At 60.1% G+C, this 115343-nt stretch carries 80 protein-coding genes, 3 tRNA genes, 1 other RNA gene, 2 pseudogenes and 1 CRISPR repeat array (2 of these 87 only partly in view); of the genes and pseudogenes, 51 read left to right on the top strand and 35 right to left on the bottom strand.

Features of this window, described 5'->3' with window-relative positions:
• Nucleotides 1-1129, bottom strand: partial view of a transcription termination factor Rho gene (gene rho / locus GH657_RS09200; RefSeq protein ID WP_153100408.1) — the 5' portion only. 134 nt of this gene lie to the left of the window's left edge; only the first 1129 of its 1263 coding nucleotides appear in the window; the start codon lies at nucleotides 1127-1129; its stop codon lies off the left edge, out of view.
• Nucleotides 1130-1462: 333 nt separating this feature from the next.
• The gene (gene trxA, locus GH657_RS09195) at nucleotides 1463-1789 is read right to left on the bottom strand and encodes a thioredoxin TrxA (protein ID WP_153100407.1); all 327 of its coding nucleotides are present in this window, start codon (nucleotides 1787-1789) and stop codon (nucleotides 1463-1465) included.
• Nucleotides 1790-2312: 523 nt separating this feature from the next.
• On the opposite strand from trxA, the gene ffs reads away from it, so the two are divergent.
• The 11 genes from ffs (at nucleotide 2313) to rlmD (ending at nucleotide 13643) form a co-directional block, all read left to right on the top strand.
• Nucleotides 2313-2411: signal recognition particle sRNA small type (ffs, locus tag GH657_RS09190), an RNA gene on the top strand.
• A gap of 239 nt (nucleotides 2412-2650) precedes the next feature.
• A complete protein-coding gene (gene dnaX, locus GH657_RS09185) occupies nucleotides 2651-5122 on the top strand; it encodes a DNA polymerase III subunit gamma/tau (RefSeq protein WP_153100406.1) in 2472 nt (823 codons plus the stop codon).
• 65 nt (nucleotides 5123-5187) lie between these two features.
• Nucleotides 5188-5514: a YbaB/EbfC family nucleoid-associated protein gene (locus GH657_RS09180; protein ID WP_153100405.1), complete on the top strand. Its 327-nt coding sequence runs from the start codon at nucleotides 5188-5190 to the stop codon at nucleotides 5512-5514.
• Nucleotides 5515-5645: 131 nt separating this feature from the next.
• Entirely contained in the window at nucleotides 5646-6242 is a 597-nt protein-coding gene (gene recR, locus GH657_RS09175; protein ID WP_153100404.1) for a recombination mediator RecR, read from the top strand.
• A gap of 84 nt (nucleotides 6243-6326) precedes the next feature.
• On the top strand, nucleotides 6327-7541 hold the full coding sequence (locus GH657_RS09170; RefSeq protein ID WP_153100403.1) for a CaiB/BaiF CoA transferase family protein: 1215 nt from the start codon (nucleotides 6327-6329) through the stop codon (nucleotides 7539-7541).
• A 152-nt stretch (nucleotides 7542-7693) separates the two neighbouring features.
• On the top strand, nucleotides 7694-8452 hold the full coding sequence (gene surE / locus GH657_RS09165) for a 5'/3'-nucleotidase SurE (protein WP_153100402.1): 759 nt from the start codon (nucleotides 7694-7696) through the stop codon (nucleotides 8450-8452).
• Nucleotides 8449-9288: a protein-L-isoaspartate(D-aspartate) O-methyltransferase gene (locus tag GH657_RS09160; RefSeq protein ID WP_153100401.1), complete on the top strand. Its 840-nt coding sequence runs from the start codon at nucleotides 8449-8451 to the stop codon at nucleotides 9286-9288. The genes surE and GH657_RS09160 overlap by 4 nt, the downstream gene beginning before the upstream one ends.
• 5 nt (nucleotides 9289-9293) lie before the next feature.
• Nucleotides 9294-10196: a peptidoglycan DD-metalloendopeptidase family protein gene (locus tag GH657_RS09155; protein ID WP_153101703.1), complete on the top strand. Its 903-nt coding sequence runs from the start codon at nucleotides 9294-9296 to the stop codon at nucleotides 10194-10196.
• Nucleotides 10197-10207: 11 nt separating this feature from the next.
• Nucleotides 10208-11314 (top strand): RNA polymerase sigma factor RpoS, encoded by a 1107-nt coding sequence (rpoS, locus tag GH657_RS09150; protein WP_153100400.1) that lies wholly within the window; start codon nucleotides 10208-10210, stop codon nucleotides 11312-11314.
• 4 nt (nucleotides 11315-11318) lie between these two features.
• Nucleotides 11319-12101: a 3'-5' exonuclease gene (locus GH657_RS09145; RefSeq protein WP_153100399.1), complete on the top strand. Its 783-nt coding sequence runs from the start codon at nucleotides 11319-11321 to the stop codon at nucleotides 12099-12101.
• A 135-nt stretch (nucleotides 12102-12236) separates the two neighbouring features.
• On the top strand, nucleotides 12237-13643 hold the full coding sequence (gene rlmD, locus GH657_RS09140) for a 23S rRNA (uracil(1939)-C(5))-methyltransferase RlmD (RefSeq protein WP_281349409.1): 1407 nt from the start codon (nucleotides 12237-12239) through the stop codon (nucleotides 13641-13643).
• A gap of 114 nt (nucleotides 13644-13757) precedes the next feature.
• Here rlmD and GH657_RS09135 read toward each other — a convergent pair whose 3' ends face one another.
• On the bottom strand, nucleotides 13758-14549 hold the full coding sequence (locus GH657_RS09135) for an outer membrane protein assembly factor BamD (RefSeq protein WP_174769921.1): 792 nt from the start codon (nucleotides 14547-14549) through the stop codon (nucleotides 13758-13760).
• Nucleotides 14550-14647: 98 nt separating this feature from the next.
• Between GH657_RS09135 and GH657_RS09130 the strand changes: the two genes are divergently transcribed.
• From GH657_RS09130 to cas6f, 13 genes are all read left to right on the top strand, one after another.
• Nucleotides 14648-15853 carry an RluA family pseudouridine synthase gene (locus GH657_RS09130; RefSeq protein WP_153100397.1) on the top strand — a complete coding sequence of 402 codons (1206 nt, stop codon included), beginning with the start codon at nucleotides 14648-14650 and terminating at the stop codon, nucleotides 15851-15853.
• Nucleotides 15850-16689, top strand: coding sequence for a peptidoglycan editing factor PgeF (gene pgeF / locus GH657_RS09125; protein ID WP_153100396.1), 840 nt, complete (start codon nucleotides 15850-15852; stop codon nucleotides 16687-16689). The genes GH657_RS09130 and pgeF overlap by 4 nt, the downstream gene beginning before the upstream one ends.
• A gap of 289 nt (nucleotides 16690-16978) precedes the next feature.
• Nucleotides 16979-18733 (top strand): class I poly(R)-hydroxyalkanoic acid synthase, encoded by a 1755-nt coding sequence (gene phaC, locus GH657_RS09120; protein WP_425495737.1) that lies wholly within the window; start codon nucleotides 16979-16981, stop codon nucleotides 18731-18733.
• Nucleotides 18734-18965: 232 nt separating this feature from the next.
• Nucleotides 18966-20147, top strand: a complete 1182-nt coding sequence (locus tag GH657_RS09115; protein ID WP_153100394.1) for an acetyl-CoA C-acetyltransferase — start codon at nucleotides 18966-18968, stop codon at nucleotides 20145-20147.
• 113 nt (nucleotides 20148-20260) lie between these two features.
• Nucleotides 20261-21001: a 3-ketoacyl-ACP reductase gene (locus tag GH657_RS09110; protein WP_153100393.1), complete on the top strand. Its 741-nt coding sequence runs from the start codon at nucleotides 20261-20263 to the stop codon at nucleotides 20999-21001.
• 163 nt (nucleotides 21002-21164) lie between these two features.
• On the top strand, nucleotides 21165-21737 hold the full coding sequence (phaR, locus tag GH657_RS09105) for a polyhydroxyalkanoate synthesis repressor PhaR (RefSeq protein WP_153100392.1): 573 nt from the start codon (nucleotides 21165-21167) through the stop codon (nucleotides 21735-21737).
• Between the two features lie 9 nt (nucleotides 21738-21746).
• Complete coding sequence (locus GH657_RS09100) at nucleotides 21747-22265, top strand: GNAT family N-acetyltransferase (protein WP_153100391.1); 519 nt, start codon at nucleotides 21747-21749, stop codon at nucleotides 22263-22265.
• 208 nt (nucleotides 22266-22473) lie between these two features.
• Complete coding sequence (gene cas1f, locus GH657_RS09095) at nucleotides 22474-23466, top strand: type I-F CRISPR-associated endonuclease Cas1f (RefSeq protein ID WP_153100390.1); 993 nt, start codon at nucleotides 22474-22476, stop codon at nucleotides 23464-23466.
• Nucleotides 23463-27047: a type I-F CRISPR-associated helicase Cas3f gene (gene cas3f, locus GH657_RS09090; protein WP_153100389.1), complete on the top strand. Its 3585-nt coding sequence runs from the start codon at nucleotides 23463-23465 to the stop codon at nucleotides 27045-27047. Before cas1f ends, cas3f begins: the two co-directional genes overlap by 4 nt.
• Nucleotides 27048-27327: 280 nt before the next feature.
• Nucleotides 27328-28725: a type I-F CRISPR-associated protein Csy1 gene (gene csy1, locus GH657_RS09085; protein ID WP_153100388.1), complete on the top strand. Its 1398-nt coding sequence runs from the start codon at nucleotides 27328-27330 to the stop codon at nucleotides 28723-28725.
• On the top strand, nucleotides 28722-29831 hold the full coding sequence (gene csy2, locus GH657_RS09080) for a type I-F CRISPR-associated protein Csy2 (RefSeq protein ID WP_153100387.1): 1110 nt from the start codon (nucleotides 28722-28724) through the stop codon (nucleotides 29829-29831). Before csy1 ends, csy2 begins: the two co-directional genes overlap by 4 nt.
• A gap of 88 nt (nucleotides 29832-29919) precedes the next feature.
• On the top strand, nucleotides 29920-30972 hold the full coding sequence (gene csy3, locus GH657_RS09075; RefSeq protein ID WP_153100386.1) for a type I-F CRISPR-associated protein Csy3: 1053 nt from the start codon (nucleotides 29920-29922) through the stop codon (nucleotides 30970-30972).
• A 5-nt stretch (nucleotides 30973-30977) separates the two neighbouring features.
• Complete coding sequence (gene cas6f, locus GH657_RS09070; RefSeq protein ID WP_153100385.1) at nucleotides 30978-31541, top strand: type I-F CRISPR-associated endoribonuclease Cas6/Csy4; 564 nt, start codon at nucleotides 30978-30980, stop codon at nucleotides 31539-31541.
• Between the two features lie 171 nt (nucleotides 31542-31712).
• Nucleotides 31713-35760: direct repeats of the CRISPR family, unit length 28 nt; unit sequence GTTTGCTGCCGCGTAGGCAGCTTAGAAA.
• Nucleotides 35761-35811: 51 nt separating this feature from the next.
• Here the strand turns inward: cas6f and GH657_RS18290 are convergent.
• From GH657_RS18290 to GH657_RS09055, 3 genes and pseudogenes are all read right to left on the bottom strand, one after another.
• Nucleotides 35812-36091: pseudogene (locus GH657_RS18290) on the bottom strand (transposase); the annotation flags it as partial.
• Nucleotides 36092-36660: 569 nt separating this feature from the next.
• Nucleotides 36661-37254 (bottom strand): type VI secretion system amidase effector protein Tae4, encoded by a 594-nt coding sequence (locus GH657_RS09060; protein ID WP_153100384.1) that lies wholly within the window; start codon nucleotides 37252-37254, stop codon nucleotides 36661-36663.
• A 2-nt stretch (nucleotides 37255-37256) separates the two neighbouring features.
• Nucleotides 37257-37619 (bottom strand): hypothetical protein, encoded by a 363-nt coding sequence (locus GH657_RS09055; RefSeq protein ID WP_246174039.1) that lies wholly within the window; start codon nucleotides 37617-37619, stop codon nucleotides 37257-37259.
• 421 nt (nucleotides 37620-38040) lie between these two features.
• Between GH657_RS09055 and rimO the strand changes: the two genes are divergently transcribed.
• The 3 genes from rimO (at nucleotide 38041) to GH657_RS09040 (ending at nucleotide 41032) form a co-directional block, all read left to right on the top strand.
• Complete coding sequence (gene rimO, locus GH657_RS09050; RefSeq protein WP_153100382.1) at nucleotides 38041-39426, top strand: 30S ribosomal protein S12 methylthiotransferase RimO; 1386 nt, start codon at nucleotides 38041-38043, stop codon at nucleotides 39424-39426.
• A gap of 16 nt (nucleotides 39427-39442) precedes the next feature.
• The gene (locus GH657_RS09045; protein WP_153100381.1) at nucleotides 39443-40372 is read left to right on the top strand and encodes a sugar kinase; all 930 of its coding nucleotides are present in this window, start codon (nucleotides 39443-39445) and stop codon (nucleotides 40370-40372) included.
• 105 nt (nucleotides 40373-40477) lie between these two features.
• Nucleotides 40478-41032 (top strand): hypothetical protein, encoded by a 555-nt coding sequence (locus GH657_RS09040; RefSeq protein WP_246174038.1) that lies wholly within the window; start codon nucleotides 40478-40480, stop codon nucleotides 41030-41032.
• Nucleotides 41033-41184: 152 nt separating this feature from the next.
• Here GH657_RS09040 and GH657_RS09035 read toward each other — a convergent pair whose 3' ends face one another.
• Nucleotides 41185-48231, bottom strand: a complete 7047-nt coding sequence (locus GH657_RS09035) for an autotransporter outer membrane beta-barrel domain-containing protein (RefSeq protein ID WP_153100380.1) — start codon at nucleotides 48229-48231, stop codon at nucleotides 41185-41187.
• A 444-nt stretch (nucleotides 48232-48675) separates the two neighbouring features.
• On the opposite strand from GH657_RS09035, the gene GH657_RS09030 reads away from it, so the two are divergent.
• The 7 genes from GH657_RS09030 (at nucleotide 48676) to GH657_RS09000 (ending at nucleotide 58289) form a co-directional block, all read left to right on the top strand.
• A complete protein-coding gene (locus tag GH657_RS09030) occupies nucleotides 48676-50061 on the top strand; it encodes an undecaprenyl-phosphate glucose phosphotransferase (protein WP_174769920.1) in 1386 nt (461 codons plus the stop codon).
• 135 nt (nucleotides 50062-50196) lie between these two features.
• A complete protein-coding gene (locus tag GH657_RS09025; protein WP_246174037.1) occupies nucleotides 50197-51246 on the top strand; it encodes a polysaccharide biosynthesis/export family protein in 1050 nt (349 codons plus the stop codon).
• Nucleotides 51233-53569, top strand: coding sequence for a GNVR domain-containing protein (locus GH657_RS09020; RefSeq protein WP_153100377.1), 2337 nt, complete (start codon nucleotides 51233-51235; stop codon nucleotides 53567-53569). Before GH657_RS09025 ends, GH657_RS09020 begins: the two co-directional genes overlap by 14 nt.
• Nucleotides 53566-54726: a glycosyltransferase family 4 protein gene (locus tag GH657_RS09015; protein WP_153100376.1), complete on the top strand. Its 1161-nt coding sequence runs from the start codon at nucleotides 53566-53568 to the stop codon at nucleotides 54724-54726. Before GH657_RS09020 ends, GH657_RS09015 begins: the two co-directional genes overlap by 4 nt.
• Nucleotides 54723-55889: a polysaccharide pyruvyl transferase family protein gene (locus tag GH657_RS09010; protein WP_153100375.1), complete on the top strand. Its 1167-nt coding sequence runs from the start codon at nucleotides 54723-54725 to the stop codon at nucleotides 55887-55889. Before GH657_RS09015 ends, GH657_RS09010 begins: the two co-directional genes overlap by 4 nt.
• A 2-nt stretch (nucleotides 55890-55891) precedes the next feature.
• The gene (locus GH657_RS09005; protein WP_174769974.1) at nucleotides 55892-57205 is read left to right on the top strand and encodes a polysaccharide biosynthesis protein; all 1314 of its coding nucleotides are present in this window, start codon (nucleotides 55892-55894) and stop codon (nucleotides 57203-57205) included.
• Nucleotides 57195-58289 (top strand): hypothetical protein, encoded by a 1095-nt coding sequence (locus GH657_RS09000; protein ID WP_174769919.1) that lies wholly within the window; start codon nucleotides 57195-57197, stop codon nucleotides 58287-58289. Before GH657_RS09005 ends, GH657_RS09000 begins: the two co-directional genes overlap by 11 nt.
• 52 nt (nucleotides 58290-58341) lie before the next feature.
• Here the strand turns inward: GH657_RS09000 and GH657_RS08995 are convergent, their stop codons facing one another.
• Nucleotides 58342-59367 carry a cellulase family glycosylhydrolase gene (locus GH657_RS08995; protein ID WP_174769918.1) on the bottom strand — a complete coding sequence of 342 codons (1026 nt, stop codon included), beginning with the start codon at nucleotides 59365-59367 and terminating at the stop codon, nucleotides 58342-58344.
• A gap of 293 nt (nucleotides 59368-59660) precedes the next feature.
• On the opposite strand from GH657_RS08995, the gene GH657_RS08990 reads away from it, so the two are divergent.
• The gene (locus GH657_RS08990) at nucleotides 59661-60845 is read left to right on the top strand and encodes a cystathionine beta-lyase (RefSeq protein ID WP_153100372.1); all 1185 of its coding nucleotides are present in this window, start codon (nucleotides 59661-59663) and stop codon (nucleotides 60843-60845) included.
• A gap of 147 nt (nucleotides 60846-60992) precedes the next feature.
• Here the strand turns inward: GH657_RS08990 and serB are convergent, their stop codons facing one another.
• On the bottom strand, nucleotides 60993-61832 hold the full coding sequence (serB, locus tag GH657_RS08985) for a phosphoserine phosphatase SerB (RefSeq protein WP_153100371.1): 840 nt from the start codon (nucleotides 61830-61832) through the stop codon (nucleotides 60993-60995).
• Between the two features lie 779 nt (nucleotides 61833-62611).
• Between serB and GH657_RS08980 the strand changes: the two genes are divergently transcribed.
• From GH657_RS08980 to GH657_RS08970, 3 genes are all read left to right on the top strand, one after another.
• Complete coding sequence (locus tag GH657_RS08980; protein ID WP_220094841.1) at nucleotides 62612-64165, top strand: ShlB/FhaC/HecB family hemolysin secretion/activation protein; 1554 nt, start codon at nucleotides 62612-62614, stop codon at nucleotides 64163-64165.
• A gap of 171 nt (nucleotides 64166-64336) precedes the next feature.
• Complete coding sequence (locus GH657_RS08975; RefSeq protein ID WP_153100369.1) at nucleotides 64337-64909, top strand: DUF6013 family protein; 573 nt, start codon at nucleotides 64337-64339, stop codon at nucleotides 64907-64909.
• A 265-nt stretch (nucleotides 64910-65174) separates the two neighbouring features.
• On the top strand, nucleotides 65175-67538 hold the full coding sequence (locus tag GH657_RS08970) for an AsmA family protein (protein WP_153100368.1): 2364 nt from the start codon (nucleotides 65175-65177) through the stop codon (nucleotides 67536-67538).
• Here the strand turns inward: GH657_RS08970 and GH657_RS18020 are convergent.
• The 5 genes from GH657_RS18020 to mfd form a co-directional block, all read right to left on the bottom strand.
• A complete protein-coding gene (locus tag GH657_RS18020) occupies nucleotides 67535-67768 on the bottom strand; it encodes a hypothetical protein (RefSeq protein WP_174769831.1) in 234 nt (77 codons plus the stop codon). The two genes, GH657_RS08970 and GH657_RS18020, sit on opposite strands and share 4 nt — an antisense overlap.
• A 329-nt stretch (nucleotides 67769-68097) precedes the next feature.
• On the bottom strand, nucleotides 68098-68535 hold the full coding sequence (gene mscL, locus GH657_RS08965) for a large conductance mechanosensitive channel protein MscL (RefSeq protein ID WP_153100367.1): 438 nt from the start codon (nucleotides 68533-68535) through the stop codon (nucleotides 68098-68100).
• A 127-nt stretch (nucleotides 68536-68662) separates the two neighbouring features.
• The gene (locus GH657_RS08960; RefSeq protein WP_153100366.1) at nucleotides 68663-69697 is read right to left on the bottom strand and encodes a pyridoxal-phosphate dependent enzyme; all 1035 of its coding nucleotides are present in this window, start codon (nucleotides 69695-69697) and stop codon (nucleotides 68663-68665) included.
• Between the two features lie 119 nt (nucleotides 69698-69816).
• On the bottom strand, nucleotides 69817-71049 hold the full coding sequence (argE, locus tag GH657_RS08955; RefSeq protein WP_153100365.1) for an acetylornithine deacetylase: 1233 nt from the start codon (nucleotides 71047-71049) through the stop codon (nucleotides 69817-69819).
• Nucleotides 71050-71187: 138 nt separating this feature from the next.
• Entirely contained in the window at nucleotides 71188-74694 is a 3507-nt protein-coding gene (gene mfd / locus GH657_RS08950) for a transcription-repair coupling factor (protein WP_153100364.1), read from the bottom strand.
• A 214-nt stretch (nucleotides 74695-74908) separates the two neighbouring features.
• Between mfd and ispD the strand changes: the two genes are divergently transcribed.
• Both ispD and ispF read left to right on the top strand, forming a co-directional pair.
• Nucleotides 74909-75631 (top strand): 2-C-methyl-D-erythritol 4-phosphate cytidylyltransferase, encoded by a 723-nt coding sequence (gene ispD / locus GH657_RS08945; protein ID WP_153100363.1) that lies wholly within the window; start codon nucleotides 74909-74911, stop codon nucleotides 75629-75631.
• Nucleotides 75632-75672: 41 nt separating this feature from the next.
• The gene (gene ispF, locus GH657_RS08940) at nucleotides 75673-76155 is read left to right on the top strand and encodes a 2-C-methyl-D-erythritol 2,4-cyclodiphosphate synthase (RefSeq protein ID WP_153101701.1); all 483 of its coding nucleotides are present in this window, start codon (nucleotides 75673-75675) and stop codon (nucleotides 76153-76155) included.
• A 109-nt stretch (nucleotides 76156-76264) separates the two neighbouring features.
• On the opposite strand, the gene GH657_RS08935 is transcribed toward ispF, so the two are convergent.
• The 4 genes from GH657_RS08935 to ompR all read right to left on the bottom strand — a co-directional run bounded on the left by GH657_RS08935 (nucleotide 76265) and on the right by ompR (nucleotide 79686).
• On the bottom strand, nucleotides 76265-76789 hold the full coding sequence (locus GH657_RS08935) for a carboxymuconolactone decarboxylase family protein (protein ID WP_153100362.1): 525 nt from the start codon (nucleotides 76787-76789) through the stop codon (nucleotides 76265-76267).
• A gap of 75 nt (nucleotides 76790-76864) precedes the next feature.
• Nucleotides 76865-77413, bottom strand: coding sequence for a peroxiredoxin (locus GH657_RS08930; protein ID WP_153100361.1), 549 nt, complete (start codon nucleotides 77411-77413; stop codon nucleotides 76865-76867).
• A 156-nt stretch (nucleotides 77414-77569) separates the two neighbouring features.
• Nucleotides 77570-78919 (bottom strand): ATP-binding protein, encoded by a 1350-nt coding sequence (locus GH657_RS08925; protein WP_153100360.1) that lies wholly within the window; start codon nucleotides 78917-78919, stop codon nucleotides 77570-77572.
• A gap of 32 nt (nucleotides 78920-78951) precedes the next feature.
• Entirely contained in the window at nucleotides 78952-79686 is a 735-nt protein-coding gene (gene ompR, locus GH657_RS08920; RefSeq protein ID WP_425495736.1) for an osmolarity response regulator transcription factor OmpR, read from the bottom strand.
• Between the two features lie 694 nt (nucleotides 79687-80380).
• On the opposite strand from ompR, the gene GH657_RS08910 reads away from it, so the two are divergent.
• Nucleotides 80381-81544 carry a DUF1501 domain-containing protein gene (locus GH657_RS08910; protein ID WP_153100357.1) on the top strand — a complete coding sequence of 388 codons (1164 nt, stop codon included), beginning with the start codon at nucleotides 80381-80383 and terminating at the stop codon, nucleotides 81542-81544.
• Between the two features lie 196 nt (nucleotides 81545-81740).
• On the opposite strand, the gene GH657_RS08905 is transcribed toward GH657_RS08910, so the two are convergent.
• Nucleotides 81741-81827: transfer RNA gene (locus tag GH657_RS08905), tRNA-Leu, on the bottom strand.
• Between the two features lie 234 nt (nucleotides 81828-82061).
• Here GH657_RS08905 and GH657_RS08900 point away from each other — a divergent pair.
• Nucleotides 82062-82901: a squalene/phytoene synthase family protein gene (locus GH657_RS08900; RefSeq protein ID WP_153100356.1), complete on the top strand. Its 840-nt coding sequence runs from the start codon at nucleotides 82062-82064 to the stop codon at nucleotides 82899-82901.
• 53 nt (nucleotides 82902-82954) lie between these two features.
• Here GH657_RS08900 and GH657_RS08895 read toward each other — a convergent pair whose 3' ends face one another.
• Complete coding sequence (locus GH657_RS08895; protein ID WP_153100355.1) at nucleotides 82955-84106, bottom strand: glycerate kinase; 1152 nt, start codon at nucleotides 84104-84106, stop codon at nucleotides 82955-82957.
• Nucleotides 84107-84536: 430 nt separating this feature from the next.
• On the opposite strand from GH657_RS08895, the gene tig reads away from it, so the two are divergent.
• The 7 genes from tig (at nucleotide 84537) to GH657_RS08860 (ending at nucleotide 91548) form a co-directional block, all read left to right on the top strand.
• Complete coding sequence (gene tig / locus GH657_RS08890) at nucleotides 84537-85892, top strand: trigger factor (RefSeq protein ID WP_153100354.1); 1356 nt, start codon at nucleotides 84537-84539, stop codon at nucleotides 85890-85892.
• An 89-nt stretch (nucleotides 85893-85981) separates the two neighbouring features.
• Nucleotides 85982-86635, top strand: a complete 654-nt coding sequence (gene clpP, locus GH657_RS08885; protein WP_153100353.1) for an ATP-dependent Clp endopeptidase proteolytic subunit ClpP — start codon at nucleotides 85982-85984, stop codon at nucleotides 86633-86635.
• Nucleotides 86636-86820: 185 nt separating this feature from the next.
• On the top strand, nucleotides 86821-88092 hold the full coding sequence (gene clpX / locus GH657_RS08880; RefSeq protein WP_153100352.1) for an ATP-dependent Clp protease ATP-binding subunit ClpX: 1272 nt from the start codon (nucleotides 86821-86823) through the stop codon (nucleotides 88090-88092).
• A 178-nt stretch (nucleotides 88093-88270) separates the two neighbouring features.
• Entirely contained in the window at nucleotides 88271-90694 is a 2424-nt protein-coding gene (gene lon, locus GH657_RS08875; protein WP_153100351.1) for an endopeptidase La, read from the top strand.
• A gap of 264 nt (nucleotides 90695-90958) precedes the next feature.
• Nucleotides 90959-91231 (top strand): HU family DNA-binding protein, encoded by a 273-nt coding sequence (locus GH657_RS08870; RefSeq protein WP_153100350.1) that lies wholly within the window; start codon nucleotides 90959-90961, stop codon nucleotides 91229-91231.
• An 86-nt stretch (nucleotides 91232-91317) separates the two neighbouring features.
• Nucleotides 91318-91393: transfer RNA gene (locus GH657_RS08865), tRNA-Val, on the top strand.
• Nucleotides 91394-91471: 78 nt separating this feature from the next.
• A tRNA-Asp gene (locus tag GH657_RS08860) sits at nucleotides 91472-91548 on the top strand.
• 152 nt (nucleotides 91549-91700) lie between these two features.
• Here GH657_RS08860 and GH657_RS08855 read toward each other — a convergent pair.
• The 11 genes and pseudogenes from GH657_RS08855 to GH657_RS08810 all read right to left on the bottom strand — a co-directional run bounded on the left by GH657_RS08855 (nucleotide 91701) and on the right by GH657_RS08810 (nucleotide 108491).
• Entirely contained in the window at nucleotides 91701-92654 is a 954-nt protein-coding gene (locus GH657_RS08855; protein WP_153100349.1) for a DUF1177 domain-containing protein, read from the bottom strand.
• Between the two features lie 64 nt (nucleotides 92655-92718).
• Nucleotides 92719-93090 carry a porin gene (locus GH657_RS18400; RefSeq protein ID WP_281349368.1) on the bottom strand — a complete coding sequence of 124 codons (372 nt, stop codon included), beginning with the start codon at nucleotides 93088-93090 and terminating at the stop codon, nucleotides 92719-92721.
• Nucleotides 92991-93872 (bottom strand): porin, encoded by an 882-nt coding sequence (locus GH657_RS08850; RefSeq protein ID WP_281349367.1) that lies wholly within the window; start codon nucleotides 93870-93872, stop codon nucleotides 92991-92993. The genes GH657_RS18400 and GH657_RS08850 overlap by 100 nt, the downstream gene beginning before the upstream one ends.
• An 87-nt stretch (nucleotides 93873-93959) precedes the next feature.
• A pseudogene (gene pepE / locus GH657_RS08845) lies at nucleotides 93960-94714 on the bottom strand (dipeptidase PepE).
• Nucleotides 94715-94750: 36 nt separating this feature from the next.
• Nucleotides 94751-95938, bottom strand: coding sequence for an aminotransferase class V-fold PLP-dependent enzyme (locus GH657_RS08840; RefSeq protein WP_153100348.1), 1188 nt, complete (start codon nucleotides 95936-95938; stop codon nucleotides 94751-94753).
• A gap of 56 nt (nucleotides 95939-95994) precedes the next feature.
• Entirely contained in the window at nucleotides 95995-97623 is a 1629-nt protein-coding gene (locus tag GH657_RS08835) for an OPT/YSL family transporter (RefSeq protein WP_153100347.1), read from the bottom strand.
• 32 nt (nucleotides 97624-97655) lie between these two features.
• Nucleotides 97656-98396, bottom strand: a complete 741-nt coding sequence (locus tag GH657_RS08830; RefSeq protein WP_153100346.1) for an IclR family transcriptional regulator — start codon at nucleotides 98394-98396, stop codon at nucleotides 97656-97658.
• Nucleotides 98397-99018: 622 nt separating this feature from the next.
• On the bottom strand, nucleotides 99019-100302 hold the full coding sequence (locus GH657_RS08825; RefSeq protein ID WP_425495735.1) for an HlyD family type I secretion periplasmic adaptor subunit: 1284 nt from the start codon (nucleotides 100300-100302) through the stop codon (nucleotides 99019-99021).
• Nucleotides 100299-102425, bottom strand: coding sequence for a type I secretion system permease/ATPase (locus tag GH657_RS08820; protein WP_153100345.1), 2127 nt, complete (start codon nucleotides 102423-102425; stop codon nucleotides 100299-100301). Before GH657_RS08820 ends, GH657_RS08825 begins: the two co-directional genes overlap by 4 nt.
• Nucleotides 102422-103768, bottom strand: coding sequence for a TolC family outer membrane protein (locus GH657_RS08815; protein WP_174769916.1), 1347 nt, complete (start codon nucleotides 103766-103768; stop codon nucleotides 102422-102424). The genes GH657_RS08820 and GH657_RS08815 overlap by 4 nt, the downstream gene beginning before the upstream one ends.
• A gap of 157 nt (nucleotides 103769-103925) precedes the next feature.
• The gene (locus tag GH657_RS08810; protein ID WP_153100343.1) at nucleotides 103926-108491 is read right to left on the bottom strand and encodes an Ig-like domain-containing protein; all 4566 of its coding nucleotides are present in this window, start codon (nucleotides 108489-108491) and stop codon (nucleotides 103926-103928) included.
• A 434-nt stretch (nucleotides 108492-108925) separates the two neighbouring features.
• On the opposite strand from GH657_RS08810, the gene GH657_RS08805 reads away from it, so the two are divergent.
• Nucleotides 108926-110860, top strand: a complete 1935-nt coding sequence (locus tag GH657_RS08805; RefSeq protein WP_153100342.1) for a SurA N-terminal domain-containing protein — start codon at nucleotides 108926-108928, stop codon at nucleotides 110858-110860.
• A gap of 255 nt (nucleotides 110861-111115) precedes the next feature.
• Here GH657_RS08805 and GH657_RS08800 read toward each other — a convergent pair whose 3' ends face one another.
• Nucleotides 111116-111457, bottom strand: a complete 342-nt coding sequence (locus tag GH657_RS08800; RefSeq protein WP_153100341.1) for a hypothetical protein — start codon at nucleotides 111455-111457, stop codon at nucleotides 111116-111118.
• A gap of 108 nt (nucleotides 111458-111565) precedes the next feature.
• Nucleotides 111566-112270 (bottom strand): arylesterase, encoded by a 705-nt coding sequence (locus GH657_RS08795; RefSeq protein WP_174769915.1) that lies wholly within the window; start codon nucleotides 112268-112270, stop codon nucleotides 111566-111568.
• A gap of 31 nt (nucleotides 112271-112301) precedes the next feature.
• Between GH657_RS08795 and GH657_RS08790 the strand changes: the two genes are divergently transcribed.
• Nucleotides 112302-112991, top strand: a complete 690-nt coding sequence (locus tag GH657_RS08790; RefSeq protein ID WP_153100340.1) for an ABC transporter ATP-binding protein — start codon at nucleotides 112302-112304, stop codon at nucleotides 112989-112991.
• A 48-nt stretch (nucleotides 112992-113039) separates the two neighbouring features.
• On the opposite strand, the gene pgi is transcribed toward GH657_RS08790, so the two are convergent.
• Entirely contained in the window at nucleotides 113040-114662 is a 1623-nt protein-coding gene (pgi, locus tag GH657_RS08785; protein WP_153100339.1) for a glucose-6-phosphate isomerase, read from the bottom strand.
• A gap of 310 nt (nucleotides 114663-114972) precedes the next feature.
• On the bottom strand, nucleotides 114973-115343 hold the 3' portion of the coding sequence (locus GH657_RS08780; protein ID WP_153100338.1) for an NAD(P)H-hydrate dehydratase. 1294 nt of this gene lie beyond the right edge of the window; 371 of the gene's 1665 nt are visible here — the last part of the coding sequence; its start codon lies off the right edge, out of view; it ends in the stop codon at nucleotides 114973-114975.

The raw sequence follows: 115343 nt of genomic DNA, 5'->3' as shown, positions 1-115343 counted from the left end.
GGATATCCGGCTTGATGAGCAGCTCTTCGCGGCGTGTGCCGGACTTGTTCAGGTTGATCGACGGGTACACACGTTTTTCGGCGAGACGGCGTTCGAGGTGGACTTCCATATTGCCCGTGCCCTTGAACTCTTCATAGATCACGTCGTCCATGCGGCTGCCGGTTTCGATCAACGCGGTACCGATGATGGTGAGCGAGCCGCCTTCCTCGATGTTGCGCGCGGCACCGAAAAAGCGCTTGGGGCGCTGCAGCGCATTGGCATCAACACCGCCTGTCAGTACTTTGCCCGATGCCGGTACCACGGTGTTGTAAGCCCGTGCAAGACGCGTGATCGAATCCAGCAAAATCACGACGTCGTTTTTCATTTCGACGAGGCGCTTGGCTTTTTCGATCACCATTTCCGCTACTTGTACGTGGCGGGCGGCGGGCTCATCAAAGGTGGAGGCAATGACTTCGCCTGCCACGGAGCGCTGCATTTCAGTGACTTCTTCTGGCCGTTCGTCGATCAGCAGGACAAACAGCATGATATCGGGGTGGTTTTGCTTGATCGCGTGCGCGATGTGCTGAAGCATCACCGTCTTGCCCGATTTCGGCGAGGCCACCAGCAAGCCCCGCTGGCCTTTGCCGATCGGGGCAATCATGTCGATGATGCGCCCTGTGACGTTTTCTTCGCCGCGCATCTCGCGCTCAAGCAGCATTACCTTGTTCGGGTGCAGCGGCGTGAGGTTCTCGAACATGATCTTGTGTTTCGAGGCCTCGGGCGGTTTGCCATTGACCTTGTCGACCTTGACCAGCGCGAAATAACGTTCACCATCCTTGGGGGTGCGAACCTCGCCTTCGATCGTGTCACCGGTATGCAGGTTAAAACGGCGGATTTGCGACGGGCTGATGTAAATATCATCCGTGCTGGCAAGATAGGAGGTTTCTGGCGAACGCAGGAAGCCAAAACCGTCTGGCAATACCTCGAGCGTGCCGTCGCCGAAGATCGTGTCGCCTGTTTTAGCGCGTTTTTTTAGAATAGCGAACATCAGTTCCTGCTTGCGCAGGCGGTTCGCACTTTCGACCTCAAGGCCATTGGCCATTTCGATCAATTCGGATACGTGCAGCGTTTTAAGCTCGGATAAATGCATACGGAGAACCCGCAGGAGAGAAGGTGCGACTTGATTTGGAGTCTGGGAGGAGGGTGAGCGGAACCGCTCAAGGACTTACACGTCTTTTCGACGTCGTGCGGATACTAGCATAGCACGGGGCCATTTCCACGCGTGGCGCGAAAGGACATCTTTTAAGTGGTGCATGTTGTCCATGGACAACATGCACCGCATGCATCGATAACGCTGGCTGGCTATGCCTGGCCGACTCCGTTCAGCAATGCGTCCAACTGCCGCGTGAAGCCATGTCTGACGACAGGAGGTGCGAAGGACGGGCGAAGCTAAGCTTGAAACGAAAGTTGAAACGAAAGCGACTTAAAGATTGCCGTCGAGAAACGCGGTGAGTTGCGACTTCGACAATGCGCCCACTTTTTGTGCGGCAACTGCGCCGTTTTTGAAGAGAATCAGCGTTGGGATACCGCGCACGCCGAATTTGGCAGGCGTTGCCTGATGCTCGTCGACATTAATCTTGGCGATTTGCAGACGGCCCATGTAATCCTTGGCCACTTCGTCGAGAATTGGCGCAATCATCTTGCATGGACCGCACCAGTCAGCCCAGAAATCGAGCAGCACGGGTTTGTCTGAGTTGACGACGTCCTGTTCGAACGATGCGTCGCTAATGTGCTTGATTTGTTCGCTCATTGTATGAATACCTCTGTCGGTTCGAGGCCTGCCTGAATAGCTCGCCACGAGACTTCTGGATAAAACTGAAAAAATTCGGTTCGCATTGCCGCAAGGTGAATCTGGATCGAACCTCGGCGAAAAGCGCTTCGCGGGCGGCTGAATGTTCGGTTTTGAAGGTCATCCGGGCGCCAGTTTAGCCTAAATTGCTATGCATTGCCTGAGGCGATAGTCGATGCCGGCAAGCCGTAACTGCATCCAGGTGAAACTTCGGAGAAATGCAGGCCGTGCCTGCTGTATCTGGCGTCAACGGTCATGAATGCAAGTATCCGGCGTGTTCAACCGGACTTGTTGTTATATGTATAGGGGTATAGGGGCTCTTGCGCTTTGGCTTGATTTGACCGATTTGACTTTATTTAGGGGGTTTAGGGGCGGCGGCGGCGTGGACGGTGTCATCCGGACCCGGACGTCAAGTTTCAGCAGCACATGCATAAAACGTGCAAATCGGTCGCGTTAAGCTCCAGCCGGTGATAGAATGCTGCGTGACGGGCCTCCTCGCATGGAGGGGCGGTCAACCTGGTCAGATCGGGAACGAAGCAGCCACAGCCGTTTTCCGCCAGTGCCGAGGGTCAGGCTCGTCACCTTCTTCTTTTGCTTCGCGTCGTTTTTGGCGTTGTTTCAGCGCGGTTTCAAGTTTTTCCTGCTTTCCTGCAAAGCCTGGCTTCTTGCCATTTCTGCTTGTTCCTTCCTGTTTTTTCCTGTTTCTTCCTCTTCTTTCCTGTTTTGTTTCTTGCTTCGCTAGCGAATTGAATTCGTCTGGCGAGTGTATTTGCGTGTACTCAAACTGCTTAAATGCAGGGTTGTTGCTGATACAATTTCCGGATGACCTATCAAGTTCTCGCACGCAAATGGCGGCCGAAAGATTTTGCCTCGCTCGTCGGACAGGAACACGTAGTACGCGCGCTGACGCATGCGCTCGACGGCGGACGCCTGCATCACGCTTATTTGTTTACTGGCACACGGGGCGTGGGCAAAACAACGCTCTCGCGTATTTTTGCCAAGGCGCTCAATTGTGAAAAAGGGGTGAGTTCGACGCCGTGCGGTGTATGCCGTGCGTGCCGCGAAATCGATGCCGGCCGTTTTGTCGATTATGTCGAAATGGATGCGGCGAGCAATCGCGGGGTCGACGAAATGGCGGCATTGCTTGAGCGGGCTGTCTATGCGCCGGTCGATGCGCGCTTCAAGGTCTATATGATCGACGAAGTGCACATGCTGACCAATCACGCGTTCAATGCCATGCTGAAAACGCTGGAAGAACCGCCCGCGCACGTCAAGTTCATTCTTGCCACCACCGATCCACAAAAAATTCCCGTTACTGTGCTGTCGCGCTGCCTGCAGTTCAATCTGAAGCAGATGCCAGCCGGTCATATCGTGTCTCATCTGGAGCATATCCTCGGCGAAGAGCAGGTGCCATTCGAGATCCAGGCATTGCGCCTGCTGGCCCGCGCGGCAGACGGCTCGATGCGCGATGCGTTGTCGCTGACCGATCAGGCCATTGCCTACTCGGCCAACCAGATCACAGAAGACGCCGTGTGCGGCATGCTGGGTGCGCTGGACCAGAGCTATCTGGTGCGGCTGCTGGATGCGCTCGTGGCAGGCGATGGCGCGGCCGTGCTGGCCGTGGCCGATGAAATGGCGCTGCGCAGCCTGTCTTTTGCGACGGCGCTGCAGGATCTGGCGAGCCTGCTGCACCGCGTGGCCTGGGCGCAATTCGCGCCGTCGTCGGTGCTGGACGAGTGGCCGGAAGCCGGTGATTTGCGGCGCTTTGCCGATGCGCTGAGCGCCGAACATGTCCAGCTTTTCTATCAGATCGCCACGATAGGCCGCAGTGAGCTGGGTCTTGCCCCAGATGAATACGCTGGTTTTACGATGACACTGCTGCGAATGCTGGCGTTTGAGCCGGCATCGGCCATTCCGGTCAATGGTCCGCGCCGGGTCACGCTGGAAGGGCACACGCCTGCCAGGCGCGACGAACGTGCCGCGCCCGCAGTTAATGTTCAGGCGGCGCAGGAAGTTCAGGCGGCGCAGGCCTCTGTTTCTGGGGCCGGGTTCGAAAAATCGCGCCCAGCGCCCAGTCAGGTGGCCGTCCCAGTACAGGTTGCCGAACCCAGCGCTGATGCGCTTGCTCAGACAGACATGCCAGGCGAGCCTGCATCCCTTGCCCTGAAACTGGAACTGGATGCGACGGTTGTCACAGCGGCATCGCAGGCAGGGGACGTGAACGTTGTGCCGCAGGCCGCTGCCGCAGTGGTTGATGAGATCGCGCCAGCGTTCGCCCCAGAGGAAGTCGCTGTCGCTGTTATTCCCGATACAACGGATTCCCAACGGAATACACCTGTGGCGATATCCGCCCCGCCCGAACCTGATCACGGAGCGAATGCGGCTGAACGGCCCGCCGCGCCGTCGCGTCCGGCGGGCGGGGCAAGTGCTGCGCTGGATGTGTTGCGCAGTGCGGGCATGAAGGTTTCAGCGGATTCCCGAGCGTCCACTGCGACGGCCGGGCACGCTGTCGTGAAGCCCCGGGCCGCTGCGCCACGCATCAACGTACCGCTGCCGGGTGCGGCAAGGCGTGTGGCGCCATCGGGCACGAGCACTCCAGACAAACACGGCAGGGAACATGGCGCCGCACGTTTGTCCCCTGGCGCGCCGTCCGAAAGCGCTACAGCCACGCCCCCCTGGGACGATGCGCCTTTTGCGGATTATCAGCCGTTCGCGCCGGACGAGGTTTTTTCCGCCGCACCTGATGACGCTTATCTTTCCGTTTCAACGAGCAAGCCGGCCGCCGCAGGTAAAACATCCTCTGTTGCGCCTGCGCTGCCGGTCGTTGATCTCGCCAGTTTGCCCGCCACCATTGCGCTGGATGCCATCGGTTTTGCGGGCGACTGGCCCGCGCTGGCCGCGAGTTTGCCGCTCAAGGGCATCGCTTGCCAACTGGCTTGCAACAGTGAACTGACAGCGCTTGAAGGCAGCACGCTCAAGCTGAGCGTCGCGGTGCCGCAATATGCCGATGCAGCCCAGGTGGCCAAGCTCAAGACGGCGCTCGCAGAGCGTCTTGCCCGGACAGTCGAAGTCCAGGTTGAGGTGGGCCCGGTGCACCGCACGGCAGCCGTGATCGATAGCGTGTTGCGCGCACAGCGTCAGCAGGAAGCCGAGCGTGATATTCACGCCGATCCTTTTGTCCAGGCACTGATCCGCGAGTTTGACGCACGCGTCGTTCAGGATTCGATCAGGCCTGTTTTGCCTGCTCCAGCCCCTGCTGCGTCGGGTGGCAGTTTAGGGCTCTCCCCAGATTGATGACGGCGCGAGGCGCGCCGTTTCCCCTGTTTTTGATAATCCAGTTCAGATAAAGGAGCACGTCCATGATGAAAGGCCAACTCGCAGGGCTGATGAAACAAGCTCAGCAAATGCAGGAAAACATGAAAAAGATGCAGGAAGAGCTTGCCTTGATTGATGTCGAAGGGCAGTCCGGTGCGGGTCTGGTCAAGGTGGTCATGACGTGCAAGAACGATGTGCGCCGTGTCGTGATTGACCCGAGCCTGCTGGCCGACGACAAGGATATGCTCGAAGACCTCGTCGCCGCGGCATTTAACGATGCGGTTCGCAAGGCCGAAGCCGAAACCCAGAAAAGAATGGGCGGCATGACCTCCGGCATGCCGCTGCCGCCTGGCTTCAAGCTGCCATTCTGATCTGTACCCTGCTTGTGCGGCGTATCTCGCACAGCCGCTGCCCTGATCGTTTTGCCTGATTTTCTCCCGGGCTGGCCGCCTGCGCGGTTCGCCCGGTTGCGCGATTTCTTCTTTCGCCACGCTGGTGCAGCATGAAACAACCTTCCGCCTTATCGGCGCTCGTCGAAGCGCTTCGCGCACTGCCAGGTGTCGGGCCAAAATCCGCGCAACGCATGGCCTATCACCTGATGCAGCATGATCGCGCGGGCGCTGAAAAACTCGGACGTACGCTGCTCTTTGCCACCGAGCATCTCCAGCATTGCGAGAAATGCAATACCTTCACCGCGACACAGATTTGCGAGGTGTGCAATGACGAGCAGCGGGATCCGACGCTCTTGTGCGTCGTCGAAACCCCTGCCGACCAGATCATGCTTGAGCAGACCCTGACTTACCGCGGCCTGTATTTTGTGCTGATGGGGCGTCTGAGCCCGCTCGACGGTATTGGTCCCAAAGAAATTCATTTTGACCGCCTGGTCCGGCGAGCACTGGACGGCGTCGTCTGCGAAGTCGTGCTGGCAACCAATTTCACGAACGAAGGCGAAGCGACGGCTCATTATCTCGGGCAAACGCTCAAGGCACGTGGCCTGAGCGTGACGCGGCTGGCGCGGGGTGTGCCGGTCGGCGGAGAGCTCGAATACGTGGACGCGGGCACGATTGCCCGCGCGATGCTCGACAGACGCTCGCTGTAGCCCGCGGTGTTGTCGCGTAGTCCGCTTGTCCGATCCCGGCTGCACTGACACTGACACTGACACTGACACTGAAACAGGATATCCATGAGCGAAACGACTTCTTCAGGAGGCCCGCTTGCGGGCGTCAAGGTGCTCGAACTCGGCACGTTGATCGCAGGGCCCTTTGCCGCGCGCTTGCTGGGTGAATTCGGCGCCGAGGTGATCAAGATCGAAGATCCTCGTGGTGGCGATCCGCTACGCAAATGGCGCGCGTTGTATCCGCCTGTTGGCGGCACGTCCTTATGGTGGGCCGTGCAGGCGCGCAACAAAAAATCCGTGACGGTCAATCTGAAATCCGCCGAAGGTAAAGAGATCGTGCGGCGCCTGGCCGGGCAAGCCGATATCGTGATCGAGAACTTTCGTCCGGGGCTGCTGGAAAAACTCGGGCTCGGGTATGACGTGCTTTCGGCCAATCATCCGGGGCTCGTGATGGTGCGGCTTTCAGGGTATGGGCAAACGGGGCCTTACCGGGATCGCCCTGGCTTTGGCGCCATCGCTGAATCCATGGGCGGATTGCGCCACATCACGGGTTACCCGGACATGCCGCCGCCGCGCATCGGCATTTCCATCGGCGATTCGATTGCGGCGTTGCATGGCGTGATCGGCGCGCTGATGGCGCTGCATCACCGCAACGTGAATGGCGGCGCGGGGCAAGTTGTCGATGTCGCCCTGTACGAAGCCGTGTTCAACATGATGGAAAGCGTCGTGCCCGAGTACGGGATGTATGGCATGGTGCGTGAGCGCACGGGTGCGGCGTTGCCTGGCATCGTGCCATCGAATACCTATGCTTGCAGCGATGGCAGCATTGTGATTGGCGGCAATAGCGATCCGATTTTCAAACGGCTGATGCAGGCGATCGAGCGTACCGATCTGGCCGACGACGTCACGCTGGCGCACAACGATGGCCGCGTGCCGCGGACCCAGGAAATCGATGAGGCGATTGCCGCCTGGCTCGCGCCGCGCACCATTGATGCCGCGCTGGCGGTGCTCCATGCCGCGGAGGTGCCGGCCGGACGCATTTACAGTGCCGCGGAGATGTTCAGCGATCCGCAATATCTGGCGCGCCAGATGATCGAGCGTTTTGGCTGGCAGGATGATTGCGAGATTGCCTTGCCTGCGGTGACACCGAAATTTTCACAAACGCCTGGCGCAACCCGCTGGCTGGGGCCGGAGCTGGGTGAGCATACCGACCAGGTTCTGGACTCACTGGGCTACACCGCGGAGGACATCGCCCGCTTGCGGGCACAACAGGTGGTCTGAACGCGTAGCGAGTGCAGGGCACCGGTTTATCCAGGTTGTTTGCCTGCCTTGGCCGCCGTGCCTGTTTTCCTCTGAATCCAGCACAAAGCGCGGAGGCAGGCTTGCCTCCGGGCGCCGCTCTCGCGCTCACATTCCTCGGTTACAATCGCCGGATGCGAATCTTACTCAGCAATGATGATGGCTATCTCGCTCCAGGACTTGCGGCGCTTTACGAAGCGCTCAAGCCGCTGGCGGAGATCACCGTCATGGCTCCGGAACAGAACTGTAGTGGCGCATCGAATTCATTAACGCTGTCGCGGCCGTTGTCGGTATTGCGCGCGTCGAATGGTTTTTATTATGTCAATGGCACCCCCACTGATTCAGTGCATATTGCCCTGACTGGCATGCTCGACGAGCGGCCCGATCTGGTTGTGTCTGGCATCAACAATGGCCAGAACATGGGCGAAGACACGCTGTATTCGGGCACGGTCGCCGCCGCGACCGAAGGCATCATGTTCGGTGTGCCGGCCATTGCCTTTTCGCTCGCGGACAAGGACTGGGGCCATCTCGCGGATGCGGCGCGCGTGGCTGCGCAAATCGTGGCGCATTATCTCGCCTATCCGTTACCGGGCCATCCGCTACTCAACGTCAATATTCCCAATCTGCCTTATGACCAGCTCGGCGACTGGCGCGTGACCCGTCTGGGCAAACGCCATCCGTCCCAGCCCGTGATTGCCCAGACCAACCCGCGTGGTGAACCGATCTACTGGATTGGCCCTGCTGGCAGCGCGCGCGATGCGAGCGAGGGCACCGATTTTCACGCGGTCGCTAACGGCCATGTTTCAATTACGCCGCTTCAGCTTGATTTGACGCATACCCAGATGCTCGACGCGACGGCGAACTGGGCCGGCACGCGAGGCGAGGCTTCATGAGCGGCGGGCGCGCCAGACGTTTTCCACTGGGGCTCGAAGATCTGGTTCGTGAGCCGCGCCGGGTTGAAGGGCGCACCGAACGCGGAGCGGCATCAGCGGGTGCTGGCGCGCGCGCCGAGCCCAATGCGTCTCGTCCGCCATCCCGGAGCAGTGAGCGGAGCAGCACGCCCAATATGGTGCTCAATCGTACGCTCGCCCTGACCTCGGAGCGGGTGCGTGAGCGCATGGTGGAGCGGCTTCGGGCCCATATTACCGATCAATCTGTACTGAATGCGATGGCCAGCGTGCCGCGCCATCTGTTCGTGGACCCGGGGCTTGCCGCTCAGGCTTATGAAGATGCCGCGCTTCCCATTGGCCATCATCAGACAATCTCGAAGCCCTCGGTCGTGGCGCGGATGATTGAGCTGGCCGTGGCGGGCCGCCGCCTGAAAAACGTACTTGAAATTGGCACGGGCTGCGGTTATCAGGCAGCCGTATTGAGCCAGGTTGCCCATGACGTGTATTCGATCGAACGGATCAAACCGCTTTATGAGCGCGCCAAGACAAATCTGCGCCCGTTGCGTATTCCAAACCTGCGGTTGCACTATGGCGATGGCCGCATCGGCCTGCTTTCCGCCGCGCCGTTCGATGCCATCGTGATTGCCGCAGCGGGCCTCGATGTGCCGCCTGCGTTGCTTGAGCAACTCACGATTGGTGGCCGGCTGGTTGCGCCGGTCGGCGGGCAGGAAGGGTCCGCGCAGGTGCTCACCCTGGTTGAGCGCACAGGTGCCGCGCAATGGCGTGAATCGCAGCTTGATCGCGTTTTCTTTGTACCTTTAAAATCCGGAGTGATTTGACACCGATGAGTATGCTGAGCGCGATGCAAAAAACCCTTCCGAATGTTCGTCTAAGCGCCATGCAACGCAGCGTGTGCGTGATTGCGCTGTCTTTGCTGATGACAGCGTGCATGTCTTCACGTTTTGACCAGGCGCCTGTCATTGACCGTTCCGGCACGCTTGGCACGCAGGGCAGCCTGCAGCCTGCCGTGCCGCTTGGCCCGCCGCCGCCGGGATATTACAGGGTCAAGCCCGGCGACACCCTGTACCGGATTGCGCTCGAAAATGGACAAAACTACCGCGACATCGCAGCCTGGAACAATCTGGTCAACCCGAACCAGATCGAAGTCGGCCAGTTGCTGCGCGTCGCTCAAGGGGGCGGGAATGCCGTGACGAATGCCTTGACGCCGGGTGTGGTCACGTCGCCTGTGGGCGGCATGGGCACATCGGCCGGCTCGTCTGGCATGGCCACGGTGCCGCCGGTTTATGGTGCTGGCACGACGGGCACTTCCGGGGTGTCGCCGGCCAGCACGGTGAGCGGTGACACGTCCGCGGCGGCAGGCGGCGTGACGTTCGCATGGCCCGTCCAGGGACCGATTCTGGGCACGTTCGACGATTCAAAAAACAAGGGTTTGAATATCGGCGGGGCGGCGGGCGATCCGGTCAAGGCTTCTGCTGATGGCCGTGTGGTCTACGCCGGAAATGGACTGCGCGGCTACGGCAACCTGATTATTATCAAACACGATGCAACTTATCTCACGGCGTACGCACATAACCGCGCTTTGATGGTAAAAGAAGGTGATGCCGTGACTCGCGGGCAGAAGATCGCCGAAATGGGCAATAGCGATTCAGACCGTGTGATGCTGCATTTCGAAGTTCGCCGGCAGGGCAAGCCTGTCGATCCAATGAAGTATTTGCCGCCGCAATAAGCGATACGACCATGCCGAAATCGAAGCGCCCCTCGCTGCAAGCCGATGCCGATCCGCTCCGTCAAACCACGCCGGCTCCGGTGGAAGACGAAGACGTTTCGGACCTGGCCGATGACAGCGATGGCGATTTCGATGAGGTTCAGGCGGCTGACGATTCCAGCGGTGCCGGTGCCGGTGGTGTTTTGCCTGATGTGCACGAGCGTGCCGCAAGCGGAGCGGCCATTCCGGACGCCGATGATTTCCGCGCAATACTCCAGGCCGAACTGACCGCTGACACCATCCAGCATTACCTGAACCGGATCAGCGTCAAACCGCTGCTCACCGTTGAAGAAGAACAGCGCTATTCCAGGCTGGCGAAAGCCGGTGAGTTCGAGGCGCGGCAAGTGATGATCGAGCGTAACTTGCGGCTCGTCGTGAGTATCGCCAAGGGTTATCTCAATCGCGGTGTGCCGCTGCTGGATTTGATCGAAGAAGGCAATCTTGGCCTGATGCATGCGATTGAAAAATTCGACCCCACGCGGGGTTTTCGTTTTTCGACCTATGCGACGTGGTGGATTCGCCAAAGCATCGAGCGCGCCATCATGAATCAGGCACGCACCGTCCGTTTGCCGGTGCACGTGATCCGTGAGCTTAACCAGGTGCTGCGCGCCAAGCGCCATCTGGAAAAAAATTCGATGAATACCGGCGAGGCCGCTGAGCGCCGCGATGCCAGCATCGACGATATCGCCTACCTGACCGGCAAGACGCACGACGAAGTGATCGATATCCTGGCGCTCAATGAACACACGGCATCACTGGATGCCCCGCTCGATCTTGATCCCGCCAGCAGCCTGCTCGATTTGCTGTCTGACGATCAAAGCCATTCTCCGGATACCGAAGTTCAGCACCGTGAGCTTGAAACGCTAACAAGAGTGTGGCTGGCGCGGCTTTCGAACAAGCATCGGCACGTGATTGAACGCCGCTTCGGCCTGAATCACCTTGAGCCGGCCACGCTCGAAGAGCTGGCTGATGAAATGGGCCTGACGCGCGAACGCGTCAGGCAAATCCAGCAAGAAGCGCTGCTCCGGCTCAAGCGCTTTTTCGCCTCTAACGGTGTGCGCAAGGACGCCGTCTTATAACGTCATGACCCCGATTCTTGTTTTTGACATCGAGACTGTTCCCGATGTGGCAGGCCTGCGCCGTCTGCACGATCTTCCCGTCACGCTGAGCGATGCCGAGGTGGCCGCGCAAGCCTTTGCCGCGCGCCGCGAAAAAACCGGAAGCGATTTTTTGCCCCATTACCTGCAGCGGATCACTGCGATTTCATGCGTTTTTCGTGACAACAACGGTTTTCGTGTTCGTTCGCTGGGCACGGCGGCTGATGGCGAGGCCGCGCTGGTTCAGTCGTTTTACCGGGTGATCGAGAAGTACACACCGCAACTGGTGTCATGGAACGGTGGTGGGTTCGATTTGCCCGTGCTGAATTACCGGGCGCTGCTTCACGGGATTGCCGCCAGCCGTTACTGGGATGTTGGCGAAGATGATCGTGATTTCAAATGGAATAACTACATCAGCCGTTACCATGCGCGGCATACCGACCTGATGGACGTGCTGGCCATGTACCAGGCACGGGCGAATGCGCCGCTGGATGCACTGGCGCGCCTGTGCGGTTTTCCTGGCAAGCTCGGCATGGATGGCGCCCAGGTGTGGCAGGCGTTCCAGGATGGACAGCTCGAAGCCATCCGGGCGTACTGCGAAACCGATGTGGTGAATACTTATTTGCTGTATTGCCGTTTTCAGTTGATGCGCGGTGGGTTTTCATCCGCGGAATATGCGGACGAAATCGTGCTGGTCAAAAATGCGCTAGCGCAAGAAGCCGCGCCGCACTGGGCCGAATATCTGGCTGCATTCGACAACGAGCGCTAGCCGGCGTGTCTTGCATTCGCTGTTCCAGCGAGCTATCCCGCCTGGTTATCCGCGTATTCATCGCTACATCGTTACATCATTACATCGTTATTCAGGAAGTTGCAGGTGTCCCGTTCTTCTCCCTATCGCTATCGTTTGAACAAAAAGAAAAAGCCGGTCGCAGCACAGGCTTCGAGCGTCGATTTCGTTGCGCCCGAACTTGAAATTGAATCACTCGATATGGATGCGCGTGGTGTTGGCCGCATACGTAATGAAGACGGCTCGCCGGGCAAGGTGATTTTCGTGGAAGGCGCATTGCCGGGTGAGCGTGTCAGTTATTCGAGCTATCGCAGGAAGGCGGCGTTTGAACAAGCCGACGCCGTTGCTATTTTGCGCAAAAGCGTGATGCGCACCGAACCCGGTTGCCGTTTTTTTGGCCAATGCGGTGGCTGCTCGATGCAGCATCTTGATGTGCGTGCGCAGATCGCCGTCAAGCAGCGCGTGCTCGAAGACAATCTGGCTCATCTGGCGCGGTTGCGCGCCGAGACGGTATTTCGGCCCATTCATGGGCCTTCCTGGGGATATCGCTATCGGGCGCGCCTGTCCGTGCGTCATGTGGCGAGCCGGGGCGGGGCACTGATCGGGTTTCGTGAGCGCAAGAGCAGTTATGTGGCCGACATGACAAGCTGCGCGGTGCTACCGCCTCATGTGTCGGCGCTGCTGATGCCGTTGCGCGAACTGGTCAATCAACTGTCGATCAGCGACAAGATGCCGCAGATTGAAGTGGCGGTTGGGACCTCGGTGACCGCGCTGGTGCTGCGTCATCTCGCACCCCTGAGTGTTGCTGACCAGCAGTTGCTGCGCAGCTTTGCCGATACGCATGCGGTGCAGTTCTGGCTTCAGGCCGAGGGGCCTGAATCGGCGCGGCCGTTTTATCCGCTCGAGGCCTCGCTGGCGCTGGATTACACGCTGCCGGAATTCAATATCCGCATGCCGTTCAAGCCCACCGATTTCACCCAGGTGAATCACCCGATCAACCGTGTGCTGGTCGGGCGGGCATTGCGCTTGCTTGCGCCGTCACGACAGGATCGGGTACTCGATCTTTTTTGCGGCATTGGCAACTTTACGCTGCCGCTGGCCCGTATCGCCCGCGAGGTGGTCGGTATCGAAGGCAGCGAAATGCTCACGGCGCGTGCGCTTGACAACGCCCAGCTAAACGGCGTGGCGGGCCATACCACGTTCGCCTGCCGCAATCTGTTCGAGGTTTCCGCGGACGATCTTCGCGCACTAGGCGCGTTCGACAAATTCCTGATTGATCCACCGCGCGAGGGCGCCATGACGGTGGCCAAGGCTCTGGCTGAAATCGCACAAAGCGGCGTGGGCACGCTGCCCAGCCGTATCGTTTATGTTTCGTGCAATCCCGCGACGCTCGCCCGCGATACGGGCGTGCTCGTGCACGAGGCAGGTTATCGTTTGAAGGGCGTGGGCATCATCAATATGTTTCCGCATACGTCGCATGTGGAATCGATTGCCCTGTTCGAGCGGGAAGCCGCTAACGGTTGATGGCTCAACGCGGATAAGCGCTGAGATTGAGGTTGGATAAAAAAACCGGCAAAAAAATGCCACGGCACAATAAATGGCCGTGGCATTTTGCTGAAGACGATACAACGAACGGGCTTAAAACTGCCACCAGGATTTGGCTTTGCCCGGGCGGGGCCTGCCTGTCACAAACGGGCTATCAGGGAACGTGCCTGCCAGCACGCGTTGGGTGTCGTTGGCGAGTTCTGGCTGGTTCAGTTTTTGATACGACAGCATCATGATGTGCAAGGCATCTTCGATAGCCGGCGTGTTTTTGTACTGGGAGATGGCCAGTTGCGCCCGGTTGACGGCTGCCACATAAGCGCCGCGACGATAGTAATAATCGGCTGCGTGAACTTCGTGTGAGGCCAGTGCATTGACGATATAGCGCATGCGTTGCGCGGCATCGGCGGCATATTTGCTGTTCGGATAACGGTCCACGACGACCTTGAAGGAATCGTAGGATTCACGCAGCGATTTGGGGTCGCGCTCGCTCATGTCCTGCCCTGAGAAGCGGCCAAAAAGGCCCAGATCGTCATTGAAATGGATCATGCCTTTCAGATAGAACGCATAGGCGATATCGGGATGATCCGGGTGCAACTGGATAAAGCGGTCAACCGCCTGGTCTGCGGCAGCGGGTTCGTTGTCTTTCCAGTTGCAGTAGGCCACGTTGATTTGCGCCTGTTGCGCAAAATGGCCGAAGGGATCGCGTCCTTCGAGCATTTCGAAGTATTTCGCGCATTTGCCGTAGTCGTTGCCGGAGAGGGCGTCTTGCGCCTCCGTATATAATTTGTTGTTGTTCCACGTGGTGGCTTCGTCGGTTTTTTCTGGCAATCCATGACAGGCTGCCACGGCAGCAACGGCGGCGGCGCATGCAATGTATCTGGCCATGTTCCTGGCCGTCGTTCGGGCAGTATTTGTAATGGTGTTCAAGGCTTGTATTTCCCAGTTCGGCTGTATGGCTTTATGTCCAGGTGACCCAGACTCCAATGACCCGCTCAAATAACCCGGTTACCGCAGCCGGCTCCCGGAATAGCTCGAAAGATTATAGCCCAAGCGCTGAACCCGCCGATTCACCAACCTCCCATCCACTTGTCACGGCTGCCGCGGCGCTGGATTCGCGTGAATCTGGCCGTCATGACCATGACGCGCCGCGCCTCGTCGTCGTGCCACCCGAACTCGCTGGCGAGCGGCTCGATAAAGTGCTGGCACGCGTTTTTCCGGAATTTTCCCGTAACCGCCTGCAAAGCTGGATTGAAGCGCAGCGGGTGCGTATCGACGGGGTTCCAGGCAAGATTCGCCAGCCTGTGCCGCTTGGCGCGACGCTCGAACTCAACGCCGATCTCCTGCCTGGGCAACTGGCGTTTACGCCCGAGCCGGTCGAACTGGCCGTTGTCTACGAAGACGACACATTGCTGGTGCTCGACAAGCCTGCCGGGCTGGTGGTGCATCCGGCGGCGGGCAACTGGAGCGGCACGGTGCTCAATGGCCTGTTGCATCGCTATGGCCCGGCTGCGGCGGGTTTGCCGCGCGCCGGGATCGTGCACCGGCTCGACAAGGAAACCTCGGGGCTCATGGTGGTGGCACGCACGCTCGAAGCGCAAACGGATCTGGTACGCCAGTTGCAGGCGCGCACGGTGAAGCGCCGTTATCTCGCGCTGGTGTGGGGCAACATGCCCGCGAGCGGCACGATCGAGGCGCCGATTGGCCGCGATCCACGCGAGCGCACGCGCATGGCGGTGGTGAAGAGTGCGGCAGGCAAAGCGGCGCGCACGCATTTTCAGCGAATAGGCTCGGCAATTTGGGAGCATCAGCCGGTTTCCGCGATTCAGTGCGATCTGGATACCGGGCGCACACATCAGATCCGGGTGCATTGTGCTTATACAGGACACCCCTTGCTGGGCGACCCTGTATATGGTCATGCACGCGGCAAGCGTTCTGTCGCGCCGCTGCCCGGCGGCTTTGCGCGTCAGGCGCTGCACGCGTGGCGGCTGGGGCTGGTTCATCCGCGCACGGGACGCACGATGCAATGGCGGGCCGAGCTCCCGGAGGATATGACGGTGCTGGCGGCGGCGCTCGGGCTAGGGCGCGCGGATTGCGGCGAATTCGACCTCTCTTTCGCGGAGGCTGGCATGGACGAGGGCGCATTCGACGATACTGACGATGCTTTCGATGATGAGGATGACGAGGTATGACAGCCTCTGGGCTAACGCCAGCCGATTTGCTCTATCCCTCGTGGCCGGTCGCGCCGCGTGTGCGTGCGCTCATGACAACGCGCGCGGGCGGCGTCAGCCTGCCCCCTTATGGCCGCTGGCAAGCGGGGAGCGAAGCGCCTGGGGGGCTGAACCTGGGCTTGCATACGGGCGACGATCCCGCGTGTGTCGCGGCTAATCGCGCGCGGCTTCTGGCGTGTGCCGGCGTGCAGAACGTGGCGTGGCTGGAGCAGGTTCACGGCGTGAGCGTGGTGCGCGCCGAGGATGCGTTGTTGCAGCAGGCTGAAGAGGCTCCGCTGTTGCGAGCGGATGCGAGTGTGGCGGACCAGCCCGGTGTGGTGTGCGCGGTGATGGTGGCCGATTGTATGCCGGTCTTGCTGTGCGATGCGGCGGGTCGCGCAGTGGGCGCGGCGCATGCGGGTTGGCGCGGGCTGGCCGCGGGCATTCTCGAGCGCACGGCGCAGCAGGTGGCGCAACTGGCCGGAGCGCCCACGTCGGCCTTGCATGCCTGGCTTGGGCCATCCATTGGCCCCACGGCGTTTGAAGTCGGGGCGGAGGTGCGGGAGGCTTTCGTCAGTGAAGCCCCTGAGGGGGTGCCGCGCGAGGCAACGCAGCGGGCTTTCGTCGCGCGTCCCGGCGCAGGCGGAAAATATCTCGCTGATCTGCCTGCGTTAGCCCGGTTGCGGCTGTTGCGCGTGGGCGTGACGCGGGTTACGGGGGGCAACCTGTGCACGGTCGGTGATCCCGGGCGTTTTTATTCGTATCGCCGCGATCAGGCCACGGGCCGCATGGCGGCGCTGATCTGGCTTGCCAGCTAGACGCCACGCTAAACATTACGCTTGAAGCTACGCATCGCGGTAACGCATCCGACCCCACTCGTCTAGCCTCACGCTCAACCCGCTGCTGAGCGACATGGGGGAAAACGATAATTTAAAAAATCGCTCTGCGGCAAAATCGGGAACAACCATTGACACGCATTATCAGAGGGCGCAAGAATGAGCGTTCCCTCCGCTTCAAACAGGGCGTGAGCGGCTACGAATAATCGTCTTCGTGCGCAGAAAATCTGTCCCCATCCTGTCCACGAAGACTCACCGGTCATAAGCAGGCATGGTTGCATCCTCAAGTTCTTCAAGCTTCTCAGGCACTGACCCCTCATCGGCAACATCCTCCCAGCAGCAGCCCGGGGCAGGCTTGCCCATGCAGCAATGGCTGGAAGGGTGGCAGCAGGCGTGGCGCATGTTTGCCGCGCCCGCAGTGCCGCCTACCGCCACGATTCCCACGCAGCGTTTGCAGCAATTGCAGGCCGACTATTCGCGCGAGGTGCTGCAGTTGTTGCAGCAGATCGCGCAAACCAGGCCCAGCATCCCCGAACTCAAAGATCGCCGCTTTAGCGCCGAGGCTTGGCGCGCCACGCCGGCTTACGCGTTTTCGGCGGCCTGGTACTTGCTCAATACGCGCTATCTCGAGGCGCTGGCGGATGCACTTGAGCTCGACCCCAAAGTGCGCGAGCGGATTCGTTTTGCAGTCCAGCAATGGAGCGCGGCGGCGGCGCCCAGCAACTTCTTCGCGTTCAATCCAGAAGCCCAGAAAACCCTGCTCGACAGCCAGGGCGAAAGCCTGCGTCAGGGCATGAGCAATCTGCTGGCCGATTTACAGCGCGGCAAGATTTCGCAAACCGACGAAACCGGTTTTGTCGTGGGCAAAAATCTGGCGAACACGCCGGGTTCGGTGATCTTCGAAAACGACCTGATCCAGCTGATCCAGTACGCGCCGCGCACAACGACAGTGTGCGAGCGGCCTCTCCTGATCGTGCCGCCTTGCATCAACAAGTTCTACATCCTCGATTTGCAGCCCGAAAACTCGCTCGTCGTGCATGCGCTCGAGGCGGGGCATCAGGTCTACATGATTTCGTGGCGTAACGCGGATGCCTCGCTGGCCCATAAAACCTGGGATGACTACGTGAGCGAAGGTGTGCTCGCCGCGCTCGATGTCGTGCGCGAGGTGAGCGGGCGCGAACAGGTCAACACCCTGGGGTTCTGCGTCGGCGGCACGTTGCTGGCCACTGCGCTGGCCGTGGCGGCCGCGCGCGGCGCGCATCCCGCCGCATCGATGACCCTGCTGACGGCGATGCTCGATTTTTCCGATACCGGTGTGCTCGATGTCTTCGTCAACGAGGCCCATGTGCAAATGCGCGAGCGCAACATCGGCGGCAAGGAGGGCGGCAAGCCAGGCCTGATGCGCGGCATCGAGTTCGCCAATACGTTCTCGTTCCTGCGGCCCAACGATCTGGTATGGAATTACGTCGTCGATAACTACCTCAAGGGCCACACGCCCGCGCCCTTCGATCTGCTCTACTGGAATAGCGATTCCACCAGCTTGCCGGGGCCGATGTTCGTCTGGTATCTGCGCCATACCTACCTCGAAAACCGTCTGTGCAAACCGGGTGCGCTCACGGTGTGCGATGAGCCGGTCGATTTTTCCCGCATCGATGTGCCGACTTTCATCTATGGTTCGCGCGATGACCATATCGTGCCGTGGCACAGCGCCTATGCTTCGGCGCCGCTCCTGAGCGGGCCGCTCAAGTTCGTGCTGGGCGCCTCGGGGCATATCGCGGGCGTCATCAATCCGCCCGCGAAAAATAAACGCAATTACTGGGTGCTTGAAAACGCGCCCAGGCATTTGCCGGCTTCGGCGCAAGCGTGGCTGGCCGATGCCGTGTCCGTGCCAGGCAGCTGGTGGCCCGAATGGACCCGCTGGCTCGACCAGTACGGCGGCAAAAAGATTAAACCCAAAACGCTGGGTTCGGCGCGGTATCCGGTGCTTGAACCGGCCCCCGGGCGTTATGTCCAGCAGCGGGACTAAACGCTTCGGGCAGGCTGGGTAGACAGACTGTAAGGGTGACGCGCAAAGCGGCGAGCCATGCAGGTGTGCAGGTGTGCAGGTGTGCAGGTGTGCAGGTGTGCAGGTGTGCAGGTGTGCAGGTGTGCAGGTGTGCAGGTGTGCAAAGGCGCTGGGCGCGGCATGACAAACAGGTTCTTAACGTAATCGTAATGGGCGGCGGCGTGGCTGGCTGCGAGGCCCCGAGGAAATAGCAATGACTGATGTAGTGATCGTATCGGCTGCCCGCACTGCGGTCGGCAAATTTGGCGGGTCGCTGGCCAAGGTTGCGGCGCCGGAACTGGGTGCGGTCGTGATTCGGGCCGCGCTGGCGCGAGCCGGGCTCAAGCCCGAACAGGTGAGTGAAGTCATCATGGGCCAGGTGCTGACGGCGGCGTCGGGACAAAACCCGGCGCGCCAGGCGCTGATCAAGGCTGGTTTGCCTGATACGGTGCCGGCCATGACGATTAACAAGGTTTGTGGTTCGGGCCTGAAGGCCGTCATGCTGGCAGCCAACGCGATTATCGCGGGCGACGCCGATGTGGTTATCGCCGGTGGCGAGGAGAACATGAGCGCGTCGCCGCACGTGCTGCCAGGCTCACGCGAGGGGTTTCGCATGGGCGACACGAAGCTGGTCGACAGCATGATCGTCGATGGCTTGTGGGACGTTTATAACCAGTACCACATGGGCGTGACGGCTGAGAACGTGGCGCGTGAATACGGCATTACCCGCGAGCAGCAGGACGCGTTTGCGGCACTGTCGCAAAACAAGGCGGAAGCGGCGCAAAAGGCCAACCGTTTCGCCGACGAAATCGTGCCCGTCGAGATCGCGCAACGCAAGGGCGACCCCTTGCGTTTTGCCACGGATGAGTTCGTGCGCCACGGCGTCACGGCGGAATCCCTCGCGGGTTTGAAGCCTGCTTTCGCCAAGGATGGGACCGTGACGGCCGCCAACGCTTCCGGCCTGAATGACGGTGCGGCGGCGGTTGTCGTGATGTCGGCCAGGAAAGCGGAGGCGCTGGGCCTTAAGCCGTTGGCGCGGATCAAGGCTTATGCCGCGGCCGGCGTTGATCCCAAAGTGATGGGCATGGGCCCGGTGCCGGCTTCGCGCCGTTGTCTGGAGCGCGCGGGCTGGAGCGTGGACGATCTCGACCTGATGGAGATCAACGAGGCCTTTGCCGCGCAAGCGCTGGCCGTGCATCAGCAGATGGGCTGGGATACCTCGAAGATCAACGTCAACGGCGGGGCGATTGCGCTGGGCCATCCAATTGGCGCATCCGGTTGCCGCATTCTGGTGACGCTGCTGTATGAAATGCAAAAGCGCGAGGCAAAACGCGCGCTCGCCTCGCTGTGTATCGGCGGGGGGATGGGGGTGGCGCTGGCTGTCGAGCGGATCTGACGCTGCTCACCCGCCGCGATGCAGCGGCATGAAGCCAGAAAGATACGGAAAGAAGCACTAATGAGAGACAGGGGCGCTAGCCAGCGCCTCGTAAAACGATAACGGAGTGTTTTATGTCACAACGAATTGCGTATGTCACAGGTGGGATGGGCGGTATCGGTACGAGTATCTGCCAGCGGCTGCACACGGAGGGTTTTAAGGTGATCGCCGGATGCGGGCCTAATTCGCCGCGCCGCGCCAAATGGCTCGAGGAGCAAAAAACGCTCGGTTTTAATTTCATCGCCTCCGAAGGCAATGTGGGCGATTGGGATTCCACCCGCGAAGCCTTCGACAAGGTCAAGGCTGAAGTCGGGGAAGTCGACGTGCTGGTGAACAATGCCGGCATCACACGCGATGTGGTATTTCGCAAAATGACACATGAAGACTGGACCTCGGTGATCGACACCAACCTGACGAGTCTCTTCAACGTGACGAAACAGGTCATCGACGGCATGGTGGAACGCGGCTGGGGCCGGGTCATCAGCATTTCGTCGGTGAACGGGCAAAAAGGCCAGTTCGGCCAGACCAATTATTCGACCGCCAAGGCCGGGATTCACGGTTTTACGATGTCACTGGCCCAGGAAGTTGCCACCAAAGGCGTGACCGTCAATACGGTTTCGCCAGGCTATATCGGCACTGACATGGTGAAATCGATTCGCCAGGATGTGCTGGAGAAGATCGTGGCGACCATTCCGGTGCGCCGTCTGGGCCAGCCTGATGAGATCGGCTCGATTGTCGCGTGGCTCGCATCCGACGAGTCGGGTTTTGCCACGGGCGCTGATTTTTCGCTCAATGGTGGCCTGCACATGGGCTGAGCCCCAAGCCGTGCCAGCCGTCGTGGGCGGCTGGCACGGCTTGAGTTCCTGAGCGTATTCTGGCGGCGGCTTTGGCGCAGCCAGGCGCGCCGCTTCCATGCTTTTACCATGCTTTTACCGGTGCCCTAAGTGATGTTTCAAGCGATGCGTTAAGGCGAGCGATATGACAACGACAAGAAACACGGCTGAACGGCTGATCAAAAAGTACCCCAACCGGCGGTTGTATGACACGGAAACCAGCACTTACATCACGTTGGCCGACGTCAAGCAGCTTGTGCTGGATCAGGAGGTTTTCAAAGTCATCGATGCCAAAAGCAGTGAAGACCTCACGCGCAGCATCCTGCTGCAGATCATTCTTGAAGAAGAAAGCGGTGGCTTGCCGATGTTTTCGTCGCCGATGCTGTCGCAGATCATCCGGTTTTACGGACATGCGATGCAGGGCATGATGGGCACCTATCTGGAGAAGAACATCCAGGTGTTCATGGATATCCAGAACAAGCTGGCGGATCAGTCGAAAAACCTCAACGAGGGCCGGACGATGAACCCGGAAGCCTGGTCGCAGTTCATGAACATGCAAGCGCCGATGATGCAGGGCATGATGACGAGCTACATCGAGCAGTCGAAAAACATGTTCGTGCAGATGCAAGAGCAGATGCAAACTCAGACGCGCTCGATGTTTGGCGGTTTTCCGTTTCCGCCTGGCATGCCGCGCAATCCTGAGCCGGGCAAGAAGTAAGAGGTTGAGATGCTGATACGGGCGGAGCGCGCAAACGATATTCAAGCGATCCGTGCGCTGGTCGCGGCGGCTTTTCGTGCCGGCTCCAGCGAGCAGCAAGATGCGCCGGAACCCCAGGAGCCCCTCATGATCGACGGGCTGCGGCAGCACGGGGCGCTGACACTGTCCCTGGTTGCCGAAGAAGCAGGCGTGCTGCTGGGACACATTGCCTTCTCACCACTTCAGATCAATGGCCGGTTGCAACACTGGTACGGGTTGGCGCCGCTCGCGGTGCTCCCGACGCGGCAAAAATCAGGCATTGGCCGCGCCCTTGTCGAAGCCGGGCTGGAGCGCTTGACGCAGCTTGGCGCCCACGGTTGCGTGGTGCTGGGCGACCCCGCGTATTACAGCCGTTTGGGTTTTGCCATGCATCCGGGGTTGACGCTGGATAACGTGCCGCCCGAATATTTCATGGCGCGGGCTTTGGGCGGCGCGCCCATGGCAAACGGCACGGCGACGTATCACAAGGCGTTTGGCCTCGAGGGCTAAGCCAGATCTGGTTGAATACCCCCATAAAATAATCATTATGGTGTACTTCGGAGGTCTCCTGGCCCCGAACGTGTCATGCTCCCGGTCGAAGCGAACCTGGGCCCGATGCTGAATGTGTCTTCGCCTGCCAGACAGAGGCGAGGTTCGCCTGGGGCCAACCGGGTCGAGCGATTTGGCCCGCGAGCAAAAAGACACAACGGGAGCACCAGTGGACGCGATACCCGCATCGGATCTCAAGAATATTCTCCATTCGAAGCGCGCCAATCTTTATTACCTGGAACATTGCCGGGTGCTGGTAAGCGGCGGACGCGTCGAATATGTGACCGATGCCGGCAAGAGAAACCTGTACTGGAACATTCCCATTGCGAACACCACCAGCATTCTGCTCGGTACCGGGACCTCCGTGACCCAGGCGGCGATGCGCGAGCTGGCCAAGGCAGGGGTGCTGGTGGGTTTTTGCGGCGGGGGCGGCACGCCGCTGTTCAGCGCGAACGAGGTCGATGTCGAAGTGGCATGGATGTCGCCGCAAAGCGAATACCGGTCGACCGAATATCTGCAGGCATGGGTGCGCTTCTGGTTTGACGACGCGCTGCGTTTGCACGCAGCCAAACAGTTGCAGACGTACCGCATGCAGCGCTTGCAGCAGGCATGGAACACGCGTGCGTTGCGCGAAGCCGGTTTTACGGTGGACGTCGAACGGTTGCAGGCGCTGGTGCAGCAGTTTGGCGCAAAGATCGCCCACGCACCGGACGTAAGCGGCTTGCTGACCGACGAAGCGCGCCTGACCAAGGCCCTGTTCAAGCTGGCCGTGGATGCGGTGGATTATGGCGAATTCACGCGTGCCAAGCGCGGCAGCGGCACCGATGCCGCCAACCGTTTCCTCGATCACGGCAACTATCTGGGCTACGGCCTCGGCGCCACGGCGACCTGGGTGCTGGGCCTGCCTCATGGCCTGGCCGTGCTGCATGGCAAGACCCGGCGCGGTGGCCTGGTGTTCGATGCGGCCGATCTCATCAAAGACGCCGTGATTTTGCCGCAAGCCTTTCTGTCCGCCATGCGCGGTGATGATGAGCAGCAGTTCCGTCGTCAATGCATCGAGGCGCTGACACGCGATGAATCGCTGGATTTCATCATCGACACCCTCAAGGCTATCGCCAGCGACACGGCACGACGGGCTGAGGCGCCGCAGGCACGGCCATGAACGTCCTGTTCGTCTCGCAATGCACCAAACGCGCGCTGAGCGAAACCCGGCGCATCCTCGACCAGTTCGCTGAGCGGCGCGGCGACCGGACCTGGCAGACACCGATCACCCAGGCAGGGCTCGACACGGTACGCAAGTTGTTGCGCCAGCGCGCACGCAAGAACACCGCGGTTGCCTGTCACTGGATTCGCGGGCGCGACCATAGCGAGTTGTTGTGGATCGTCGGCGATGCGCGCCAGTTCAACGAAGCCGGTGCGGTGCCGACCAGCACGACAGCGAACGACGTCTTGCGCGCCGAGGATGAAAGCACATGGCACGCGCTGCCCGCGATGAGCGCGCTCACCGCATTGGCCGCGCTCTTGCATGATCTGGGCAAGGCCACGCAGGCGTTTCAGGATCGACTGCGCGAGCCGGGCCTGCGGGAGCGCAATCACTATCGCCACGAATGGGTGTCGGTGCGGCTGTTCCAGGCGTTCGTTGGCGAGGCCCAGGACGACGCCGACTGGCTGGGCCGCCTCGCGGCCTGCGCGGAGACGCAGGCTGAACCCCAGGCTGAACCCCAAGCTGAACCCCAGGCCTTCGAAGCGCAATGGCTCGATCATCGTCAAGGCCGGCTGTTGCGCGATGGGCTGGATCAGCAGGCCGCACAGCACTTGCCGTTCGCCACGTTACCGCCGCTGGCGCAGGCCGTGGCCTGGCTTGTGCTGACCCATCACCGGATGCCTTGCAAACCCGTGCAGCGCATGCAGGACAGCGCGGCGGCCGATCTTGGGTTCACACACGATCATTGGTGCCGCTTCGGCGCGCACCTGAACAACGTCAACAGTCATGAGCTGACGGATCTGCTCCGGCAGGTCAGCGCGGACTGGAATGAGCCCAGGGAGGAGACGGAGCCCTCCGTCGTGGCCGCGTACTGGCGTTTTCCTTTTGGCCTGCCAGTGGTCACCGCCGCCTGGCGCGGGCAGGCCGCGCGGTACGCCCGCAAGCTGCTGGCCTTGCCACGTCAGGCGGCGATGTCGAAGGCACTGGATGATCCGTTCGTGATGCATGTCTCGCGGCTGTGCCTGATGCTGGCCGATCACCATTACTCCAGCATCGAGGACGAAGCCCGGCGCAAGCCTTATCTCAATGCGGGCTATCCGCTGTACGCCAATACGCGTCGCAACACCGGGCATTCGCAACGAACAGGCACAGGAGGCGTAGAAGGCGCAGGGCCCTTTTTCAATCAAACGCTCGATGAGCATCTGCTCGGCGTGCAGGCTCATGCTTCACTCGTGGCGCGCTCGCTGCCGACGCTCGCGCGCAGCCTGCCCGCGTTGCGGAACCATCGCGGCCTCAAGAAGCGCACTACCCATGCACGTTTCCATTGGCAGGACAAAGCCGCGGATCTCGCCGCGGGTGTGCGCCAGCGCGCGGCCGAACAGGGCGCATTCGTCGTCAACATGGCTTCGACCGGTTGTGGCAAGACGCTTGGCAACGCCCGCATCATGAATGCACTGGCGGACCCGCAACGCGGCCTGCGCTGCGCGTTTGCGATCGGCCTGCGCACGCTCACGCAGCAAACCGGACGCAGTTTCCAGCGCGACCTCGGGTTGAACGACGAGCAGCTAGCGATCAAGGTAGGCGGGGCGGCCAGCCGCGACTTGTTCGAATACTGGGAAGCCCAGGCTGAAGCCACCGGCTCAGCCTCCACCCAGGCCTTGCTCGATGAAGGCGGCCAGATGCTGTTCGAAGGCAACGAGCTGCATCCGCTGCTGCAACGGCTGAGCGACGATGCGCAGGTGCGCTCGCTGCTCGCCGCGCCGTTGCTGGTGTGCACGGTCGATCATCTGATCCCCGCCACGGAAAGCCTGCGCGGCGGACGCCAGATCGCACCGATGCTGCGCTTAATGACCAGCGATCTGGTGCTCGACGAGCCCGACGATTTCGACATGGCCGATCTGCCCGCGCTCACGCGGCTGGTGCATTGGGCGGGATTGCTGGGCTCGCGCGTGCTGCTGTCGTCGGCCACGCTGCCGCCCGCGCTGGTGCAAGGTCTGTATCGGGCTTATCTGGAGGGCCGCTGCCATTACCAGCGCAATCGCGGCGAGCGGCCAGCGGAACCCCCGCGAATCGCGTGTCTGTGGCTGGACGAGTTCGCGCAAGCGCATGCCGATTGCGCCGATGGCGGCAGTTTTGCCCATGCTCATGACGCCTTCGTGCAGAAGCGCTGCAAGCAGCTTGCCCAGGCCGAAGTCCGGCGGCGCGCCAGGCTGGCGCCGTTGCCCGGAACATTGTGGACCTCATACGGGAAGCACGAGCGCCGTGAAGCCTTCGCCCAGCTCGCGTTACAGCGCGCGTGGGCCTTGCATCAGGATGAACAGAACCACAGCGTCGATCCGGTGAGCGGCAAGCGCGTGAGTTTTGGCCTGATTCGCATGGCCAATATCGCCCCGCTGTTCGATGTCGCTCTGGCCATGTACCGGCACGGCACGCCCGCGCCCGGCGTGAGGCTTCACCTGTGCGTGTATCACTCGCAGTTTCCGTTGCTGGCGCGCTCGGATATCGAGGAGCAGCTCGATGCCGTGTTCGATCGGCGCGCGTTACGCACGGGCGACGATCCGGCGCTATCGCGGCCCGCGGTGCGCGCGTTGCTTGATGCGCATCCTGAGCCGCATCAGCTCTTCGTGGTGCTGGCCTCGCCGGTTTGCGAAGTCGGCCGCGATTGGGACGCGGATTGGGCCATCGCCGAGCCATCCTCGATGCGTTCGCTGATCCAGCTTGCGGGGCGGGTGCGGCGTCATCGGTCAGGGCCGGTGACGCGGGCCAACATGGAAGTGTTCGAGACGAACCTGCGTTATTTCGAGCGGCATGGCGACACTCGAGCGGTGTTCTGCAAGCCGGGGTTTGAAATGAGGAAGGTGCCCACCGCACCGAACCGTGGCAAACCGGTGCGGCAGGATTCGACGGTCTGTTTTCATTTGTACAGGCATCGTCTGGCTGATCTGCTGCCGCAGCTCGATTGCGCCAGGGGCGACTGGCCTGTCGATGCCCAGCCGCGTATCCAGCAGGCCGCCGAACTGCAGCCGTCGCGTAGCCTGATCGACCTCGAGCAAGGCCGGATGCGCGACACCATGCTGCCGCGCGATGACAGCAGCGCGTTCTATACGCCTGTCATACGTGATGCCACCCGGCACTGGTATAGCCGCGACCCCGCTCATGGCTCGCAGCTCTGGCTGACCGGCCTGCTGCCGCAACTCCAGCGTTTCCGGTATGACCCGCGAAAACGCGAGGACGTGGTGTTGCTGCCCACGGAAGATGAGGAGGCGTTGCGGCTCTACCGCGTCATCGGTTGGCGCGAGCGCGGGAAAACGCCTTATGTGGATATCCGCAATCTGTTGTTGCGGGTGCCGGATCGTGAGCTGGACGGGCCGGGTATCGGCCCGTGGTGCCATGTCGATCTGCTGGAACGGCTGCGGCACTGGAGCGAGACGCAGAAGCAAAGCCTGCATGCCAGCGCGGAGGAGGTCAGTACTGTTAGCTTGCCGGAGTCGGATTTGGGGTGGAGGTTTCACCCGCTGTTGGGGTTCAACAGCGAGTGAAGGGGAGGCTGCCTGTGCGGCAGAAGAGCGCGGTTAACACCGGAGAGCTGATTTTTATAAACAGTCTGTCTGATCACGCCAAGACAGATAATCCAGTCATTTTCAGCTCGAAAATATATGTTTAACGTGCCCTTGTTGGGATAGCGGTTAAGCAGACTTTTGGTAGAACTGGATTAATACCTTGAATAGGATTTTATTGATATAGGGGTTCGGTTAGAGTGGCGCAGCGATTTTGAGAGGTCGCGGCAGTATCAGAACATTTCGCTCTAAAGGAACCCAGATGTCCTACTTACCCGTAACGGGGGCCAACTCAAGCTTCCGTGCAGTCATCGACGCCTTCCTGCATGACCGCCTCCAGACCCGGATTGAAAAACTCCCACCCGACGATCCCAAGCGAGCAAAGCTGATCGCTAAATATCAACGCGGCGTGTGGCTGGCAGATGCAGCAAAACGCGTTGAAAAGATCCAGGCCGTTACGCATTCGCTCAAACCCATCCATTCCGGTGCAAAGGGGACCAATCTCTACGTTGAACCGTCCAGTTTGCCCATGCTCGACGAACTGGGCAGCCATGCGCTCGGTAGTCGTTTTACGACTGATGTGGTGTGCGATGCAGCTGTACTTGACGTGTACGGTTTGCTGAAACTCGAAGCCAATGGACGCAGCCTGTTACAGGCGCTCATCGCTAACGACGCCGATGCCTTGCAGGCGCTCAGCGACAACCCCGCCGAAGCCCGCTTGTTGCGCGATGCGCTGGTCAGCCTGACCGCTGCGCGCGAAGGCGGCGCCCGTTCTCATGTGCTTGCCAAGCAGTTGTACTGGCTCACAGGCGACGACGCCACCGACGACGCGCAGTACTACCTGCTCATGCCGCTCTATGCCACCTCGCTGGCGCAGGTCGTGTACAAGGAAGTGGAGGATGCCCATTTTGGCGAAGCCAACAAACTGGCGCGCCATGCCCGCCGTGACGGGGCGCCACACGATGGCGTGTACCGCGAATATCGCGGTCTCGCGGTCCAGAAGATGGGCGGTGAGAACGAGCAAAACATCTCCTGGCTCAATAAAAAACGTGGCGGCAAAAACTACCTGCTAGCTTCGCTGCCCCCTGTCTGGCGAATCCAGCGCAACTCTCTACCCGTCAACGCGAAATCCATCTTCGAGCGAATTTTTGGCGCACGGCCCTCGGTGCGTGCCACCACCCGTAAATTGCAGACGTTCTTGCTGGGCAATCCACCACCCAACATCGATACCCGTAACCGGGTCCGCAACCTGACGGAGCAGCTCGTGGACGAACTGGTCATCTATGCCGGCGAACTGCGGGACCAGCCCGCAGGCTGGTCCCGCGAGCGTGCGTTTGACGATCTGGCTGACGACGAGAAGCTCTGGCTCGACCCTCTGCGAGCGGAGTTGCCAGAAGAAAGCGCCTTCGCCAGCCGCTGGATGTTCATGGACTGGCCCGCCCAGATCGGCGAGCGCTTCGGCAAATGGCTGAATGGGCAGTTGAAGGACCGCTTGCCCGATGTCGGCTATGACGAATCACGAGCATGGCGCAAGGTGCTGCTGAGCGAGGAGGGCACCTGGGTGCAGCAACTACGCGAGATGCGCGAGCGGCTCGATGCGCCCTACATTCCGTTGCGCAAGGCCCATGACGAACTGACAGCACAGCAGGAGGAGCGATGAATAGCACGCCCCTGACAACCTCACCTCAGGCATTGCTTGTCCTGCCGCATCTGCGCGTGCAAAACGCCAATGCCATTTCCAGTTTCATGACCCATGGTTTTCCCTCCATCACCGCTTTCACCGGGCTGATGTGGGCCTTGCAACGCCAGCTTGCCGCTGCCGGCATTCCGCTGAAACTGCAGCAGGTCGGGGTGATCTGTCATCACCATGAAGAGCAGGTGACGGACGGCTACGTCAAGACGTTCCGGCTGACGCGCAATCCCGTGAAAAAGAACGGTAACGCAGCCTCCATCGTCGAAGAAGGACGGATTCATCTGGAGATCACGCTCGTGTTTCAGGTGGAAGTGATGCAGCAGGCGTTGTCGGCCGCAAGCCCGGCGCTGGCAGGTGACCCCGACCCGCAACTTGCCGAATGGGCCGCGCAGATTGGCGAGATCGTGGCGCACATGCGCATTGCCGGTGGGACGCTGTTGCCTCAGCGCCCTTTGCCGGGACAACGCACGCGTCCCTGGATGGCGTTGCTGCCCGAGGCCTACGAGGATCAGGCACAGGCCTTTACCCGCTGGCGGCGCCAGTGGCTGCCGGGTTATGCGCTGGTCGGGCGCGACGATCTGCTGGCCGAGCGCCACCGGACATTGCGCGACGAACAGCCCGATGCCACCTTGCTCGATGCCTGGCTCCACGCGGCACGCTTCAATCATCAATGCATGACGGATACCGAAACCGATACCGGCGAGACAGCCGACAGCGCAGCATCCGGCGGTGCGGCACGTCGTTCTGGCGGCAAGCTGCGCTGGGCGGACCCCGCGAGGCAAAAGGGCGCTGGCTGGACCGTGCCGATCCCCGTGGGCTATGCCGCACTGACGCAACCGCTACCGTCCAGCGCTGTCGCCAATACGCGCGATACCTCCACGCCCTGCGTGTTCGTGGAATCGGTCTATTCGTTCGGCCAGTGGCTCAGCCCGCATCGGCTGAACGATCTGCACGAACTGTTGTGGTGGCCCGAAACCGACGCCGCGACTGGCCTGTACCGCTGCCGCAGCGGTTACATGCACCACAGCCCAGGCGAGCCATGGGCTGCCGACGATTTGCCTGAGTTCGACTGAATCCGGCCGAGTTTGCCTGACCCGTAGACAAGCGATCCGTGCCGGATCGCGTTGTCTTGCTTCCTCTTTTTTTACCAGGATACCTGACATGTCCGAAAAATTGACTACTGCTTCCGTCCTCGCCTTCGAGCGCAAGCTGGACCCCTCCTATGCGGTTTTCCATTCAGGGAGTTGGGATGACCGCGGGGATGACCGCGCCAACGCCGCCGCCTGGGCGCCGATCGGCATTGACGAGAAATCCGTGCGCGGCACCATCTCCAACCGTCTCAAGACGAAGGATCAGGACCCGGCCAAGCTAGATGCCGCTATCGAAAATCCCAACCTCCAGACCGTCGACATCGCCACGCTGCCCGCCGATGCCGACACGCTTAGAGTGCAGTTCACATTGCGTGTGCTGGCCGGCGCGGGCACCCCGTCGGCCTGTAACAGCGCCCCGTATCAAGCCAGACTGCGGAGCGTGGTGAACGACTATGTCGCGCAGCACGGCTTCACCGAACTGGCCCAGCGCTATGCGGCCAATCTGGCCAACGGACGCTTTCTATGGCGCAATCGCATGGGCGCGGAAAGCGTTCAGGTGGAGGTCGCGCAATTGCAGAACGGCCAGCCCGCACAAACGTGGTCGTTCGATGCGCTATCGCTGAACCTGCGCGCCCTGGATGAACCCGAGCCGCAGGTGAAGGCGCTGGGCGCGCTGATCGCCGAAGGCCTCGCAGGACGCGCGCATGTGTTGTTACAGGTGAGCGCTTATGCGCGCCTGGGGCGCGGACAGGAAGTATTCCCGTCGCAGGAGCTGATCCTCGACAAGGGCGGCAACAGCGGGAAAAAAAGCAAGACGCTGTATGACGTGCAGAAGGTCGCTGCGATCCATTCGCAAAAGATCGGCAATGCCGTGCGCACCATCGATACCTGGTACGAAGGATTCGAGGCGGACGAGGGGCCGGAAACACTCGGCCCGATCGCCGTGGAGCCCTACGGCTCGGTGACGACGCAAGGCAAAGCCTATCGTCAGCCGAAGCAGAAGCTGGACTTCTACACCCTGCTGGACGACTGGCTGCTCAAGGACCGGACACCGCCGCTGGAACAGCAGCATTTCGTGATGGCCGTGCTGATTCGCGGCGGGGTGTTCGGCGACGCGAGCTGACAGCCATGACGACCCACTACATCGACATCACGCTACTACCCGATCCGGAATTCAGCCACGCGCACCTGCTGGGTGCGCTCGTGGCCAAGCTGCATCGGGTGCTAGTGCAGCTTCGGAGCGAGGACATCGGCATCAGTTTTCCGCAATACCGTTTGGGTCCGCGCTCGCTGGGTCAGGTGCTGCGCCTGCATGGCGGTGAAACGGCTCTGCAGCACCTGATGACGCAGCCCTGGTTGCAGGGCATGCGCGATCACGTGAAGCTGAGCGCCGCCATGCCGGTACCACCGGGGGCTGGGCATCGTATCGTGCAACGGCGCCAGTTCAAGACCAATGCCGAACGTTTGCGCCGCCGCCGCATGCGACGCAAGGGCGAGACCGCCGGACAGGCGGCGGCGATTCCTGACAGTATTGAACGACGGCCTGATTTGCCTTATGTGCAACTGCGCAGCGCCAGCACCGGGCAAGCGTTTTGCCTGTTTGTCGAGCAGGAGACGAGGCTAACCGGGGCGGTGTCGGGGCGGTTCAATAGTTATGGCCTGAGCCTGGGAGCGAGCGTGCCGTGGTTTTAATCGCTCGCATGATTTCAAACCTTTTTTCCACCCTTTTTTCCACCCTTTTTTTGTGGGGAGGTTTGTTTCTATATAAATCAGTGGGTTAGGAGTGGGCCGGAAATTTGGGGGAATTCCGGCCTGGGAGAGGATGTTCTTTGATAATCAATGGGTTGGGGTTGAGATGGGGTAGTTTGCTGCCGCGTAGGCAGCTTAGAAATGAGCAGCGTCGGGCCGCGCTCAAGCGTCCGGGTTTGCTGCCGCGTAGGCAGCTTAGAAATGGCACTGTGCCGCATCGCTTCCGCAAATGGGGTTTGCTGCCGCGTAGGCAGCTTAGAAAGAATGAGAAACAAATAAAAGCGGCTTTGCGGCGTTTGCTGCCGCGTAGGCAGCTTAGAAAAAGGTCTAGCGCGGCGCAAACATCAGCGGCAAGTTTGCTGCCGCGTAGGCAGCTTAGAAATCGGTAATCGCGCGCTCATTGCTTGCCATAGCGTTTGCTGCCGCGTAGGCAGCTTAGAAATTGATGATTTCGTTCATGTCACACCTCTGATTGTTTGCTGCCGCGTAGGCAGCTTAGAAATACCAGACTTATATCGACCGGGGCTATTTCCGGTTTGCTGCCGCGTAGGCAGCTTAGAAAGATAATTAATGTTTCCGACTCAAAGTCCTGCCGTTTGCTGCCGCGTAGGCAGCTTAGAAAGTGCGGGCATTAGCGAGGCGGCGCGTGAATATGTTTGCTGCCGCGTAGGCAGCTTAGAAAGATCCAGCGCATCGGCGGAATCGCCATGCTGTGTTTGCTGCCGCGTAGGCAGCTTAGAAATTACGTGTTTCTTCATGTGATTTTGCTGTGCGGTTTGCTGCCGCGTAGGCAGCTTAGAAAGAGCATGTCGATCATGTATGCTCCGCCCTGTTGTTTGCTGCCGCGTAGGCAGCTTAGAAACTCGAGCACTCTCTATCGCGCGGACGTCGATCGTTTGCTGCCGCGTAGGCAGCTTAGAAAACACTGCGTCGCGCGGCACGTCGAGAAGATGGGTTTGCTGCCGCGTAGGCAGCTTAGAAAAAGAATGTGCGGGACAACATACTCGGCCACACGTTTGCTGCCGCGTAGGCAGCTTAGAAACTGCCATCAGCATCATGGTGGCGTAGGTGTGCGTTTGCTGCCGCGTAGGCAGCTTAGAAAAGGCTGCGGCGCAAAAAATCGAGGCACTCGATGTTTGCTGCCGCGTAGGCAGCTTAGAAAATTTGAAATCCAATTTGCTCGGCAACCCAGGAGTTTGCTGCCGCGTAGGCAGCTTAGAAAGCGCTGCATGGCCGCGAGCGTGTTCGTGAACGGTTTGCTGCCGCGTAGGCAGCTTAGAAACAGCATCCACTTCAAAAGTGTGAGATCTGTTCGTTTGCTGCCGCGTAGGCAGCTTAGAAATCACGATATCGGCGTATGAGATCGGTTTCATTGTTTGCTGCCGCGTAGGCAGCTTAGAAAAGAGCGCGTCATCGGCAACTGGCTACCAGAGCGTTTGCTGCCGCGTAGGCAGCTTAGAAAAGTTCACAGAAACGTTTAATGCGCGCGATACCGTTTGCTGCCGCGTAGGCAGCTTAGAAATGTTCTTCTCATGTGATATTTACTCGATGACCGTTCGCTGCCGCGTAGGCAGCTTAGAAAATGTCAGCAAATCGCCGTCAACGTCAAACGGTGTTCGCTGCCGCGTAGGCAGCTTAGAAATTGAATTTCTGCGGGGACGGACAGCGCGTCGCGTTCGCTGCCGCGTAGGCAGCTTAGAAAAATCAAGATACTCCACCGAGTCCGGATCGACGGTTCGCTGCCGCGTAGGCAGCTTAGAAAGCAGCTGCTGCGCTGACGCTGCGATGATGATCGTTCGCTGCCGCGTAGGCAGCTTAGAAAGCGCATCCGCAGGCTTGAACGAGTTCTAACGCGTTCGCTGCCGCGTAGGCAGCTTAGAAAGGCCTGAGGGACGAAAAATGATGAACGTTCTCGTTCGCTGCCGCGTAGGCAGCTTAGAAAATCGAAATTTATTGCAAATACTTGCCCCTCCCGTTCGCTGCCGCGTAGGCAGCTTAGAAACCGCCGAAGCCTGGTTTCTCGGCATCAAAAAAGTTCGCTGCCGCGTAGGCAGCTTAGAAAGGACGGGTTAATCGGTGCAGACGGCGGTTACGGTTCGCTGCCGCGTAGGCAGCTTAGAAAATCAAGCTGGGCGTCGCTGTCATACATTACGCGTTCGCTGCCGCGTAGGCAGCTTAGAAAATAGCGCGCCTTCCCGGGCCGGTCTTCAACCGGTTTGCTGCCGCGTAGGCAGCTTAGAAAACGATGGCACTGTCGAAGCGTGCAAGTCCGGCGTTTGCTGCCGCGTAGGCAGCTTAGAAAACATCGAAACGATTTTCTCCGCGCTCGACAGCGTTTGCTGCCGCGTAGGCAGCTTAAAAAAAGTATCGTTTGGAAAAGCCCACCCCTTTTTGGTTTGCTGCCGCGTAGGCAGCTTAGAAAAGAACGCGTGCGAAGCTGACTCTTTGTAGCGGGTTTGCTGCCGCGTAGGCAGCTTAGAAAGCTCCAAAAATCGCCGCATCGCCGATTTTCCCGTTTGCTGCCGTGTAGGCAGCTTAGAAAAGAACGGTATTCCCGATTTTCGAAGCCACGCGGTTTGCTGCCGTGTAGGCAGCTTAGAAAGTACAAGTCCGCTCTGCACAAGTCCGCTTCGCGTTTGCTGCCGTGTAGGCAGCTTAGAAACGGTCGCAGCACCGCCAGTCGCGCGGCCTCTTGTTTGCTGCCGTGTAGGCAGCTTAGAAAGGATCGCTTGAAGTTTATGCCGGCGCGTGGTCGTTTGCTGCCGTGTAGGCAGCTTAGAAAATCAACGCGCGAGTCAACGCCCGCCACTGCCTGTTTGCTGCCGTGTAGGCAGCTTAGAAAGCAGTGCTATAGCCAATCGGAAGCGACAGCAGGTTTGCTGCCGTGTAGGCAGCTTAGAAATGCTCGTCTGTTACGCATACAGCGCGGTAGCCGTTTGCTGCCGCGTAGGCAGCTTAGAAAATCCGCGCTCTCTAATTTAGCTTCGATGTCTTGTTTGCTGCCGCGTAGGCAGCTTAGAAATCCCCAGGAGATGAACATGACCACGATTCAAAGTTTGCTGCCGCGTAGGCAGCTTAGAAAATTAATAGGATTAACGACTACGGCCGCGCAGCGTTTGCTGCCGCGTAGGCAGCTTAGAAAAGAATTCAGCGAAGAGTGGAAGCGCTGGATCAGTTTGCTGCCGTGTAGGCAGCTTAGAAAGATTATTCCCGCCGGAGCATTACTTCCGTTTTGTTTGCTGCCGGGTAGGCAGCTTAGAAAAAAAAGTATCCCCGACTTTCGAAGCCACGCGGTTTGCTGCCGTGTAGGCAGCTTAGAAATATATCGTTCAGCGTGCAGTGGCCAAGGCTTCGTTTGCTGCCGTGTAGGCAGCTTAGAAAATAATCATGGCGGCGTCAACAGCACCCGCATAGTTTGCTGCCGTGTAGGCAGCTTAGAAAATTCGCAGAAAAGCGGGTCGCGGGGCAGCATTGTTTGCTGCCGTGTAGGCAGCTTAGAAAGAGCAGATAAAGATGATGCCGAGTCGAAACAGGTTTGCTGCCGTGTAGGCAGCTTAGAAAGGGTACGGATATCACAACGTCTGGAACATAAAGTTTGCTGCCGTGTAGGCAGCTTAGAAACGCCAGCCGGCGTGACGAGCGACGCCGCGCTGGTTTGCTGCCGCGTAGGCAGCTTAGAAAAGACGATGAGCGCGACCCGTTCGAAGGCACTGGTTTGCTGCCGCGTAGGCAGCTTAGAAATGCACGTACTCACACAGCGGCGATGCTAAAACGTTTGCTGCCGCGTAGGCAGCTTAGAAAGTCATCACGCCGATAGCGCGCGCGAGATCACACGTTCGCTGCCGCGTAGGCAGCTTAGAAAAAGCTGGGCGAGGAAATCCGCAACACTATCGAGTTCGCTGCCGCGTAGGCAGCTTAGAAAGATTGCGCAAAAGACCCTCCAGCTCGTGACATGTTTGCTGCCGCGGAGGCAACTTAGAAAACTCGGAAAAGCCGCGAGAACGGCCTGTAATAGTTTGCTGCCGCGTAGGCAGCTTAGAAACATGATCCATGCGGGCAGCTTACGTGACACAAGTTTGCTGCCGCGTAGGTAGCTTAGAAATTGCAACGTATTCAATGCGCCAGATTCGATCCGTTTTCTGCCGCGTAGGCAGCTTAGAAAACGACGGATCAACAGCGTTGTCGAACACGTCTGTTATAGCGTCAGCTATCCGTTGCGTTCCTGTCTGTTTTGCGCCGCGCCAACCTGTTTTTCTAACGACCGCTCCAGCGCGCTGACCCCGTCCGGGTCGGGCTCGCTCCATTGAGCAAAGTATGAATGCACCGTGCACCGTGCGCCATTTCGACAACTCCCGGGGAAGCATCCTCCACTGGCGCCCGCTTCGCAGCAGATACAGCACCGCGCAGAACACTTCGTACAAGTCCACCGTAGTCGGCTTCGTGCGCTTCCTCATGCTTTGCAGCGACGGCAGGCCCTTCGAAATCGCTAGCAGGCCGCCCGCGGGCGGTTCAGGCTGCGGCGTGAGGCCGTGCGTCATTGACCGGAAAATCGCCACCCCCTCCGCGCTTCCGGGCTTCACTTGACAGGAAGGTTTGGGTACACGGGGCAATCCGGCCCGGCAGACCTTGTAGCGTGAGATTCCAGGCGTTTCGAGGTGCCCGGAAATCGTGCGTTTTTATGTACGATGATGCGAATCGACGCGCGGACGCGCCAAGCGTCCGGATACCCGGCGGCGTTACGGCCAAACCGCGGCGTAGTACGCAAGGTAGAAAACCGCGGTTCCGGCAACAAGTGCGAGTGTCACCGCAGGGGACCGGATAGACCCCGGTGCCTGGGCGAAGCCTGCGATGCTCCACGCAACGGCAGGCCCGAGAACGAACAAGGCAATTGCGGCGTAGCCCGACCAGGACACCCTGCAGTGTTCCGTGTCCCAACAGCCGTGCCACCGGGTAGAAATGAGGGGCCAGGAATAGTGCATCGCCAAGCGGCTTGCCAGCACGGCACACAATGCGGAAAAGAGCAGCCCGCTGATCAGATAGAGCGACGACGAGAGCAATCGCCTCATTTAATTTCCCAAAAAAGTATTTGTTTGGATTTTCCAAGGTCGGAGTACCAAGCGGCCCCTACACCAATCCGAAAGCGCATAAAGGAAGTTAGGCGCGCGCCAATTCCGGGCGATGTAAGTGTGTCCTTGTTCCAAAGGTCGATGTGGTCGCCGGTGGTTTGTCCGTGAGCGTCGGTATCACGTGCCCAGTAGCTCGAGAAATAGACGATTCCCGTGCGTCCCTCGATCTTGCTGCGCCAATCGGTTCCCGTGATATTGACTGGATTGGAGAGTCCCGCTAAGGGCTTCCGCTTCAACCAGTCGGCCATCTCACGAGCACGCAGCGCGGTCCGCTTCCCATCGATACGAATTTGTCCTTCCCCGCGGAAAGATTGCATCTCTACGCCAACCTTATGGAGGGTCATGCTTAACCGAATTGCACACTGGTTGTCCGCGTACGGTGGCACTTCTCCGGTCTTCGGATCAACGAACGGGTCTTTCTTGTCAGGGTAGGCGGCCCAGAGCTCGGAAAATGGAACGGCATGCAGGTGTACTTCTTTGGCTGATTCGCGCGTGGTATTGGTGTGAACAAGGGTCTTTTTGTTCGGCATGGTTATGCTCCGTCTTGCTTCGCAAGAGCTTCATCACCCCAATAGACATGGTAGCTGTCAGCGTCCACTGTAAAGACTCGTGGTAAGCGGCCGTGCGCGTCCAGTTTGCCCGAAAACGTTCGGCCGTCCGTCGTTTCGATGAAGTACGGATAGCCTTCGGACGCGCCCGGTCCAACACCCTGGGCGCGCTCGTCGAACAACAGCGGAAGGCCTGCTTCGCGGACGGTATTGTGGTCGCCTTGCTCGCCCTGGCCGGCCCCCATATCGTCGAACCATGCGGTTGCTATCATCCCTGCAACCATATGCGGCGGTCTCGGACATGCGCAAAGCAAGATGTCTCCATCCAACGCGAGTTCGTGGTTCATGTGGATGTGCCTACGTGGGCCTCCGGCCTTGGCGATCACGCCCGTGCTTTTGCAGGCATTGCAATAACACCGTGCTCCTATTTTTGCCGGTGAATGCCCGTAAAAGCTTATTGGCGATCCCGAGTACGGCTCAATTGCGCCGCCGGTTTCTGGCTGATCGTCCACGCTCAAATAACGCCGCATCATGTTTCGGCCTCCATACACGAGTAAAAACCGTATCGTATGACCAATGCGGCCCAGAGCTTTTGTAACGGTAAAAATTTGACAATGCGTGACATTGCGCTGGATGTGAAGCAACAGCGGAAGATAGCCGGCAAGTGCAGCTAAATTACAGCTCGAGTGGTCATGCCCCCCGTTTCCCCTCCGGGTCACGTAAATAGCTGTAAACTCCCGGTTTTTCCGCCATTCCCCAAAGCCCTACATGTCCAAGCCGCACAGCGTCACCCCGTCCGAAGCACCACGTATCGGTATGGTTTCCCTCGGTTGCCCCAAGGCCCTGGTCGATTCCGAGCAAATCATCACCCAGCTTCGCGCCGAGGGCTACGTCATCTCCGGCACCTACGACGGGGCTGACCTGGTGGTGGTCAACACTTGCGGTTTCATCGATGAAGCCGTGCAGGAAAGCCTCGATGCAATCGGCGAAGCCCTCGCCGAAAACGGCAAGGTGATCGTCACGGGCTGTCTCGGCGCGAAAAAAAGCGGAAGCGGCTCGGGGCTGATTGAAGAAGTCCATCCGAAGGTGCTTGCCGTCACCGGCCCGCATGCGCTGGGTGAGGTGATGCAGGCGGTGCATAAGCATTTGCCCCGGCCTCATGATCCGTTCCTCGACCTCGTGCCGCCCGCGGGCATCAAGCTCACGCCGCGTCACTACGCCTATCTGAAGATTTCCGAAGGTTGCAACCATCGCTGCACGTTTTGCATCATCCCGTCGATGCGTGGTGATCTGGTTTCGCGGCCTATCGCGCAAGTCATGCTCGAAGCTGAAAACCTGTTCAAGTCGGGCGTGAAAGAGTTGCTCGTGATCTCGCAAGATACGAGTGCCTATGGCGTCGATGTGAAATACCGCACCGGGTTCTGGAACGGCAAGCCGCTCAGAACCCGCATGACCGAGCTGGTCGGCGCGCTGGGCGAGCTTGCCGCGCAGTACGGTGCCTGGGTGCGCCTGCATTATGTCTATCCGTATCCGAGTGTCGATGAAGTGATCCCGATGATGGCGCAAGGTCCGCTCAAGGGCCATGTTTTGCCCTATCTCGATGTGCCGTTTCAGCATGCTCATCCTGATGTGCTCAAGCGCATGAAGCGTCCGGCCAATGCGGAAAAAGTGCTGGAGCGCGTGCGTGCCTGGCGTGAGATCTGTCCGGATCTGACCGTGCGTAGCACGTTTATCGCTGGGTTTCCCGGCGAAACCGAAGCGCAGTTCGAAACGCTGCTCGATTTCATCCGCGAGGCCGAGCTGGATCGCGTGGGCTGTTTTGCCTATTCGCCGGTTGAGGGGGCGACGGCCAATGAGCTGGATGGCGCCTTGCCCGATAGCGTGCGTGAAGAACGCCGGGCGCGCTTTATGGAGGTGGCCGAAGCCGTCTCGGCGGCGCGCATTGCCCGCAAGATCGGCCAGACGCTCAAGGTGCTGGTCGATGAAACCGGTGCGGATGGCGGCATTGGCCGCACGGCGGCGGATGCGCCTGAGATCGACGGCGTGGTGTATCTCGCGCCGGCCACCAAGGCATCCAAACGGTACAAGACGGGCGATTTTGTCCAGGTGAAGATCACCGGCGCCGATGGTCATGATTTATGGGGTGAGGTGTAAGCGCGAGGGAGAGCCGATGAAACAGACGTCCTCTGCTGCGATCCTCGCACTGGGTGAGGCGATGGTCGAGTTCAACCAGTGCGCGCAGGATGGGGTTCATTACCTGCAGGGTTTCGGGGGGGATACCTCGAATTTTTGCGTGGCGGCGGCCCGTCAGGGGGCGGCGACGGGCTTCGTGTCGGCGCTCGGTGACGATCGTTTTGGCTGCTTGCTGCGCGAGCTCTGGCAGCGCGAGCGGGTTGACGCGACCTGGGTGCGCACCGATGCGCTTGCACCGACGGGGGTGTATTTCGTCTCGCATGAGGCGGCGGGGCATCGGTTCGATTATTTGCGCGCGGGTTCGGCGGCTAGCCGCTATGCCGTGAGCGATTTGCCGCTGGAGGCCATTGCGGCCGCGCGCGTCGTGCATGTGTCGGGCGTGAGCCTGGCGCTTAGCGCAAATTGCTGTGATGCGATGCTGGCGGCGATGGCTCATGCACGCGCTCATGGCGTGCGCGTGAGCTTCGATACCAATTTGCGCCTCAAACTGTGGCCGCTTGCGCGGGCGCGTGCGGTGATGCTGGAGGCGATTCGCCAGAGCGATATCTGCCTGCCGAGCTGGGATGATGTGACGGGCCTGACCGGTCTTGCCGGATGCGATGAGATCGTCGATTTTCTGCTGGCGCTGGGGCCGCGTGTCGTGGCGCTGAAACTCGGTGAGCAGGGCGCGTATGTCGCCACGCCCGATGAGCGGCGGAGGGTGCCGGGCTATCCCGTCAAGGCGCTCGATGCGACGGGCGCGGGAGACTGTTTTGGTGGCGCCTTCGTCGCGCGCCTCATCGCGGGCGATGATCCGTTCGCGGCGGCACGTTATGCGAATGTCGCGGCGGCGCTGTCAACCCAGGGGCTGGGCGCGGTGGCGCCTATTCCGCGGCGTGAGGAAGTCGAACGGGCGCTGGCGGGGTAGGGGATAAAAGGAAATATTCGTTTGCTGTCCTGTTGTGCGATGGGTGCGATGGGTGCGATGAATGCGATGGATAAAACGGCAAAAAAGCGATCAAGAAAGCGATACATGAAGCCAATTCTTGCGAGATTTTCACGCGCCGCGCGAGCGCGGCGGCTCACCGTTGCACGGTTGTTACTGGCACTGGCGGGCATTGGGCTCACGCCGCTGGGGCAGGCCTATCAGGTGCCTGTTCAAAACGACGAGGCATCGTCAGCGTCTGCTGTCGCGCAGCCCCTGCGGCCCGATCCTGCCTTTGCGGCGCTGCCGGCCTATAGCGGAACCCTGGGCACTCGCCGCATCCTGTTGCACCTGGGCACGAAAACCGACGATCCCTCGGGTGTGCACGGCGAGTACCAGTTCGCCGATTCCGGCGAGACCATCCTGATCGCTGGCGAGCGCGATGGCACCACGCTGGAAGCCGAAGAATCAAACGATGGCACTCATATCACCGGCAACTGGGTGGGCACGTTTGCCGCTGATGGCTCGCTGACGGGCACGCGGATGAATCCCGATGACTCCGAACCCGAGCCCTTTGTTTTACAACCGGTGAAGGCAGGGGCTGCAGCGGCTGTGGGGGCTCGTCCCGTGAGTGGTGTCAGCAATCTCAGCACGGGCGAATAAAAAAAGAGGGCTGGCCGAGATTCGCTAAAAATCCACGACTCCACGACTCCACGATGTCTCGGCCCAACTAGTCGAGTCGAATGGGGAATCCATTTTTATAGGGCATCGCATAGCCGTTCAAGCGGCACGCGCGGCGGCATCCGCCGCCGCTACTAGAACTTCTTGCGGAGTCCCAGGTCGCCCTTTACGCCTGTCATGTAGCCTCCCGAGCCGGGGCCGCCCAGATAGACCGCATTCAGATACAGGCTGGTGCCCTTGGCGATCATGCCGTTGAAGCCCAGGCCGGCTTGCCACGCTTCGCGTAGCGCTCCCCCAATGAAACCGGTGCCCCCAACCTGCACAATCGGCGCCGCACCGCCGCGCAACAGCAGATCGGCCTTCAGATAAGCCGACCATGGCCCGTGGCGGCTCTCGCCATCGTGTCCGAAGCGCCCGCCTACCCGGCCGAGCACACCGTGAGTGCTGCCATAGCTCACCGGGAGCCCCTTGGCATCGTTGAACGACGCAAGCTGTGTGCCGAGATAGTTGATCTGCACTTGCGGCTCGGCGAACAGGCGCTTGCCAAACCTGAACGGATAGCCCGCTTCGAGCGATGCGGCCCAGCCCCATCCCTTGGTCGCGCCGGTCTCGTCCTGCGCGCCCGCGGACGTGTTGCTCCACATCCGGTCGCCCTTGAGCACGCCGTCGACATAGAAACCGCTGCGGTGCTGATACGTAGCGATCCAGGCGAGCCCGGTGCTGTTGTAGTTCGAATGACTGTTGCCATCCGGCGCATTCACCTGCACGTTAGCCGCACCGAATGTTGCCGCCGCGCCTATGCGCAGCGACGAATCGTCCATGTGCCGCGTGTAGAAGTTGCCGCCGAACTGCACGCCGCCGTAGTTCTGGTCGAAGTTGAAGCCGTACTGCATGAACGAGCGGTTCGTCCGGTAGCGTTCGTCGGCGCCCAGCACGCGTGCGAAGGCTTCGATCGAGTGGTGTCCGGCGTGGTCGAAGCGGTCGCTGCGAATCTCGCCCAGCCGTTCGTGCAAATCGCCAAGCGTGTCATAGAGGTAGCCCTGCCACGCGGTGGGTAGCGCGATGTACCCCGGCACCTGAGGCACCAGCGCGGCCCGCTGCTGAGAGTGGTCCGCTGGTGTCTCCTTGCCTTTGTCTCCCTTATCCCCTTTGTCCCCCTTATCTCCCGCGTCCCCTGTCGTCCCCGTGTCTCCATTGGGGGTGATGTAGACGTTGGCGAGCCGGTAGTCCCAGTAAGCGTTGCCCGTGCCGTCGACGAGCCGTTGCCCGGCATCACTCGCATTGGGCGCAAAACTGAAGAGTTCGTAACGGTAGGCCCCGCCTGCAACGTATCCGTTCTTGAGTGAGAAGGCATTGGGCGTGCTGCTACCCGCGACCTGCACGACTGAGATGCCCTCGTTGGCATTGGCCAGGCCGTTGCGGTTGGTGTCCGTGAGCGCGCCGGCTCCTGCGGGAATAATGGTCAGCAGGGTGGTGCCGCTTGCATTGGCCTCGATCAGCAAGCGGTCGGTCTGCTGATTCGCAAGCGCACCGCCGTCATTGAGCGTTGAGCGCAACACGACGTGGCCACCGTTGCCCGAATAATTGCCGCCGACGTGCAACACGTTTCCGCTTATGCCCCTCAAGCCTGCGAGCTGGATCACGCCACGATTGTCGAGATGACTCTGCAGCGTCAGCGTGCTCGCCGCGCTCGTACCCGAGCCGGGCAGGGCGTTGAGCGCGGCTATCGCGCCTTCGTTGACGACCGCGCCGCTGACAACGCCCGTGCCCGACAGGGTGCCCGACGAAGCCACGCGCACGGTTCCCGCCAGCGCACCGCCAAGCGTGACGGGAGCCGCCACGCCCAGATTCGAGGACGCGTGTTCTCGCATCGTCCGCTGCATCGGCGACAGGGCATCGTTGCCGACGATCAGCGTGCCATCGAGTACTTGCGTCTCGCCGGTGTAGCTCTGCGAGCTGCCTACGGTCAGTCGGCCTGCGCCAGTCTTGACGAGATTGCCGTTTCCGCCGATCGGGTTGTTCAGCGTCCAGTCGCTCGCCGTATCGAGCCGGACAGTACCGGCATTCTCAAGCGCGGCGCTACCCAGGCGCGTGTGGCCGTCGGCAGACAGCGTTGTGCCCGGATCGATCTGGAACACGCCCGAAAACGCGCTATTGTCAGTCGTGATGGCGACATCGGCGCCGTTCGCCAACTGCACCGTGCCCGCTCCCGCGAGCGTGTTCGAGAATGCCCCCGCGACACCGCTCAACATGAGGCGGCCCATATTGGCGATGCTCGCGGTACCGAGGCCGCCCACGTTATCGAGCGCGACGATCGCGTTTCCGGCGATCGTCGTGGCCACCGAAAGCGCGGGATTGGCTCCGGCGATGTCGAGCTGGCCGCCCGCCACGACGAGCGTGCCCGTGCCCGTCAACGTGCCCACCGAAACGCCGCCGTCCGCGAGCGTCAATTGCCCACCACCGAAGTCGAGCGTCGAGCCTGCCTGGCTATCGAGCTTGCCGATCGTCTGCGCATAGCCGCCGAGGTGCGCACCCGTGCCGCTGGTGAGGCCCAGGCTCGCGGTTTGTCCGAGCGCATCGTTGGCGGCGAGCACCAGGCGGCCGGAGCGCACCGTCGTCGCACCACGATAACTATTGGCCGCATTCGAGAGCGACACGCTCGCGTCCGTATCGATGACAATGCCGCCGTCCCCGGTCAGACGTGCCGACATGTCGGCCGCCGCGCCGCTTGCCCCTGGCGCTGGAGTGAGCGTGAGCGCATGGTCCTGCTGAAGTTCGACACGGTTGAGACCGTAGTTCACATACAACCCGTCGTCGGGCGCGGTCGTCATGCGGTAGTCGTACGTTCCCTTTGCGACGAGATGGCCGTCCTGCTCGATGTCGATCGTCCGGGCCGCCGAGACGATGTTGCCCAAGCTATCGCGGAGCGTGAGCGCTCCGCCGCTGCCCACCGTGTGGTCGGCATGCACGAGCTTCACGCCGATCGAGTGGTCATCCTGTTCGAGAAGCCCCGCGGTATTGGGCGTGCCGGGTATGTTTGGCAGATACGACGCCGGAATATCGACGCGAATGTCGCCAATGCCGCTCGCATCGACTGTGCCGGTTTCGAGCAATGCCTGGGCTGTCGCGCTATCGGGAATCCGTGCATTGAGCACCACGGTGCCACCGCTGAACGCCAGTCCGCCGATACGGGGTATGCCTTCTCCAACTGTGACGATACCTTTCGTACCGGTTTCGAGCATGCCGCTGCGCAATGCCGATGTATTGTCGCCGCTCACATCGAACGTGCCATTGCGAAGCCTCAGCGTGCCCGTAAAGCCCGCTCCCGTATCCGCTGCGTTCGCGGCGCCAAAACGGAACGCATGCCCTTGCGTATCGGTTGTGACCGTTCCCGCACCGAGCAGGCGGTTGTTCAGTTCGTAGCCGGAATCAGCGACCGACGTGGGTAACACGAACAGCGTGCTCCCGCCGTCGATCTCGATCGCACTCATGTGGGTACCGTCGCGCGTGCTGGCCAGGGCGTGCTTCAAGACGACCTCTGCCCGGTCCGTCAGACGCACGGTGTCGAAGCGGCGGATCGCATTCGCGTTGTCGTAGGTGTAGTGCGCGCCGTCGAACACCAGCGTATCGAAGCCCGCTGCGCCGCCGTCGATCGATGAGAAGCTCGCGCGGTCACGAACGATCACTGTGTCGTCGTTCGTGCCACCGACGAGCGTGCCGTTCAATACACTGCCGCTTTCCAGACGTGCGGTGTTCGTGCCATTGCCAAGGCGCACTTCGCCGGTAATGCTGCCGCCCGCCGCGTTGACGAACGCATGCCCCGTATCGTTCAGATCGATGGCGAGCGCATCAGCGGTAGCGGCGACGAGCGCGCCAGCATTCGTCAGCGTGCGCGGGCCGCCCGAAATCAGGACTGCGTTGGGATTATCCGACTGCAACGTGCTGTTCGCGCCGATCGTCAAGCTGCGCGCTGCCGCGACATTCACGCCGGTGGCGGCTTCTGTGCCGCTCAGGCTGAGGCTCGGACCGTTCAGCGCCACGTCTCCCGTGGTGTTGGCGAACACGCCGCTGCCGTTTCCTGTGACACGTATGTTCCAGTTGCCATCAAGGGTTGTGTTGGCATCGGTCTCGCTCAAGCTACCGGTTGCGCTGGAAATGGCGATGCCTTTGCCGGCCGATGCGCTCGACACGAGCACCGTTCCGTACGATGCGGCATCGAGCCCGCTGCCGAACAGCAAGGCGGCCCCCGCGCCTTGCATTTCCAGCGTTGCGCCGTTGACTAGCACGCGGTTCGTCGTGCTGCGATTCACGATCAGTTGGCCATACCCGGCGTCACGGCTAGTCAAATGCGTGTTGGCGTCGAGCGAGACCGCGCCGGCGTCCGCTTCGACCAGCAGCGCGGCGGCGCCATGATCGACCGTGACGGAGCCCGCCGTGGTCAGGCTCGCGTTGTCGCTTACGCGAATACCGGCAACGCCGCCGTCGACCGTGACTGCGCCTCGCACGCCGTCTGTCCCCGGCGTGACCACCGAACCTGCACCGCTGATATCGATGCCTGTGCCGTGCGCCACGTGAATGGAGCCGCTCGTGGCAAGTTGCGCGCCGTTTTTCAGCACGAATGCGGTTACGTCGCGTGCACCGGTAAGGTTGAGATCCGCCGCGTTCGTAAACGACGTATTGCCGGTGCCGGTCACGTTGCCGTTCAAATCGTATTTGTTGTTGTCGACGACGGCAAAGCGTGTGTTATCGCCTAGCGAGAGCTTTGCTGTACCGTCGATGCGGCCGGAAGCTCCGCCATCCAGGCTCACGGCCGTGCCCCCGCTGCCGGACACCAGCATGTCCCAGCCGGTCAAATCGACGGCTGTTCCCGTGCCGCTTGCCTGGAGTATCGTCGCGCCGGGGCCGGATGCGATCAGCCTCGCTTTCGCCGAGTTGCCGATGGTTGCGCCATTCTCGATGCGAAACAGCACCGAGTTTTTCGTTTCGACCTCGAGCCCAGCCACGGGCGCCGAGTCAATTGCGATGTTCGCACGCAGGCCGTAGGCAAAGAAACCGATCTGCTGCTCGCCGGAAACGAAATCGACGCTGCCGCGGTTGATGAGCACTTTGCCACCGTCACGAGCGTGAATGCCGATGCCGCCGTTACCGCTCAGACGGACTACTCCGCCAGCGATCGTGGCGACCGCATTGGTGCCTTCCGCCCAGATGCCGAAATTGCGCGTGCCCGACTTGGGATCCAGATGACCTTTTACATTGACCGTTCCGGACGACACCACATTCGACTGCACGGCCTCCGTTTGCACCGCCTTGATGCCGATGCTGTTGATACCGTTCAGATCGATCACTCCCGTGTTCGAGGCATACGCGGTGCCGTTGACGAGCATGCCAACGTTTTCCGATGGTGTGTCGATGCCGGAACCGTTCAACGCAATGTGGCCGCTATTGACTCCCTTCGCATTGTTGACGATCTGCATCGCGCGCACATTCTCGGTTAGCGTGCCGCTCACGATTTCGCCGGCATTTTGCACGTTGGCACGCGGGCCGCTTGCATAAATGCCGACGAGCGGCGATTTGCTGTCCAGGCGCACGGCCTCCACGGCCTCAGGGTTTTTCACGTCGTACTGCGGGCCACGCCCGATATACATCGTGCCGGTTTCCGTATTGACAAAGTTCGCCGAAGTGACGAGCGCGCCGTCCAGTTCGGCCTTCGTGCGATGAGGACTCACGCCGATGTTGACTGTGCCGTTGTTCGTGCCCGAGGCGCCGTTATCGATCTGCAACACCATCGTGCGTGCCATGCTGCCAGCCGTGGGATTGCCTGCACCGTTGATGATGCCGTTGTTTTCGAACGTCGTAGCCGCACCGCTCGCAGTCGCTGCAAGCGCCAGTGTGGCCGCGATTTGTGCCGACGTGGGGTTGCTGTCTGCCGCGAAAAAGCCGCTGTTGATTACACCGTTATTGATGCCCCGGCTAGCGCTCAAAACGTTGATGGCCGTCCCGGTTCGTCCGGACCCGGTTGTGGTTACGGAGATTTGCCCATCGTTGATCACTGTTGCGGAGTTTTCGCCGAACAGCACGCCACCTTGGCCCGTGGTGGAACGGCCTGCGGAGCTGACATCCAGATGGGCCCCTTCGGCCACCCGCGCCGTGGCGCGGGCGCCTGTTGCATGGATCACCGCGGCTATGCCGAGCGGCGCTAACACCTCGTCGCTGGAATCCAGCGTGTTTGAAAACGTGATGGTCCGGGTGGCCAGGGTCACGGCCTGATTGAACGCGGCGTCGTATTGCGCCTGGGTCGTAATGCGGCCGGCCTGGGCTTGGCCAATCAGCCATTGGTTATAGACCTTGAGATCGGCGGCGTTGTTGACGGTGCGAACCGATTTGTCGAAGGCCGTGAATGTGCCGCGATAGGTCGCCTGGTTCAACACCTGGCTTTGTCCCACGCCGGTTTGGGTCGGCGGTATGGTGGACACGAAGCGGATACCCGCGTGTGGTGCGTTCCAGGTCACTGTGCTGTCCGCATTGCCGGTGCCGATTGCCTCGAACAGCGCGGACTGCTTCGCCACGACGGAGAAGTTATTCGCAGCATCCGTCGATGGCTTGGCTCCATCGCCGATGTTCACGTCGAGGCTACCGCCGCTCGCCTCGACCGTACCCACGCGCAGGTCGATGTATTGCTGTCCCTTCACGTCGTACCAGGCTGCGCCGGTCTGATTCGCGGTCGTACTGGGCACGAACTTCACCGAATCGTTCACGGAGATGACTTTCTGTGTGCCGGTGACCGGGTCGGGCACCGTGATGTTCATCCGGGCGCCGAGAGAAAGCGTGCTTGCTAGCGAGCTCGCCGGGTCAAGATATTCGTTGCCGGAAAGAATGCGGCCTGCCGCGAGCAGTTGCGTGAGCAAGACGCTACCGAAACCCACATCGCCGGTCTGGAATTGTGCGGGCCCGACAAGCGTTACGTGATCGCCGTTTACCACTCGTGTCGCACCGGCTTTTTGATCGTTGTTGAGAGGATTGAAAACGCCGAGCGTCTCTACAAGATCGGCGCCGCCAGCCGAATTCGATAGAAGTGCGACAAACATTGATGCCGTCAGTTCGCTGATCCGTTTGCGTGCCTTGCGGCGCTTTACAGCAAGTTTGATGTTCCATTGGCAATTCATTCGATAAATGATCGACATGATTTCCCCCGATTCCCACTCTGATTCGAAAATATTTATATGCCTTATAGAGCGAAAATGCTGTTCCTGTCAGTCAGTCATTGACAAAAATGCATCATTTCGAGCTCCAGATAATCCAGGCATTTCGCATTTCTTATTTCGTATGCTGCATTTGCAGTCTACTCCTGGCCATATCAAAAAACACTTTCATTAAGGTAAATCTCAACCCCGCAGTGGACTGCCTGATAAATATCAACCCAATCGCAAATAAACTATCCATCTTGAATAAAATCCAATTAGAATAATTTCATGATGCATAAAACATATTCAAAAAAATGCATAAAACATAAGCAAAAACTTATTATGAAAATAACAAGTATTCGTTAGACAATAATAAAAAAATCTTTTAGTGTTCACTGAATTCATAAGTAGTTCATATTGAAAATTAGGCGCATGGAGGCGGACATGATCGTGAGTTATGGCGCGTTGGTCCCATTGCTGGATCTCAGCGTGATATTCATCGGCGCACTGGTTGCATCAATCGTCGTGCCCGAGGCTGCGTGGCCTGTGATCTCTCACACCGCAGTCATCGTGTTCGCTGTCGAGAGTGCGCTTCTCGCACTGTTCCTGGCCGGTGCCTATCGGCCCGCTCGTGGTCAAAACCGCGCGATATTCGTCCTGCGTGCGCCGGCTGCCTGGATCGCCATGCAATTCACCTGTTTCGGCCTTGCCACGATGATCTGGCAAGTCCCGTCGTCATACGATTTATGGTTTGCTTGCTGGAGTGCTGCCGCCGCAGTTGGACTCGTCATCCTGCGTCTGTGTCTTTCTTCGACGCGCGCTCGCGGAGACTTCGGCGCACCGCCGACTAAAAAGAAGGTGGCAGTTTTGGGTTATGGCGCGCGCTACCACCAACTGGTCAACGAGATGTTGCGCCCGTCCGCGCTGGATGCCTCTTTGCCAACCGTGTTTGACATGTACTCGTCCAGCACCTCGCACCGCATAGGCGAGCGAAAAAAGCCCACCGCACTGGGCGAGTGCGCACGGCAAATCCGTAAGGCCGGCATCCAGGAAATCTGGGTCGTGCTGCCTCTTGCCCAGATGAACGCGATCTACAGTGTGCTCAAGGAGTTTCGTGACGATCTCGTCGACATCCGGCTCATGCCGGATGTCACCGGCGTTGCCGTGTTCGATCCCGGTCTCTTTGGCATGGGAGGCTCGTCCGACATCAATCTGACCGCGCCACCGATGTCGCTGCGTGACCGGTGGATCAAAGTGCTGTTCGATCGTGTTTTCGCTGCCACCGTGCTCGTTATGCTTTTGCCGCTGTTTGGCGCCATTGCCTCAGCCATCAAGCTCTCGTCGCCAGGACCGGTTTTCTTCCGTCAAAAACGCAAGACCTTGGGCGGAAAGGTCTTCAAGATCTATAAGTTCCGCACGATGTGTGTCCACGCAGATGGCCCCGGTGTCGTGACCCAGGCAACGCGCAACGACGTGCGTGTCACACCCGTCGGCCGCTTCCTGCGCCGCACGAGTCTCGATGAGCTGCCGCAGTTCCTGAATGTGTTGCGTGGCGAAATGTCGGTGGTTGGACCGCGGCCTCACGCTATCGAACACGACGAGTTTTACCGTCCGTCGGTGATCGATTACATGCAGCGTTACCGCATCAAGCCCGGCATCACGGGATGGGCGCAGATCAACGGCCTGCGCGGCGAGACCGAGCATGTCGACAAGATGCGCCGCCGTGTCGAATACGATCTCTACTACATCCGTAATTGGTCATTTACGTTGGACTTGCGCATCATCGTGGCGACTGTCGTCAACGGCTTCAGGCATTCGGGTGCGTATTGAGTGGATGGTTGCATGACTCCTTACGTTGACTATTGCCATTGCCATTGCCATTGCCATTGCCATTTCCGTGCACGTTTTTTGCTGCTTGCGATCGTTTTTTTACTGGCTGCGTGCGGTCTTGCGCCAGGCATGAGAATGGATACGACGGATACACCCGCTGCGGCAGGAGGCGGCGCAAGCCCGCCAGCCGCACAGGCTGCGGTTCCGTTTATCAACATCGACGCCAGCGTTATCGACCGGCTACATGAGGAGGCGCAAGCGCAAGTACTTGCCACGAGGCAGGCTGAGCCGCTTGAGCGAGCCGATGCGGCTTACATCATCGGCCCAGGCGATGTGCTTCAAATCACCGTGTGGGATCACCCCGAGCTGGTTGCTGCAAGCAACGGGACGCGTCCCAGCTCGCAGGGTGCGGCAGACCCGGTGGCCGGGTTCGCTGTCGATCACAACGGGAATGTGCAATTTCCCTATGCGGGGTCCGTTCGCGTTGCGGGATTGCGGCCCGATCAGGCCGATGCGCGGCTTGCCAGCGCACTGTCGAAGTTCTTTCGCAAGCCGCAAGTCACGGTACGCATCGCATCGTTTCGTGCGCGGTATATCCACGTGATCGGTGCGGTCCGCTCGCCAGGCGGATACCCGTTCAACGATGTCGCCATGACGCTGCCCGAGGCCATCAGCCGCGCAGGCGGCCTTGCCGTGGAGGCCGACAGTAGCCGGATTGTCATCGTTCGCGGTGGTCGATCCTATCCGGCGAACCTTGCACGCATGCTCGACAATGGCGAAGATCCGGCACACCTGATCCTTGCTCCCGGCGACATTCTGCGTGTCCCGTCGCGTAGCGATAGCGCCGTCTACGTGATCGGCGAAGTCAGGCATCCCGTGCTCGCATTGCCCGATCAATACGGCCGGCTCACGCTTGGCGACGCGCTGCTTCAGGCGCATAGCCTCGACCTCGACACCGTCGACGCGAGCCAGCTTTTTGTGATCCGCGGTTCCGCCGCCACACCGCATGTGTTTCGCCTCGATAGCCGCTCGCCTGTGGCGATGGTTCTCGCCGGCCAGTTCGAGCTGCAACCGAAGGATGTCGTGTATGTCGGGAGCGGTGACCTCGTGCGCTTTAGTCGCGTTCTGAGGCTGATGTTACCGGCCTTCAACGCGGGCGCTTTGGGATCCCATGTCGCGGATTGACCGAAATGCCGCTTCGGACAAAACACCGATGCAGGGTGATACGGATGCACCGCCTCCCGCTGCGAGGACCCCGGACGACGATATCGACCTCATCGGTGTGCTCGATTCGCTCGTCGATCAGCGCTGGCGCATCGCGCTCACGGCTGCGGTTTTCACTGTGTGCGCCGCGTTCTACGCGTTGCTGGCCGAGCCGCAATATCAGGCCAGCACCATGATTCAGGTCGACGATGGCGACAATACCTGGGCCTCGCGTAGCCTGCTTGGCGACGTCTCGTCACTGTTCGATCTCAAATCGACAACGACCGCGGAAACCCAGGTGTTTGCCTCGCGGCTTGTCGTTTCGCGGGCGGCAGAAACGCTGCAAAGTTTCGTTCGCGTGCAGCCGAAACGATTTCCCTTGATTGGCGGATTCGTGGCGCGCTATGCCAACGGCATCCATGTGCCAAGGTTTCTGGGAATCGGCGGGTATGCGTGGGGCAGCGAGTGCGCCACGGTCAAGCGCTTCGAGGTACCGGCGCCGCTCGAGGGCAAGCACTTCACGTTGACGGTGCTTCCTGGCAATCGCTATCGGCTCTCCGGACGCGATCTCGATGCCTCGTTGACCGGTGTCCTCGGCCGGCTTGAACGGTTCCCTACGCCGTTTGGCCCGCTCGTCCTCGAGGTGGAACGCTTCGACGCGCTGTCCGGTACACGCTTTTCCCTGGTTCGGGATTCCAGCTGGAAAACCATTCAGCGCATTCAAAATCGCTTGACCGTTCAGGAACAGATCAAGCAGTCCGGCGTGTTCATCGCAACACTGCGCGGCCCCGATCCACAGGAAGTCAGCACGCTGCTCAAGGAAATCGCCAACGTTTATATTCGCCAGAACATCGAACGCAAATCGGCCGAAGCAGGGCAGTCACTCAAGTTCATCTACAAGACGCTACCGTCGCTCAAGAACCAGTTTGACAACGCGGAGAACCGCTATACGCATCTGCGTTCGGCGAGCGGGTCCGTCGACGTGAAGGAGGAGGCGCGCCTGATGCTGCAAAACGTCACGGTTATCGAAGCCAAACTTCTCGATCTGCGGCAAAAGCGCACCGCGGTTTCGGCGACGTTCGCCTCGACGCACCCGGACCTGGTTGCATTAGATACGCAAATCAAGGCACTCGAGAGCGAACGCAGCGCGTTGCGCCGCAAAATCGACCTCATGCCAGCGCTTGAGCAGGATTTATCGCGTTTGTGGCTCGATACGCAGACAGCCCGCAACCTGTACACAACGTTGCTTACCAACGCGCAGCAGCTCGAACTCGTCAAAGCCGGCATGAACGGCAACGTCCGGATAGTCGATGCCTCGACCGTTCCTGAGGATTCCGTGCGGCCCAAACGTACGATGATCGTCGCTGCTGCGGCGATGGCGGGTGTCGTCGCCGGTATCGCGCTGTCGTTCGCCCGCGACTTTCTGTTTGGTGGCCTCGTGTCGGCCACGCAGATCAAACGTCATACCGGGTTGCACGTGCTGGCGAGCGTTCCGGACGTTGGGCGAGCACGCCGCTCACGGCGGCGCGCCATATTGCACGATGCCGCACTCGACAGCCTTCGTGAACTCAGTACGCAACTCATGCCAATGCTGCATGCGGCGGGCCGCAATGTCGTGCTGATTGCCTCGCCTGCGCCAGGCGCTGGCGCATCGTTTCTGTCCATGCATCTTGCCGCCGCGTTTGCCGCTTGGAACCGGCGTGTTCTGCTCGTGGACAGCGATGCCTATCACGGTGAACTGCATCGTTACTTCAGCGATGAACGTCATCAGGATGACAAAATACAGGTGAAAAATCTGCGCTTTCGCGGCAACGTCATGGTTGCTCGATGCAACGCCGGGACGTCCGGCACGCTGGATTTTCTCTCAGTTGCCGGTGCATCGACGGCCGCGTCGAACGAGGGTGTGCCTGAGCGAATACGCCATGCACTCGCCGGCATGGCGACGAACTACGACGTCGTCATCATCGATGCGCCCCCCGTGCTCGCGGCCGGTGATGCGCTCGAACTCGCCGGTCTCGCCGGTGTGATCCTGCTCGCCGCGCGCTGCGGCATTACGGTGGCCGGTGAGCTCACTGAAGCCTGTAGCAGGCTCGCGCGCCATGGCGCCACGGTTGATGGCGTCATCCTGAACGGCGTGCGTCTGCGTTCGAAGCGCTTCGCGTTCCGCTCGAAGTTCGGTAACTATCGCCCGGTGGCGTATGACTACGACACCGCACCCGCGCAGGTGAGAGCCGGCTTCAGCCTGCGTAACCTTATCGCTGCTGTCCGTGCCGGCCGTCGCCACGCGGGCAAGGAGAGCCCATGAATGTGAACTCACCCACCACAAGGTTGCGCGTCGTTCTGTTGACGGAAGCGGCCGCTGGCGGCATCGCTGTGCACCTGGCTGACCTGATCCGCGAGTTGTGCGCACGTGGAGGCATCGACGTGCACTTGATCGTCCCGCGCGGCCCGCGCTTCGATGCCACGATTCTCGATGCGCAGGTCGTCGCGCAATGCGCGTCGTTTCATGCGATTGACATGCACCGCAGTGTCGGCTGGCGCGATGCGCGTTCGTTCATGCAGGTGCTGCATTGCCTGCGCCGCATCCGCCCAGACATCGTCCACAGCCATAGTTCGAAAGCTGGCGTACTCGGCAGGCTTTGCCCAGGCTCATGGCAGAACGTCTATACACCGCACGCTGTGTATACGCTGAACCCCTATCTGCCGAGGTTCCAGCGCAGCTTCTATGGCGCCATCGAAGCGCTGCTCGGGCGTTTTCGTTCGAATCGTATCGTCGCGGTGTCCGAACATGAGGCGCAACATCTGCATCGCGTCCTGCACATTCCGTCCGGGCGGATCGCTACGATTCCCAATGGCGTGGACACCGCGCCGCTGCTGCCTTGCGACAGCGCGCGCCGCGCGCTCGGCTTGCGGCACGATGCAATCGTGGTGGGATTTGTCGGACGGCTCGATTTCCAGAAAGGTGTGGACCGTCTGGCACAGATCGCACAGGCGCTCGAACATCGCTTTGCGGATCGCCTGCAGTTCGTGGTGATCGGCCCCGGCGATTTTGCCGCCGCGGCTGGCCTCGCAAACGGCTCCATACCGAAAAATGTGCGGGTACCTGGCGCACTGACCGACGCTCGCCGCTATTTTTCGGCATTCGACATGCTCGTGTTGCCGAGCCGTTACGAAGGCTTCCCTTATGTCTGCCTTGAAGCGATTGCAGCGGGCGTGCCCATTGTCGCAACCCGCGTCGCGGGCGCCGCAGAGCTGATCGAGGCGTGGCACGTGGGCCTCGTTGTCTCGAACGAAGACGATACAGGCGAGCTGGAGCGGGCTATCGCCGAGCTTGCTACGAACGAGGGTTTGCGCCAGCAAATGAGCACGAACTGCAAAGCCGCGCACGAACACTTTGGCGTCGAAGCCATGGTCGATCGAACTCTCACGCTGTACCAGAGCCTGCTGGAGCCCACCGTATGACTGCTGCACCTCACATTGTTTTGCTGCATGCCTATAGCACCCGCAATTCTGGCGACGGCTTGCTTGTCGATCTCTCCGTCGCGCTGTTGCAGGAGGCATTCGGCCCCGACGTGCGCGTCTCGATCGTCGCCGCTGATCCGGGTTCGTTTGGCGCACATGCCCATGTTTATCCGGCGCCGGTATTGGCGCAGCAAGGCTGGCGCCGGCTAGCGACCGCGGCCTCGGCGCTGCTGCCGCCCGCCATGGCCGGCGTCAACGCCGAGCTTCATACGCTGTATCGGCTGCTCGATAGCGCCGATTTGATCGTGGGCGTCGGCGGCGGATATTTGCGCTCGCGCAGCGCGACCGAAATACTCAAGCTCCACGCAGGACATCTGGTGCAACTGCGCGCCGCCAGAGCCAGCGGCAAGCCCGCCGTCTATCTGCCGCAAAGCATCGGACCCGTGCTGCCCCAGGGACCGCTTGCCGGACACCTTGCACCGCTGCTCGCGGGGCTTTCCGCCGTGTTCGTGCGTGACGACCGGTCCGCCGAATTCTTGCGCGATAACGTGAACACGCAGCGCGCGGCCGATCTCGCTGTGCTCGATTTCGCTAACCGTGGCGAGCACATCCTGCGCGAGGCCGCCCGGGCCACTCGCTCACACATGGCGCACGTCGCACTGGTGTTGCGCGCCGCCCCTAACTGGAGTCAGACGCAGCACGAGCGCTACCTGAATGCGACGAACGCCTTGAGGCAAACGCTCAGCGCATCGTGCCGGCTGAGCATCGCCTTGCAAAGCAGCGGACGCGGTAACGATGATGGCGCTTATTGCCGACGCATCGGTATCGAGGGGCCGCTGCCGACACTCAAGACGCTGCTTGAGACCGACCGGCCGGACGCTGTCGTTTCGGTCCGCCTGCATGGCGCGCTGGAGGCGGTGCTGCACGGCGTCCCTGCGTTCCATCTGAGCTACGAACGCAAAGGGTTCGGCGCCTATGCCGATCTCGGGGTTCCCGGTTGGGTCGTCAATGCTGCCGATTTCAATGCCGGGCAAGTCGCTGCCACGTTGTTCGCGCCTGATGCCGCCGCCAACTTCTGGCACGCGGCAAGCCTTGGGCTCGCCCATCTCCGGCGGCAGCGTCATACCCTTGTCGAGGTGCTCCGCAGCACCTGTGCGTGCTGAACATGCGCCTCGCTGACGGTGTGCCCTTGCTGTTCCGGCTGATTCTTCGCTGCGCGTCGCTCGCGTTCAAGTTTGCCCTGACGATCGTCATTGCCCGCAAGCTCGGGTTCGATGCCGTCGGTGCCTATGGGCTAGCCATTGCCGTTTCCGTTGTCTCCTCGAAATTGCTGGGGCTCGGTTTTAGTGCCGAAATCAACCGGCGCTTGAGCGGTCCTGAGCCGCTTGTTGCCATTCGCGTTTCTGGCGTCCTAGCGGTGCTCTATGCCGCACTGTATCTGGTGTTGTGCGGGGCTATTGCACTGGCGCTTTCGTTTGGACTTTCGGCCCGTATCGGCTTGCATGCGCCACTCTTATGGGGCGTCGCGCTGGTTGCGCTCTCGGAACACGCGGCGCTCGAGGCGAACAGTTACGTGTTTTCGTTGCATCGCGCAGCAGCGGCTTCCGTACTGCTGTTCGTGCGTACGGGCGCCTGGGCTTCAATCGCTATCGCGGGCTTGCTGCTGGGCACCCTGCAGACCATAGAAAGTGTTTTCGCGCTATGGTTCGCGGCCAATGTTGGCGTTGTCCTCGCAGCGGGATGCCTGATCGTGCGAGCAAGAATGACGCTCGTACGATCAGGCCTGCGCGAGCAGCAGGACAGACACACACAGCCGTCCCGCTTGCGGGCCGATGTGTTGTCGATCTGGCGGCACGGCTTGCCGTTTTTTGCCGCCGTCACATTGCTGTCGCTCTTGCAATATCTCGAGCGTTTCGTGGCCTCAGGCGTGCTCGATCCCACGGCGCTTGGCCGCTATGTGTTCGCCTGGTCGATTGCGAATGCTGTGCAGACGCTTGCGTTTGCGAGCATCACCGCGATTGGCGCCCCCCGGCTCGTGCAGGCCTGCCACGCATCGCCCGGCGAATTCCGCGCGCTGCTGCAACGCATGATGCTTGCCGCAGCGGCGCTGACGCTCGCCATCTCGGCTGCGATCCTCGCCGCGAGCCCGCTGCTCTACACGCTCGCCCACGAACGCGCGAGCCGAGCCGATACGGCCGGGCTCGGCATTTTGCTGGTGTCGTTCGTCCTGCGTTCACTCTGCGATGTGATGTGGGCCGCTGCAGTCGCTTTGCGGGTCGGCGGCCGGGTCGCCGCCGCGATGGCCGCGATCGTCGTGCTGTGCGCCCCGGCCGCGTGGGGCCTGATGGTCTGGCTCGGCGTGACGGGAGCGGCGCTTGCGCACCTCACCGCCAGCATGGCGATAGCGCTGGCGCTGGCCAGCGTCGTTATGCGCGCCCAGCGGCCCAAGCCTCTGCCAGAGCAAGCCTATGCTGCATAGCCTGTTTGCAAAAGGCCCGCAATTGAGCGAAGGCGTGAGCCGTGCGTTCGCCACCGCCGCTGTGCTCGGCTACCTCGCACTGTTCGCCGCCGGCAGTGCCGTGCTGCCGGAATTCATCTTCCGCGATGCCGACAAGATCCAGGCGCAGATTGGCGGCTCGAACTCCTACGAAGGCTCGACGTTCGATACCGTCGGCAAGTTCTACGGCGCGCTCGGCGACGTGGGAACGAAGGTGTTCGTGGGCAGCATTGGTGCCGTGTTCGTCTGGATGATGCTGCGCATGACGCGCCGGGTGGGCGCGCTCGCTATTTGCATCGTGCTGCTCGGCGTCTGCGTGTTCTTCAATTTGTTCGTCGCCAGCAAGGACACGCTCGTCGTGCTGATTTCGATTGTGATCGCGCGTACCGCGCACCGTTTTTCATGGCACCAGGCGACCATTACGGCCATCGTCCTATACGGCGCCTATGCGGCTATCGTGCGCAGCTACTACGCGCTGATCCTGGCCATAGCCATCGTGGCGTTTGTGTTTCGCCTCGGCGGGGCGCGCATGAAGTTGCTGCTCTTGATAGCGATCCCGGTTGCGGTCTTCCTGCTGCCGGATACCGTGTACTACGCACTCGGATCTCCGCGCGACGCGGCGGTCGATTACCTCATCTACGGTTCGCCGTTCGGCGCGCGCACCGCGTTCTACAACCCGTTCCCACCCGATTCGTTCGTGAATTTCAGTGCGAATTATCTGTACTCGCTCGCTCGGCTGAACATGCCGATCGTGTTCGAAGCCGGAGTCAAGGAGTTTGGTTTGCAAGCGTTCATCTGGACTGCGCTCTGGGCCGCCCTGCACGCGCGAAGCCGCGCCGAGCGCCGCGCACTGCAGCGCTACGACATGCTGGCGTGCCTGCTGATCGGTCATGCCGCGGTATCGATGCTGTTCGAACCCGACCTTGGCAGCTATCCACGCCATTTGTCGAGTGTCGCGCTATTCTCGGCAACGCTGCTGGCCGTGCAAACAGCGTATGCCGAACGCGTGGCGATGCGCGGCAAAAACGTGCGTGACACGCCAGCTCCACAGGCGGCAATTCATTGATTCATTGATTCATTGATTCATTGACATACCTGAGGGCGATGCCGGAGCGGGATCAGTCTCTCGGAGCCATCTTCGTGCGCGAATTGTCGATGGGCATCATCGGATTGCGGTAGTAGCGGTAGCGCAAGGCATTCGCTACGACGTTCAGCGCAGGCTTGGCCGCGCCCTGCGCGGTGACGAGACCGAAGTTGCGCTCGCGCAGGGAGCCGGTCGTCGAATCCTTCCACGTGTAGAGGGAAACGACCGGTGTGCCTGTCGTCCTGATCCAGTCGAGGAAATTGCCGACCTCCTGGGCTTGCTGCCAGGGATCGTTCGCCACATCCGATGACCACCCCCACTCGGTAATCAGCGCGGGCAGCCGGTAACGAGACTGAATATTGACGTTGGATGCTTTGACCTGTTCCTGGGTCATGCTGTACGCATGGTATGAGAAGCCATTCAGACAGTTTGTCAACGGTGCCATTTGCTGCGATAGCGTGGCTGCGGTAGCGCCCAGATCCGGCGGCCGGGAGAACGCAAAGCCGATGACGGGTACGCGCAGCGATTGGGCTTGAAGGGCTGCGCAAACCGCGCGCATATAAGGCTGGAAAGTCTGCGTCACATTGCCGGTTGGCCAATATGCGGCGACATCCGGCTCGTTCCAGAGTTCGATAGCCAGCAGATCATGGCCAAAGGCATGCGCGAGATCCCCAGCTATTGAGGCAAGTTTGAAGCCTGCTGCCTGCAACATTTCTTCTTGCTGTGCCCCTGAAGCCGTCTCAGGCACGAGCGCATTGATCGAGCGGACGGTCACGAGTACCGGCAAACCAACGGCACGAGCATAGGCAAACGCTTCCGTGATCTCCTGCCGATATTCCACCTTGTTCAAGGCGTGCTCCCAGACCCCGAAGCGCACGAAGTCAAAACCGGTTCGCTTGATTCGGAACGCATCGCTAGCCGTGAAGGTATCGATATTCACTTGCACACCGATCTTTTGGACCCGGTCGATCGGAGTGGCGGCCAGGCACACGGAACAGGCGGCAAACAAACCAGAAACGGCGAACCAGGCTCCTGCCACATAGCGTACGAATGCTCTCATGAGAGTATCTCCTTCGTTCATTGATCGGCAATGCGCTTACGGGGGATGATCTGCCAGAACTGCGGCGTTTCGTTCTGGCACTCGGCCAAGCCATTAAATTTGCATTAAAATCAGATATTTAGGAAGGGGTGTGGCGGATTTGGGAAGAGGTATGGCGGATTTGTCATGAATCCCGGCCATCCCCTCAATAACCCGATCATTCGCGCTTCGTTTTTGTTTTTTCCACGCCCCTACGACGCTTCTACATTTTCACGCCGGTATTTTTCATCATCATCTTCTCCTTCGTGCCTCCCATGACCCAGCCTCCCTCGAAACGCCGTTTGCAAACCCGCATCGTGCATGCGCAAGACCAGCTCACGCCGGGCTTCGAATCGTTTGCCGTCCCGGTTGCCCGGGCTTCCACCGTGGTGTTCCCGGATCTCGCCACGATGCGCTCGCTCGACTGGCGCAACGACGCGCAATGGCGCTACGGCTTGCATGCCACGCCGACCTCGCTGGTTCTGGCGCAACGTCTGGCGATGCTCGAAGGTGGTCAGCATGCCTTGCTTCAGCCTTCGGGGCTGGCGGCGATTTCCAACGTGTATTTCGGCCTCGTCAAGGCGGGTGACGATGTACTGATTCCGGATAACGTGTATTCGCCCAATCGTGACCATGGCGAATGGCTCGCGCAGGATTTTGGGTTGACGGTGCGCTATTACGATCCACTCATCGGCGCGGGTATCGCTGAACTGATTCAGCCCAATACACGCCTGATCTGGCTTGAAGCGCCTGGTTCGGTGACGATGGAAGTGCCCGATGTGCGCGCGATCACGACAGTGGCACGCTCACGCAACATCATCACGGCGCTGGATAACACCTGGTCGGCCGGGCTGGCGTTTCGGCCGTTCGAACAGGGCGTGGATATCTCGGTGCAGGCGCTGACGAAGTATCAGTCGGGCGGCGCGGACGTGCTCATGGGCGCGACCATTACCGCAGACGAGGCGCTCCATCTGCAGCTCAAGACGGCGCGCATGCGCATGGGGCTAGGCGTGTCCGCCGACGACTGCTCGCTGGTTCTGCGCAGCTTGCCGAGCCTGCAACTGCGTTTTGCCCAGCATGACCGCAGTGCCCTGGCGCTGGCCACATGGCTCAAGCAGCGCCCTGAAATTGCCGCGGTATTGCATCCCGCGTTAGCCGATTGCCCGGGACATGCGTTCTTCAAACGCGATTTCACGGGGGCGGGCGGGCTTTTTTCGGTGGTGTTTGACGCACGTTACAGTGCCGCCCAGATTGATACGTTTTGCGAATCGCTTGAACTTTTCTCGCTAGGCTGGAGCTGGGGTGGCGCGCACAGTCTGGCGATGCCTTACGACCTCACCAGGATGCGGACTGAAACGCAGTGGCCTCATCGCGGCACGCTTGTGCGGTTTTATATCGGCCTGGAAGATGAGGCGGACCTGCGTGAAGATATTGCGCAAAGCCTGGCGGCGCTTGGATAAACGCGCGTACCGGAGCCGCTCATGCAACCGCTCATGCAGCCGCTCATGCAGCCGCTCATGCAGCCGCTCGAACAGGGCGCATGAGCGGCGGTTTTGTCAAAGCGCCGGCCAAGCGGAATCAGCCTCGGCTCAACCTCTACTTCTACCTCAGAAGAGCCGCAGCAGGCCATCCAGCCCGACATGATTGAACGCGACACTCGCCGCGTGACGGACCACGGGCTTGGCGCGAAACGCGATGGATAAACCCGCTGCCGCCATCATCTGCAAATCGTTCGAACCGTCTCCGAGCGCCATGGCGCGTTCGGGGACGAGGCCCAGTTGCGCACAGGTTTCGCGCAGCGTACGTGCTTTCACCGCAGCATCGACAATCTCTCCGCTGACTCGCCCGGTTAGCTTGCCGTCGACAATCTCAAGCGTATTGGCGCGCGTGAAGTCGAGGCCAAGGCGGATACGCAGCTTTTCGGTAAAAAACGTGAACCCGCCTGAAACCAGCAGCGTTTTCAGGCCCGCCGCACGCACGCCAGCCAGCATCTGTTCAGCGCCTGGCGACAGCGTGAGGCGCTCTTCGTAGACGCGTTCCAGCGCGCTTGCCTCCAGCCCTTTCAGTAACGCCACACGACGCGTGAGGCTCTCGCTGAAATCCTTGATTTCGCCGCGCATCGACGCTTCGGTGATGGCGGCGACTTTTGCTTTGAGCCCACAGTAATCGGCGATTTCGTCGATGCATTCGATCGTGATGAGCGTCGAATCCATGTCCATCGCCAGGAGGCCAAAGTCGCTGAGCTGTCTGCCGGGCGCGAGATAAGCGTAATCCAGCGCATGGGCTGTGCAATAGGTGACAAACGCAGCCGGGGGCGAGGGCTCGACGCCTGCGATATGCACGGCATGCGCGTCGGGTGTGACGCGCTGCGGGCCGGGCACGAGCGTGGCGAAGGCAGCGTAATGCGAGGCGGAAAGGGGAAGGGCGCTTTGAATAACAAGGTTCATGGCGACAGGAGTGGGCGACGGAAGGGCGGAAGGGCGAAAGAGCAGTGGGAAAGCAGCGGGAAAGAATAGGGACAACGGTGCGACAAGGTTGGCCATTGTAACGGCTAGGTGTTGCGCGTCTGGGTGAACCCGGACGCCAGGACGGCATGTGGTGAAAACCGATATGCCTCAGGTGCCAGAAACAGCCTCTAAAAGATAAAAATGAGATGGCGAGGCAAAAAATACATAACCGCTTTAAGAGCGGAAATTGTTTGCAAATATTTCACTATTATTGAGATAAATGCTCATGAATTTTGCAAAAATGTATTAAAACTGTATTTTTTGCGGTGCTTTAAGAGGATTCCTATAGCCAGCTATTTGATGTGATTCGGATACTTCGTATCGGTCAATTACAAGTTACTTTCTGAAATTCCCTTGCATGAAGATTTGTTTTTTACAGCCCCCCGTGATTCGTAGCCAGACGGGTTTGGGATGTCCGGGTCATTAACGCCGGTTTCGTCATGTCGCCTGTGGTTTGCGGACCATCGGTGTCCAGTTCAGGCACGCAGCCTCCCTCACGCCCGCAAGGGTCTGTCTAGTTAATGAAAACCTCATCAAAATATTTGGCATCCTGGATGCTTGTGTCCGGGGTATCCGGTGTGTCTCTTGCTCATGCACAAAGCATGGCGACAGGCGGGAGCACCGGCATGAGGCCGGTGGCGTTGCCATCCGGGGTGCCGGCCGTGTTGCCTAATACCGGCTCCCTTTTGCGTAATACGCCGGACCTCATGATGCCGGACATGCCGCGTCCGAATCGTGACGTCGCACCGCTGGACGTCCCCAAACCGGCGTCGGAGCCGGATAAAGGGGGTGAGGCCATTCACATCTCGCGGATCTACGTGGAAGATGTGCCTCCAGAGCTACAGCTCAAGGTGAACGAAATTGTCATGGGGAGCCAGGGACAAGAGTTGACCCTGAACGAACTCCGTGGCGTTGCCGCACGTATTTCCGAGGTGATGATCAATGGCGGCGAAGCGCTGAGTTACGCGATGATCCCGCCGCAAAAGGTAAAAGACGGGGTGATTCGCATGGTGGTCGTACACGGCCACCTGGAGCGTGTTGCGCTTGGCAAAAACAATTCGAGAGTTTCCGATGCGGTGCTTGAACGTTATTTGCGGCACGCCGGAACGCCCGAGGGTGATCTGAAGCCAACCCAGATCGGGGTAGCCCGCCTGGCTGACCTGCCCGGGGTGGGCGCGGTGGAGCCCGTGTTGTCGGCTGGCGAGACGCCGGGCGGGTCGGTGATGACGGTTGACGTGGGCGCCACACCGATGCTGTCGACGGCGCTGTTTGTGGATAACACGGGTTCCACCGTCACCGGACGCAATCGCATGGGCGTGCAGTTCACGGTGAACAGCCCGCTCAAAATAGGTGACCGTTTCCAGGTTGTCGGCTATGCGGCGCCGGATATTTTCCAGTTCAATACCGATAGCAACGGGGGCTACACGTTGCTTGGGCGGGCTTCTTACGATTTGCCTATTGGCGTAGGAGGGGCTCGGGCCGGGTTTGCCGCCGCACGGGTGAATTACGCCCTGGGGGGCGTGTACCGGGAAAAGGGCGACGGTATCGCCAACACCTTCTCGTTGTACGCCAGCCAGCCATTGCTGCGTGAAAGCAACCAGGAGCTTTCGCTGAACGCCACCGTCGATTACAAAACAATGCGCGACTCGACGCTTGGCGACAGCAACAAACGCTCCGATATCGTCGGCGGGGTGCAACTGTCTGGCAGCCGCAGCGGGACGCTGATCGGTTTGCCGAACGCGATTCAAGTCGATGTGGGCGCCGCAGCCGGACGGATTTATAACCCAAGCAAATTTTATGGCCGGGATTCAAATGGAATGTTTTACAAGGCAATGGAAAACGCCCATTTCACCCAGGTGCTGCCCCTGGGCGTGCTGCTCGACGTGAACTGGAGTGGGCAGCAGGCCAGCCAGGGTCTCGATAGCGTGGAAAAATTTACGCTCGCGGGCCCCACTGCTGTCCGTGGCTATAGCTCTGATATCCCAAGTGCGGATTCCGGTTGGGTCGCATCGGTGGCATTGAGTGCCCCGGTGCCGAAAGTCACTGGCCTGCGCGCTCAGGTGTTTTATGACCGTGCGCGCGGCAACCTGAGGAAATTCGCTCCGCCCAAGGTCGATCCAATCATTAATCTGAGCGGCTGGGGCGTGGGGCTGAACTACACCGTGAATAACCGCGCGAGCATGAGTCTTTCCTATGCGCGCCCGATCAACGGCCAGCCGCTTGGCGCGCGTCCCAGCGGCATGGTTTGGGTGAATGCGGGGATCAAGATTTAAAAACGCGGGACTCACGTCGTCTCGCGCGCTGTGTATGTAACAGGGGTAACAGCCGTAACAGCCGTATCGAGCGCATTGGACGTAGACTGACGGGGCAGCAAACAACCAAACAACCAAACAACGATAGCCGTATGTGTTCGACGTGCGGCAAGACAACAGTGAGGTGACAGTATGAGAGTCTGCTTGACCTTCTCCACCGTTTCCATGGCCGCATGCCTCGTGTGTGCCGGTGCCGCGATGACTGCCCCGGTTTTTGCCGCACCGCCTATCACCATTACCTCCCAGGCGTCGACGGATGGCCCGATTCGCTATACCGTCAAAGTGACGTCGAAACAGTTTGGCAATGCTCAGGAAACCCGCGCGATCCGTTCAGGCCAGTCCGACGATTACACCTGGAAAATGACGCCTCCAGGCAGCGCGATACAGGTTGCCGAAGATTGCCCCGGTTATGCATCGCTGGCGCTGGATGCCAACGGGGCGATGATGCGCCAGATCCAGTTACGCCTCGCGCCGGTGGTGGCGGCCGATGGCACGGCGAATGTCCAGTTGAGTTTTCAGGCGCAAGCCCCAGCCCCACGCGGCATAAAAGGGGCGAACGGGGCGAAGCAGACAGACAAGGCGCTCAAGTGTCCGGCTAGCATCACGGCCAGTCAGGTCGTGCGTTTTACGATGCCAACGAATGGCCGTAGCAAGACGCTGACGCTCAATGACGGCACGCAGATTTCCCTGACTGCACGACGTTAGCCTGCGCATCGCGCGGGCAGGTTGGCGCGATCTTGCAAAATAGCCATCAATGCGCTGGGTGCGTTGTGCTTACGCGCTGTGGTTGTGGTTACAGTGCGTTTGCATTGATGGCGCCTCCGTTACTTCCCCCACCAGACAGACCCGGCGCCATGTTGGCGCCACCGCCCTCTGAATGACGCTGGTTGAATGTTGGCTTGCGCGCTTCGCGTGAACTGGGCACGGTCTGTGCTTGATTGACCTGCTACGAAGCAACAGTGGAGCCCTCATGGCTGTATCTCAGATCTTCAGCAAAAAAACGGGAAAAATTGCGGGCTGGCTAGGACTTGTCATCTTGATCCTGTTTGCCGCGCTCACCATTTTTGTTCTGACTTTCGACTGGAACCGCGCGCGGCCATGGATCAATGACCGGGTGAGCCAGGCGATTGCCCGGCCTTTCGCCATCGAGGGCGATTTGAAAATCACCTGGCGCCGTCCCAATGAAGAGACCGGCTGGCGGGCCTGGGTGCCCTGGCCACGCTTTTCGGCTCAAACCATCACCGTTGCCAACCCCGACTGGGCACGGCAAAAACATTTCGCCACGTTCGAGCAGATCAACTTCGAGGTAAAAGTGCTGCCCTTGCTGGCGCACGATATTGTGATTCCGTCGATTAATCTGGTGAACCCCTCCATTGATCTTGAACGGCTCGCGGATGGGCGCAATAACTGGACCTTCAAGCTGGCTTCAACGTCTGGGCCGTCTAGCTGGAAACTGACACTGCACGATGTGGCTTTTGCCAGGGGCCGTGTCATTTATACCGACAAAAAAACGCAAACCGATATCAGCGTGGTTGTCGATACGCTGGGCCAGGCCGTGCCGCTAGGCGAAGTGATGAAAGCCCAGGAGCAGGCTGCGCAAGCGGCTTCAGCGCGCGTGGTGGGCCCGCGCGGGGCGAGCCGCCTTACCGCGCAAGTCGATGCCGCCGCGGCACGTGCGGCCGCGGCGTCTGCGGCATCCGCCGCATCATCGACGCAGCCTTCCCGCGCGAGTGTCGCCGCCGCGAGTGCGCCGCCACCCGCCACGGCTGAACAATCGGCCCCGCCTAGGCCGCCGCTCTATGCGATGAGCTGGAGTATCAAAGGGACTTACCGCCACCAGCCGGTGTCTGGCAGTGGCAAGACGGGCGGTGCGCTGGCATTGCAGGATGCAAGGCGGCCTTTTCCGCTGCAGGCCGATGTGACGGCGGGTGATTTGCACGTCGCGCTGGTGGGAACGTTGACGGACCCGCTCAACCTCGGCGCGATTGATCTGCGCCTGTGGTTGCAAGGCCGCAGCATGGCGCATCTGTATGGGCTGACCGGGGTGACGTTGCCCGATACGCCACCGTATGCAACGGATGGTCATTTGAGCGGAACCTTCCGGCGCAGTGGCAATGTGTTTCGCTATGAGCACTTTACGGGCCGGGTGGGCGGCAGCGATCTGAATGGCACGCTGACTTATACCGCTCGCACCGCCAGCAAACCGCGCCCATTGCTGCAAGGCGAACTGGTTTCAAACGTCTTGCAATTCTCGGATCTGGCACCGGTCATCGGTGCGGACAGCAACGCCAGCAAGGCTCAACGTGGCGATGCGGTGCGCCAGCCCAGCACGCGGGTGTTGCCGGTCGAAGCATTTCGCACTGAGCGCTGGAAGACCATCGACGCCGACGTGAAATTCACTGGGCGACGCCTGATCAAAGACCCCAGCCTGCCTGTGACGAATCTCTATACCCATGTCGTGATGAACAATGGCGTGCTGTCTTTGGAGCCACTCAGTTTTGGCGTCGCGGGCGGTACGCTGAGTTCGACGATCCATCTGGATGGCAGGGCAACACCGCTTAAAGGACGCTTTTCGACGTCGGCGCGTCACCTGAAGCTCAAGCAGCTTTTGCCGGAAGTCAAAACAATGCAGAGCGCGCTGGGCGAAATCAATGGCGATGCGGCTTTGTCCGCCACCGGCAATTCTCCGGCGGCGCTGGCAGCGACCGCGAATGGCGAGATCAAGGCGCTGGTGAGCGATGGCACGGTGAGCCGCCTGCTGATGGAAGCGGCTGGGCTGAATGTGGCGAACGTCGTCTACGAAAAACTCTTTGGCTCACGGGACGTCAAGATCAATTGCGCCGCCGTTGACTTTGTCGCAACCGACGGCGTGCTCGATTCGCGTGTTTTTGCGCTCGATACGGCCGATGCTGTCATCCATATCGACGGCCATCTCAACTTGCGCGATGAATCGATGGATCTGGGTATTCATCCGCATACAAAAGGGTTTCGGGTGTTTTCGCTGCGCTCGCCGTTGTATGTCAAGGGGACGTTCAAGAACCCGCGCGTGGGTGTCGATGCGGGGGCGCTGGCCTTGCGCGGCGGCGCAATGATCGGGCTCGGCCTGATCAATCCGCTGGCGGCACTGATTCCGCTGATTGCGCCGAGCAATAACCAGCCGTTGCCGTGCGCGGCGCTGATGTCGGAGATGCGGACCCGGCCCGGCGCGCCACCCCCCGGGCAAAAGCAACAGGCACGCGCGCCGTTGCTGCCCGGGCAGGATGGGGCGAGCCGCAAACCTGTGGCAAAGCCCACACCCGCGCCAGAGAATGCCGTTGATTATCGCGGGAGCTAGAGCGCGAAAGTTTTTGCACTGCCTGAAGCGCCTGATCCGGGCAGCACATGGGCATAGAGTACGGGCTCGTCCTCTGCACGGGCGCGGGCAATCCTGGTCTCAAGTTGCGCCAGGCGGCGTGAAATTCCGGAGTACGTCGAGATACGACCTGCTGGTTTTCGACTGTGCCGGGTCATGCTTTTTCGGAAAGGCCATAAAAAATTCGCCTGAAAAAGAATGGCAATCAACATCGCATTTTCACAGGTTACCGCTGAGGTGTTACATGCCATCTATTGATCTTTCACTTATCCTTCATTGCCCCGGTGTTTCGGCTGCAACGGATAAAGCGGCTCACGCGCCATCATAAACGCGCAAATCTCGCAAGAGAGGGTGTTTCAAAAAATATCCAGATGCGACGTTTTTGTTTCTGTTTTTGTTTTTGTTAAACCACTAAGCATAGGCATTAAAAAAGCCTGCCAGACAATAATCCGGCAGGCTTTTGGGGTTCACGCCGGTCATTCAGGATCATCCTCATCCGGACCATGGCGCAGTACGTGTGCAAAGCATTCGTACCGGGTATTTAACGTGGTGTGTTTTTCAGCGCATCACGAATTTCACGCAATAGCAGGACATCTTCCGTGGGCACTGGCGCCTCGGCAACCGCGGGTTTGCGCAAGTTATTAATGAATTTCACCATCAGGAAAATGATGAACGCCAGAATCAGAAAATTAATGGCTACCGTGATAAAAGAACCGTAACCAAACACGGCGGCCCCTGCTGTTTGCAGATCTTTATACGATTCAGGGTTACCTTTGAAACCGTCGGGAATATGGCCCAGCAAAATAAACTTGTTGGAGAAATCGAGGCCGCCGGTCACCAGGCCGGCCACCGGCATAATCAGGTCTTTCACGATTGAATTAACGATGGTGGAAAATGCCCCGCCAATAATCACACCAACGGCCAGATCCATCACGTTGCCTTTAAGGGCGAATTCCTTGAATTCCTTAATCATGCTCATGGGGTTTCCTTGGTTAAAGTGAGTGGCGCAATGATAGCTAACGCCTGCTATCGCGGATAGGGTTTTATCCGCGATAGCAGGTTTGACACGGCAACGAGCTCAGCTAGCCCGGCGGCTTGAGCGGGCTTTAAGCAGCCGGCTCAATCGCTTCCGCGTGAAGCGTGTGAGCCGCGAATGTCGCAGGGTCAGTATGCGTGCCGCATAGCAGCACGCCGACCCGCTTGCCTTGCAGGGTTTCCCGCAGCGGCCCGAGCAGTGCCGCCGTGGCGGCCGCACAGGCGGGCTCGACAGCAAGCTTGAGCTGATTAAACAGCGTCAGCATGCTGGCGCGCAATTGATCGTCCGTTACGGTGACGAGCGCGTCGATATGCTTGCGGCATAACTGGTAGCTATATTCTTCGGTATGCGGCGCCATGAGCGAATCCGCAATGGAATGCATCGGCCCCATCGTTACCGTATGGTTGGCCGCAAAGCTTTTGCCCATCGCATTGGATTGCGCTGGCTCGACACCATAAATACGGATGCGGGGGTTGGCGAGCCGCCAGGCCGTGGCCACGCCCGCGGCCAGCCCACCGCCGCCGATCGGCACGATCACGGCATCGAGATCCGGCGTTTGCGTTGCCCATTCGTAGCCGAGCGTGGCGGTGCCCAGCACGGTGCGGTAACCGTTAAACGGATGAACAAAATAACGGCCTTCTTCGGCTTCGATGCGGCGCACGATGTCGAATGCTTCCGGACCGTTGGCGGCGATCACGATATCCGCGCCGTAGCGCTTGCACCAGGCCACGCGCGCCGGATGCGCCGAGCGAAACAGCACGACTTTCGCCCCAATGCCCAGCCGCATCGCCGCGTAGGCCACGGCCACCGCATGATTGCCCCCCGACACGCAGGTTACGCCCGCACTGCGTTGGGGTTCGTCGAGCGCCAGCAGATGAGTGAACGCACCGCGCGTTTTGAAGCTACCGCCCACCTGAAGCAGTTCGAACTTGAAATTGACCAGCCTGTCTTCGAGCGAAGGAAAATCCAGCCGGTCAAAAGTAGGCGTACGCGCCACCCAGGGGGTCAGGTTGAAATGCTGGGCTGCGATATCGTCGAGTGTCGGGATCGGTTCGCCGTCAATGGTGTGATCGGTGTGCCGGGGTAAAGCCGTGGCGGTGGACATGGTGTTAAGCCAGAGATAAGCCAGAGAAGAAAAGTGCGGCGCAGCCGGAAGGGCGAGGCAAATGGCTCAATTGAAATGGCTCAATTGAACCGGAGTAGCCGAAGTCGCTGGTGGTGGGTTTAGCCGGCCTGGCCCGTGGCATCAAGCGACATGCTGCGAATGAACTTGTGCAGGAAGTGTTCGCATGCGCTGAGCTGTTCGAGCGCGACGAACTCGTTTGCCTTGTGCGCCTGCTGGATATCGCCCGGCCCGCACACGATGCTTGGAATGCCGGCCCGCGCAAACAGACCGGCCTCCGTGCCATAAGCCACTTTGCGTGAGCTCTGGTCCGCTGTCAGTGAGCGCACCAGGTGCGTGATCGCAGCCTGTTCCGCTGCATCGAGCCCTGGCGCGGCGGCGATCTGGGTGAACTCGATGGCTGCGCTTTCGTGTTCGCGCTGCATCTGGGGCAGAAGGGTTTCGCGGACGTACTGGTCGATTCGGGTAAAGATCTGGGCCGGATCGAGCGTCGGCAGATTGCGGAACTCAAAGGTAAAACGGCATTCGGCCGGCACGGTGTTGAGCGAGTTGCCGCCTTCGATCTGGCTGGTTTGCGCCGTGCTGAACGGGATGTCGTAGTGTTCGTCGAAAGGGCCTTGTGCGCGAAACTGATCGGCGATGTCGCGGATATGGCAGATCAGGCGCGCGGCGTATTCGATCGCATTCACGCCCTGAGGCGTCAGCGACGAATGGGCCGCGCGGCCGCGCACGCAGCACTGGTAAGCATTGATGCCCTTGTGCGCGACGATGGGGCGCATGCTGGTGGGTTCGCCCACAATGCAGCCGTCGGGTTTGACGCCGCGCCTGAGAAGGTCGTCGATCATCAGCGGTGCGCCCACGCAGCCGATTTCTTCGTCAAACGAGAGCGCGAGGTGAATGGGTCGCGCCAGCTTCGCACGCTGCATCTCCGGCACGAGGGTCAGCGCGGCGCCGATAAAGCCCTTCATGTCGCAGGTGCCGCGGCCGTAAAGTTTGTCGCCGCGAATTTCTGGCTGGAAGGGATCGCTGTCCCACTGCTGGCCATCGACTGGCACGACATCCGTGTGCCCCGAAAGCACGATGCCACCGTGAGTGGTGCCGTCATGGGCGGGGATCGTGGCGAACAGGTTGGCCCATTTGCCGCTCGGATCATGGGTGAGCGTGGCGCTCAAACCCAGTGCGTGCAGGGCGTCACGCACGGTTTCGATCAAACCCAGGTTGGGATTGCGGCTGACGGTATCCATGGAAACAAGGCGCATGACCCACGGCAGCGAAGCGGGAGAAGCAGGGGCGGACGGGGACGGGGTGCGAGCGGGTTCAGCAGTGTAGGACATGGCGATACTCCGGCATACGTAGCGTTCGATCATACCCAAAAACCGCTGATCGGGTTAGCCCGCTCCGGGGCCGGGAGGTCAGACGAAGCAGGAATGGCGCGCCGCTGTCCGGCACGCCGTCAAATGCGGTCGCGCCATTTAGCGCAAGGCCGGGCTTGCCGCTTTTTTGAGCGGCGCGCCGAGCGAGCGCAAGGTTTCCTTGATCGTGGCAACCCGGATCGCCAGGTCCGGGCTACGGGTTTCAATACGCAGCTTGTCCTGGCCCGCGAGCTTGATGTGCCGGTGTTTTTGCACCATGTCGATGATGCGCATGGCGTCGACGGGCGGATTGGGCACGAACTGCAGCGCGATCACGGCTTCACCCGCATCGATCTTCGAGATGCCGAGCGGCTTGGCCACCAGACGCAGCCGATGGGTTTCCACTAGCGCTTGAGCCGGCGCGGGCAGCTTGCCGAAGCGGTCGATCAACTCCTCCTGGATGCCGTTGATTGCCTCATCGTGCTCGCAGTTGGCCAGCCGCTTGTAGAGCGACAGCCGTTCCTGCACATCGCCGCAGTAATCAGCCGGAAGAATGGCAGGCGTGTGCAGGTTGATCTCGGTGGTGGCGGCCAGCGGGGCATTCAGATCGGGCTCGCGGCCTTCCTTGAGCGCTTTTACGGCATCGCCCAGCATGTCGGTATAGAGCTGAAAGCCAATCTCGTGAATCTCGCCCGATTGCTTGTCGCCCAGCACTTCACCGGTACCGCGAATCTCGAGGTCATGCATGGCCAGATAAAAACCCGCGCCCAGTTCTTCCATTTGCTGGATGGCATCCAGACGCCGCTGCGCCTGTTTGGTCAGCCCTTGCGGATCGTGCACCAGCAGATACGAATACGCCTGGTGGTGCGAGCGCCCGACGCGGCCGCGCAACTGGTGCAACTGCGCCAGGCCGAACTTGTCGGCGCGATGAATCAAAATCGTGTTGGCGCTGGGCACGTCGATTCCGGTTTCGATGATCGTCGTGCACAACAGCACGTTGGCGCGCTGCGCGACGAAGTCACGCATCACACGTTCCAGTTCGCGCTCATGCATCTGGCCGTGCGCGACGGCAATCCGCGCCTCGGGAACGAGCGTCTCGAGCATGGCGCGACGGTTTTCGATGGTTTCGACTTCGTTATGCAGAAAATAAACCTGGCCGCCGCGTTTAAGCTCGCGCAACATCGCCTCGCGGATCACGCTTTCTTCTTCGCGGCGCACGAAGGTTTTGATCGCCAGACGTTTTTGCGGCGCGGTGGCAATCACCGAGAAATCGCGCAGCCCTTCGAGCGCCATGCCCAGCGTGCGCGGAATCGGTGTCGCGGTGAGGGTGAGCACGTCGACCTCGGCGCGCAGGGCTTTCAGCGCTTCTTTCTGGCGCACGCCAAAACGATGTTCTTCGTCGATGATGACCAGACCGAGCCGCTTGAACTGCACATCCGATGACAGCAGCTTGTGCGTGCCAATCACGATGTCCACGCCGCCTTCGTTGATTTGCTGGATCGAGGCGTTGATTTCGCGGGTCGATTTAAAGCGCGAGAGTTCGGCAATGCGCACCGGCCAGTCGGAAAAACGGTCGGTAAACGTTTGCGTGTGCTGTTCCGCGAGCAGCGTGGTGGGCGACAAAAGGGCCACCTGCTTGCCGCCCATCACGGCGATGAAGGCCGCGCGCAAGGCGACTTCCGTCTTGCCAAAGCCCACGTCGCCGCAGACCAGCCGGTCCATCGGCTTGCCACTTGTCATGTCGCCAATCACGGCGGCGATGGCCGCGGCCTGATCGGGGGTTTCCTCGAAGCCGAAGCTTTCGGCGAAATTCGCGTAGTCGCGCTCGTCGAGGGCGAATGCATGGCCCTCGCGCGCGGCGCGGCGGGCATACAGGTTGAGCAGTTCGGCGGCGGTATCGCGGATCTGTTCGGCGGCTTTACGCCGTGCCTTGTCCCACTGGCCCGAGCCGAGTGCATGCAGCGGTGCGCTTTCAGGGTCGGCGCCGCTGTAGCGCGAAATGACATGCAATTGCGCCACGGGCACATAGAGCTTGCTGTCGCCCGAGTATTCCAGATGCAGAAATTCGGTTTCGCCTTCGCCCAGATCCATGGTCAGGAGGCCGAGATAGCGGCCGATGCCATGCTGCGTATGCACGACCGGATCACCGAGCTTGAGCTCGGAGAGATCACGCACCATCGCGTCGACGTTGCTCGCCTGTTCCTGGCGCCGCCGTCCGGCCCGGCGGGCGAGCGGCCCGTAGAGTTCGGTTTCGGTGATGAGCGCGGCATGTTCGGCTGGCAGGGCAAAGCCCGTTGCCAGGGGCGCCACGCCGAGCGAAAACGGCGCGCTGGAGGTGAGCCAGTCTTCGTAGCTATCGCTGAACGCGGGCCGCAACTGATGCTCGGTGAGCAACTGGGCAATGGTTTCGCGCCGTCCGGCCGATTCGGCGAGAAACAGCACGCGGTTTGAGGTGGTCGCCAGATACGCGCGTAACGCCGCGAGCGGATCGTCGGCGTGGCGGTCGAGCGCGAGCCCGGGCAAAGGCATGGCCCAGCCGCTGGTGTTCGCGGGCAAGACCAGACGGGCAAAAGGGCTGGCTAGCGTAAAAAAATCTTCGTCGGAAAGAAAGAGCCGCTGCGGCTCAAGAATGGGCCGCTCGCGGTCATGCGAGAGAAAGTTGTAACGCTGCTTCGTGTCAGCGGTAAAGCGCCGGATGGCGGTGTCCATGTCGCCCGTGAACACCAGTTGCGCATTCGCGGGCAGATAGTGGAAAAGCGTGGCGGTTTCATCGAAGAACAGCGGCAAATAATATTCGATGCCCGCTGACGGTACGCCATTGCCGATGTCCTTGTAGACCGTGGCACGGCTCGGATCGCCTTCGAATACTTCGCGCCAGCGGCTGCGAAACGCTGTGCGCGCGGCTTCGTCGAACGGGAACTCGCGGCCTGGCAGCAAACGCACGTCGCGCACGGGATAAAGGCTGCGCTGGGTATCGGGATCGAAGGCACGGATCGAATCGACCTGGTCGTCGAAGAGGTCGATCCGGTACGGCAGCGGCGAGCCCATGGGAAAGAGGTCGATTAGCGAGCCGCGCACGCAATACTCGCCAGGACGCACGACCTGGCTCACGTGTTCGTAGCCCGCCAGGGTGAGCTGTGCCTTGAGCGCTGCCTCGTCGAGCCGCTCGCCCTGGCTGAAGGAAAAGGTGTAGGCGGCCATGAACGCGGCCGGCGGCATCCGGTAGAGCGCGGTGGTGGCAGGGACCAGCAGGATGTCGCAGCGGCCAAGGCCAAGATCGTGCAGCGTGGCGAGCCGCTCCGATACCAGGTCCTGGTGCGGCGAAAACGTGTCGTAAGGCAGGGTTTCCCAGTCCGGCAAAAGCCGTACGCGGGCCTCGGGGGCGAAGAAGCGGATTTCTTGCGAGAGCCGCTGGGCATCGGCCGCGCTGGCGCAGATCACCGCCAGAAGCGGCGCCTCGGCACGCCAGGCCAGATGGTAGCGGGCGATGAGCAGCGCATCGGACGAGCCATGTGCGCCCGCGAAAACAAAACGCTGACCTGCTTTGACCCGCGCCACGGGTACACAGCTACCGGTGGCTGAAAGAGACGGCGAGGGGGACTGCGATGAAGCGGCGGTATCTGACATAAGGGAGAGGGGCAGCCGGAAGTTCACAGATGAGCGGCAAGTTTACGCGTGTCGCGGGCAGGATGCGAAAGAGCTGTTATAAAATCCGCGCTTGATTTTAACCATGGCCTGGATCGTGGTGTTTCAGTGCAAGATCCTGATTCGACCTTCATCGGCCTTCACCGGCCTTCACTGATCTTCGTCGTCCTTCACACACCATAAGGTGCTCGCCCTCGTGACTCCACGCTTTTTTGCCCTGATTCCGTGTGCAGGCAGCGGCAGCCGTTCGGGCGCAACGATGCCCAAGCAATATCGTAGTGTCGCTGGCCGCGACCTGCTGCATCACACGCTGGCCGCCTTCGACGCATGTAGCGAACTGGCCGCAACGCTGGTGGTGATTGCGCCTGACGATACTCATTTCGATGCTCGCCGTTTTGCCGGACTGCGATTTGTCGTGCGCCGTTGTGGCGGTGCTTCGCGGCAGGCCTCGGTACTCAATGGCCTGCATGCGCTGGCGGAGTTCGGCGCGCTGGAAAGCGACTGGGTGCTCGTGCACGATGCGGCGCGCCCCGGCATTACCCCTGTGCTGATCCGGCACATGATAGGGGTGCTCAAGGATGACCCCGTGGGCGGTATTGCGGCATTGCCACTCGCCGATACGTTAAAGCGTGTCGCCCCTGGGAGCGGTGGCCGGATTGCCCGGACCGAGGCGCGCGAAGGGCTATGGCAGGCGCAGACACCGCAGATGTTTCGGCTCGGCATGTTGCGCGAGGCGATTCTGGACGCACAGCAAAACAACCATGACCTGACTGACGAAGCGAGCGCCATCGAATGGTTCGGGCACGCACCGCAACTGGTGCAAGGCAACCTGAGCAATTTCAAGGTGACCTATCCGGAGGATTTCGATCTGGCTGACGCGTTGTTGCGTCAACGGCAACACCCGGGATCCTCCCATTGATTAACCCGTAACACCTGAACATGAGAGACAGACTAAAAATGATCGATCTGAGAGTAGGACAGGGATATGACGTGCATGCCCTTGTGGCGGGCCGCCCACTGATCATCGGCGGGGTCACGATTCCTTATGAGCGTGGCTTGCTAGGCCATTCGGATGCCGACGTGCTGCTGCATGCGCTGACTGACGCGCTGTTTGGCGCGGCGGGGCTAGGCGACATTGGCCGGCATTTTCCCGATACCGATCCAGATTTCTCGGGAGCCAACAGCCGGGTGTTATTGCGTGAATGCGTGGCGCGTTTGAGTCGTGCCGGTTTTACGATCGTCAACGTTGATAGCACGGTGATTGCCCAGGCGCCCAAGCTCGCGCCGCATATCGAAGCGATGCGCGCCCATATGGCTGAGGATCTGCAGTTGCCGCTTGAGCGCGTCAACGTGAAAGCCAAGACCAATGAAAAATTCGGCTATCTGGGACGTGGCGAAGCGATTGAAGCCCAGGCCATCGCTTTGCTGACAAGAAGCGCCTGAACATAACAAGACGCCACGTGGTCAGCTCACCGTTCAGTGATGCATGTGCACGTGGCGTTTTGCTTTGAACCCCAGCGTCTGGCGTCCGGAGTCTGGCCTGAGAGGCCGCTTACTGGCCTTCGGCGCTAATGACCTGCGCCGCGGCATTGATGACCGAGGCAATCCGGCCCACATCGCGCAATTGTGTCGAGCTCATGCCTTCGTTAATCAGCGTGTCGAAGTGTGATTTCACGCAGAAATGACATTTGCCGATGATCGAAGCCGCCAGCGCATACATTTCGAAGCGCCGCTTGTCGACGCCGCCATGCGAGGCGTAAGCGTTCATGCGCAAGCCTGCGGGCTGGGATTTCAGATCCGCGTTGTCCGTCATCTCGACATACGGATACCAGACGTTGTTCATCCCCATCAGGGCCGCTGCGGTCAGCGCGCCGTTGATTTCTTCCGCGGACAGCACGCCGGCCTCACGGATAGCCTTGACCAGCACCGGGCTCTTCGCGGCAAACGCGGCGGCGAGTGCGACACCCACCGCATCCGAGCCTTCCAGCGACGAGCGGGCAATCGTGCCATCGAGATTCAGGCGAATATCTTTCGCGTAATCGGGTACAAGATCTTTAATTGCAGACAAGAATTCCATTGATTTCTCCTATCGGATTGTCGATAAAAAAGCCCGTCCGCTTTTTCAAGCCGGGACGGGCTTTTACCCTCATGCTTACAGCGTCGAGCCGCCGACTGCGCGGTTGCAAGGACAGAGTTCATCCGTTTGCAGGCCATCGAGAATACGCAGTACTTCTTCGGGGTTGCGCCCCACGTTCAGGTTATTGACCGACACGTGCTGGATCATGTTGTCTGGGTCAACGATGAAGGTTGCACGCAGTGCCACGCCGGCTTCCTTGTCGCGCACGCCGAGCTGGTCGATCAGTTCGCCCTTGACGTCGCCAAACGAGTAGTGGTTGAGCTTGTCCAGATCCTTGTGTTCCCGGCGCCATGCCAGCTTGACGAATTCGTTGTCAACGCTGCCGCCCATCAGAACAGCATCGCGGTCCGCGAAATCTTTAGCCAGCTTGCCGAACTCGACGATTTCTGTCGGGCACACGAAGGTAAAGTCTTTCGGGTAAAAGTAGATAATTTTCCACTTGCCCGGGAATGATTGTTCGGTGATGTCTTCAAATGCCGATACGCCGTTTTCTTCATGATGATTGAAACCTGGCTTGGCAGCAGTGACGGTGAAAGCTTCGAGTTTATCGCCCACGGTTTTCATGCAAAGACTCCTGAGTGTGATGGGAAAACAGCCTGAAACAGCCTGATTAAGCGACCGGCTTGGTGTAACGAGCCGTGTTGCATGGTTCAAACTATAACTCTATTGGCTTTGTTAATGCAATAGTTTTTTTAAATGATAATCGGGGACGATCGCTATTCAGCTGTGTTTTGCGGGCGGGAATTCGATCGACACTTCGAGCCCACATCCGTTTGTGCGGTTAGACAGCCGAAGCGTGCCGCGGTAGCGGCCGACCAGCTTTTGCACAATGGCCATGCCTAGCCCGGTGCCGTTGGCCTGGGTGCGAGCCGAATTCACGCGGTAAAAAGGCCGGGTCACTAACGCCAGTTGGTCTTCAGGGATGCCTGGGCCCGTGTCGCTGACCATGAGCTCAATGCCCGCATGCGATTCACGGGTTTCGATCGTCACGTGGGCGATGCCATCGGCTTCGCTTAGCCCGTACTTGCGGGCATTTTCGACCAGATTGTCGATGACCCGGCGCATATCTGTTTCGTTGGCTTCAATGACCGCAGCGGGTATGAGGCGGGTTGTCAGATGCATGCCGTCTTCGCCCGCCACGCGCGTGGCGAGCTCGTGCGCGATTTCAGACAGATTGACCGGCAACAGCATTTTTTGCACGGGGCGGGCGTAATCCAGAAAGCGCCCAATGATCATGTCCATTTGTTCGATGTCGTCCGTCATGGCATCTTTGGTTGCCTGATCGGATGGACTCATTTCGGTTTCGAGCCGCAAACGTGCGAGCGGCGTGCGCAGGTCATGCGAAATACCGGCCAGCATCAACGCGCGATCTGCCTCGAGCTGTTCGAGGTCATGCACCATCTGGTTGAAGCTCCGGTTGGTTTCCGCGGCAACGCCCATGCCTCGTTCGGGCAAAAGCCCTGGCGCTTGCCCGGAACCGACCTTGCGCGCGGCCAGCGCGAGACGGGCGAATGGCCGGTTGACAAGGCTTGTGATGAACGCTGCGCCAAAGAGCGAGAGCGCCAGCGCGAACACCCCCCAGCCGGCCCATTGCAGACTGGTCGCGTTATCGAGCTGATCGCGGTCGAGCGCTACCCAATAATCATCCTCATCGATTTTGAAGCTGATCCATACCCCCGGAATATCGTTGACGGACTGGGCAATGATGGTGTCGTCCCCGAGCCGTCCGCGAATATCGTGTTCGATTAAACGGTTGAGCAACTCGTCAGGCTGCAGGAGAAATTTATCGGTGACTTCACGCGGATAAACGCGCACGCCTTCATTGCTTTCGAGATCCTGCAACAGGGCACGGCGCAGGTCCGGGTCTGAATAAAGCAGGGCTGTGCGGGTGAGTTTGACAATCGCCACGAGTTGCAATGCGACCCGCTGCGCACGGGGTTCGCGCTCGATCACACGAAAGCTCTGAAACCACGCGGCGAGGCTGACGGCGATCAATAGTGCGATCAGAAAAAAAGTGCGCCAGAAAAGGCCACCAAACGCGAGTGCCAGGATTCGCCGGTCAATCCGCATGAGAAGGGTGGGCCAGGAAAGCCGTCGCGCGCTCAGGCCGCACCATCAGGAATAAACACGTAGCCCAAACCCCAGACAGTCTGAATGAAACGCGGACTACCTGGATCAGGTTCAATCAGTTTGCGTAAGCGCGAAATTTGTACATCGAGACTGCGATCGAACACTTCGTATTCGCGGCCGCGCGCGAGCTCCATCAGTTTTTCACGTGAGAGGGGCTGCCTTGGCTGACGAGCAAATACCTTAAGCACGGAAAACTCGCCCGTGGTGAGCGGAATTTCCTGCCCCGCCTTGGTTAGCGTGCGTGTCGCCAGGTTAAGTGAGAATTCGCCAAACTCGAATACTTCGGTGGTTTCCGATGGCGCACCGGGCAACTCGGCGGGCGCCTGGCGGCGCAACACAGCATGAATCCGGGCGACTAGCTCGCGCGGATTGAAGGGTTTGGGAAGGTAATCGTCAGCGCCCATTTCGAGGCCTACGATCCGGTCAATGTCTTCGCCTTTGGCGGTTAGCATGATGATCGGCGTGAGATCGTTGCTGCCACGCAAGCGGCGACAGATAGATAAACCATCTTCTCCGGGCAACATCAGGTCGAGCACCAGCAGATCGAAACGTTCGCGGACCCAGAGCTTGTTCATGGCGGGTGCGTTTTCCGCAACATAAACGTTAAAACCTTGCTCACCGAGATAGCGGCGCAACAGGTCGCGCAGGCGTGGATCGTCGTCAACGACGAGGATTTTTGAGGGGTTTTTCGTTTCCATAGGCGGCATCTTAACGCGATTAGAAAGACTGGCCTATTTGCGCACTTTGCGCAGTTACGACCAGTTACAAAATTTACTGTCCTACTGCCACGGTGTAAAGGATGTCCACGCAGAGTTCTTTACGGAAGGCTGTTATTCGGTGGATACTTCGCGTAATAAAAATGTTGGGCTGGCTGGGGGGCTATTGTCCAGGGACGTCTGGCATATCTGAATTCGAGGCAGTGGTTTGCTGCACTATGAAGGGAAAAGGATGAAGGGAGGCGGGGGGCCGCGCTTGTGCCGGGGTTTCATGGTGCTAGTGGTGGCGGGTCTGTTTATGGGCGTCCTGAGCGCCGCACCCAGTTATGCCCAGCCACGGGCGGAACGCTTGGGCAATGCGCGGCAGCATCCTGTCAAACGGGGACGTCCGGCGCGCCCTGCATCGGAACCGGCGCGAACCACCGTTCCATCCGATCTGGATCAGCGCCACCGTGATGGGCATATGACGCCGGATGAACGACGTCTTTTGCGTCAGCACATAGAAGAAGCTGTCCGCGATCTTTACAAGCGCTAGGCAAAACGCCCGCTTAAAACCTGTTATCCAGCCTGCTATCCGTTCACGTATTAGCCGGCGTGTATTCACATTCACCTATTCACACATTCATCTATTGGCCTGGCTCGCGGTGCCATGACGGCGACTGCCTGCATACCGTGAAAAAACTATATGAGGCGACGCGATTTTCTTTCGGGTTCTGCTTTATGGGGCATGGCATTGTGGCGCAGCCCGGTGTTCGCTATACCGCACCCGGCAGATGTTGCCCTGCAATTGCGCGGGCAGTACAGCAACGGCAGTAACGACAGCAACGACAGCAACGACAGCAACGACAGCAAGCGCCAGCCTGATTTGCTGATTCTCATTGAACTCAAGGGCGGCAATGACGGTTTGAATTGCGTGGTGCCTTATGCCGACCCCGCTTATTACGCGCTACGCAAAAATATCGCACTGAAACGTGCCGAAGTGCTGGCTCTTGATGAGCGGACCGCATTGCATCCTGCGTTAGAGCCTTTATTACCTGTCTGGCACGATCGGCAGCTCGCCATCGTGCAAGGCGTCGGTTATCCGCAGTCAAACCTGTCGCATTTTCGTTCGGCCGAGATCTGGGATACGGCATCGAACGCTGACCAGTATTGGCGTGACGGTTGGCTTGCTCGCGCACTCGGACTGGCAAACCGGGGAGAGGGCCTGGTCATTGGGAGCGCGGAACCTGGGCCATTCACCTGTGCGGTACCCCCCTCTGATGGCCTGGCGTTGCACCGCTTCTTCTGTCCTGCAGGGCTTCTTCCCGCGCAACATGCCTGGCCGGTGACATTTCCCGCAGGTGTCTTCGGTGATGCTATTCGCTTCGCTCTCGATTCGCTTGTGCGAGAGGACAGGCCATCGGCAGACGGGCAAAAGCGGAACATTGCAGCCATACGGCTCACGCTCAATGGTTTCGATACTCACCAGAACCAGCTGGTACAGCATGCCTCGCTGTTACGTCAGTTCGCGCAAGGTTTGGCGTCACTCAGAACTGCACTTGTCGGGCTGAATCGCTGGAACTCAACGCTCGTGATGAGTTCCAGCGAGTTTGGCCGCAAGCCACAGGAAAATTCGAATTACGGCACAGACCATGGCACGGCTTCAGCCCATTTTGTGATGGGGGGCGCTGTGCGTGGTGGGTTATACGGTGCGCCGCCGGTATTTGAACAACTGGACGGCAACGGAAACTTGCCCGTGAGTATTGATTTCAGGCGGCTTTACACGACGGTGCTGGATCAGTGGTGGCAACTCGATGCGTCCGGAATCTTGCCGCAGCGTTTTGAGCCGCTGCCGATTTTGCGCGCGTAGTGCGGGAACGCATCCGGAAATCAGCAACCGTGTGGTAACGACTGGTAACCGCGATAGCGGCAAATACGCAAAGAAGAGAGAAGGAGGAAAGAGAGCGAAGAGAGCAAAAAGGCGGAATGAAAAAAACGGCAACCCATGACAGATTGCCGCTTTCCTGATTTTTACCTGGGCTTACCCAAGATTATCCGGGCGATAGTGGTGCGAGGAGGGGGACTCGAACCCCCACACCATTGCTGGCGTCAGGACCTAAACCTGGTGCGTCTACCAATTTCGCCATCCTCGCAGCCGGACGAAGCAGTGCTGCCACGCCCGATATCCGGCTTGTTTCCAAATGACGTTTTATGCTGAAAAATTGCGCATAAAAGTATCACCCAGAAACGCATCGGCGCAATTCTAACCGAATGATTCGCACTTGTGTGCATTTGTCGGGCATAAGACGATGCTACAATTTTCTTCCTCTTCAGACGTGAGGCGTTAGCTTCATGGCTGCTTCTCTGCCCTTCGCGCGTCCATTTCAGTGAATTTCGACGAATATTGCCAGCAAAAGTCAGGCTCTCCAGGGTCTGGCACTTACTACGTGTTAAAGCGCGCGCCCATCGCCCATCAACCGCTGCTGAGCGCGCTGTTTGCCTTGCGGCAGGAGTTCGAGGAGAGCGTCAAGGAGGTCAGTGATCCGGCTATCGGCCGCACCAAACTGGCATGGTGGCAAAAAGAAATGGCTGCATTGGCAGAGGGCTCTCCGACACATCCGGTATCACTGGCGCTTGCCGCCCACTCTGACGGGAGTCAGACGATCTATCCCGCTTTGCAGACATGGCTGGCCGGATACGCAATGGATTTCGAGCAGGCACGGTATCCCGACTACGCTCATTTGCAGCGCTATCTCCGCCAGGTTGGCGGGACGTTCGCCACTCTGGTTGCACGCGTGACAGCCCATGAGCCGGATTTGGCCGGCAACTGGGCTGCCGCATCAGGCGAGGCATTGATGCTGGCGCAGTTTGTTGAGGAACTGGGAAGCGATGCCCGCCGCGGACGTATTTATCTGCCCATCGACGAAATGCAGCGCTTCAATGTGACCGCGGCCGATCTGATCAACCGGCGCTACAGTGATGCGTTTAACGCGCTTATGCAGTTTCAGGCCACCCGGGCTCGAGATGCCTTGTTTGCCGCACGTGATGCGTTTCCGGCCGAAGAGCAAAAACGCCAAGGCGTTTTGCGCGCACAGATTGCTTTGGCGCTGGCATTGCTTGATGAAATCGAGCGTGACGGCTATCGCGTCCTGCATCAGCGTGTGGCGCTGACACCCATTCGCAAGCTGTGGATTACATGGCGTTCCTCGTCCTCTTTTTGGCGTTGAGCGTTGAGGCCGAGACGGTTCGAGCCGGACCGGCTTATTGCTGCACGCGAAGTTCAGACGGGCTTGTCACCATATTTCAGGCGAGTGAGCTGTTCGGCTTCATTGGCTAGCAGGGCGCCCGCTTCACGGAGTGCGGTGTCGAGCGACAGAGGCCCAGGTGCGGGGGAAAAGCACCCCATAAAGTACGGGGCCAGGTATGGGAGCGCAGCAGCATCAACGGCACCAGAGAGCAGGGTGGTGGGCACGCCCGCCGCCCGCGCATGCTGGCTGGCGACGAACGGCGCTTTGCCATGCAAGGTTTGCCGGTCTGAACGGCCTTCGCCCGTGATGAGCCAACTGGCGCCGTCAAGTGCTGCGTCCAGCCCGGTTTGCCGGGCGACGACTTCAGCGCCGGATTCAAACTGCGCGCCCAGCAGATGTAGCGCAAACCCTAGCCCGCCTGCGGCACCCGCGCCTGGCAAGTTGCGAGCGCTACGGTTGAGCGCGGTTTCGAGCAAGCCGGCATAGCGGGCAAGCGTGGTATCCAGCGCGCTTGCCTGCTCTGGACGCACACCTTTTTGCGCTCCAAACACAAGTGTGGCGCCATGTTCGCCGGTCAGCGGATTATCAACATCCGACATGGCGACAAAGGAAGCCTCAGCCAGCCGAGGGTCCAACTGCGAGATATCGACGCGTGCCAGTTGCGCCAATTGTTGTGGCGTGGGCTCAAGCGCTTTGCCATTTTCATCAAGGAAGCGCACGCCGAGACCGGCTAGCAGACCCGCTCCACCGTCATTGGTGCTACTGCCGCCGAGCGCGATAAAAAATTGCCTCACGCCCGCATCAAGCATCGTCCGGATGGCGTCGCCCATTCCTGTTGTACTGCGAACCTCGACAGGCACGCTCATGCCAATGGGATCCGTTATGCCGACGATTTCCGCGGTTTCGATGACGCCATGGCCGCTTGCAAGCAGGCCAGCTGCGGCGTCACGCGTCGAACCGGCTGCGCCCCGGACGCTCAGGTTCTGACGCTCGCCTCCTTGGGCGAGCAGGGCGTCCAGTGTGCCTTCTCCCCCATCTGCCATGGGGCAGATGCGGATCACAGCATCGGCACGCGCCCGTCGAATGCCCGTGGCGATGGCATTGGCTGCCTGTTCTGCACTCAGTGATCCTTTGAATGAATCGGGGGCAATAACGATGATGGGGACGTGCGACGTGTTCGGCATAAGATTTCCGGGAAACTGGGAACGGGAGGGCGTAATAGGAGAATGAGGAGAATGGTGATGATGATGTGAGCCTGCTGAGAGAGCGCCCAGCTTAGCAGTCTGATCAGGGGGTGAAATATGTCACACCGCATAGCCAGAATTAGCCGCTAGAATTGCCTGGGCGAGCGCCTGGCGGCCCCGGCACGGTGCGTCAGTGCCCGTTCCATACAGCGAGGCTGTGCTGGACAAGAAAGATAAAAAAACCGAATCAGGGCTGAGGCTGCAAATAATTTGCTAATATATTGGGCTCTTTATGCCCCAACCGTGTTGCTTGCAGGCCCAGAAAACTTGTGGCGAGATGTGGCGAGAGGCGCGCAGCAAATGTGAAGCGGCATCGATGCACGGGGAAAAATAACTGATTCGCTCGAATAATTTTAGGACGATTGAAGCCATGTCTAACGTTGTTGAAAATCTTGGCAAGCTGGAGCGCCGCGTAACGATTTCCTTGCCCAAGGATGTTGTGCAAAAGGAAATCGATTCACGCATTCGTCAACTGGCGAAAAATGTGCGCATGCCCGGCTTTCGTCCGGGTAAGGTTCCACTCAAGATGGTGACCCAGCAGTATTCGGGGCAGGTTGAGGCGGAAGTGCTAAGCGACAAGGTCGGCAAGCAGTTTTTTGATATCAGCCGCGCGGAAAGCCTGCGCGTCGCGGGTCAGCCAAGCTTTAGCCCAAAAGAAGACGCCGCCGGAAGCGATTACGCTTTCGATGCCACTTTTGAGGTTTACCCCGAAGTCAAGCTGGGCGATATCGCCACCGCTGAAATCGAGCGCACCCAGACAACCATTAGTGAAGCTGAAATCGACCGCACACTGGAGATCCTGCGCAAGCAGCGTGTTCATTTTCATACGCGCGGCGAAGCGGGCCAACATGGCGATGGCGGTGCTGATACCGCAGCAAAAGAAGGTGACCGCGTCACACTCGATTTCGTCGGCAAGATCGACGGCGAAGTTTTCCAGGGCGGTACCGCTGAAGACTTCGCTTTCGTGCTGGGTGAAGGCCGGATGCTTCCCGAGTTCGAAACTGCCGCGAACGGTTTGAAGGTTGGCGAGGTTCGGGAATTTGACCTGAAGTTCCCTGACGATTATCACGGTAAAGACGTGGCTGGTAAAACGGCCCAGTTTACCGTCACGATGAAAAAAATCGAATGGCCGCATTTGCCTGAAATCGACGCTGATTTCGCCAAATCGCTCGGCGTGGCGGATGGTGACCTGAGCAAAATGCGCGCTGAAATCAAGGATAATCTTGAACGCGAAGCGCGCCGCCGGACGCAGGTTCTGGCCAAGAATCAGGTGATGGATGCCCTGTTGAAGATCGCCGAACTTGACGTGCCGAAGTCTCTGGTGGAGCAGGACCAGCAGCGCCTGGTCGAGATGACGCGTCAGGATTTGACGCAGCGCGGCGTACCTAATGCAGCCGATGCGCCGATCCCCGCCGAGATGTTCAAGGAACAAGCCGAGCGCCGCGTGAAGCTGGGTCTTGTGCTGGCAGAGCTGGTCAAGGCCAATAATCTGCAGGCGAGGCCAGAGCAGATTCGTGCTGAAGTAGATGAATTTGCCAAAAGCTACGAAGATCCGAAAGAAGTGGTCCGCTGGTATTATTCCGACCAGCAGCGCCTGGCTGAAATGGAAGCCTACGTCGTTGAGGCTAACGTTGTCGATTTCGTGCTCAGCAAAGCTCGCGTGACGGACAAGGAAGTTACCTTCGAAGAACTTGCAAGCGCAACGGCGCAGCAACAGCAGGCATAAGCCAGCAAAATAACGTCCGGGTTAGCCGTTCAATGGCAGCCCGGGCGTGGTTTTTCTGTTCCGGTTATTTCCTGACAAGGATTCATTGCATGACCTTTCGCGCTCAAACACTGGATACTTTGACATCCCATGCCTCGCGGGATCTCGAAGCACAGGCGCTCGGACTGGTGCCGATCGTGGTGGAAACGAGCGGTCGCGGTGAGCGTTCATACGACATTTACTCACGTCTGCTCAAGGAACGGCTCGTGTTTCTGGTCGGCGAAGTCAATGACCAGACGGCCAATCTTGTTGTTGCGCAATTGCTGTTTCTTGAAAGCGAAAATCCTGACAAGGACATTAGCCTTTACATCAACAGCCCGGGTGGTTCGGTGTCGGCTGGCATGGCCATTTACGATACGATGCAATTCATCAAGCCGGACGTCTCCACGCTTTGCATGGGCCTTGCGGCAAGCATGGGCGCGTTTCTTCTGGCCGCCGGTGCGAAGGGCAAGCGGTTTACGCTACCCAACGCGCGCATCATGATCCATCAGCCGCTCGGTGGCGCACGTGGCCAGGCCTCTGATATTGAAATCCAGGCGCGTGAAATCCTGTATTTGAAAGAGCGGTTGAACCAGATGCTGTCCCACCATACGGGGCAACCTGTTGAGCGTATTGCGCGCGATACGGATCGTGACAATTTCATGTCTGGGGAAGATGCCCAGACATACGGACTTGTTGATCAAGTGTTGCACAAGCGCCCGTAACTGCTTGCCGGCCGGCCTTGGCGGAGTGTCTGGGGCCGGGGCAACGCAGTGAAAATGAAGCAACCACTCCCGTCCTGAGCGCCTGCGGCAAACGCCGTTCCAGCTTTGCATTCCTGACTCCATCGTGAAACAGGGCCGTGCAAACGGCGTATCATGTCATCCCTGTGTCCAGAGGCTCTACATCCATGGCGGACAAAAAAGGTTCCAACAGCGAAAAGCTGCTCTACTGCTCGTTTTGCGGCAAGAGCCAGCACGAAGTCAAAAAGCTTATTGCAGGTCCATCGGTATTCATCTGCGATGAATGCATTGATTTATGCAATGAAATTATTCGTGATGAAGTGGCAGGGGCCGGTATCGAATTAGGCTTGTCAAAGTCGGATCTGCCAAGCCCACAAGAAATCCGCGAGATACTCGACCAGTATGTGATTGGCCAGGAACGGGCGAAAAAAATTCTTGCCGTTGCTGTATACAACCACTACAAGCGCCTCAAACATCTCGACAAAAAAGACGAAATTGAGCTCTCCAAGAGCAATATCCTGCTCATTGGCCCAACTGGCTCAGGCAAAACATTGCTCGCCCAGACACTGGCGCGTTTGTTGAACGTGCCGTTCGTGATCGCGGATGCCACGACGCTGACTGAAGCGGGTTACGTGGGCGAAGACGTCGAAAACATCATTCAGAAATTGCTGCAAAACTGTAATTACGAAGTTGACAAGGCTCAGCGCGGCATTGTTTACATCGATGAAATCGACAAGATCAGCCGCAAATCGGACAACCCGTCGATCACCCGTGACGTGTCGGGTGAAGGCGTTCAGCAGGCTCTCCTGAAACTGGTTGAAGGTACGATGGCGTCCGTGCCGCCACAAGGGGGGCGCAAGCATCCCAATCAGGATTTCATCCAGGTTGATACCACCAATATTCTGTTCATTTGTGGTGGCGCCTTCGATGGTCTGGAAAAAGTGATTGTCGACCGTACGGAAAAAACCGGTATCGGTTTTGGGGCCAGCGTAAAAAGCAAGCAGGATCGGGACGCGGGCGAAGTGTTGCGTGAAGTAGAGCCCGAAGATTTGATCAAGTTTGGCCTGATTCCGGAACTGATTGGGCGTTTGCCTGTTGTCGCCACGTTGGGCAAGCTGGATGAAGCTGCGCTGATGACCATTCTGGTCGAACCCAAGAATGCGCTGGTCAAGCAATATCACAAACTCTTCGCCATGGAGCACGTTGAGCTGGAGATCCGTCCGGCTGCGCTTCAGGCTGTCGCCCGCAAGGCGATCCGGCGCAAGACCGGCGCGCGTGGATTGCGCTCCATTCTTGAGCAGGCGCTGCTGGATGTGATGTACGAGTTACCCGCAATGAAAGGTGTTAGTAAGATCATCATCGATGACAATGTCATTGATAACGATGGCAAGCCACTTCTGATTTACGAAGATGCACCGAAGGTGGCAGGGTCAAATTAGCCGGCTTTCCAGCTTCACAAAAAGCCGTTCATGGCGACGTGAACGGCTTTTTCGTTTATCTTGTTAATCAGGGCGGATTCTTTTCGGGGTCACTGCACTTTTCCCACACGCACAGGCTTGCAATTTGTCCCGCTGGCCTCATTTATGAACGAACTGATTCCACTCACGGGGAAATGAAATGTCAGGAACCCAACTCCTTCCTCCGGAACAAATCACGCTTCCGCTGCTCCCGTTGCGGGATGTCGTGGTGTTCCCGCATATGGTGATTCCGCTGTTTGTTGGGCGACCGAAGTCGATCAAGGCACTCGAAGCGGCCATGGAAGGCGGCAAGCACATCATGCTTGTCGCACAAAAAACCGCGGCGAAAGATGAGCCGACTGAAAAGGACATGTATGAAGTAGGATGTATCGCCAACATCCTGCAAATGCTGAAGCTCCCCGATGGCACCGTGAAGGTGCTCGTTGAAGGTCTTCAGCGCGCCAGAACGCTGTCCATCGAAGAACAGGAAACGCAGTTTTCCTGCGATGTGATGCCGCTCGAACCCGATCACGCAGACAGCGCTGAAACCGAAGCGCTGCGTCGCGCAATCGTGTCGCAGTTCGATCAATACGTGAAGCTGAACAAGAAAATCCCACCAGAAATTCTGACTTCGCTCTCCGGTATCGACGAAGCAGGGCGTCTTGCCGATACGATCGCCGCGCATCTGCCACTCAAGATTGACCAGAAACAGCACATCCTCGAGATGCTTCCCGTTGTCGAACGGCTGGAGCATCTGCTCGCCCGCCTCGAAGCCGAGATTGATATTCTCCAGGTCGAAAAACGCATCCGTGGGCGTGTCAAACGCCAGATGGAAAAGAGTCAGCGTGAGTACTACCTGAACGAACAAGTCAAGGCCATTCAAAAAGAGCTGGGCGAAGGCGAGGAAGGGGCGGATCTCGAGGAGCTCGAAAAACGCATCACCGCGGCCCGCATGCCTAAGGATGCGAAGAAAAAGGCCGATTCCGAGCTGAAAAAGCTCAAGCTGATGTCACCGATGTCGGCCGAAGCGACCGTGGTACGCAACTATATCGACACGCTGATTGGCTTGCCGTGGCGCAAGAAGAGCAAGGTCAACAATGACTTGCCCAATGCCGAGCGTGTGCTGGACGAAGATCACTTTGGCCTCGAAAAAGTGAAAGAGCGCATTCTTGAATACCTCGCGGTTCAGCAGCGGGTCGACAAGGTAAAAGCGCCTATTCTCTGTCTCGTTGGGCCTCCTGGCGTGGGCAAGACGTCGCTGGGGCAGTCGATCGCCCGTGCCACCAATCGCAAGTTCGTGCGGATGGCGTTGGGCGGCGTGCGTGACGAAGCTGAAATTCGTGGCCATCGGCGCACGTATATCGGTTCCATGCCGGGCAAGATTTTGCAAAGCCTGACAAAAGTCGGTGTGCGCAATCCGCTGTTCCTGCTCGATGAAGTCGACAAAATGGGCATGGATTTCCGTGGTGATCCTTCGTCGGCCCTGCTCGAAGTGCTTGATCCCGAGCAAAACCATACGTTTGCCGATCACTACGTCGAAGTCGATTTTGATTTGTCGGATGTGATGTTCGTGGCTACGTCGAATTCGCTGAACATTCCGCCGCCGTTGCTTGACCGGATGGAAGTCATTCGTCTGTCGGGCTATACCGAAGATGAAAAAGTCAGCATCGCGCAACGCTACCTGCTGCCCAAGCAAAAAAAGAACAACGGTCTCAAGGCGGGTGAGATCGAAGTGACGGAAGAAGCGATCCGCGACATTATTCGGTACTACACGCGCGAAGCCGGTGTTCGTTCGCTTGAGCGTGAAATGTCGAAAATCTGCCGCAAGGTCGTGAAGATGCTGTTGCTGAAGAAGGCGGAAGGTGCGGTCAAGGTCGATGGCAGCAGTCTGGATACCTTCCTCGGCGTACGTAAGTACGACTTTGGTCTTGCCGCAAAAGAAAACCAGGTGGGGCAGGTAACGGGCCTGGCGTGGACAGAAGTGGGTGGCGATTTGCTGACCATCGAAGCCGCCGTGATGCCGGGCAAGGGTAATGTGATTCGTACCGGTTCGCTGGGCGACGTGATGAAAGAATCGGTTGAAGCCGCTCGCTCGGTCGTGCGTTCACGTTCGCGCCGGGTCGGTGTCAAGGACGAAGCGTTTGAGAAGAAGGACATTCACATTCACGTGCCAGAAGGGGCAACGCCAAAAGACGGTCCTTCTGCCGGGATTGCGATGACGACAGCGCTGGTTTCGGTTCTGACGGGTATTCCCGTGCGCGCCAACGTGGCGATGACGGGTGAAATCACGTTGCGCGGCGAAGTGTTGCCCATCGGCGGCCTGAAGGAAAAACTGCTGGCGGCACATCGTGGCGGCATCAAGCTCGTGCTGATTCCGGAAGAGAACGTCAAGGATTTGACCGAAATTCCGGATAACGTGAAGAACTCGATCGAAATCGTTCCGGTCCGCTGGATCGACAAGGTACTGGAACTCGCGCTCGAACGCATGCCTGAGCCGTTACCCGATGAAGAACCTAAGGCCGTAGAGGCGGCGGTGGTCGAGCCGGTCAAAGACGCAGCGGCCACCGAGGTCGTCAAGCATTAATGCTTTAGGCATCCACAGGCATACAGGCTTTGAAGTATTGATTGGGGTTGTATGCCTGACTAAACCCGCGGTTCAAATGAACTGCGGGTTTTTTTAGTTCTGATCGTTTCGCCGAATTAGGTCATCTCCGGTTGACAGCCAGATTCCGGCCACGTCTAATTTACCCGCTTTGCCTTGCTGGTCCAACGCACCGCTATCGACGATTTTTAAAATGCGCAGACCAGTTCATTGTTGTTCCGTTCATCGACATTCTTGGGGGCTCGAATGAATAAAACAGAAATGATTGATCACATCGCACAGCGCGCTGAAATTTCAAAAGCTGCAGCAGGGCGTGCGCTTGAGGCGATAATTGGCGGTGTAAAAACCACGTTGAAAAAAGGCGGCTCGGTGACGCTGGTCGGCTTTGGCACATTCGCTGTTAGCACGCGAGTGGCCCGAACAGGACGTAATCCACGCACCGGAGCAGAAATCAAAATCCGTGCAGCGGCAGTGCCTAAATTTAGGCCTGGCAAAGCACTAAAAGATGCGCTAAACTAGCGGACTTGCTGGTTGTGGAAGCCAGCAGCAGCGCAGTACTGGCAGGATCAAGTAGTAAAAGTCAGTAAAAAGTCGAGTTTAGGAGCGGGTGCTTAGCTCAGTTGGTAGAGCGGCGCCCTTACAAGGCGTAGGTCGGGAGTTCGAGCCTCTCAGCACCCACCAGTTCCAGATTCGCATGTCATATCACATGCCCCATGCAATACATGCATTACATGTGATATACGCATCAAGCACGTATTAGGAGTGGTAGTTCAGTCGGTTAGAATACCGGCCTGTCACGCCGGGGGTCGCGGGTTCGAGTCCCGTCCACTCCGCCAGATTAAAAAGCCCGTTGATTTTTCAACGGGCTTTTTTTATGCGCGCATTTTTCCGCTGACAGGGGCACAAAACTCAAACAATCCAGGCCGGCCCCTGTCGTCGTCAGGAATGCGTTTGCTCCGACGCTTCAGCGCTCAATCGCGCCCTTGCTTTAGTAGCCCTGGAAGGCGGTGAGATCCGGATACATGCCACGGATCTTCTGCCACTCCGCCTCATCATAGAAATTGCAGGTATCAGTGGTGAAGCGTTTGGCGACTTCCGTGGAAAAGCGCACGGCTTCGGCCAGGTCTATCTCGTGGTTAGCGCTGGAGTCGCTGCCACCCACCACCGATCCGGCCGTGATGGCGACGCCCACCACGGGTTTGTCAGTCGCGGTATGGGGCTGCATGATGCTGTTGAAGTGGTACAGGCCGTTGTCGTAGGGCGTGATGTCTTGCTGGGAGATCGGGAAGGTCACCGCCGGCATGCCCGTGGTCGACTCCATAATGGCCACCAGATCAGGGGCCATCCGCAAGATGTAGCCTTGCATCGCCGTGGGTGACAGAGCAAAGCCGCGATGCTTGACGATGCGGTTGCCCTTTGAGGCATCGATCGACAGGATGGCATCCATATCCGCCGTTACCTCGTACTTGTTCATGGTGGCCGATGACACCGGCATACCCATGAACGGAATGCCCCCGTGATCGGTGATCGACACATCAGTCGAAATATGGGTGGTCACCACCACATCGCCGGGCAGGTGATCACCGTTCTTCTTCATCTGGGCGAGCTTGAGCGCCACGGCGATAGAGGCAATCGGACCATCGGCGTCCGAAACCATGCCGATCCGATAGGGGCGTGCGCCAATGGCGCCGTTGCGTCCGATCACGCCCAGGGTGGGAGCCGGGTCGGACGTCCCCGAGTGCTTGCCCCGGGTGCCAGAGACGCGGATGGTGACGAAATCGGTCGTATGGTTTGGATTTTCTGGCGGTTCGTCGTGGATGGTGGTCACCTCGACCGCTACACCGTAATCGATATACGGCTCGAACATGGTCTTGATGGTTTGGCCGTTGACGGTAGCGCTATCGAGCGCTTCGTAGACAATGAGTGTTTGTTGTAGTGCCATGATGGTTCCTTGAAAAAAGTGCTCGATGAAACGTCAGGCGAGCGCTTTGAGCCCGCTCGGGGCATTAGAAAAAGTGTCTCAGGCCAACCAGCGCTGATAACTGGTTATTGCGGCCATTCAGCGCCTGGCCCGAGGCTGCGGCGGCATTGCTCGTACTGTTGCCGAACAGTCCAGACCATCCGCCATTGACTTGCTCGTAGGCAGTTGCCACGTAAACATCCGTGCGTTTGCTCAGGCTGTAGTCCGCCACGCCATACCAGGTCTTGCGAGTGCCGGAAAAGCCATCGGCGTGTGTGCGGTTCATCATCATACTCAGCGTAAACAGCCAGACGGGTGTCATGCGGTAGTTAGCGCCCAAGGTGAAAAATTCGTCGCGGCGGCGCTGGTTGAATACCGAGTTGATGCCGACCGCCGCGCTGGGCGAGCCCGATGCCATGCTGGTGATCGAAGCGAAGTCGGTGCCACCGGCGGAAGAGTCGAACCCGGCATCACGATTGCTATGGAGGTAGTTGGCAAATAAGGTAGCGCGCTCGATGGGGATCGCCACCCCCCGAGGACGATGCGCGCCCGGCGGCTCTGGGAATCGTGCGTCTGCTGCATGCTGCCGACCGCTGTCAGTTTGTCGCTCTTGTAGCGCAGGCCGAACGAAGCTGAGGAACGCGCGCTGTGATCGCCTGCGATACCGCCCGCGGCATACTCGGCGATCAGTTGCCAGGGCCCCAGCACGCCGGTGTAACTGAACGCATTGTCGTAGCGCTGGCCCACCAGGTAGACCTGCCACGAGTTCGTCGGCGCGGCGCCAACACCGAGCGGATCCACGTAGTAGAGCATGGTGTTACCGGTGGTGTACTGCCGGCCCAGGGCAATTTCGCCGTAGCGTTCGTGGCCGAGTTTCACGAACGCCTGGCGCCCGAAGAGTTGTCCCTGCTGGTCGAGCTTGCCATTGTTGGCGAGAAAGCCGTTCTCCAGCATGAACCCCGCCTTCCAGCCGCCCCCCAAGTTTTCGTTGCCCTTCAAGCCGAAACGGCTGCCGGTGAGAAAGCCTTCATTGCCCTGTTGCAGCCCCATTTGCGATTTGCCACTGGGGTTGACGTGGGTCTGGTAGCTCAGGGCGATATCGAGCGCGCCGAACAACGTCACGCTCGATTGTGCAGCGGCTGTCTCGGCCACTGCCGCCACACCGATCAATAACACCAGCCGGCCGACATGCTTTTTCACGACGTATCTCCAGGAAAAATTGCTTGATCGAGCCCTCAGGCTCCATGCGCTTATTCACGCGCTTATTCATGCGCTTACCGCTGAAACTTACTGCTGAAAGTCAGGCCAGCGCTGCGCGTCGGCTAAACCGTTGATCCGCGTGAGCGGGAAGGTCTGGTTTTGTGCCAGCGTCTCGACATGGGTCTTGTCGTGGAAGTGCAGCGCGCCGCGTTCGCCCAGCACCGTTCCGTGGGTGCCGTCGGAGAGCAGCGCCGAGCCTTCGGGCAGCGCAAAAACCTGCTCTGGCGCATTGATGTCGAGAAATTCCGCCAGACGCTCCTCACGGCTTTCTCCGTTGTGTCCGGCAGGCTTGCCGCTGATGAAGTGCGGGTTGATCTGGAACGGCACCAGTTGCAGTGCGCGCAACGTGGGGGCTGCACGATGGGCATGTCGTTGGTCGTGCGGATGGTCGGACAGGCCACATTGCTGCCCGCGCTCCAGCCGATGTAAGGCGTGCCCGCGCGCACCTTCGCGCGGATCGCGTCGACGATGTCCGCGTCGTACATGCGCTTGAGCAACGCGAAAGTATTGCCGCCACCCACGGCGATCGCCTCGGCCTGCTCGATGGCCTGGCGCGGGTCGGCGCTATGGTGCAGGGCTTCGAGCGCATAGCCGAGCTTGTCGAATACGGGTTTGACGATTCCTTCGTAGGCATCGAAGCTGAAGGTCACGGCAGCGTAGGGGACAAAAACAATCTTGCGTTTCTCGTGCTTAAGCACGGCGTGGATCTGCGCCTCGGCGTGTTCGAGGTAGCCAAGGTTGTCCTTGCGGGAACTGCTCATCAACAGGACGCGTTGCGTCATGACATTCTCCTGTGCGGTGGAGGTGGAATTCGGGGGTCAATGGGAGGTGGCTTCGCGGATGAGCTCGGCGACCTGGTCAATTTCGTCATGGGTATTGAAGTAATGCAGCGAGATGCGCGCCATGGTCGCCACGCCAAAACGGGCGAGGATCGCATCGGCCATGAAGTTGCCGGCCTCGATGATGCAATGGCGGGCTTCCAGCGCGGCCACGATGCGCGCCGGATCGACGCCGCGCACGTTGAACGGCACGATGCCGATGCGCTGCGCGGTATCGCTCGGGCCATACAGCTCGAAACCGGGTAAAGCGGCAAGGCGTGTCACGGCATGAGCGGTCAGGTCGCGCACGCGCTGCTCGATGGCATCGATGCCGATCTTTTGCGCGTAGGTCAATGCCGCGCCCAGGCCAAGAATCGCGGGCACGATGGGACAACCCGCCTCGAAGCGGCGGGCGCCGTCGACGAACGACAGCGTGCCGGTGGCACGGTCATAGGCACCGTTCCACCAGCCCGAGAGAACCGGTTCGACCTGTTCGATCAAGGCCCGGCGGATATACAGGAAGCCCGAGCCTTCGGTCGCCCTCAGCGCCTTGCGGCCGCAGCCGGCGAGAAAATCGCAGTCGAGCGCCGCGACATCGGTGGCCACCATGCCGACGCTTTGCGAGGCGTTCACCAGCGCCAGCACATTGTGCTGGCGCGCCACAGCGCAAATCGCCTGGGCGTTCTGCAGGGCGCCCGTGGAGTTGGGCAGGTGCGAGAAAGTCAAAAGCCGGGTCCGTGGCGTGATCGCCGCAGCGAATGCCTCGGGTGCCAGCAGGCCTTCCGGGTTGGCGGCGACCATCTTCACGACCACGCCGCGCGTTTGCTCCAGCCGCTTCCATGGCAACAGGTTACTCAGCATCTCCGTATCGGCCACCAGCACCTCGTCGCCAGGCTGCCAGGCGAAGCCGCTGGCCACCATCGAGATCGCCTCGGTCGCGTTCTTGGTGAACGCGACTTCGTCCCGGTTTGCATTCAGAAAGGTGGCAAGCTGCTCACGCACGGCTTCGACACGCGCGTAGGTGGTCTTGCGGAACGCCGGCAGATAGATGCCGACATGACCGGTGTCCAGCAGGTAGCTGCGCACCTCGTCGAGTACGGGATCCGGGGGCAAAGAGGCGGCTGCCGTATCAAGGTAGATCGTCGATTGGGTCAGAGGGGTATCGTTGCGGATCGCGTTGATGTCCATGGTTTTTCCTTGCGTCGTTGCGTGCCCGGGCGGCGCCGGGGTTATTTCATCCGGGGTTATTTCATCCGGATCACTGAGCGGGTGAAGCTGAAGATCGCATCTCCGGCAATCACGCCGCCTGCGAAGGCGCTCATTTCAGGGACGTCGCGTTCGCCGCGCCAGCGCAGCAGCGTGTAACGAATCGCCAGCCCCGCGAGTACCGCGAACCCTGCCAGCGGCGACATCAGCAACATCCCGGTTGACAGCAGCACGCCGAGTTGGCGTTTGGCGCCACCGAGCCATTGCAGCACGGCACCGGGAATCGCCCATAACGCCAGGCTGCGCGCGATCTCCCATGACGAGCCCGCCTTGATCGACGCCGCGTAGACGCGGTCCACCGGCGGCAGCATGCCGCGTTCGAAGAAACCTTGATGAAACAATACGACCACCACGCCAGCGACCACGAAGCCGGACATCGCGGCGAGAAACTGCTGGCGCCGTCCGGCCAGTTCGAGTTCAGGGTCCTTGCCCGAGCCGCGTAGCAGCCAGCCGGTTTTCAGGTCGTAGCCCATGTCAGCGAAGGCGGGCCCGGTGGCAGCGGACAGCCCGACCAGCACGGCGAGCGCATGCGGCGGGAAACCAATCAGGATGCCAAGGGTGAGTGTGATGAGTGCGACCGCGAAGGCCGGAAACCAGCCCGAGTGCATGGCGGCGATGCCGACGATGAGTTCGTGAGCGTAGGCGGCGAATGCCGTGTACAGCACGAAGCCGATCAGCATGCCGGTGGACATCTCGGCAAAACCGCCTGTCAGGGCGACCACCGCCAGGGCGATGAGGAGATAGACCAGATAGCCCACCCCGAGAATGGGGCCCGCGTGCCGGGTCGAAACTTCATTTGAGCCACTTGAGCCCCCAGCGCCCGCAGGCGCTGGGCGGCTGCGGCGGATTTCAGCGGCGACCTGCAGCATCGCTACCGTGCCCGCCCCGATCATCAAGCCATGCGGAATGTAGGCTTTGGCCAGATCGATGCCGATCAGCGCTTCCGAGTAACCGCGCGCCACCAGGCCGAGGCCAAACATGGTCAAAGCCGCCAGGTTGCCGAGGAAGGCTGCCCCGAAAGCCGACATGGGCACGCCCAGCACGGCGCCCGTGACCCCGACCGTCACGCCCAGCCCCAGCCAGACCGCCTTGCGCCCGCCACGGTCGCCCGCCCAGATCGCTTCCGCCGTGGCAACGCCGGAGGGCCAGCTACCCGAAGCCGGAAAGATCTTGCTGCCGAACAGGAAATACAGCATGGCGCCATCGACCAGCATGGCGGTCAACACGCCGACCAGCATGGGCATGGCCAGTTCGGGCATCCCCATCGCATAGGGCACGCCGAGCGGGATCATCAGCGAGTTGGCGGCACCGAAGGTGGCCGACGAAATGGCTGTTTGCACCAGATTCTGGCGCTCCAGCGAGCGAAAGCGCTGGGTCACCTTCAGCGGGATGCGGGAAAAGACGATGGCAATCAACGCGCCGATGATCGAGGTATTCGCCGAGATGCCAAGCGAGACGATCAGTTGTATGCCGATCATCGCGCCCAGCACCGATAGGCCCAGAGAGACGATCAGCAATACCGGTTCGGCAAAGCGGATGCGGGGTGCGGCGGCGGATTGGGCCGGCGGAATGTCGGCTGGCCGTTGCGGATGAGACGTTGGGTCCATGTTGTCACCTGCGTTAAGAAAAACGGTTGCGGTTAGCGCATCAAACTGAGTACGCGTTCGATCTTGTGCCGCGTATTCAGAAGCGCTTCGAGCAGGCGGGGCACCCCGCTTTCGTCAAGTCGCTGCAACGGGCCTGAAATGGCCAGCGAGCCAGCGAGCGTCTTGCCGTCCTTGGTCCAAAGAGGCACGGCGAGTCCGGCAACGCCCAGTGCCGCTTCTTCCTGGGTGAAGGCCCATCCGCTCTCGCGGATCTGCGAGAGGTGGGCATCGAGCGCCGGACGGTCAAACGCGGCGCTCTCCCGCTGCGGCGTGAGGCAAATTTCATCAATCCGTTCGAGCGGCAGGAACGCGAGGATCGCCTTGCCGTGCGCGCCGACATGCAAGGGAAAGCGCTGGCCTTCCTCGATGGAGAAACGCAACTGCTGTTCGCTATGCGCGATGTCGAGGCAGATGCCTTCGTTGCCGTCGATCAGCGACAGAAACACGGTTTCTCCGCTTTGCTCGGCCAGATGGTGCAAGGCCGGCTCGACGACCTCCGCCGGCGACAGGGAGCGGCGCACGATCTCGCCCAGTTCGAACCAGCGCAACCCCAGGGCATAGCGGCCCAGCGCGTCCTGCACGAGGAAGCCTTCCGCCGCAAAGGTCGCAAGGACACGATGCACGATGGCGTGTTGAATGCCGCTCGCCTTGGCGAGTTCGCGCACGCCCCAGACCGATTGGCCGGGGGTGAAGTAGCGCATCAACTGAAGCGCACCGCTGAGAGTCTTGAGCATTTTGTCTTTTGTCTCTCATATAGAGACGCTGTATCTATTGATGAGTAGTATGTAGTTAGCATAGGCCTAGTTGCTATCCGTGATAACGCCAGGTTGCGACGCCAGGTTGCGGCGATATGTGACGGTAACGCCCGAAACCGATGAGAACCGTCCCCCTTGACGAACTTGCGCGGGGAAGCAGAAATAGAATAGGTCACGGCAGGCACGGATTCACGGCATGGCGGGTGATCGCGCCATGAACCGTGGATGGGGAGGGGAGGCAATCGGAATACGCCGGGATACGCCGGTATACGCTGGGATATGCCGGGCCGGCCCATGCGAGGCCGAAAGCAAGCTGCGGAGCCCTACGCGATAACGCTTAGCCGGGGCTCAAGCCGTTGCGGCTTGGCGGGCTGGCGCGACGAGGGTATTGACGAATGCAGGCCGCATCGTGCCCTGGGTGGCAGGGCACCGTTTGCTTGACGCGGCGATTTTTTCCGCAAGAAGAGGCTATGAAGCAGGGGCTATGAAGCAGAGGCCATGAAGCAGGGGCCATGAAGCAGAGGCCACGAGGCCGCCTTTCGCATCGCGCCTCTTAAGCCTTTATTTATTTATTTAGGCATGCATCAAATGCATGAGTGCCTTAGCGTTCCCTCAAGGCTTCTTGCGCCTTGTTGAAGGGTTTGACCAGATAGTCCAGCACCGTCTTTTGCCCGGTGTGAATCTCGACCGAGGCGATCATGCCTGGCACGATCGAAAATTGCTGCCCACGTTTGCTGCTCAGATGGTCTGCATCCGTACGGATATAAACGCGGTAATAAAAAGTCTCGCGCTTGACCTCGTCCTGGAGCGTATCGGGCGAGATGGTCGTCACCCGGCCAGGCAGGCCGCCATAGATCGAATAATCGTAAGCGCTGATCTTCACCGTCGCGGCTTGCCCTGGATGGATAAACGCCACGTCACGCGGCGCGATGCGCGCCTCGATGAGCAGCTTGTCGCCGAGCGGCACGATCTCCATCAGCTTGCCATTCGGCGGCACCACGCCACCGAGCGTCGTTACCGCAATATCCTTGACGACCCCGCGCACCGGCGAAGTAAACGTCAGGCGTGTGAGTGAATCGTTGCGCCCGCGTGTGACGGAGCGTTGCGATTCGATTTCGGCATTGGCGCGGGCCAGCTCCTCACGCGCCTTGACCAGATACTGGGTGCGCAAATCGGTGGCCTTGCTGTCCAGTTCGTTGATCTGGCGCTCGAGACGCAACACCTCGACATCACTCGCCGCGCCGCGCGCCACCAGCGGCCGGGTCAGCGCCAGTTCCCGCCGCACCAGCGTCAATGCCTGGCCAATTCCGCTCAGGCTGCGCGACAGGCTCTCACGCCGCGAATGGTACAGCGCGGTCTCGCTGCGCACCAGATCCGGCTCTTCCTGAACCTCGGCTGGAAACACCAGGGGCGTGTTGTTCACCTCAGCCGTCAGCCGTGCCGCCATCGCCAGGGCCGCACGCATGCGAGCCGCGCTTTCGCCTACCGCCGCTTCGTTGCGCGTGCGGTCCAGCTGCGCCAGCACTTGACCGGCCTCGACAATATCCCCTTCCTTGACCTTGAGCTGAATCAGAATCCCGCCTTCGAGTGACTGAATGATTTGTTCTTTCGATGACGGCACGACTTTGCCCGTGCCCGTCGAGACTTCTTCAAGCTGGGCCTGCCACGCCCACAGCAGAAACACCATGAGCAACGCGCCAATCAGCCACACGATGAGGGCGGAGCGCGGTAACGGCTGCTCCGGCGCGAACGTGTATTGGGCGGGGGGCGCAGAAGGGCTGCCACGGAAAGGCATTGCGCGTTGCACGGTCACGGCGGGAGAGCACGCCGAAGCGTGTTCACGCTTGCCTGAGCCGCCTGAATTGCCTGAATTGCCTGAGGTCATGCAGCCAGCTCCCCGAGTACCTGATCTTTCGGACCATCCATGATGATGGCGCCTTCATCCATGACGATGATCCGGTCCACCCATTTCAGCACCGCCATCCGGTGCGTGGCGACCACGAGCGTGCGTGCCGGCAGCCATGCGTGAATCGCATCGATCACATGGCGCTCGGTGCTGTCGTCGAAATGGGCGGTGGGCTCATCCAGCAGCACGATGGCGCAATCGCGGAGCAGCGTGCGCGCCAGCAACAGCGCCTGACGCTGGCCGCCCGACAGACCGTGGCCGCCTTCGAGCAGGGTGGCATCCAGGCCCTTGGTGCGTGTCTGCACAAAGGCGGCGGCGCCCGCCATGTCGAGCGCGCGCAGCACCTGGTCATCGCTGGCGAGCGGCATGCCCATCAACACGTTGTCGCGGATGGTTCCGTGAAAGAGGTGCGCCTGCTGGCCCAGCAAGCTCATGTCGCGGCGCACGTCGGCGGGGTCGATGAGGCCCAGTGTCAGGCCATCGAGCGTGATCTGTCCGCGCTGCGGCGCGTGCAAACCGGCCAGCAACTGCAACAGGGTCGATTTGCCCGCCCCCATGCGGCCCAGAACAGCGATTTTTTCACCGGCCTCGATCTTCAGCCCGGCCACGGAAACCGCTGCCTGACGGTCGTTTTTGTCGTAATGAAACTGAACGCCGGAGAACGAGTACGTGCCATGCAGCGCCGCCTTGTGCACCTGGCGCGCATGCTCGGGCTGATCGACCGGCTGGCGCATCAGTTCGTCGAGCCCTTTGCGCGCCACTTTGGCCTGCTGCCAGCGCGAGAAAAATCCCGAAACCTGGGATAGCGGACTCATCATGCGCGAAGAGAGAATCGAGGTGCCGACCAGCGCCCCTGTCGTCATCTCGCCGTTGATCACCAGATAGCTGCCCACCAGCAGCACGACGGCATAAACGATGCTTTGTATTTCCTGGGTCCATGTCATGAGCAGGCTGGTCAGCAAACGCTGACGCATGCTAATGCCCGCACCGGTCGCATTCACATGGTTCCACTGGTTTTCGAAACGCGCTTCGGCGCGCAGCAGCTTGATGTCGTCGAGGCCTTGCACGGCTTCGACCAGCATCGCGTTGCGCAATGCGGATTCGCGCAGTCCTTCGCGCGACAGCCTGGCCAGGGGACGCTGAATCAGTAACCCCGGAAGCACCAGCAGTGGCACGGCCGCCAGCACGACAAACACCAGCGGACCGCCTATCAGCCACAGTATGACTAAAAACAGCACGAAAAACGGCAGATCCGCCAGCGCATTCATGGCGGTGGAGGTCAGCAGTTCGCGGACCTGTTCGAGCTCGCGGATCTGTGCAATGAACGAGCCCGTCGATTTGGGCCGGGCATCGCTGCGGATGCGCAGCGCATGGCCGAACACCAGCTCGGAAAGCCGCAGGTCGGCGCGCTTGCCGACGGTGTCGATCAGATGCGTGCGCGCAACGCGCAGCGAAAATTCGAACACGATCGCCAGCATCACGCCGATGAAGAGCACCCACAACGTCGATTCCGATTGCGAGGGCACCACGCGGTCATAGATTTGCATCGAGAAGATCACGCCCGATAGCGCCAGCAGGTTAGCGAACAGCGAGGCCGCGATGATGTCGCCGCAGCGCCGCCAGTCGCGCGTGACGATGTCCCAGAACCAGTTCTTGCGATACGGCCGAATGTAGTCGTCGACGCGTGCATCCGGCACGGTGCTTTGCGGCCGCAGCAGCAGCACCCGTTTGGCGCGCTCACGCAATTGCGTGACAGGCACCTCGGTTTCGAGGCCCAGATCGCTGCTGAACAGCACACCCGCATGACCCTGGCTATCCAGCGTGCGCACCACGCCGATTTGTCCGTCATCGAATTCGATCACCAGCGGCAAGCGCCAGGCGTTGAGCCAGGCGTCGTCGAGCGGCACGTTGCGCAACCCCAGGCCGAGCTGGCGCGCCATCTGTTGCAACAGGGGCTCCAGCGGCGCATCGCGCTCCCATGCGAGTGCGGCATGCACATGTTCTGCGGCGCTGCTGAGCCGGTAATGCCGGGCGACAAAGAGCATCGCGTCCAGCCAGGCGGTATAAGGTGCGGGCGCGGGCGCGGGCGGCGGTAAAGTCATGGCAGCAGGTCGATTCCCTGAACGGTACGGTGATTGAGCCCATAAAACTCGCGCGCCTGGCCTGTCGCGCCAACATAGTTGACGACGCTGCTCCAGAACTCATGACGCGTGGTTTGTTCTTCGGTCTGGGCCTGGTAGAACTCCTGCTCGGCGTTGAGCAAATCAATGATCGAACGTGTGCCGAGCTTGTATTGATCGCGGTAGATATCGCGTGCCTGTTCGATGCTTTTGCGCCGCTGCACAAGAATGGCGATGCTCTGCTTCGCACCTAAGGCCTGCTCGCGGAACACGCGCGCCTGATCGCTGCTATTGAGCCGGGCCATTTCGATTTGCTGGCGCGAGGCTTCCATCGCGCGGCTGGCGGCGCTGACCTGGGCATTCAGCGCGCCGCCCTGGAACAGCACCGAAGACAGGTTCAGCATCAGCGCGCGGTAGCTGCCATTGCGCTGCAGCGTGGAAGGGTTCACGCCGTTGATGCTGCGGTTGATCGAGGCTTCGAGCGAAATCGTCGGCCAGCGCTGGGCCTTGGCGATCAGCAATTGCGCGGCGGCGGCGCGTTGCTCCGCTTGTGCGGCCAGCACCTCGGGCAGCATGTCGGGGTCGGGCGGATGGGCCCATTCGAGTGACTCTGCTTGAGGGTCCGGCAGCGCGTCGATGGTCTCGGGCACGAGGCTGCCGATCAACGTGCGCACACGCTGACGCGCTTGCTGCGACAGGCTTTTGATCTGGATCAGATTGGCCTTGGCCCCTTCGACGCGCGCTTGCGCCTGGACCGGATCGGAGCGCGTGCTAACGCCTGCCGTGGCGCGTAACTGGGCCATCTGCAGCACCTGCTCAAGCGTGTCCACCTGCTGCACGGCGATGGTTTCCAGCGTCTGGTAACGATGGGCGTTGACGATAGCTTCGGCGGTTTGCTGGGCAATCTCATCGATCTGTTTGAGCACGAGCGCCTGCTGCCGGTTGACGAGCGCCTGCGCCTGATCGACCGCGCCCGATACTTTGCCGAAGTCGTAAAGCGTCTGCGAAATCGTGGCGGATACCGATGGCCCATTGCCGATTTGCGTGTTGCTGTCGCTGCTGCCGACGCCCAGGCGCACTTGCGGGTAATACCCCGCGCGGGCCACGCTCACGCCCGCGGCTTGTTGCCCGAGCAGGGCGATATTGGCCGCGATGGACGGATGCCAGCCGACCGCCATCTGCACCGCCTGGTTGAGTTGCAGCGTGGGCCCGGCCAGAGAGGCGAGAGCCTGCGCCTGGCGTGGCGCGCCGCCCGCCAGATGCGAGAGCTGGCTGGGTGCCAGAATGCGCGGCACATCGTCAGCGCTGCCTGGCCAGTGGGGCATGGCGGAAAGCAAGCCGGCCGGCTCATCCGGCCGCGTCTCAGCCTGTCCCGGCGCTGCGCCGGTCATGCACATCAAGGCAAGGCTCAATCCCCCTACATCCCTGATCCATCCTGTATTTGTTCTACGCACCTGCCTACCCCGGTTGACACTCGCTGATCTAAACGATGTTGTGTGGCTGGTTAGCCAGCAGGCTGGCGAGGTCCTCCTGCAGACTGGGCGGGAGTGCCAGGGCCGCATATTCATGCTCGGCGCGAACAGCTTGATGGGCCTCTTCGTGAGCCTCCTCGAGCGCCGCTTCATGGGTCACTTCATGGGCCACTTCATGAGCGGCTTCACGCGTTGCCTCGTGCGAGCCCGCCATCGTCGCCAGTACGGCGTGGCCATCGGCTGGATGAGTGTTCGCTGTGGCTTCCTTGAGCTCCAGGGGTTGGGCTTCATGCCCGGTTTCATGTGCCACGGGCCTGGCGGCGGCCAGGACGGCAGGGGTTGGCGCTAACTGGGGCACATCACCGTTTGTTTCATGTCTCGACGCGCTTGAAAGCAGCTCATGCAGCGCCGGACGCGACGCATGCACGGGGGGCAGGGCAGCCAGATCGGCATGAAGCCGTGTGTTCGGCGTGAGGGCGCTAGCGTGCAATGCGCTGTCATCCACGCTAGCGAGTGATACCGTTGCCGGCGCGGGCACGAGCGCTGGCAAGGGCTCGCCCGCGGTTTCGTCGCTAGCGGCAAGCGCCATGTGCGTTGCAGCCGCGCTCATCGTCAGCGCGGAATGATCATTTGCGTTCTGCAGCGTCAGCGCTTGAGGTTCGTTGTCGCCCAGCATGCTGACCGAGGCCTCCTCCAGACTCAGCGAAGCCATGCTGGCCGTGACCTCCGGGATTCCCACGGAGCCCGTCAGCAGCGTACGGTGGACCTCCAGAGCACCCTGGTTCAGGTGCTCGACGTACTGGATGTCCAGCGCGAGGTCCGACACCATCTGCTGACTGGTGACGTTCGAGAAAAAGCTCGCGTTAAACCGGACGCTCCATGTTCCAGTGTCCGGATCGAGTGTCGCTATCCGGTCATTGCCATTGATTCTCACGTTGATGTAATCCTGGCTGGAATAGCTTCCGGAAAACGTTCCGCTGAACACAATGCCATTGGTCGTGAGCACCGTAAGGCTGGGAACGGCGTACGGGTCGAGAGATAGTGTTGCGGCGTGGGTCGCCATCAGGGTGTCGAGCGATGCCGTGGGCGATGTGTTGTGCGCCGGGTCTTCCAGCGAGGCCGTGACCGACAGCTTGCTGCCGCTAGCAGGCGCGGCGTAGGGCACCAGGACTTCGCCGCGTGTGATGTCGGCGGCGTTCAGCGTATAGGATGCCAAGCCCGACAGATGCAAGATATCGCCCGCCCGGGCACCCGTGCCGCTGAACGCGACCTTGAGCGTCACGGTACTGCTGCCATTGAGCTCGTGGATACTGACCATGCCATCGCCATTGGTATCCTCGAGCAGCGTGAGGACGGGCGCCGGCGGTGGCGTCAGGTCGATGTGAAAGTCGTGCGTGTTCCCGACGAGAAGCGGATGGTTGTCGGTATCGTAGACGGTGGCCTCAATGCGGGCGGCTCCCGATGGCCAGTTCGATATTGCGTTCGGCGGCATATAGATTTGCCACGTGCCATCAAGGGCGACAGGGGCGATATAGAGGCCCCCGAAAATCCTGAGCTCAACTATATTGCCGGCCTCGTACATGCCGGTGAGCTTGCCGCTTACCAGCAACTGCGTCCTGGTTTCGTTCCAGTTGAGTATGTTGTCGCTCGTCACGGGATCAAAGACAATGCCCAAGCCAATCGGGTTGTTCAACGCGGCCTCGGTGCCATTCAGGAAGTCGTGTGTGCTGACGCTGACCAATGTGCTGTTTGTGACTTGAGCTAGCCAGTCGGCCGGGGGAAACGCCGCGACCCAATTGCCCTCGGGGCTGATGGAAACGACCATCGTCCACCCCAAAATCTTGACCGTCACCTGGTCCATGCTGGAATAGCTGCCGCTCACCTTGCCGGTGAGTGTCAGTCCGCTCTCAACGAGCTGCGCTGGATCGAGATTGATGAGCGGATTGAGCGATACAGAGATCGGCGTGGTGGCAACCACGATGGACTCCACCGCTGTCCCGGAGGCATTGGCTGCGGCATCGACGATCTGGGCGGTGACCGTATAAGGCCCCGCAGCCGGCAGCGTGACCCCGAGATCGACATAGCCTCGTTCCAGATCAACACCGGTGAGCGAATAAGCCCCCTCATGCCCCGCCACGATAAGCGTGTCGCCTACCATGGCCCCCGTGCCCCCGAGGTTTACCCGTGCGGTCAGCGTGGTTGTCCCATTGAGTTCGGCGATGCTGAGCTGGCCATCGTGATTGGCATCCTCGACAATCGAGACGGCGGGCGGGTTAGGCGCGACGTTATCGACGTAATCGAGTGTGACATGGGTGTCGGGGTTGGCATTGTCGCCCAGTTCGACTTTGATCTGGCCACTGCCGAGCCCGGGAAGGGAGGTCACGCTAAAGCTGCCGTCCTTCGCCACGACCGCGTCATAGCTGTGACCGCCCGGGAAAATAACCTTGACGAGATGACCGTAGGCGATATGGCCTGAGACAGTGATCGAACCATCGGGATGGCCCGTAACCTGTGAATCGGTCAATATCGGGGACGTGGTCTTGACCGTGAGCATGCCATACCCGGTATTGCTGGTCTCGTTGCCCGACGAATCTGTGCGCGTGATCTTGACCGTGACCGAATACGCGCCATCGGATAACGCGGCTAACGCGCTGTGCTCAATCGTGATGTTCCAGTTGCCGTACTCATCGACGATTGCCGGATAGTCGCGGGAACCCAGCGACACGAGGACCAGACAACCTGGTGTGCCGGTGCCGCTGATCGTCTGGTCCGATTGGGCTTCCATCATATTCAGCAGGTCATCGCCGCCCATCATCGAGACGATCTCGACATGCGGCGGCGGTTCAAATTTCACTTCGAGCGACAGGTCCACGTAAGCGCTCAAGGGGTTGCCTGACGCGTCATACGTGGTGACCGAGGCGTTGACGGGATAGGTCTGTTCCGTGAGGCCGGAAAAAGTGCCTGCCGGGAAGGTATGGCTCCAGCGGCCATCGCCGCTGAGGGTGATGAATACGGTCTGGCCGCCGAGGCTCAAGGTGATGATGTCGCCGGCATGCGCTCCGCTGACGATGCCGGAAATCACGAGATCGGCTTGCAACTCCGCATGGCTGAGCAGGTTGTCCCCGGTCACCGCGTCGAGGGAGAGAATGGGCGATGTCGAGTCGATACCCGAGCCGAGCGGGCTCGGCATGGACAAGTCACGGTCGTTGACCTGGTCGTGGAACGTGATGTCGACCTGTGAGGCATGGCGCACATCGTTCAGGTACGCGCCGCCTGGAAAATGCACGCTCCAGCTGCCATCGGCGTTGAGGGTGCCCTGAACCGATTGCCCGAGCAGCACAACCGTGATGGTGTCATTGGCCGAATAATGGCCGGTCACTTTGCCTGTCAGCGTGAGCCCCTGGCTGACGAGTTCGGCGAAGTTCAGGCGCGCCAGCGGCTCGAACGTGATGACCGGCGTGTCCGTGGCCATGACCGCGTGTGCGGTGTGTGCGCTGGAGAGATTGCCCGCCTGGTCTTCGAGGCTGACGCTGAGCTCGAACGCGGCACCGGCAGGCGGTGCGGGGAAGCTCAGCACCACATGGCCCGCGGCCAGATCAGCGGCAGTGAGGACGTGCGTGGCATAGCCCGCGATGAGGATTTTGTCGCCTGCCATGGCGCCGGTGCCGCTGAGCGTGATGCTAACGCTCAGCGTGGCCTGGCCGTTCAGTTCGGCGAGGCTGATCAGGCCATCGTGATTGCCGTCTTCGAGAATCGTCACGCCCGGCGCGAGCGGCGCGGTGTGATCGACATAATTCACATGCCCAGGCGCGCTGGTATTGCCCGCCGCGTCAGACGCGACTACCGAGATGATGCCGCTGGTTTGCGGCGTATCCGAGGTCACGCTGAAGTGACCATTGGCATCGGCGAGTACGGTGTGACGCGTGCCGTCGGGATACGTCACGGTGATGTGGTGCAAGGGGGCTGCCGTGCCGCTCACGCGGAGTGTGGCGTCGCTGTTGATGCTGATTTGCGTGAGCGGTGTGGCTGGCGTGAGCGGTGGCGTGAGCGGTGGCGTGATGGGCGGGGTAACCGGTGGGGTGACAGGCGGAGTGACGGGTTGGGTACCACCGTCACCGCTACCGCTACCGCCGCCGCCCCCTGCGGCCAGGGCGATGCCACCGGCTCCCGCCAGCACGCTAATCCCGCCGAGCGCCCAGGGCAGGGCCGATGCGCCCGCCGCAGGCGCTGCCGCGGCATCGGCTACTTCATCGGCGACCAGGGAGGGTTCGGCATACCAGGCCTTCAGCACGCCCGGCTCCACGCCATCGAAATGCACCAGCAAGGGCCCGGCGACGTCTTGCAACACGAGATCGCTGGCTACGCCATCGCTTGCAGCGAAGAACCCATGCACGATGAGCACTTCACCGGAAACACACTGGATCACAAGCGTATCGCCCTCACGCGACAGGCTTTGAATCTGCTTTTTATCGACGGGCAGTTTGAGTACCGCAGGCCCATTCAGGCGGATTTCGTTGCCGGAATGGGCAATGGGTTGCTGGGTCTGTTTGTCGAGCAAAACGAGAGATAACGCCATAGATGTGTTTTTGACCCGCTGAAGTTAGTGTTGAAACCTCTTGCCCCTTATGCGTAACAAATAACGAAAAATCGTTCCAAAAACCGTTCCGTTTGTTTATTGGCTGGAAAATGGCGTACCGCGTGCACGAGAACCGGACGCGTTACTCATCACGGTAAATAAACAGAAAAGGAGGGGATGAAGGTGCCCAGGTCGTGCCGCAGACCCATGCAGGACAAGCGTGTGCGCCCTGTCGGCTAAAAGCGGATGGCGTTTCGGCTACAATTAGCGGGTTTTGCTCTGGGGGCCTTGTGCATTACGCCTTCCAGCCCATGATGGGTCTGAACCCAGCGTCCGAACCCAGATGCATCCGAACCCGGGGGCTTATTCTGACCCGTCTTTTTTCTCGCCCGCTGCTGTAATATCGGGCGTTTTCTGTTCTGGCGCCTTCACGCATGCTCGACTTTTTTCGCAATCACAAACGCCTGATGATGTTCATGCTCATCCTCGTCATTGTGCCGGGGCTGGGTTTTGTCGGAATTCAAGGCTTCCGCGGTTTTTTTGATGACAGCGGCAACGTCGCGCAAGTCAACGGCTACAAGATCACGCGGGCCGAGTACGACAACTCGATGCGTCAGCAACTCGATCGCGCACGGCAAATGCTGGGCGCCCAGTTCGACCTGAAAACCTTCAATACGCCGGAACATCGTCAGCAAGTGCTCGATGCGATGGTCATGCAACGCGTGCTGGCCGACGAAACCCTGCGTCTGCATCTGACCGCTTCCGATGCCGCCGTGCGCCGGGCGTTGCTGAGCGACCCGTTTATCGCCTCCCTGAAAAACCCCGATGGCTCGATTGATCTCGAGCGCTACAAGCAGGTTCTCGCCGCCCAGGGCATGACGCCTGAGCAATACGATGCCAGCGTACGCTATAGCCTCGCGCAGCAGCAACTGCCGTCGAGCATTCAGAGCAGCGCGTTCACCTCGAAAACCCTCGCGCAGCACCTGATTGAACTCGCGGAGCAGCAACGCGAAGTACAAAGCCTCATGTTCCGCGCTAGCGACTATCTGGCGAAGGTTCAGCCCACCGAGGCACAACTGCAGGCTTATTACGATGCCCACCGGGCGGATTTCGCCACCCCGGCCACCGCGACGATTCAATATCTCGTGCTGTCGCCGGAGGTGCTGGCTGCGAGCGTCCAGCCCACCGAAGCGGACCTGAAAAAATACTACGACGATAACCTCGCGCGTTTTCGTACACCGGGTGAAGTACGGGCCAGCCACATCCTGATCGCAGCCGCGAAAGACGCGAGTGCGGCGGACAAGGAAAAAGCCCGGCAACAGGCGGAAAAAGTGCTGGCCGAGCTCAAGGCTCATCCTGGGCAGTTCGCGCAGATCGCCGAAAAGCAATCGCAAGATCCCGGTTCAGCCGCGAAGGGTGGGGACCTGGGTTATTTCGGCCGGGGCATGATTGCCGGCGGCAAGGCCTTTGACGATGCCGCCTTCAGCCTCAAAAAAGACGAAATAAGCGGCATCGTGCAATCCGATTTCGGCTATCACATCATCAAGGTGACCGAGGTGAAGCCCCCGGTGACGCAGCCTTTCGCTGAAGTAAAGGGGGCGATTGCCCACGACCTGAAAACGCAGCATGCCGCCAAGCGCTTTACCGATAGCGCGGATAGTTTTACGTCGATGGTGTATGAACAGGCAAAGAGCCTGCAGCCTGCAGCCGACAAGTTCAAGCTGCCACTGCAAACCGCGGTGGTGACGCCCAAGCCCAATGCCGCCCTGGCTGCGACCAGCCCGCTGAATAATCCGCAGTTTCTCGAAGCGATTTTTTCTGACGATGCGGTGAAAAACCGCAACAACATTCAGGCGATTGATCTCGGCAACAACACGCTGATCTCGGCTCGCGTGAGCGACTTCAAGGCGGCGGCTATCCCATCCTTTGCGGCGCTCAAGGATAGCGTCAGGCAAAAGGTCATCACGCAACAGGCGGCCGAACTGGCGGCGAAAGATGGGGCCGCGCGCCTCGCGGTGCTGCAGAAATCGCAAGCGACAACAGGCTTTGCGCCTGCGCTCAAGGTATCCCGCAACAACCCGCAAGGCCTCCCGGAAACTTCGATGAGCGCGATTTACAAGGCCAGCGCAGAACATCTGCCGGTTTATACCGGTGTCGATCTGGGCGCTCAGGGTTACGTGATTTACCGTGTCAATGCCGTACTCCCGGGGGCGGCGATGACGCCTGAGCGGCTTACGGCAGCCCAGCAGCAGGTGGCTCAGGTTCATGCACAGTCGGAACTTGAAGCGTATCTGGACGCCTTGCGCCAACGCGCCAAGGTCAAGCACTTTGGTTCGCTTGAGGCGGCTGCGGCGAATGCCGGGCAATAAGCGTATTGCCCGGAGTTTGACTGGATGTGCTGGATGAATTGACCGACTTATTCAGTTATTTGTTGATTCATCCCTGTATTTATTCATTTTGAGTTTTATATTTTTTGCCACCAGATTCAAAATTAAAAATGCCCGCATGAAACCATGCGGGCATTTTTATTGATTGACAGAAAAACAGAAAAATTCTGGAGCCGTCTGGAAAACTGAAAAACTGAAAAACTGGAAGACAGGCCAGGAGTGAGCGGCAAACAGGTTTTACAGGCAGGCGCTAATGTCGCCAGTGGTGTCGCTACCTGCTGCGCCATTAGCCCGGAAGCCGACCCATGAACCCTTGCCGTTATTCGCCGGCAGCACCACTGCGGCAGCGCCGTTCGGCGGCTGCTGGCCTGGAACGAAGACATCAAGCCCCTGATCATTAGCCAGGGTGTCTTGCAAGATCACCTGTTGCCGGCTTTTATCCGCCCATTTTTGGGCGACACATTGCGCGACCGCTTTCGGCGATTGCTGACTTTGCCCCACCGATTGCACACCAGCAGGGGGTTGACCCGCACAAGCAGAAATTGCCACCGTCATCACAATAAGCGGTAAAGATTTCATGGGATTTCCTTTTGGAAAGGCTCTGATTGAGCAGGGTTTTTAAGATTAAACGAAAGTGCCAGATCATCCAAGCCCTGAATTAATTCGAAACAAATTGGCCAGCGTTTTTTAATGCGTTTTGACAGTAGCCGCCGCTGAGGTGCGAGCCGCCTTGAGAACGGGCTGAAGCACCGGCCAGACATTGTTGAGCAATAAAGGCTGCGCTTCTTGTGAGGGATGAATCTGGTCGGCTTGAAACAATTCGGCCCGAGTTTCCATGCCCGCCAGTAAAAACGGCACGAGCGGCACGCGTAGCGTCTGGGCCAGCGTGCGGTAGAGCTGTTGAAATTTCTGTGAATAATCCGGGCCGTAATTGGGCGGGACCTGCATGCCGACCAGCACGACCTTGGCTCCCTGTTGTTGCGCCTGGAGGATGATCGTGCGCAGGTTGTCTTCGGTGGTGCTCAGCGGCACGCCGCGCAAGGCATCGTTGCCGCCCAGCTCGACAATCAGGACGGCGGGCTGGAGCCGTTGCAGCAGCGCACCCAGGCGGGCTCGTCCACCGCTCGTGGTGTCGCCGCTGATGCTGGCATTGGCAACGCTATAATCGGCGCGCGTTGCCGCGACACGCTCGCGGAGCAGCGCCACCCATCCCGTGCCGCGTGGCAGGCCGTATTCAGCCGAGAGGCTGTCGCCCAGCACGACAATCGCCGCGGGCTTGACGCGTGGCGGCGCGGTGAGGCCCGCGGCGCGAGCCTCACCGGCGCTTACCCCGCTCGCCAGCAGCATCGCGCCCAGTGCGAGGGCGGCTTTCCAGCGCACGCTCACGCGCATTCTCAGGCTCCGTTGGGCCAGGCAAAACGTCATGCAAAAGAAAACCGGTTTAGTCATTGAAGTCCAGGGGTTGTGCAAGAAAGTGGACGATGCCACGGGCAGTCTGACGATTCTCGATGGAATCAACCTTGCCATCGAAGCCGGCAGCCGCGTGGCGCTGGTCGGGGCCTCCGGCTCGGGCAAATCAACGTTGCTGGGGCTGCTGGCCGGGTTGGACCACGCCAGCGCGGGCTCGGTTCGGCTGCTAGGCCATGATCTGGCCCAGCTCGACGAAGATGCCCGGGCCACATTACGGCGCGGTGCGGTGGGGTTCGTGTTTCAGTCGTTTCAGCTGATGCCGCATTTAACCGCGCTGGAGAACGTGATGCTACCGCTCGAGCTGCAAGGCGAGATCACGGCGCCCGAAGCCGCCCGGCGCGCGCGGACATTGCTGGAGCAAGTCGGGCTGGGGCCACGCACGGCGCATTATCCGAAACTGCTTTCCGGGGGCGAGCAGCAGCGCGTGGCACTGGCCCGGGCGTTCGTCACACGCCCGGCAGTGCTATTTGCCGATGAGCCGACCGGCAGCCTCGATGCGGCAACCGGGCACGCCGTGATCGAACTGATGTTTGAGATGAACCGCGCCAGCGGCGCCACACTCGTGCTGGTCACGCACGATGCGGAGCTGGCGCGGCGTTGCGACCGGACACTGACCATCGAGGCCGGACGGCTGGTGGTTTAAGCACCGTTGCGTCCAGGCGCGAGCCTCACACCGGCATCCGCGCCGCGCTCAGCGCCCAAGTGCCGCGCGGGCCCGCGCCAGTAGCGCGGTGGTGGACGAATCATGCTTGCCCTCAACCCGATTCGCCGCGCCGAGATCGGCTTCGAGCGCCTGGCTCAGGATTTTGCCCAGTTCCACCCCCCATTGATCGAACGGATTGATATTCCATACCGTCGCCTGAACCAGCACCTTGTGTTCGTACAGTGCAATCAGCGCGCCAAGCGTGCGGGCGTTGAGCGCATCGAGCAGCAGCGTGGTCGAGGGGCGGTTGCCCGGAAACACCAGATGCGGTGCCAGTTCCGGACGCGCGGGGCCCGCGATCGCGCGGGCTTCGTCGAGCGTGCGGCCGAGCATCAGCGCTTCGCTCTGGGCAAAACAGTTCGCCAGCAGGCGCGGATGATGGCCCGCCAGCGCGTATTGCGGCGTCAGCACCGCAATGAAATCAATCGGTACGAGGGTGGGCCCCTGGTGCAGCATCTGGAAAAAAGCATGCTGGCCATTCGTGCCAGGCTCGCCCCAGGTTACCGCCGCAGTGGGGTAATCAACCCACGTCCCATCGAGCCGGGCGGATTTGCCATTGCTTTCCATTTCGAGCTGCTGCAAATACGCAGGCAAGAATTGCAGCGCGGCGGAATACGGCGCGACCAGATAGCTTTGCGCGCCGAAAAAATCGCGGTACCAGATCCCGATGAGCGCCATCAGCACCGGCAAATTGCGCTCCAGCGGGGCACTGCAAAAGTGCTGGTCCATCTCACGCGCGCCTGCCAGCAGTTCGCCGAACTGATCCGGGCCGATGGCGACCATGAGCGCGAGCCCCACCGCCGACCATAACGAATAGCGGCCCCCAACCCAATCCCACATGGCGAAGACGTTATCTTCGGCGATACCGAACTTGACGACTTCCGCGACATGGGCCGAGACGCCGACGAAATGCCGCTTCAGGGCTTCTTCGGGACAGCCCTGCTGAATCATCCAGCTGCGCAGCGAGTGCGCGTTGGTCATGGTTTCGAGCGTGGTGAAGGTCTTCGAGACCACGATCACGAGCGTGGTCTCGGCGTCGATTTGCTCAAGCACGCGCGCCAGATCGGCGCCATCGACATTCGAGACAAAGTAGCTGGCGATGTCCGGGCTCGCCAGATGATGCAGCGCATGGACCGCCATCTTCGGGCCCAGATCCGAGCCGCCGATGCCGATATTCACCACATGGCGAATCCGCTTGCCGCTATAGCCGCTCCAGCGCCCATCCCGAACCTGGTTGGCGAAGCGGGCCATGCGCGCCAGCTCCGCCTGCACCTCGGCGTGCCAGGGCGCGGCGGGATTGTCCGCGCGCAAGGCGGTATGCAGCGCCGCCCGGCCTTCGGTGGGGTTGACGAGCTCGCCCGCGAACATCGCGTCACGGCGCGCTTCGACTTGGGCTTCGCGGGCGAGCTGGGTGAACAGACGCAGGGTGTCGTCGGTGATGCGGTGTTTGGAAAAGTCGGCACAGAGGCCTCCCCCGCTGAACGTGAAACGTTCGGCGCGAGTGGGCGAGGAATCATGGGCGGGCGCGAAACAGTCGCGCAGATGCAAGCCCCGGATTTGTTCGTAGTGTGCTTGCAGCAAAGACCAGGCAGGGAGCGTAGCGAGCGTCATAACCATCCGTCTAACAGTAAAGACACGAGTGAAGGAAAGGCACGAAAAAGCACGAAAAAGCGGCACGAAAAAGCGGCTGCGAGTGAAGAGAGCCGGTGCAGCCAGGGCAAGGGCAGAACGGGGCGGCCGCAGCGGCGGCAGGCACGACCGGGTTGTGAGCCCGTGGTTTTTTGGCAGCCAGCCAGTATAGCGGCGTTGCCGGGCACCTGAGCGCGTCATCCGGATGAGGCTCGGGCGACACGGGCGGGTAAGCACCCAGCACTTCACCCAGCACTTCAGCATCAGCGCGGACTTAAGGCTTAAGTCCGAATCAGTCTGGCCGGGCTACGGGATAAAAGAGCCGATTCATCAGCATGCGCACCCTCGGCGCCAGCTCGCCTGCCGTGAGACCCGCGGGGCCCGCGCCCTCCGCGCTCAGGGTATCGGCCGCCAGCCCGTGCAGATAGACGCCCGCGAGCGCCGCTTCGTAGCGCGGCAGCCCTTGCGCCAGCAAGGCTCCGATGAGGCCGCCCAGCACATCACCGGTGCCACCGCTAGCGAGCGCCGCGCCGCCCGTCGGATTAACGGCGCAGCGTCCATCGGGAGCGGCGATCACGGTGCCGCTGCCTTTCAGCACGATCACGCAGGCAAAGCGTTCGACCAGCGCCCACGCGGCGGCAAGCCGGTCGCGCTGCACCGTGG

Source organism: Paraburkholderia hayleyella (assembly GCF_009455685.1).
In the GTDB taxonomy this organism is placed as follows: Bacteria; Pseudomonadota; Gammaproteobacteria; order Burkholderiales; family Burkholderiaceae; genus Paraburkholderia; species Paraburkholderia hayleyella.
Note: the sequence above shows the minus strand (reverse complement) of the source record. Positions and strands in the feature narration are given on the sequence as shown.

What these genes read in the sequence shown, in the direction of transcription:
- trxA (WP_153100407.1), bottom strand. Translation starts at nt 1,789, where the DNA reads ATGAGCGAACAAATCAAGCACATTAGCGACGCATCGTTCGAACAGGAC.
- dnaX (WP_153100406.1), top strand. Translation starts at nt 2,651, where the DNA reads ATGACCTATCAAGTTCTCGCACGCAAATGGCGGCCGAAAGATTTTGCC.
- GH657_RS09180 (WP_153100405.1), top strand. Translation starts at nt 5,188, where the DNA reads ATGATGAAAGGCCAACTCGCAGGGCTGATGAAACAAGCTCAGCAAATG.
- recR (WP_153100404.1), top strand. Translation starts at nt 5,646, where the DNA reads ATGAAACAACCTTCCGCCTTATCGGCGCTCGTCGAAGCGCTTCGCGCA.
- GH657_RS09170 (WP_153100403.1), top strand. Translation starts at nt 6,327, where the DNA reads ATGAGCGAAACGACTTCTTCAGGAGGCCCGCTTGCGGGCGTCAAGGTG.
- surE (WP_153100402.1), top strand. Translation starts at nt 7,694, where the DNA reads ATGCGAATCTTACTCAGCAATGATGATGGCTATCTCGCTCCAGGACTT.
- GH657_RS09160 (WP_153100401.1), top strand. Translation starts at nt 8,449, where the DNA reads ATGAGCGGCGGGCGCGCCAGACGTTTTCCACTGGGGCTCGAAGATCTG.
- GH657_RS09155 (WP_153101703.1), top strand. Translation starts at nt 9,294, where the DNA reads ATGAGTATGCTGAGCGCGATGCAAAAAACCCTTCCGAATGTTCGTCTA.
- rpoS (WP_153100400.1), top strand. Translation starts at nt 10,208, where the DNA reads ATGCCGAAATCGAAGCGCCCCTCGCTGCAAGCCGATGCCGATCCGCTC.
- GH657_RS09145 (WP_153100399.1), top strand. Translation starts at nt 11,319, where the DNA reads ATGACCCCGATTCTTGTTTTTGACATCGAGACTGTTCCCGATGTGGCA.
- GH657_RS09135 (WP_174769921.1), bottom strand. Translation starts at nt 14,549, where the DNA reads ATGGCCAGATACATTGCATGCGCCGCCGCCGTTGCTGCCGTGGCAGCC.
- GH657_RS09130 (WP_153100397.1), top strand. Translation starts at nt 14,648, where the DNA reads ATGACCCGCTCAAATAACCCGGTTACCGCAGCCGGCTCCCGGAATAGC.
- pgeF (WP_153100396.1), top strand. Translation starts at nt 15,850, where the DNA reads ATGACAGCCTCTGGGCTAACGCCAGCCGATTTGCTCTATCCCTCGTGG.
- phaC (WP_425495737.1), top strand. Translation starts at nt 16,979, where the DNA reads ATGGTTGCATCCTCAAGTTCTTCAAGCTTCTCAGGCACTGACCCCTCA.
- GH657_RS09115 (WP_153100394.1), top strand. Translation starts at nt 18,966, where the DNA reads ATGACTGATGTAGTGATCGTATCGGCTGCCCGCACTGCGGTCGGCAAA.
- GH657_RS09110 (WP_153100393.1), top strand. Translation starts at nt 20,261, where the DNA reads ATGTCACAACGAATTGCGTATGTCACAGGTGGGATGGGCGGTATCGGT.
- phaR (WP_153100392.1), top strand. Translation starts at nt 21,165, where the DNA reads ATGACAACGACAAGAAACACGGCTGAACGGCTGATCAAAAAGTACCCC.
- GH657_RS09100 (WP_153100391.1), top strand. Translation starts at nt 21,747, where the DNA reads ATGCTGATACGGGCGGAGCGCGCAAACGATATTCAAGCGATCCGTGCG.
- cas3f (WP_153100389.1), top strand. Translation starts at nt 23,463, where the DNA reads ATGAACGTCCTGTTCGTCTCGCAATGCACCAAACGCGCGCTGAGCGAA.
- csy1 (WP_153100388.1), top strand. Translation starts at nt 27,328, where the DNA reads ATGTCCTACTTACCCGTAACGGGGGCCAACTCAAGCTTCCGTGCAGTC.
- csy2 (WP_153100387.1), top strand. Translation starts at nt 28,722, where the DNA reads ATGAATAGCACGCCCCTGACAACCTCACCTCAGGCATTGCTTGTCCTG.
- csy3 (WP_153100386.1), top strand. Translation starts at nt 29,920, where the DNA reads ATGTCCGAAAAATTGACTACTGCTTCCGTCCTCGCCTTCGAGCGCAAG.
- cas6f (WP_153100385.1), top strand. Translation starts at nt 30,978, where the DNA reads ATGACGACCCACTACATCGACATCACGCTACTACCCGATCCGGAATTC.
- GH657_RS09060 (WP_153100384.1), bottom strand. Translation starts at nt 37,254, where the DNA reads ATGCCGAACAAAAAGACCCTTGTTCACACCAATACCACGCGCGAATCA.
- GH657_RS09055 (WP_246174039.1), bottom strand. Translation starts at nt 37,619, where the DNA reads ATGAACCACGAACTCGCGTTGGATGGAGACATCTTGCTTTGCGCATGT.
- rimO (WP_153100382.1), top strand. Translation starts at nt 38,041, where the DNA reads ATGTCCAAGCCGCACAGCGTCACCCCGTCCGAAGCACCACGTATCGGT.
- GH657_RS09045 (WP_153100381.1), top strand. Translation starts at nt 39,443, where the DNA reads ATGAAACAGACGTCCTCTGCTGCGATCCTCGCACTGGGTGAGGCGATG.
- GH657_RS09040 (WP_246174038.1), top strand. Translation starts at nt 40,478, where the DNA reads ATGAAGCCAATTCTTGCGAGATTTTCACGCGCCGCGCGAGCGCGGCGG.
- GH657_RS09035 (WP_153100380.1), bottom strand. Translation starts at nt 48,231, where the DNA reads ATGTCGATCATTTATCGAATGAATTGCCAATGGAACATCAAACTTGCT.
- GH657_RS09030 (WP_174769920.1), top strand. Translation starts at nt 48,676, where the DNA reads ATGATCGTGAGTTATGGCGCGTTGGTCCCATTGCTGGATCTCAGCGTG.
- GH657_RS09025 (WP_246174037.1), top strand. Translation starts at nt 50,197, where the DNA reads ATGGATACGACGGATACACCCGCTGCGGCAGGAGGCGGCGCAAGCCCG.
- GH657_RS09020 (WP_153100377.1), top strand. Translation starts at nt 51,233, where the DNA reads ATGTCGCGGATTGACCGAAATGCCGCTTCGGACAAAACACCGATGCAG.
- GH657_RS09015 (WP_153100376.1), top strand. Translation starts at nt 53,566, where the DNA reads ATGAATGTGAACTCACCCACCACAAGGTTGCGCGTCGTTCTGTTGACG.
- GH657_RS09010 (WP_153100375.1), top strand. Translation starts at nt 54,723, where the DNA reads ATGACTGCTGCACCTCACATTGTTTTGCTGCATGCCTATAGCACCCGC.
- GH657_RS09005 (WP_174769974.1), top strand. Translation starts at nt 55,892, where the DNA reads ATGCGCCTCGCTGACGGTGTGCCCTTGCTGTTCCGGCTGATTCTTCGC.
- GH657_RS09000 (WP_174769919.1), top strand. Translation starts at nt 57,195, where the DNA reads ATGCTGCATAGCCTGTTTGCAAAAGGCCCGCAATTGAGCGAAGGCGTG.
- GH657_RS08995 (WP_174769918.1), bottom strand. Translation starts at nt 59,367, where the DNA reads ATGAGAGCATTCGTACGCTATGTGGCAGGAGCCTGGTTCGCCGTTTCT.
- GH657_RS08990 (WP_153100372.1), top strand. Translation starts at nt 59,661, where the DNA reads ATGACCCAGCCTCCCTCGAAACGCCGTTTGCAAACCCGCATCGTGCAT.
- serB (WP_153100371.1), bottom strand. Translation starts at nt 61,832, where the DNA reads ATGAACCTTGTTATTCAAAGCGCCCTTCCCCTTTCCGCCTCGCATTAC.
- GH657_RS08980 (WP_220094841.1), top strand. Translation starts at nt 62,612, where the DNA reads ATGCCGCGTCCGAATCGTGACGTCGCACCGCTGGACGTCCCCAAACCG.
- GH657_RS08975 (WP_153100369.1), top strand. Translation starts at nt 64,337, where the DNA reads ATGAGAGTCTGCTTGACCTTCTCCACCGTTTCCATGGCCGCATGCCTC.
- GH657_RS08970 (WP_153100368.1), top strand. Translation starts at nt 65,175, where the DNA reads ATGGCTGTATCTCAGATCTTCAGCAAAAAAACGGGAAAAATTGCGGGC.
- GH657_RS18020 (WP_174769831.1), bottom strand. Translation starts at nt 67,768, where the DNA reads ATGTTGATTGCCATTCTTTTTCAGGCGAATTTTTTATGGCCTTTCCGA.
- mscL (WP_153100367.1), bottom strand. Translation starts at nt 68,535, where the DNA reads ATGAGCATGATTAAGGAATTCAAGGAATTCGCCCTTAAAGGCAACGTG.
- GH657_RS08960 (WP_153100366.1), bottom strand. Translation starts at nt 69,697, where the DNA reads ATGTCCACCGCCACGGCTTTACCCCGGCACACCGATCACACCATTGAC.
- argE (WP_153100365.1), bottom strand. Translation starts at nt 71,049, where the DNA reads ATGTCCTACACTGCTGAACCCGCTCGCACCCCGTCCCCGTCCGCCCCT.
- mfd (WP_153100364.1), bottom strand. Translation starts at nt 74,694, where the DNA reads ATGTCAGATACCGCCGCTTCATCGCAGTCCCCCTCGCCGTCTCTTTCA.
- GH657_RS08935 (WP_153100362.1), bottom strand. Translation starts at nt 76,789, where the DNA reads ATGGAATTCTTGTCTGCAATTAAAGATCTTGTACCCGATTACGCGAAA.
- GH657_RS08930 (WP_153100361.1), bottom strand. Translation starts at nt 77,413, where the DNA reads ATGAAAACCGTGGGCGATAAACTCGAAGCTTTCACCGTCACTGCTGCC.
- GH657_RS08925 (WP_153100360.1), bottom strand. Translation starts at nt 78,919, where the DNA reads ATGCGGATTGACCGGCGAATCCTGGCACTCGCGTTTGGTGGCCTTTTC.
- ompR (WP_425495736.1), bottom strand. Translation starts at nt 79,686, where the DNA reads ATGCCGCCTATGGAAACGAAAAACCCCTCAAAAATCCTCGTCGTTGAC.
- GH657_RS08910 (WP_153100357.1), top strand. Translation starts at nt 80,381, where the DNA reads ATGAGGCGACGCGATTTTCTTTCGGGTTCTGCTTTATGGGGCATGGCA.
- GH657_RS08895 (WP_153100355.1), bottom strand. Translation starts at nt 84,106, where the DNA reads ATGCCGAACACGTCGCACGTCCCCATCATCGTTATTGCCCCCGATTCA.
- tig (WP_153100354.1), top strand. Translation starts at nt 84,537, where the DNA reads ATGTCTAACGTTGTTGAAAATCTTGGCAAGCTGGAGCGCCGCGTAACG.
- clpP (WP_153100353.1), top strand. Translation starts at nt 85,982, where the DNA reads ATGACCTTTCGCGCTCAAACACTGGATACTTTGACATCCCATGCCTCG.
- clpX (WP_153100352.1), top strand. Translation starts at nt 86,821, where the DNA reads ATGGCGGACAAAAAAGGTTCCAACAGCGAAAAGCTGCTCTACTGCTCG.
- lon (WP_153100351.1), top strand. Translation starts at nt 88,271, where the DNA reads ATGTCAGGAACCCAACTCCTTCCTCCGGAACAAATCACGCTTCCGCTG.
- GH657_RS08870 (WP_153100350.1), top strand. Translation starts at nt 90,959, where the DNA reads ATGAATAAAACAGAAATGATTGATCACATCGCACAGCGCGCTGAAATT.
- GH657_RS08855 (WP_153100349.1), bottom strand. Translation starts at nt 92,654, where the DNA reads ATGGCACTACAACAAACACTCATTGTCTACGAAGCGCTCGATAGCGCT.
- GH657_RS18400 (WP_281349368.1), bottom strand. Translation starts at nt 93,090, where the DNA reads ATGGCATCGGGCTCGCCCAGCGCGGCGGTCGGCATCAACTCGGTATTC.
- GH657_RS08840 (WP_153100348.1), bottom strand. Translation starts at nt 95,938, where the DNA reads ATGGACATCAACGCGATCCGCAACGATACCCCTCTGACCCAATCGACG.
- GH657_RS08835 (WP_153100347.1), bottom strand. Translation starts at nt 97,623, where the DNA reads ATGGACCCAACGTCTCATCCGCAACGGCCAGCCGACATTCCGCCGGCC.
- GH657_RS08830 (WP_153100346.1), bottom strand. Translation starts at nt 98,396, where the DNA reads ATGCTCAAGACTCTCAGCGGTGCGCTTCAGTTGATGCGCTACTTCACC.
- GH657_RS08825 (WP_425495735.1), bottom strand. Translation starts at nt 100,302, where the DNA reads ATGACCTCAGGCAATTCAGGCAATTCAGGCGGCTCAGGCAAGCGTGAA.
- GH657_RS08820 (WP_153100345.1), bottom strand. Translation starts at nt 102,425, where the DNA reads ATGACTTTACCGCCGCCCGCGCCCGCGCCCGCACCTTATACCGCCTGG.
- GH657_RS08815 (WP_174769916.1), bottom strand. Translation starts at nt 103,768, where the DNA reads ATGCCCCACTGGCCAGGCAGCGCTGACGATGTGCCGCGCATTCTGGCA.
- GH657_RS08810 (WP_153100343.1), bottom strand. Translation starts at nt 108,491, where the DNA reads ATGGCGTTATCTCTCGTTTTGCTCGACAAACAGACCCAGCAACCCATT.
- GH657_RS08805 (WP_153100342.1), top strand. Translation starts at nt 108,926, where the DNA reads ATGCTCGACTTTTTTCGCAATCACAAACGCCTGATGATGTTCATGCTC.
- GH657_RS08800 (WP_153100341.1), bottom strand. Translation starts at nt 111,457, where the DNA reads ATGAAATCTTTACCGCTTATTGTGATGACGGTGGCAATTTCTGCTTGT.
- GH657_RS08795 (WP_174769915.1), bottom strand. Translation starts at nt 112,270, where the DNA reads ATGCGCGTGAGCGTGCGCTGGAAAGCCGCCCTCGCACTGGGCGCGATG.
- GH657_RS08790 (WP_153100340.1), top strand. Translation starts at nt 112,302, where the DNA reads ATGCAAAAGAAAACCGGTTTAGTCATTGAAGTCCAGGGGTTGTGCAAG.
- pgi (WP_153100339.1), bottom strand. Translation starts at nt 114,662, where the DNA reads ATGACGCTCGCTACGCTCCCTGCCTGGTCTTTGCTGCAAGCACACTAC.